At 36.9% G+C, this 115,343-nt stretch carries 104 protein-coding genes, 1 other RNA gene and 1 riboswitch (1 of these 106 running past the window's edge); of the genes, 44 read left to right on the top strand and 61 right to left on the bottom strand.

The annotated features are described in order from the left end of the window. The 7 genes from icmF to OEV98_RS07165 form a co-directional block, all read right to left on the bottom strand. On the bottom strand, window positions 1-953 hold the beginning of the coding sequence (gene icmF / locus OEV98_RS07135) for a fused isobutyryl-CoA mutase/GTPase IcmF (protein WP_263072538.1). Its footprint begins 2,317 nt before the window's first position; the window shows 953 of its 3,270 coding nt (coding positions 1-953); the start codon lies at window positions 951-953; its stop codon lies off the left edge, out of view. A 118-nt stretch (window positions 954-1,071) separates the two neighbouring features. Then, window positions 1,072-1,719 (bottom strand): TetR/AcrR family transcriptional regulator, encoded by a 648-nt coding sequence (locus OEV98_RS07140; RefSeq protein ID WP_263072539.1) that lies wholly within the window; start codon window positions 1,717-1,719, stop codon window positions 1,072-1,074. 47 nt (window positions 1,720-1,766) lie between these two features. Next, window positions 1,767-2,900, bottom strand: a complete 1,134-nt coding sequence (locus tag OEV98_RS07145; protein ID WP_263072540.1) for an acyl-CoA dehydrogenase — start codon at window positions 2,898-2,900, stop codon at window positions 1,767-1,769. 95 nt (window positions 2,901-2,995) lie between these two features. Next, window positions 2,996-4,126, bottom strand: coding sequence for an acyl-CoA dehydrogenase (locus OEV98_RS07150; RefSeq protein WP_263072541.1), 1,131 nt, complete (start codon window positions 4,124-4,126; stop codon window positions 2,996-2,998). 98 nt (window positions 4,127-4,224) lie between these two features. Continuing rightward, entirely contained in the window at window positions 4,225-5,076 is an 852-nt protein-coding gene (locus OEV98_RS07155) for a 3-hydroxybutyryl-CoA dehydrogenase (RefSeq protein ID WP_263072542.1), read from the bottom strand. A gap of 39 nt (window positions 5,077-5,115) precedes the next feature. Further along, the gene (locus tag OEV98_RS07160; protein WP_263072543.1) at window positions 5,116-6,303 is read right to left on the bottom strand and encodes an acetyl-CoA C-acetyltransferase; all 1,188 of its coding nucleotides are present in this window, start codon (window positions 6,301-6,303) and stop codon (window positions 5,116-5,118) included. Between the two features lie 293 nt (window positions 6,304-6,596). Next, on the bottom strand, window positions 6,597-8,711 hold the full coding sequence (locus OEV98_RS07165; protein ID WP_263072544.1) for a heterodisulfide reductase-related iron-sulfur binding cluster: 2,115 nt from the start codon (window positions 8,709-8,711) through the stop codon (window positions 6,597-6,599). Window positions 8,712-8,979: 268 nt separating this feature from the next. On the opposite strand from OEV98_RS07165, the gene cls reads away from it, so the two are divergent. Further along, window positions 8,980-10,182, top strand: coding sequence for a cardiolipin synthase (cls, locus tag OEV98_RS07170; protein ID WP_263072545.1), 1,203 nt, complete (start codon window positions 8,980-8,982; stop codon window positions 10,180-10,182). A gap of 119 nt (window positions 10,183-10,301) precedes the next feature. On the opposite strand, the gene argS is transcribed toward cls, so the two are convergent. The 3 genes from argS to speE all read right to left on the bottom strand — a co-directional run bounded on the left by argS (window position 10,302) and on the right by speE (window position 13,580). Continuing rightward, a complete protein-coding gene (gene argS / locus OEV98_RS07175; protein WP_263072546.1) occupies window positions 10,302-11,972 on the bottom strand; it encodes an arginine--tRNA ligase in 1,671 nt (556 codons plus the stop codon). Beyond that, the gene (locus tag OEV98_RS07180; RefSeq protein WP_263072547.1) at window positions 11,969-12,409 is read right to left on the bottom strand and encodes a DUF1934 domain-containing protein; all 441 of its coding nucleotides are present in this window, start codon (window positions 12,407-12,409) and stop codon (window positions 11,969-11,971) included. The genes argS and OEV98_RS07180 overlap by 4 nt, the downstream gene beginning before the upstream one ends. A 337-nt stretch (window positions 12,410-12,746) precedes the next feature. Beyond that, window positions 12,747-13,580, bottom strand: coding sequence for a spermidine synthase (gene speE / locus OEV98_RS07185; protein ID WP_263072548.1), 834 nt, complete (start codon window positions 13,578-13,580; stop codon window positions 12,747-12,749). A gap of 213 nt (window positions 13,581-13,793) precedes the next feature. Here speE and OEV98_RS07190 point away from each other — a divergent pair, with 213 nt between their 5' ends. Continuing rightward, entirely contained in the window at window positions 13,794-15,878 is a 2,085-nt protein-coding gene (locus tag OEV98_RS07190; RefSeq protein WP_263072549.1) for a transglycosylase domain-containing protein, read from the top strand. A gap of 77 nt (window positions 15,879-15,955) precedes the next feature. On the opposite strand, the gene OEV98_RS07195 is transcribed toward OEV98_RS07190, so the two are convergent. Then, on the bottom strand, window positions 15,956-16,477 hold the full coding sequence (locus OEV98_RS07195; RefSeq protein ID WP_263072550.1) for a YwhD family protein: 522 nt from the start codon (window positions 16,475-16,477) through the stop codon (window positions 15,956-15,958). 45 nt (window positions 16,478-16,522) lie between these two features. Continuing rightward, the gene (locus OEV98_RS07200) at window positions 16,523-17,197 is read right to left on the bottom strand and encodes a site-2 protease family protein (RefSeq protein WP_263072551.1); all 675 of its coding nucleotides are present in this window, start codon (window positions 17,195-17,197) and stop codon (window positions 16,523-16,525) included. Window positions 17,198-17,411: 214 nt separating this feature from the next. On the opposite strand from OEV98_RS07200, the gene OEV98_RS07205 reads away from it, so the two are divergent. Further along, window positions 17,412-17,618: a 2-hydroxymuconate tautomerase gene (locus OEV98_RS07205; protein WP_263072552.1), complete on the top strand. Its 207-nt coding sequence runs from the start codon at window positions 17,412-17,414 to the stop codon at window positions 17,616-17,618. Window positions 17,619-17,887: 269 nt separating this feature from the next. On the opposite strand, the gene OEV98_RS07210 is transcribed toward OEV98_RS07205, so the two are convergent. Beyond that, window positions 17,888-18,409: a YwgA family protein gene (locus OEV98_RS07210; RefSeq protein ID WP_263072553.1), complete on the bottom strand. Its 522-nt coding sequence runs from the start codon at window positions 18,407-18,409 to the stop codon at window positions 17,888-17,890. Between the two features lie 66 nt (window positions 18,410-18,475). Next, window positions 18,476-19,777 (bottom strand): HD domain-containing protein, encoded by a 1,302-nt coding sequence (locus tag OEV98_RS07215; protein WP_263072554.1) that lies wholly within the window; start codon window positions 19,775-19,777, stop codon window positions 18,476-18,478. 322 nt (window positions 19,778-20,099) lie between these two features. On the opposite strand from OEV98_RS07215, the gene OEV98_RS07220 reads away from it, so the two are divergent. Further along, window positions 20,100-20,870 carry an RsfA family transcriptional regulator gene (locus OEV98_RS07220; RefSeq protein WP_317633793.1) on the top strand — a complete coding sequence of 257 codons (771 nt, stop codon included), beginning with the start codon at window positions 20,100-20,102 and terminating at the stop codon, window positions 20,868-20,870. Between the two features lie 190 nt (window positions 20,871-21,060). On the opposite strand, the gene OEV98_RS07225 is transcribed toward OEV98_RS07220, so the two are convergent. Beyond that, complete coding sequence (locus OEV98_RS07225) at window positions 21,061-21,900, bottom strand: lipoate--protein ligase family protein (RefSeq protein ID WP_263072555.1); 840 nt, start codon at window positions 21,898-21,900, stop codon at window positions 21,061-21,063. Between the two features lie 559 nt (window positions 21,901-22,459). Continuing rightward, window positions 22,460-23,431, bottom strand: a complete 972-nt coding sequence (gene pta / locus OEV98_RS07230) for a phosphate acetyltransferase (protein WP_263072556.1) — start codon at window positions 23,429-23,431, stop codon at window positions 22,460-22,462. Between the two features lie 254 nt (window positions 23,432-23,685). On the opposite strand from pta, the gene hemQ reads away from it, so the two are divergent. The 3 genes from hemQ to gerQ all read left to right on the top strand — a co-directional run bounded on the left by hemQ (window position 23,686) and on the right by gerQ (window position 25,767). Beyond that, complete coding sequence (hemQ, locus tag OEV98_RS07235) at window positions 23,686-24,438, top strand: hydrogen peroxide-dependent heme synthase (RefSeq protein ID WP_263072557.1); 753 nt, start codon at window positions 23,686-23,688, stop codon at window positions 24,436-24,438. 240 nt (window positions 24,439-24,678) lie between these two features. Next, window positions 24,679-25,101, top strand: coding sequence for a cell wall hydrolase (locus OEV98_RS07240; protein ID WP_263072558.1), 423 nt, complete (start codon window positions 24,679-24,681; stop codon window positions 25,099-25,101). A gap of 156 nt (window positions 25,102-25,257) precedes the next feature. Further along, window positions 25,258-25,767, top strand: a complete 510-nt coding sequence (gene gerQ / locus OEV98_RS07245; protein ID WP_263072559.1) for a spore coat protein GerQ — start codon at window positions 25,258-25,260, stop codon at window positions 25,765-25,767. Window positions 25,768-25,851: 84 nt separating this feature from the next. Here the strand turns inward: gerQ and OEV98_RS07250 are convergent, their stop codons facing one another. From OEV98_RS07250 to speD, 4 genes are all read right to left on the bottom strand, one after another. Continuing rightward, window positions 25,852-26,223, bottom strand: coding sequence for a DUF423 domain-containing protein (locus tag OEV98_RS07250; protein WP_263072560.1), 372 nt, complete (start codon window positions 26,221-26,223; stop codon window positions 25,852-25,854). A 61-nt stretch (window positions 26,224-26,284) separates the two neighbouring features. Beyond that, entirely contained in the window at window positions 26,285-26,581 is a 297-nt protein-coding gene (locus tag OEV98_RS07255; protein WP_263072561.1) for a YwdI family protein, read from the bottom strand. A 265-nt stretch (window positions 26,582-26,846) separates the two neighbouring features. Continuing rightward, window positions 26,847-27,605: a DUF4230 domain-containing protein gene (locus tag OEV98_RS07260; protein WP_263072562.1), complete on the bottom strand. Its 759-nt coding sequence runs from the start codon at window positions 27,603-27,605 to the stop codon at window positions 26,847-26,849. Between the two features lie 179 nt (window positions 27,606-27,784). Continuing rightward, a complete protein-coding gene (gene speD, locus OEV98_RS07265; protein ID WP_263072563.1) occupies window positions 27,785-28,618 on the bottom strand; it encodes an adenosylmethionine decarboxylase in 834 nt (277 codons plus the stop codon). A gap of 370 nt (window positions 28,619-28,988) precedes the next feature. Between speD and pdxK the strand changes: the two genes are divergently transcribed. The 8 genes from pdxK to OEV98_RS07305 all read left to right on the top strand — a co-directional run bounded on the left by pdxK (window position 28,989) and on the right by OEV98_RS07305 (window position 36,330). Then, complete coding sequence (pdxK, locus tag OEV98_RS07270; protein ID WP_263072564.1) at window positions 28,989-29,828, top strand: pyridoxine/pyridoxal/pyridoxamine kinase; 840 nt, start codon at window positions 28,989-28,991, stop codon at window positions 29,826-29,828. Between the two features lie 145 nt (window positions 29,829-29,973). Beyond that, complete coding sequence (locus tag OEV98_RS07275; protein WP_263072565.1) at window positions 29,974-30,321, top strand: YojF family protein; 348 nt, start codon at window positions 29,974-29,976, stop codon at window positions 30,319-30,321. Between the two features lie 51 nt (window positions 30,322-30,372). Beyond that, window positions 30,373-31,044, top strand: a complete 672-nt coding sequence (gene bshB2 / locus OEV98_RS07280; RefSeq protein WP_263072726.1) for a bacillithiol biosynthesis deacetylase BshB2 — start codon at window positions 30,373-30,375, stop codon at window positions 31,042-31,044. 136 nt (window positions 31,045-31,180) lie between these two features. Continuing rightward, window positions 31,181-31,693, top strand: coding sequence for a DUF4279 domain-containing protein (locus OEV98_RS07285; RefSeq protein ID WP_263072566.1), 513 nt, complete (start codon window positions 31,181-31,183; stop codon window positions 31,691-31,693). 408 nt (window positions 31,694-32,101) lie between these two features. Next, entirely contained in the window at window positions 32,102-33,034 is a 933-nt protein-coding gene (locus OEV98_RS07290; RefSeq protein ID WP_263072567.1) for a DNA/RNA non-specific endonuclease, read from the top strand. Window positions 33,035-33,179: 145 nt separating this feature from the next. Next, window positions 33,180-33,986, top strand: a complete 807-nt coding sequence (locus OEV98_RS07295) for an aldo/keto reductase (RefSeq protein ID WP_263072568.1) — start codon at window positions 33,180-33,182, stop codon at window positions 33,984-33,986. Between the two features lie 1,188 nt (window positions 33,987-35,174). Continuing rightward, window positions 35,175-35,711 carry a GNAT family N-acetyltransferase gene (locus tag OEV98_RS07300; protein ID WP_263072569.1) on the top strand — a complete coding sequence of 179 codons (537 nt, stop codon included), beginning with the start codon at window positions 35,175-35,177 and terminating at the stop codon, window positions 35,709-35,711. Between the two features lie 34 nt (window positions 35,712-35,745). Then, window positions 35,746-36,330, top strand: a complete 585-nt coding sequence (locus OEV98_RS07305) for a GNAT family N-acetyltransferase (protein ID WP_263072570.1) — start codon at window positions 35,746-35,748, stop codon at window positions 36,328-36,330. A gap of 101 nt (window positions 36,331-36,431) precedes the next feature. On the opposite strand, the gene OEV98_RS07310 is transcribed toward OEV98_RS07305, so the two are convergent. The 3 genes from OEV98_RS07310 to OEV98_RS07320 form a co-directional block, all read right to left on the bottom strand. Beyond that, on the bottom strand, window positions 36,432-37,784 hold the full coding sequence (locus OEV98_RS07310) for a TldD/PmbA family protein (RefSeq protein ID WP_263072571.1): 1,353 nt from the start codon (window positions 37,782-37,784) through the stop codon (window positions 36,432-36,434). A gap of 2 nt (window positions 37,785-37,786) precedes the next feature. After that, the gene (locus tag OEV98_RS07315) at window positions 37,787-39,178 is read right to left on the bottom strand and encodes a TldD/PmbA family protein (protein ID WP_263072572.1); all 1,392 of its coding nucleotides are present in this window, start codon (window positions 39,176-39,178) and stop codon (window positions 37,787-37,789) included. A gap of 255 nt (window positions 39,179-39,433) precedes the next feature. Then, window positions 39,434-40,483: a M42 family metallopeptidase gene (locus tag OEV98_RS07320; protein WP_263072573.1), complete on the bottom strand. Its 1,050-nt coding sequence runs from the start codon at window positions 40,481-40,483 to the stop codon at window positions 39,434-39,436. Window positions 40,484-40,719: 236 nt separating this feature from the next. On the opposite strand from OEV98_RS07320, the gene OEV98_RS07325 reads away from it, so the two are divergent. Continuing rightward, the gene (locus OEV98_RS07325) at window positions 40,720-42,072 is read left to right on the top strand and encodes a YjiH family protein (RefSeq protein ID WP_263072574.1); all 1,353 of its coding nucleotides are present in this window, start codon (window positions 40,720-40,722) and stop codon (window positions 42,070-42,072) included. A 159-nt stretch (window positions 42,073-42,231) separates the two neighbouring features. On the opposite strand, the gene OEV98_RS07330 is transcribed toward OEV98_RS07325, so the two are convergent. The 5 genes from OEV98_RS07330 to OEV98_RS07350 form a co-directional block, all read right to left on the bottom strand. Further along, the gene (locus OEV98_RS07330) at window positions 42,232-42,360 is read right to left on the bottom strand and encodes an FbpB family small basic protein (RefSeq protein WP_263072575.1); all 129 of its coding nucleotides are present in this window, start codon (window positions 42,358-42,360) and stop codon (window positions 42,232-42,234) included. A 328-nt stretch (window positions 42,361-42,688) separates the two neighbouring features. Beyond that, window positions 42,689-43,777: a DUF1648 domain-containing protein gene (locus OEV98_RS07335; RefSeq protein WP_263072576.1), complete on the bottom strand. Its 1,089-nt coding sequence runs from the start codon at window positions 43,775-43,777 to the stop codon at window positions 42,689-42,691. Continuing rightward, window positions 43,774-44,169: a GntR family transcriptional regulator gene (locus tag OEV98_RS07340; protein ID WP_263072577.1), complete on the bottom strand. Its 396-nt coding sequence runs from the start codon at window positions 44,167-44,169 to the stop codon at window positions 43,774-43,776. The genes OEV98_RS07335 and OEV98_RS07340 overlap by 4 nt, the downstream gene beginning before the upstream one ends. Before the next feature lie 138 nt (window positions 44,170-44,307). Continuing rightward, on the bottom strand, window positions 44,308-45,258 hold the full coding sequence (locus tag OEV98_RS07345) for an L-threonine 3-dehydrogenase (protein WP_263072578.1): 951 nt from the start codon (window positions 45,256-45,258) through the stop codon (window positions 44,308-44,310). A gap of 286 nt (window positions 45,259-45,544) precedes the next feature. Beyond that, entirely contained in the window at window positions 45,545-46,735 is a 1,191-nt protein-coding gene (locus OEV98_RS07350) for a glycine C-acetyltransferase (RefSeq protein ID WP_263072579.1), read from the bottom strand. Window positions 46,736-47,132: 397 nt separating this feature from the next. On the opposite strand from OEV98_RS07350, the gene OEV98_RS07355 reads away from it, so the two are divergent. Both OEV98_RS07355 and OEV98_RS07360 read left to right on the top strand, forming a co-directional pair. Continuing rightward, window positions 47,133-47,264, top strand: a complete 132-nt coding sequence (locus OEV98_RS07355; protein WP_263072580.1) for a hypothetical protein — start codon at window positions 47,133-47,135, stop codon at window positions 47,262-47,264. A 312-nt stretch (window positions 47,265-47,576) separates the two neighbouring features. Continuing rightward, window positions 47,577-47,750: an SE1832 family protein gene (locus OEV98_RS07360; protein WP_263072581.1), complete on the top strand. Its 174-nt coding sequence runs from the start codon at window positions 47,577-47,579 to the stop codon at window positions 47,748-47,750. A 74-nt stretch (window positions 47,751-47,824) separates the two neighbouring features. Here OEV98_RS07360 and OEV98_RS07365 read toward each other — a convergent pair whose 3' ends face one another. After that, a complete protein-coding gene (locus OEV98_RS07365; protein WP_263072582.1) occupies window positions 47,825-49,153 on the bottom strand; it encodes a hemolysin family protein in 1,329 nt (442 codons plus the stop codon). Between the two features lie 370 nt (window positions 49,154-49,523). On the opposite strand from OEV98_RS07365, the gene OEV98_RS07370 reads away from it, so the two are divergent. The 3 genes from OEV98_RS07370 to OEV98_RS07380 all read left to right on the top strand — a co-directional run bounded on the left by OEV98_RS07370 (window position 49,524) and on the right by OEV98_RS07380 (window position 53,962). Next, on the top strand, window positions 49,524-51,209 hold the full coding sequence (locus tag OEV98_RS07370; RefSeq protein WP_263072583.1) for a DUF6044 family protein: 1,686 nt from the start codon (window positions 49,524-49,526) through the stop codon (window positions 51,207-51,209). A 45-nt stretch (window positions 51,210-51,254) separates the two neighbouring features. Continuing rightward, window positions 51,255-52,292 (top strand): glycosyltransferase family 2 protein, encoded by a 1,038-nt coding sequence (locus tag OEV98_RS07375; protein ID WP_263072584.1) that lies wholly within the window; start codon window positions 51,255-51,257, stop codon window positions 52,290-52,292. 281 nt (window positions 52,293-52,573) lie between these two features. Then, window positions 52,574-53,962, top strand: coding sequence for an L-cystine transporter (locus OEV98_RS07380; RefSeq protein WP_263072585.1), 1,389 nt, complete (start codon window positions 52,574-52,576; stop codon window positions 53,960-53,962). A 144-nt stretch (window positions 53,963-54,106) separates the two neighbouring features. Here OEV98_RS07380 and OEV98_RS07385 read toward each other — a convergent pair whose 3' ends face one another. Together OEV98_RS07385 and OEV98_RS07390 are read right to left on the bottom strand one after the other, a co-directional pair. Beyond that, complete coding sequence (locus OEV98_RS07385) at window positions 54,107-55,375, bottom strand: MFS transporter (RefSeq protein ID WP_263072727.1); 1,269 nt, start codon at window positions 55,373-55,375, stop codon at window positions 54,107-54,109. Between the two features lie 356 nt (window positions 55,376-55,731). Further along, window positions 55,732-57,447, bottom strand: a complete 1,716-nt coding sequence (locus OEV98_RS07390) for an ABC transporter ATP-binding protein (protein ID WP_263072586.1) — start codon at window positions 57,445-57,447, stop codon at window positions 55,732-55,734. Between the two features lie 303 nt (window positions 57,448-57,750). Between OEV98_RS07390 and OEV98_RS07395 the strand changes: the two genes are divergently transcribed. The 3 genes from OEV98_RS07395 to katA all read left to right on the top strand — a co-directional run bounded on the left by OEV98_RS07395 (window position 57,751) and on the right by katA (window position 61,921). After that, window positions 57,751-58,560 (top strand): glycosyltransferase family 8 protein, encoded by an 810-nt coding sequence (locus OEV98_RS07395; RefSeq protein ID WP_263072587.1) that lies wholly within the window; start codon window positions 57,751-57,753, stop codon window positions 58,558-58,560. Window positions 58,561-58,663: 103 nt separating this feature from the next. Beyond that, entirely contained in the window at window positions 58,664-59,905 is a 1,242-nt protein-coding gene (gene pepT, locus OEV98_RS07400; protein WP_407676492.1) for a peptidase T, read from the top strand. Window positions 59,906-60,466: 561 nt separating this feature from the next. Next, window positions 60,467-61,921 carry a catalase KatA gene (katA, locus tag OEV98_RS07405; RefSeq protein WP_263072589.1) on the top strand — a complete coding sequence of 485 codons (1,455 nt, stop codon included), beginning with the start codon at window positions 60,467-60,469 and terminating at the stop codon, window positions 61,919-61,921. 91 nt (window positions 61,922-62,012) lie between these two features. Here katA and OEV98_RS07410 read toward each other — a convergent pair whose 3' ends face one another. The 3 genes from OEV98_RS07410 to OEV98_RS07420 form a co-directional block, all read right to left on the bottom strand. Continuing rightward, window positions 62,013-62,633 carry a peptidylprolyl isomerase gene (locus tag OEV98_RS07410; RefSeq protein WP_263072590.1) on the bottom strand — a complete coding sequence of 207 codons (621 nt, stop codon included), beginning with the start codon at window positions 62,631-62,633 and terminating at the stop codon, window positions 62,013-62,015. A 144-nt stretch (window positions 62,634-62,777) separates the two neighbouring features. After that, window positions 62,778-64,316, bottom strand: coding sequence for a solute symporter family protein (locus OEV98_RS07415; RefSeq protein WP_263072591.1), 1,539 nt, complete (start codon window positions 64,314-64,316; stop codon window positions 62,778-62,780). Then, window positions 64,313-64,657: a DUF485 domain-containing protein gene (locus tag OEV98_RS07420; RefSeq protein WP_263072592.1), complete on the bottom strand. Its 345-nt coding sequence runs from the start codon at window positions 64,655-64,657 to the stop codon at window positions 64,313-64,315. The genes OEV98_RS07415 and OEV98_RS07420 overlap by 4 nt, the downstream gene beginning before the upstream one ends. Before the next feature lie 430 nt (window positions 64,658-65,087). Between OEV98_RS07420 and uraA the strand changes: the two genes are divergently transcribed. Continuing rightward, window positions 65,088-66,368: a uracil permease gene (gene uraA / locus OEV98_RS07425; protein ID WP_263072593.1), complete on the top strand. Its 1,281-nt coding sequence runs from the start codon at window positions 65,088-65,090 to the stop codon at window positions 66,366-66,368. A gap of 88 nt (window positions 66,369-66,456) precedes the next feature. Here the strand turns inward: uraA and zupT are convergent, their stop codons facing one another. After that, the gene (zupT, locus tag OEV98_RS07430; protein ID WP_263072594.1) at window positions 66,457-67,266 is read right to left on the bottom strand and encodes a zinc transporter ZupT; all 810 of its coding nucleotides are present in this window, start codon (window positions 67,264-67,266) and stop codon (window positions 66,457-66,459) included. A 175-nt stretch (window positions 67,267-67,441) separates the two neighbouring features. On the opposite strand from zupT, the gene OEV98_RS07435 reads away from it, so the two are divergent. Continuing rightward, the gene (locus OEV98_RS07435) at window positions 67,442-68,833 is read left to right on the top strand and encodes a hypothetical protein (protein ID WP_263072595.1); all 1,392 of its coding nucleotides are present in this window, start codon (window positions 67,442-67,444) and stop codon (window positions 68,831-68,833) included. Between the two features lie 172 nt (window positions 68,834-69,005). Here OEV98_RS07435 and ssrS read toward each other — a convergent pair. Continuing rightward, window positions 69,006-69,202: non-coding RNA, 6S RNA (gene ssrS, locus OEV98_RS07440), on the bottom strand. A 395-nt stretch (window positions 69,203-69,597) separates the two neighbouring features. On the opposite strand from ssrS, the gene OEV98_RS07445 reads away from it, so the two are divergent. Then, complete coding sequence (locus OEV98_RS07445; RefSeq protein WP_263072596.1) at window positions 69,598-71,397, top strand: LTA synthase family protein; 1,800 nt, start codon at window positions 69,598-69,600, stop codon at window positions 71,395-71,397. Window positions 71,398-71,448: 51 nt separating this feature from the next. On the opposite strand, the gene OEV98_RS07450 is transcribed toward OEV98_RS07445, so the two are convergent. Then, window positions 71,449-71,862, bottom strand: coding sequence for a hypothetical protein (locus OEV98_RS07450; RefSeq protein ID WP_263072597.1), 414 nt, complete (start codon window positions 71,860-71,862; stop codon window positions 71,449-71,451). Between the two features lie 184 nt (window positions 71,863-72,046). Further along, a riboswitch (cobalamin riboswitch) is annotated at window positions 72,047-72,229 on the top strand. A 128-nt stretch (window positions 72,230-72,357) separates the two neighbouring features. On the opposite strand from OEV98_RS07450, the gene OEV98_RS07455 reads away from it, so the two are divergent. The 8 genes from OEV98_RS07455 to OEV98_RS07490 all read left to right on the top strand — a co-directional run bounded on the left by OEV98_RS07455 (window position 72,358) and on the right by OEV98_RS07490 (window position 79,141). Next, window positions 72,358-74,268, top strand: a complete 1,911-nt coding sequence (locus tag OEV98_RS07455; protein WP_263072598.1) for a DUF4430 domain-containing protein — start codon at window positions 72,358-72,360, stop codon at window positions 74,266-74,268. 90 nt (window positions 74,269-74,358) lie between these two features. Beyond that, window positions 74,359-75,078: a DUF4430 domain-containing protein gene (locus OEV98_RS07460; protein WP_263072599.1), complete on the top strand. Its 720-nt coding sequence runs from the start codon at window positions 74,359-74,361 to the stop codon at window positions 75,076-75,078. A gap of 104 nt (window positions 75,079-75,182) precedes the next feature. Beyond that, complete coding sequence (locus tag OEV98_RS07465) at window positions 75,183-76,070, top strand: energy-coupling factor transporter transmembrane component T (protein ID WP_263072728.1); 888 nt, start codon at window positions 75,183-75,185, stop codon at window positions 76,068-76,070. After that, on the top strand, window positions 76,043-77,707 hold the full coding sequence (locus tag OEV98_RS07470) for an ABC transporter ATP-binding protein (protein WP_263072600.1): 1,665 nt from the start codon (window positions 76,043-76,045) through the stop codon (window positions 77,705-77,707). Before OEV98_RS07465 ends, OEV98_RS07470 begins: the two co-directional genes overlap by 28 nt. Beyond that, window positions 77,707-78,396, top strand: coding sequence for an ECF transporter S component (locus tag OEV98_RS07475; RefSeq protein ID WP_263072729.1), 690 nt, complete (start codon window positions 77,707-77,709; stop codon window positions 78,394-78,396). The genes OEV98_RS07470 and OEV98_RS07475 overlap by 1 nt, the downstream gene beginning before the upstream one ends. 161 nt (window positions 78,397-78,557) lie before the next feature. After that, window positions 78,558-78,719, top strand: a complete 162-nt coding sequence (locus OEV98_RS07480) for a hypothetical protein (protein ID WP_263072601.1) — start codon at window positions 78,558-78,560, stop codon at window positions 78,717-78,719. 15 nt (window positions 78,720-78,734) lie between these two features. Then, window positions 78,735-78,920, top strand: a complete 186-nt coding sequence (locus OEV98_RS07485) for an H-type small acid-soluble spore protein (protein ID WP_263072602.1) — start codon at window positions 78,735-78,737, stop codon at window positions 78,918-78,920. 41 nt (window positions 78,921-78,961) lie between these two features. Beyond that, window positions 78,962-79,141 carry an H-type small acid-soluble spore protein gene (locus OEV98_RS07490; protein WP_263072603.1) on the top strand — a complete coding sequence of 60 codons (180 nt, stop codon included), beginning with the start codon at window positions 78,962-78,964 and terminating at the stop codon, window positions 79,139-79,141. 37 nt (window positions 79,142-79,178) lie between these two features. Here OEV98_RS07490 and OEV98_RS07495 read toward each other — a convergent pair whose 3' ends face one another. The 4 genes from OEV98_RS07495 to treP all read right to left on the bottom strand — a co-directional run bounded on the left by OEV98_RS07495 (window position 79,179) and on the right by treP (window position 83,611). Further along, window positions 79,179-79,463 carry a hypothetical protein gene (locus OEV98_RS07495; RefSeq protein ID WP_263072604.1) on the bottom strand — a complete coding sequence of 95 codons (285 nt, stop codon included), beginning with the start codon at window positions 79,461-79,463 and terminating at the stop codon, window positions 79,179-79,181. A 26-nt stretch (window positions 79,464-79,489) separates the two neighbouring features. After that, window positions 79,490-80,206: a trehalose operon repressor gene (treR, locus tag OEV98_RS07500; RefSeq protein WP_263072605.1), complete on the bottom strand. Its 717-nt coding sequence runs from the start codon at window positions 80,204-80,206 to the stop codon at window positions 79,490-79,492. Between the two features lie 74 nt (window positions 80,207-80,280). Next, a complete protein-coding gene (gene treC / locus OEV98_RS07505; RefSeq protein WP_263072606.1) occupies window positions 80,281-81,969 on the bottom strand; it encodes an alpha,alpha-phosphotrehalase in 1,689 nt (562 codons plus the stop codon). 211 nt (window positions 81,970-82,180) lie between these two features. Next, window positions 82,181-83,611, bottom strand: a complete 1,431-nt coding sequence (treP, locus tag OEV98_RS07510) for a PTS system trehalose-specific EIIBC component (RefSeq protein WP_263072607.1) — start codon at window positions 83,609-83,611, stop codon at window positions 82,181-82,183. A 464-nt stretch (window positions 83,612-84,075) separates the two neighbouring features. On the opposite strand from treP, the gene OEV98_RS07515 reads away from it, so the two are divergent. Continuing rightward, a complete protein-coding gene (locus OEV98_RS07515) occupies window positions 84,076-84,624 on the top strand; it encodes a DUF1273 domain-containing protein (RefSeq protein ID WP_263072608.1) in 549 nt (182 codons plus the stop codon). Between the two features lie 155 nt (window positions 84,625-84,779). On the opposite strand, the gene OEV98_RS07520 is transcribed toward OEV98_RS07515, so the two are convergent. The 5 genes from OEV98_RS07520 to OEV98_RS07540 all read right to left on the bottom strand — a co-directional run bounded on the left by OEV98_RS07520 (window position 84,780) and on the right by OEV98_RS07540 (window position 90,699). Continuing rightward, a complete protein-coding gene (locus OEV98_RS07520) occupies window positions 84,780-85,718 on the bottom strand; it encodes an ABC transporter ATP-binding protein (RefSeq protein WP_263072609.1) in 939 nt (312 codons plus the stop codon). Further along, window positions 85,715-86,770, bottom strand: coding sequence for an ABC transporter ATP-binding protein (locus OEV98_RS07525; protein ID WP_263072611.1), 1,056 nt, complete (start codon window positions 86,768-86,770; stop codon window positions 85,715-85,717). The genes OEV98_RS07520 and OEV98_RS07525 overlap by 4 nt, the downstream gene beginning before the upstream one ends. Window positions 86,771-86,785: 15 nt before the next feature. Next, window positions 86,786-87,943: an oligopeptide ABC transporter permease gene (gene opp3C / locus OEV98_RS07530; protein WP_263072612.1), complete on the bottom strand. Its 1,158-nt coding sequence runs from the start codon at window positions 87,941-87,943 to the stop codon at window positions 86,786-86,788. Next, on the bottom strand, window positions 87,943-88,872 hold the full coding sequence (gene opp3b / locus OEV98_RS07535; protein ID WP_263072613.1) for an oligopeptide ABC transporter permease: 930 nt from the start codon (window positions 88,870-88,872) through the stop codon (window positions 87,943-87,945). Before opp3b ends, opp3C begins: the two co-directional genes overlap by 1 nt. 159 nt (window positions 88,873-89,031) lie before the next feature. Beyond that, window positions 89,032-90,699 carry a peptide ABC transporter substrate-binding protein gene (locus tag OEV98_RS07540; protein WP_263072614.1) on the bottom strand — a complete coding sequence of 556 codons (1,668 nt, stop codon included), beginning with the start codon at window positions 90,697-90,699 and terminating at the stop codon, window positions 89,032-89,034. A gap of 342 nt (window positions 90,700-91,041) precedes the next feature. On the opposite strand from OEV98_RS07540, the gene OEV98_RS07545 reads away from it, so the two are divergent. Continuing rightward, window positions 91,042-91,407, top strand: a complete 366-nt coding sequence (locus OEV98_RS07545) for a DUF3899 domain-containing protein (RefSeq protein WP_263072615.1) — start codon at window positions 91,042-91,044, stop codon at window positions 91,405-91,407. 45 nt (window positions 91,408-91,452) lie between these two features. On the opposite strand, the gene OEV98_RS07550 is transcribed toward OEV98_RS07545, so the two are convergent. The 4 genes from OEV98_RS07550 to OEV98_RS07565 all read right to left on the bottom strand — a co-directional run bounded on the left by OEV98_RS07550 (window position 91,453) and on the right by OEV98_RS07565 (window position 94,671). Then, a complete protein-coding gene (locus OEV98_RS07550) occupies window positions 91,453-92,274 on the bottom strand; it encodes a MetQ/NlpA family ABC transporter substrate-binding protein (protein WP_263072616.1) in 822 nt (273 codons plus the stop codon). A gap of 57 nt (window positions 92,275-92,331) precedes the next feature. Then, complete coding sequence (locus OEV98_RS07555; RefSeq protein WP_263072617.1) at window positions 92,332-92,994, bottom strand: methionine ABC transporter permease; 663 nt, start codon at window positions 92,992-92,994, stop codon at window positions 92,332-92,334. Beyond that, on the bottom strand, window positions 92,987-93,748 hold the full coding sequence (locus tag OEV98_RS07560; protein ID WP_263072730.1) for a methionine ABC transporter ATP-binding protein: 762 nt from the start codon (window positions 93,746-93,748) through the stop codon (window positions 92,987-92,989). Before OEV98_RS07560 ends, OEV98_RS07555 begins: the two co-directional genes overlap by 8 nt. A gap of 188 nt (window positions 93,749-93,936) precedes the next feature. Further along, complete coding sequence (locus OEV98_RS07565) at window positions 93,937-94,671, bottom strand: sulfite exporter TauE/SafE family protein (protein ID WP_263072618.1); 735 nt, start codon at window positions 94,669-94,671, stop codon at window positions 93,937-93,939. Between the two features lie 362 nt (window positions 94,672-95,033). On the opposite strand from OEV98_RS07565, the gene OEV98_RS07570 reads away from it, so the two are divergent. After that, window positions 95,034-96,509, top strand: a complete 1,476-nt coding sequence (locus OEV98_RS07570; RefSeq protein WP_263072619.1) for a SulP family inorganic anion transporter — start codon at window positions 95,034-95,036, stop codon at window positions 96,507-96,509. Window positions 96,510-96,680: 171 nt separating this feature from the next. Here OEV98_RS07570 and OEV98_RS07575 read toward each other — a convergent pair whose 3' ends face one another. From OEV98_RS07575 to OEV98_RS07610, 8 genes are all read right to left on the bottom strand, one after another. Then, window positions 96,681-97,346, bottom strand: coding sequence for a GNAT family N-acetyltransferase (locus OEV98_RS07575; RefSeq protein ID WP_263072621.1), 666 nt, complete (start codon window positions 97,344-97,346; stop codon window positions 96,681-96,683). Between the two features lie 20 nt (window positions 97,347-97,366). Beyond that, complete coding sequence (locus tag OEV98_RS07580) at window positions 97,367-98,224, bottom strand: carbon-nitrogen hydrolase family protein (protein ID WP_263072622.1); 858 nt, start codon at window positions 98,222-98,224, stop codon at window positions 97,367-97,369. Between the two features lie 30 nt (window positions 98,225-98,254). Next, window positions 98,255-99,094 (bottom strand): HAD family hydrolase, encoded by an 840-nt coding sequence (locus tag OEV98_RS07585; protein WP_263072623.1) that lies wholly within the window; start codon window positions 99,092-99,094, stop codon window positions 98,255-98,257. Window positions 99,095-99,329: 235 nt separating this feature from the next. Further along, complete coding sequence (locus OEV98_RS07590) at window positions 99,330-100,772, bottom strand: DEAD/DEAH box helicase (protein ID WP_263072624.1); 1,443 nt, start codon at window positions 100,770-100,772, stop codon at window positions 99,330-99,332. 18 nt (window positions 100,773-100,790) lie between these two features. Beyond that, window positions 100,791-102,812 carry a Na+/H+ antiporter gene (locus OEV98_RS07595; RefSeq protein WP_263072625.1) on the bottom strand — a complete coding sequence of 674 codons (2,022 nt, stop codon included), beginning with the start codon at window positions 102,810-102,812 and terminating at the stop codon, window positions 100,791-100,793. Between the two features lie 140 nt (window positions 102,813-102,952). Next, entirely contained in the window at window positions 102,953-103,624 is a 672-nt protein-coding gene (locus OEV98_RS07600) for a YdeI/OmpD-associated family protein (RefSeq protein ID WP_263072626.1), read from the bottom strand. Between the two features lie 127 nt (window positions 103,625-103,751). After that, window positions 103,752-104,372: an FMN-dependent NADH-azoreductase gene (locus OEV98_RS07605; RefSeq protein WP_263072627.1), complete on the bottom strand. Its 621-nt coding sequence runs from the start codon at window positions 104,370-104,372 to the stop codon at window positions 103,752-103,754. A 111-nt stretch (window positions 104,373-104,483) separates the two neighbouring features. Next, window positions 104,484-104,855 (bottom strand): winged helix-turn-helix transcriptional regulator, encoded by a 372-nt coding sequence (locus OEV98_RS07610; protein WP_263072628.1) that lies wholly within the window; start codon window positions 104,853-104,855, stop codon window positions 104,484-104,486. 202 nt (window positions 104,856-105,057) lie between these two features. On the opposite strand from OEV98_RS07610, the gene OEV98_RS07615 reads away from it, so the two are divergent. Further along, window positions 105,058-106,263, top strand: coding sequence for an MFS transporter (locus tag OEV98_RS07615; RefSeq protein WP_263072629.1), 1,206 nt, complete (start codon window positions 105,058-105,060; stop codon window positions 106,261-106,263). Window positions 106,264-106,290: 27 nt separating this feature from the next. Then, window positions 106,291-107,133: an aldo/keto reductase gene (locus OEV98_RS07620; RefSeq protein WP_263072630.1), complete on the top strand. Its 843-nt coding sequence runs from the start codon at window positions 106,291-106,293 to the stop codon at window positions 107,131-107,133. A gap of 109 nt (window positions 107,134-107,242) precedes the next feature. Here OEV98_RS07620 and OEV98_RS07625 read toward each other — a convergent pair whose 3' ends face one another. After that, on the bottom strand, window positions 107,243-108,463 hold the full coding sequence (locus OEV98_RS07625; RefSeq protein WP_263072631.1) for a sensor domain-containing diguanylate cyclase: 1,221 nt from the start codon (window positions 108,461-108,463) through the stop codon (window positions 107,243-107,245). 73 nt (window positions 108,464-108,536) lie between these two features. Continuing rightward, on the bottom strand, window positions 108,537-110,591 hold the full coding sequence (locus tag OEV98_RS07630) for a bifunctional diguanylate cyclase/phosphodiesterase (RefSeq protein WP_263072632.1): 2,055 nt from the start codon (window positions 110,589-110,591) through the stop codon (window positions 108,537-108,539). Between the two features lie 595 nt (window positions 110,592-111,186). Between OEV98_RS07630 and OEV98_RS07635 the strand changes: the two genes are divergently transcribed. The 4 genes from OEV98_RS07635 (at window position 111,187) to OEV98_RS07650 (ending at window position 114,046) form a co-directional block, all read left to right on the top strand. Then, entirely contained in the window at window positions 111,187-111,519 is a 333-nt protein-coding gene (locus tag OEV98_RS07635; RefSeq protein WP_263072633.1) for a PadR family transcriptional regulator, read from the top strand. Continuing rightward, window positions 111,506-112,069 (top strand): DUF1700 domain-containing protein, encoded by a 564-nt coding sequence (locus tag OEV98_RS07640; RefSeq protein WP_263072634.1) that lies wholly within the window; start codon window positions 111,506-111,508, stop codon window positions 112,067-112,069. The genes OEV98_RS07635 and OEV98_RS07640 overlap by 14 nt, the downstream gene beginning before the upstream one ends. Continuing rightward, entirely contained in the window at window positions 112,059-112,937 is an 879-nt protein-coding gene (locus tag OEV98_RS07645) for a DUF4097 family beta strand repeat-containing protein (RefSeq protein WP_263072635.1), read from the top strand. Before OEV98_RS07640 ends, OEV98_RS07645 begins: the two co-directional genes overlap by 11 nt. Before the next feature lie 158 nt (window positions 112,938-113,095). Continuing rightward, the gene (locus OEV98_RS07650; RefSeq protein WP_263072636.1) at window positions 113,096-114,046 is read left to right on the top strand and encodes a glycerophosphodiester phosphodiesterase; all 951 of its coding nucleotides are present in this window, start codon (window positions 113,096-113,098) and stop codon (window positions 114,044-114,046) included. Between the two features lie 299 nt (window positions 114,047-114,345). Here OEV98_RS07650 and OEV98_RS07655 read toward each other — a convergent pair whose 3' ends face one another. Continuing rightward, the gene (locus OEV98_RS07655) at window positions 114,346-115,131 is read right to left on the bottom strand and encodes an SDR family oxidoreductase (RefSeq protein WP_263072637.1); all 786 of its coding nucleotides are present in this window, start codon (window positions 115,129-115,131) and stop codon (window positions 114,346-114,348) included. Window positions 115,132-115,343 lie beyond the last annotated feature (212 nt).

The raw sequence follows: 115,343 nt of genomic DNA on the forward strand, positions 1-115,343 counted from the left end.
CTAATCTCGCGAATCTCCGCATCCCCTTGACCGATTCCACTTGTTTCAACAATGATCAAATCAAAGCCAGCTGCCTTTAGAACGGATAATGCATCTTTAATCGCTAACGACAGTTCACTCCGCGAGCTTCTTGTTGCAAGACTACGCATGTATACACGTGGATGGAAAATCGCATTCATTCGAATCCGATCACCTAAAAGTGCCCCACCGGTTTTTTGCTTCGTTGGATCAACAGATAAAATAGCAATCTTTATCTCTCGTATTTCATTGAGAAACCGGCGAATAAGCTCATCGGTTAATGAGCTTTTCCCTGCCCCACCAGTACCTGTAATCCCTATCACTGGTACGGTTGTTTGGTTTTCTTTTACCTTTTGGAAAATCGACTCCACAGATGTCGCAGTTTCTGAAACCATTTTATCCGACACCATATGCTCTGCTAGTGTAATAAACTTTGCGACAGCAACTACCTCTCCTTCAGCAAGCGCTGGAAGCTTGTTTTCTAGGTCCTCGGTAACTGTCGAAAAATCACATTGCTCTAGCATAACATTAATCATCCCTTGTAAACCAAGCGTTCTTCCATCATCCGGCGAAAAAATTCTAGCAATACCGTACTCATGTAGCTCCCTTATTTCCTTTGGAATGATGACTCCACCGCCGCCACCAAATATTTTTATATGGCCAGCTCCCTTTTCTTGCAGGAGGTCATACATGTATTTAAAAAATTCCACATGACCACCTTGATAAGAAGAAATTGCAATTCCTTGTACATCCTCTTGGATTGCGGCATTGACAATTTCCTCTACAGATCGGTTATGTCCTAAATGAATAACCTCCGCTCCGCTCGATTGAAGAATTCTTCGCATAATATTAATCGAAGCATCATGCCCATCAAATAAACTGGATGCTGTAACAAAACGGACTGGATACTTTGGCTTATAGATTACCGTTTCCACACTATCTTCCCCTTTGCTTGAAAAAATTTTCTCCTACTTGCATTGCTTCCCCTTCGAATCTACGCTCATTTTATTAATGTCTAGAATGCTAGTTGTAAAAATAGTTGTCTAGCTTCACTTAACGGTTCACATCTGTTACTGTTAGCTGGTGAATTCCATGAAAAAACAGTTCTGTTTGTAGCTTTGTATATTCCTCCAATGTGTACAATTTCTGCAGTGCCCATCGGCGAAAGCCCCACATTTGTCCTTGCACAAAAATATTATGTGCCAATAATTGCACCTGTATATTTGGTAAGCTAATTCCACTACTTTTCGTATATTGCCTAATCAATTGCTCAAACATCGATACCATTTGCAGTTCTTTTTTCAAAACATATGGTAACGCTTCCTTAGAAAGCGATTTTGCTTCTTGATACATAACAAGTACTTCATCCTGCATATCATCGATAATTTGAAAATAAGCAGCAATTCCACTTTCCACTGTTTCCGGATTGACTTCATCTAATTCTAGTACGTTTAGAATTTTTTCCTGAACCTCGTCATATATTTGGTCACAAACTAAATAAAGAATATCTTCCTTGGATCGGATATATTCATACAAGGTTCCAATGCTAAAACCAGAAGCCTTGGCAATTTCTCTTGTCGTAGTCCGGTGAAACCCCTTTTCTTTAAAAAGAGAAATCGCACCTTTGATCATTTGTCCTCTACGAATCTTTATTAGCTGCTCATCTTTAACAGAGGCGTGCACCTTTTGCTTCTCAACCAAGAAATCATCCCTTTCTCCTACAGCTATCTTTGTAAGACATCTTACCATTACAGCATTCGTGAGATAACTAGTCGTTGAATTTCCTGTGTTCCCTCATAAATTTGGGTAATTTTTGCATCCCGCATAAATCGCTCCACTGGATATTCCGTCGTATAGCCGTAGCCACCGAATACTTGAACAGCCTCTGTTGTCACACTCATGGCCGTATCCCCCGCAAATAATTTTGCCATCGCTGATGCTTTACCGTACGGCAGTCCATTAGATTCGAGCCATGCTGCTTGGTAGGTTAATAGTCTTGCCGCTTCAATATTGGTTGCCATATCGGCTAATTTAAACGAGATTCCTTGATTCGCGATGATTGGCTTGCCGAATTGCTTCCGTTCCTTAGCATAGGCAACCGCAGCATCTAATGCACCTTGGGCAATTCCTACAGCCTGGGCTGCAATCCCGTTTCTGCCACCGTCTAATGTCATCATCGCAATTTTAAAGCCTTGCCCTTCTTCCCCAAGGAGGTTTTCTTTCGGTACCCTACATTCCTCAAAAATAATTTCTGTTGTTGGTGAGGAGCGAATGCCTAGTTTCTTTTCTTTCTTTCCAACCTTAAACCCTGGGAAAGTACTCTCCACGATAAATGCACTCGTCCCCTTTTGTTTAGATTCTGGATCTGTTAAAGCAAATACAACATAAATATCCGCTACTCCGCCATTTGTAATGAAAATTTTTGACCCGTTGATTACGTAATAATCCCCTTCTCTTCTTGCCGTTGTTTTCATCCCTCCTGCATCGGATCCGGAGTTAGGCTCTGTTAATCCATAAGCACCAATTTTTTCCCCCAGTGCCATTGGCTTTAAATATTTTTGTTTTTGTTCCTCAGAACCAAATGTATATAATGGCCACCCAGCTAAAGACGTGTGCGCAGATAGCGTAACACCCGTAGATGCGCAGACGCGAGATAGCTCCTCCACTGCAATTGCATATGCCAGAAAATCACTTCCAATCCCACCATACTGCTCTGGCCATGGAATTCCAGTTAATCCAAGTTCTGCCATTTTATTAAAGATTTCCCGATCAAAGCGTTCCTCCTCATCTCTGACAGCTGCCGTAGGTGCTACTTCATTCTTTGCGAAATCGCGAACCATTTTCCGAATCATTTCATGTTCTTCTGATAGTTTAAAATTCATTTCTATTTCCTCCATTAATCAAATTATTAGTTTTCTCTGTTTATCTACGGGAGCATTGGTAGTTGTAGAGATAATTAGTGGCTATTCATGTGCTGTTATAGATGTTTACTAATCACTATTTTTTGTATTTCTGAGGTTCCTTCATAAATTTCGGTTATTTTCGCATCACGGAAGTAACGCTCGATATCATAATCCTTTATATATCCATATCCGCCAAAAATTTGAATTGCTTCGGTTGTTGTTTCAACTGCTGTTCTTGAAGCAAATAATTTTGCTATCGATGCCTCCTTTCCACATGCCATGCCTTGATTTTTTAGAAACGCTGCTTGATAGACTAATAGTTTACTCGCCTCAATTTTGGTCGCCATATCTGCTAGCTTAAAACTAATTGCCTGATTGGCTATAATTGGTTTTCCAAATTGCCTACGAACTTTGGCATATTGCAATGCTTTTTCATAGCATCCTTCGGCAATTCCTAATGCCTGTGCCGCAATTCCAATTCTCCCTGTATTTAAATTTGCCATTGCAATACGAAAGCCTTGCCCTTCCTCGCCAAGACGCATGCTTTCTGCAACTCTCATATTTTCGAAGGTTAGTTGTACCGTTCTTGAACCGTGCAAACCCATTTTTTTCTCATCTTTACCGAACATGAATCCAGGTTGATCCCTTTTCACGATAAAGGCCGTTATCCCATTTTTTCCAAGCGATGTATTTGTAGAGGCAAAAACAATATAAATATCCGCCTCTCCCCCATTTGTTATAAACATTTTGCTTCCATTCAGTATATATTCTTCGCCATCCTTTCTTGCCTTTGTTTGGAGCGAGGCAGCATCTGATCCTGCATTTGCCTCGGTGAGGCAAAATGCCCCAAGGTATTCACCGGTTGCCAGCTTTGGTAGCAGGTCCTGCTTTTGTTTTTCTGTCCCAAAAGCTAAAATCGGATAGCTTCCTACAGACGTATGAACGGATAAAATAACACCAAGTGCAGCACTAACTTTGGAAATCTCATGGATTGCGAGAATATAGGAGGTAAAATCCATCTCTGAGCCGCCGTATTTAGTTGGAATTGGCATTCCCATCAGACCAAGCTTGCCCATTTTGTTTAATAATGCGCTTGGGAATTTACCAGCTTCCATCTCTGGAATAACAGGTGTTATTTCCTTTGTCGCAAAGTCTCTCACCATCTCACGGACCATGATTTGTTCTTCTGTAAATAAATGATCCATTCCGTTTGGAAACCTCCTTTTGTAAAGAACGGGATTCGTATCCCCATTTATGCGGAGTTACGTATGAATCCATTTTGATAATTCCATTTCTGAACATATTACTCATAAAGATAAAATCCTTTTCCTGTTTTCTTACCTAACCAGCCAGCATTTACGTATTTTCTAAGTAAAGGACATGGGCGATATTTATCATCACCGAATCCATCATGCAAGGTCTCCATTATATAAAGACAAGTATCTAAACCGATGAAATCCGCTAACGTTAATGGACCCATTGGATGGTTCATTCCTAGCTTCATAATTTCATCGATTGCTTCCTTAGTGGCAACACCCTCATAGAGAGCAAAGATTGCTTCATTAATCATTGGCATTAAAATTCGATTGGAAATAAATCCGGGAAAATCATTTACTTCAACAGGAACTTTCCCTAATTTCAACGTTATTTCTTTAATCGCTTCATATGTTTCCACCGATGTTGCTAGCCCCCGAATAATTTCTACTAGTCGCATAACCGGAACCGGATTCATAAAATGCATACCAATGACTTTCTCCGGGCAACTCGTTACCGAAGCAAGCTCTGTAATCGGTAAGGAAGAGGTATTAGTAGCAAGTATTGTGCCCTCCTTCGTTAATTCGGAAAGCTGACGAAAAATCGACTTCTTTACCTCCATATTTTCAACTGCTGCTTCAATGATTAATTGGCATTCGACGCTATCTTCAAGATTAGTAGAAGCAGAAATACGATTGACTATCGTTGCTTTTTCCTGTTCTGATAGTTTTCCTTTACTTACCTGCCGAAGTAAATTTTTTTCAATAGAGGAGATACCACGTTCTACTTGCTCGACTGTTATGTCATGTATTACACATAAATAGCCTGCCTGAGCACATACTTGGGCAATTCCTGTGCCCATTTGTCCTGCTCCAATAACCATTATTTTTTCTATTGCCATCCTTATTTCCCCCTTCTTGTTTCCGGTTTATTTCTACTTTTAAGATTTTGGCACTTCAATTAATATGGCGTCTCCTTGACCACCACCACTGCAAATTGCAGCAACACCAAGGCCGCCACCTCTTCTCTTTAATTCATACGCTAATGTTAAAATAATCCTTGCCCCACTTACTCCTATTGGATGGCCTAAAGCAACTGCCCCTCCATTTACATTCACCTTCTCATAGTCAAGCCCAGCAATTTGACTAGAAGCCAATGCCACAGCTGCGAATGCTTCATTAATTTCAAATAAATCAATATCCTGAACCGATTTTTCTGTCTTTTGTAAAAGCTTATTAATAACAAGCCCCGGTGTTTTTGGAAAATCTTTTGCTTCTACAGCAATCGAAGCATTGGCAAGAATGGTTGCTAATGGCTGATGTCCTTCGGAAATGGCGTATTCTTCATCCATTAATACAAGTGCACATGCCCCGTCATTTACTCCGGGTGCATTCCCTGCGGTAATCGTGCCATTATTTCCAAAGGCAGATTTTAAGCTTGCTAGCTTTTCTAATGACGTATCTTTTCTTGGTGCCTCATCATGCGTAATGATTTGTACATTTCCCTTTCTTTGCGGAATTTCAACTGGAACAATTTCCTCTGCCAATTTCCCAGATTCTATTGCTTCTACTGCTAATTGATGACTTCTTAACGCCCACTGATCCTGTGCCTCTCGTGTAATCGATAATTCCTCTGCGGTACTATTCCCGTATGTTCCCATATGGACTCCAGTGAAGCTACAAGTTAATCCGTCATAGATCATTAAATCCGTTAATGTCGCATCCCCCATGCGATAGCCCGTACGCGCATTTGCAAGAATATACGGAGCATTAGACATAGATTCCATTCCACCTGCTACCATTACCTTGCCTTCTTTGCTACGAATCAATAGATCGGCAAGTACAACACTTCTCATGCCAGATGCACATACTTTATTGATTGTTTCCGTAGTTGTTTGCCATGGAAGCCCTGCTGCTCTTGCCGCTTGTCTAGAGGGGAGCTGTCCTTGCCCTCCCTGCAAAACGGTTCCCATAATTACATGCTCTACTTGCTCAGGTGAAACTTTTGTTTTTGCTAATGCCCCTTTTATCGCAATACCCCCAAGTGTTGGTGCCGTTAACGCCTGCAACGCTCCATTCAGCTTACCAATCGGTGTTCTTGCACCATCTAAAATTACTGTTCTTCCCATCCGCTTTCTCCCCTTTTTAACTAAATCCTATTTCCCTAGCTTTGTTCCTGTTTAATTTCGCTAGTGATGAATAACCGATTCCCAACGGAAAACGCTTACACAAATTGCTACACTTTCTTATCCTCCCGCTAGCTTTTATTAAGCTATATGCTCCGACTGAACGCTCGCTCAATTTTATTCCAAACAAATCAATGAGCAAATTATCGTATAGAGGGATAGGCAACCCGTATCCCTCCAATATTATTACTATATTTGTAAAGCTAAGGTGGTATGATGCTTCCCTTTCAAAAAGATTACGAAACAAACGCTGTTTTTTCTCCACACACTGCCTTTTCTAATATTTCCGCTACATCATATGTTTTGACGGTATTTTCTACTTCTTTTGCCTTTGTTCCATCCGTTAGCATCGTTAAGCAATACGGACATCCAGAGCTAATCGTTGTTGGATTTACTTTTAATGCTTGCTCTGTGCGAGCAACATTGATTCGTTGACCCGTGTCCTCTTCCATCCACATTAATCCTCCACCGGCTCCACAGCACATACCATTTTCTCGATTTCGCGCCATTTCTACCAGTTTTACTCCTTGAATAGATTGAAGAATTTCACGTGGTGGATCATATACCTCGTTATATCGACCTAAGTAGCAGGAGTCATGGAAGGTAATGACTTCATTTACTGCATGCACTGGTTTTAGTCTGCCTTGTTTCACAAGCTCAGCAAGGATTTCCGTATGATGATATACTTCTGCCGTTAATCCAAAGTCAGGATATTCATTTTTAAAAATATTGTATGCGTGCGGATCAATCGTCACGATTTTTTTTACTTCATTTTTCTCAAACTCAGATATATTACTAGTAGCTAGCTCTTGGAATAAAAATTCGTTTCCTAATCGACGGGCGGTATCCCCAGAGTTTTTCTCCTTATTACCTAAAATTGCAAATGTAACACCAGCTTCATTTAAAAGCTTTGCAAAGGAAAGTGCGATTTTTTGACTGCGGCTATCAAAGGATCCCATTGATCCAACCCAGAAGAGATATTCAAATTCCTCGCCTTTTTTCTTCATTTCTTTCACTGTTGGAATATAAACATCCTCCCGGAGGCTGCGCCAATTTTCTTTTTCTTTACGATTTAACCCCCACGGATTACCTTGACGTTCAATGTTCTGCATTGCGCGCTGTGCATCTGGATTTACCTTACCTTCTGTTAATACAAGGTATCTGCGTAAGTCAATTATTTTGTCGACATGCTCATTCATTACAGGGCATTGATCCTCACAGTTACGACAGGTCGTACATGCCCAAATTTCTTCCTCCGTAATGACCTCGCCAATTAAGCTCTTCGAATACAATGCAGTTGCTGCCGTTTCCTGCACTCCTTCTCCAGCAGCTTGCATTGCCAATTGGTTTCCGGTCGTATTGGCGAATAAAAATCCTGGCACCCACGGTTGTTTACTTGTGACTGCTGCACCGTAATTAGTTAAGTGATCACGCATTTTCACGATTAAATCCATTGGAGATAACATTTTTCCTGTACCTGTTGCAGGACACATATTTGTGCACCGCCCACATTCGACACAGGCATATAAGTCTACTAGCTGTAGCTGGGAGAAATCATCAATTTTTCCAACGCCAAAGGATTCCTTCGTTTCATCTTCAAAATCAATCTTTTGTAGCTTCCCGACTTTATCTGTCCGATGTAAAAATACATTTGCTGGCCCTGCAATTAAATGGGCATGCTTCGATTGTGGGACATATACTAAGAAGGCTAACAAAGTGACTAAATGGAGCCACCAAGCGATGTAAAAGACCGAAATGCTTGCGACCTCGCCCATCCAGGAGAATCCGATTGCAATCAAGGAGGCTATTGGCTCGGTCCATACTGGCTGGTGGTCATGCCAATTCATTGCCATCCCATTCCCAAGTAAAACCGAAAGCATAAGGCTCCCGATAAAAATTAATACTAGCCCATTTTTCAAACCTCGCTTTAACCGGACAAGCTTTTCAATATAACGTCTATAAAACGCCCAGACTACTGCGACGAGAATAACAAAGGTGACGATTTCTTGAAAAAAGGTAAATGCCGGATACAATGGACCAAGCGGTAAATGGGAACCCGGAACTAAGCCTTTCCAAATAAAATCAATCGCTCCAAATTGTACAAGGATAAATCCATAAAAAAACATTACATGGATCGTGCCGCTTTTCTTATCCTTCAGCAATTTCTTCTGCCCAAAGACATTTATCCATATTTTTTGTAGCCTTTGTTTCATATCTTGTTTAAATGCTTCTTTTCTGCCTAGCTTTATATAAGCTATTCTTGTTCGTATAAGATGAACAAATAGTGAAATTGCGTAAGCGATTACAATTACTGTCGCAATTGCATTAACCCAAAGTAGACCTTGCCCCATATGTTTTCCCCTCCATCAAATCAGTAATTTCAAAGTGTACCCCTTATTTGTCTCCACTGAATATGACATTCCTTACGTTATTCCTATTATACAATAATGAATGAGCATTCAGTCAATATTTTTTATTAACTTTTTAAAAGATTCGTATAAAAGTATTTTTATTTACGCACAAACTGTTTTATTCTATTTTCTTTTCATTCCCCTTTGCATAACTATTTGGATACTGGAGAAAATATGAATTCAGAGATATAAAAAGGAGGAACCTCTTTTGCTGGTTCTCATTTGGATCGTACTTCTACTTATTATTTTTGTTTTTCTTCTGTTTCTTGATTTGTATTTAGGAAGAAAAAGTCATCTGCGCAGCGTAAAAACTCATTCATTTCCATTACGTCATAGTGATGTAGAAATAATAATTAAAGGACCACTGCTTTTTGATAGAATTTTCCAAGATATTGAACGGGCACAGCACCATATTCACATGCTGTTTTATATTTTTCGAGACGACTCCTTTGGACAAGAATTATTTTCACTGTTACAAAAAAAGGCAGCAGAAGGGGTAGAAATCCGAATTTTAATAGATTGGCTCGGTAGCATTGGCTTTCCTCGAAAGGTTATCAAGGATTTAAAACGGAAAGGAATTGATATTGCCTTCGGACATACGCCTAGCTTTCCTTATTTATTTTATAAGGTGCAAAGCCGAAACCATCGGAAAATTACCATAATTGATGGGCAGATTGGCTATCTTGGGGGTTTTAATGTTGGAAAGGAATATGTTGATAAGGATCCGAAGCTTAGCCCTTGGCGCGATTGTCATGTTCGGATCACTGGTGAAGGTGTAGAGGATTTGCAGCTGCAATTTTTAACTGATTGGACCGAAGCGACTAAAAGACCTCCTGAACATGCGGATCAGCTATATCCACCATTACAAAAGGGACGGATACAGCATCAATTCGTATCCTTTGAAGGGGTTGGTTTGGAGGATAAGGTTTGTCAATTATTACAAAATGCCAAGAAAAAGGTTATAATCGGTTCCCCGTATTTTATTCCTGGAAAAAAAGCATTTACAGCATTAAAACAGACCATTAAACGGGGAGTAGAGGTAACGCTTATCGTTCCAAAGGTGAGTGATCATTTATTAATTAAAGAGGCATCTTACCGCTATTTGCGGAAGCTTCTTTCGCTTGGGTGTGTAATCTATCAATATCGTGAAGGATTTTATCACGCGAAGGTATTTATTATTGACGATGAAACTTGTTCTATTGGGACCGCCAATTTCGATAAACGGAGCTTCTATTTTAATCATGAAATGAACAGTATTTTTTATGATTCCGAAATGGTCGATCATATGCTAAAAATTGCACATCTTGATATTTCAAAATCCAGCCGACTCCATAAAGAAGCATTAAATAAACCGAATGCTTTCGAAAAAGTAAAGGAATGGATTGCGTTATTAGTATCTCCGTTTTTATAAAGAGGAAAGAATGGATTTGATGGAAAAGCCTCCACAGACTGAAATTTATGGTAATAATTTTTGGCATAAAGACCAAAAAATGAGAGATGGATATCCATTCTCTCATTTTTTTAATTTTATTACATTTTTTCTGGTGCGTGTACCCCGATTAAAGATAGGGCATTTCTCAAGGTAATTTGTACCGATTTTACTAATGCTAGACGGACTTTTGATAATTCCATTTGTTCCTGATCTAATACTTTCACTGCATTATAAAAGCTGTGGAAAGTAGATGCTAAATCATGAATGTAATTAGTAATTCGATGTGGTGTTCTTTTTACTGCTGCTTCGACAATTGCTTGTGGAAATTCGCCTAGCTTTTTCAACAGCTCGAATTCTTTTTCTTCCCCAATTAAGGAAAGATCCTCATGATTCGTAAAGGAAATTCCTTGCTCTTCACTTTGGCGAAGAATGCTACAAATCCGTGCATGTGCATATTGTGCGTAATATACAGGATTTTCGTTCGATTGTGATACCGCTAAGTCTAAGTCGAAATCAAGATGGGTATCTGCACTTCTCATGGCAAAGAAATAACGTACCGCATCCAAGCCTACTTCTTCCACTAATTCCCGCATTGTCACAGCTTTACCTGTCCGCTTACTCATTTTCATTTTTTCGCCGTTTTTATATAAATGAACAAGCTGAATAATTTCTACCTCTAGATTGTTTGGATCAAATCCAAGTGCCTCCATCGCCGCCTTCATCCGAGGAATATAACCATGGTGGTCTGCACCCCAAATATTAATTACTTTGGAAAATCCTCTTTCAAATTTATCTTTATGATAGGCAATATCTGGTGTTAAGTATGTGTAGCTGCCATCTTGTTTTTTTAATACCCGGTCCTTGTCATCTCCGAATGGCGTTGTTCGTAACCATACCGCTCCATCCTGTTCATAAATATGACCGTTTTCCCGTAACACTTTTAGTGCTTCATCAATTTTGCCATTTTCATATAAAGAGGTTTCACTGTACCAAACGTCAAATGGTACACGGAAGTTTTCGAGATCGACTTTTAATTTTTCCATTTCATATTTCAAACCGTACGAACGGAAAAATTGATATCTTTCCTCTTCACTAGCATGGACATATTTATCGCCATGCGCTGCCGCAAGAGTTTTTCCGATTTGGATAATATCTTCCCCATAATAGCCATCTGCAGGCATTTCTTTTTCATGGCCTAAAGCTTGGAAATAACGCGCTTCTACCGATAATGCTAAATTATGAATTTGGTTTCCAGCATCATTAATATAATATTCGCGCGTTACATCGTAGCCTGCTGCTGCTAATACATTGGATAACGAATCTCCAACTGCTGCTCCACGTGCATGACCTAAATGTAGGTCCCCTGTTGGATTAGCCGAAACAAATTCGACTTGGATTTTTTCTTGTTGACCAAAATTCGTTTTCCCATATTGGTCACCACTGTCTAAAATAGTCGAAATTAATTCCGTTAAATAGTGATTGTCCATATAGAAATTAATAAAGCCAGGTCCTGCAATTTCCATTTTTTCAACATATACTTCGCTGCCATTAATATGGTTTATTATTTCTTCTGCAATTTGTCGAGGTGCCTTCTTTGCAACGCGTGCTAATTGCATGGCAATATTTGTAGAATAATCTCCATGTGCCTTGTCCTTTGGTGTTTCCAAAATAATCGAAGGGATTTGCGTTTCCTCAGCTAAATTTGCTTTCAATACTGCATTTTTTATTTCATTTTTAAGCTTCTGCTGTAGTGATGCTACAATGTTCATCCAATAGTATCCTCCTTAAATTTGAAAGACAGCTGGTAGGTGCCAACTTCCATTTGCTCCATAAATAAATAATATTTTATATCTAAAGTTCCTTGCTTCTGTTCACTATCCCATCGAAATTTTAACCTCTGGGTATTCGTTGTCAGCAATAAAGTACCAATATCTGTTTTGTAAGAACCACCTTTATCCTCATCTAAATGGAAGGCTAATCGCATATTGAGTGCACCTTTTCGGATAATTTGTGATCCACCTTGCTCGCTAAATTTGATTACTGTATGTACATTACCGGTTTCTAATACTTCATCGTAGATTAAATAACTCGTATTTCCCTTTTGATAATATTGACCAAATACAATTAATTCAAAAGTATCTAATTCTCCATTTTGTGTTATTTTTGTTTGTAGCTCTATTTTGACTGGAGTCCCAGCTGTTGTCACGTTCCCACATCCTTATGAAATAACAGTGAAGATTCTTGCAAAACCTATATTTTTCGGTCTTATTTCCAATCTCGTTTTCCATGCTTGTACTCACATTTATATAATATACCATTTTTTTATCATTTTAAGGAACATTTATTGTTTCGACAATACTATCATTAAAATCAACCTTTCGCTAATGAAAATTTGCTTACCTTTACATTCATTCTTTCGCCAAAGCTTGTCTGTAGGAAATTCCTTAACAGAACAAATGCTACTAAATGATAGCTTTCGTAACGGTCGTACAAAAAAAATAGCAACCGGTATGATGAACCGATTGCTCCTATTTAGTTTTGCGTTACTCTCCAATAATATCTTTTACAAATTTTGGCAAAACAAAGGCTGCAAAATGAAGCTCTTTTGTATAATATTTTGTTTCTAATTCCGTAAAGCGAGATTCGTCTACCTTTAAAGGATCATATTTTTTCGATCCTATCGTAAATGTCCATAAACCACTTGGGTATGTGGGAATATTTGCAGTATAAAGATGGGTGATTGGGAAAATTTCTTTTACATCCCGGAATACATTTTGAATTAAATCTGCTTTAAACCAAGGATTATCTGTTTGCGCAACAAAGATGCCATCTTCCTTTAAGGCTTTAGCGATTCCTGCATAAAATCCTTTCGTAAATAAATTGACTGCTGGCCCTACTGGCTCTGTCGAATCTACGATTATCACATCATATTCGTTTTCACTATTCGCTATATGCATAAATCCATCATCAACTTGTACATTAACGCGTGGATCGTCTAATTTCCCAGCAATTTCTGGTAGAAATTTTTTCGAGTACTCAATAACCTTTCCGTCAATATCTACTAGGACTGCCTTTTGGACGCTTGGATGCTTAATTACCTCCCGAATGACGCCACCATCGCCACCACCGACAACAAGTATTTTCTCCGGATGCGGATGGGTGAATAACGGTACGTGGGAAACCATTTCATGATAGACAAATTCATCGCGAACTGTCGTCATTACCATTCCATCTAATAAAAGCATATTACCCCATTCTTCTGTTTCCACCATATCTAGTTTTTGAAATTCGGTTTGTTCCGTATGTAAGGTTTGATTGACTCTTATAGTAATTCCAAAATGCTCGGTTTGTTTTTCGGTAAACCAAAGCTCGCTCATTTCATATCCCTCTTTCTATCACTTTTTTTTAGTATGCCCGATTTGATTCTTGTCTATCGGTTTTCCCTTGAAAAGATATTTACCTTTTGTATTTATTACAACATTTTTTTATGTTTTAGGTTTAAAGCTGTTTACTGTTTCCCATAATGGTAAGAAGGAGCCGTGCGAAATTTCATCTTTTGAGAATATACTTCATAAAGGAGGTTTGTCCTCTTGGAATTATCAACGAACCAACATTTTAAACAGACAGTAAAAATGGTCCGAGAACTTTTATTTTGGTGCAGCTGTGCCGTAATTTTACTGTTCCTTTGTGTTATCGGAATCTATACTGCCGCGCGGATTGCCGGCCCCCCTCCAATCGAAGTTCCCCAGTCATCGATTTATTATGCTGCGGATGAAACGATTATTGGCGAGAGTAATAGTGGTGGTGAAAAACGCTACTGGGTAAATCTCCAGGATATTTCCCCATTTTTAATTAATGCAACGATTGCAATTGAGGACCAACGATTTTATCGCCATATCGGCTTTGATGTGAAAAGAATTGCTGGGGCTATTGTTGCGGACATTAAAGCATTTGCAAAAGTACAAGGTGCTAGTACAATTTCTCAGCAATATGCGCGCAACTTATTTTTAAGTCCGGAAAAAACTTGGCAGCGCAAGTTAAAGGAAGCCTTTTATACGATTCGCTTGGAAGCAAATTATTCTAAGGAGGAAATTTTAGAAGGCTATTTAAATACGATTTATTATGGTCATGGAGCATACGGTGTAGAAGCTGCAAGTCAATATTATTTTGGCAAAAGTGCAAAGGACGTAACGTTAAGTGAGGCAGCACTATTAGCAGCAGCTCCAAAGGGACCAAGTAGCTTTTCTCCCTTCAATTCTTGGGAAAAAGCAAAGCACCGCCAGGAAGTTATTTTATCAGAAATGGTAAAGCAAGGATTTATTAGTGAAGATGCTGCCACTGAAGCAAAAAAGGCAGCGATTACATTAGTAGGAAATACAAATATGCAACAACGTAATATCGCTCCTTATTTTCAGGATGTGGTTCATGCACAATTAAAAAATGAGCTTGGTTTAGATGAACGAACCATCTCATTAGGTGGCTTACGTGTTTATACTACACTTAATCCAAATATGCAAAAAATTGCGGAGGAGACACTGGCAAATACAGTTGCTGAGGAGTCGCTTATCCAAGCAGCATTTATTGCTATGGATCCTAAAACCGGCTATGTTCAAGCGTTAATCGGTGGTCGAGATTATCAGGAAAGTAGCTATAACCGTGCCATCCAGGCATCTCGGCAGCCTGGATCAACAATAAAGCCAATTCTTTATTATGCCGCTCTTGAAAAGGGATTCACTCCAACTAGTAAGTTTCGCAGTGAAGAAACTACCTTTACATTTGACGACGGTAGAGAAGAATACACACCACAAAATTTCAACTATAAATACGCCAATGATGACATTACGATGGCACAAGCATTGGCATTATCCGATAATGTATTTGCCGTAAAAACCCATTTATATTTAGGTACCGAAACATTAGTAGCGTATGCTAAACGTTTTGGAATAGAGTCTAAGCAAGAACAAGTCCCATCTCTAGCATTAGGTACCTCTGGTGTACAAGTTGTGGAAATGGCCAATGCCTATAGCATGCTAGCCAATGGTGGAAAAAGCGTCGAGCCAATTTTTATTACGAAGGTTGTCGCTCGTGATGGTGAGGTTATTTATGAAAAAGAAGAACAGCATGAGCAGGTGCTTGATCCAGATACCACTTTCGTATTAACCCATATGATGACGGGAATATTTGATGATAGCTTAAACGGCTACGCAAATGTAACCGGGCATAATATTATTTCGAAAACAACCCGCCCATATGCAGGTAAGTCGGGATCTACCAACACCGATAGCTGGATGATTGGTTTTACACCTGATCTCGTTTCTGCTGTTTGGACTGGTTATGATAAAGGGAAAGCTATCACATTACCGACGGAAAAAACATATGCAAAGAATATTTGGGTGGATTTCATGGAAAAAGCCTTAAAGGATAAGCCAATTCGTCCATTTAAACCAACTAAAAATGTCGTTGGTGTCAATGTAAATCCAGAAAGTGGGTTACTTGCAACAGAGGATTGCCCAGTGAAACGCTATATGTATTTCATAAAAGGAACAGAGCCGACCGAATACTGTAGTGCACCTAACAATACGAACGAAACAACACCAGATCATACAGAACAACCAATAGAAAAAAATCAAGAGAAGCCTTGGTACAAGCGCATCTTTGATTGGTTATCAGAATAAGACTAACACTTCATCAAAAGAGCTTGGGGCATGGCAGGGAAGATTATCCCTGCTGTCCTCAAGCTCTTTTCCATTATTTATTCCGCACCTAAATCTTGTTTTAATTTATCACTAGAACGATCCCATATTCCACGATCATGATTTTTCAGAAAATCTGCAAGCACCGCTTTCGAGGATTCGTCCATATGCTCGACCATAATATGCCCTTTTAATGATTTATCCATTTTATTTACATGTTCTGGAAATGACTTATATCCACGACGAATGGAGCGATCTACTGTTAGCTCACATGCTGTCACCCCGTAATAAAATGGGCCAGATTCCTTCCGCTCAATAGTTACCCATACAAGCCAATATGGTTTGCCATTCGGGACTTCCTCTTTTGTTTTTAAAAATTTGATCCCTCGCTCTACCTGGCTTCGCGCATGCATCGCACCAATGTCAACAAATGCTGTCTTTTCCTGTACATCAACAAAAACAGGTGAAACATTTTCTAAATTCAGTACCCCAACACCGAATCCTTTATGGCCATCGGTTGGATCATTTTTAATAATATTAAAATTAACGGTTTTCTTCTCTTTTTCCTTATTTTCTTCCATCGATACAAAGACCTCCTTACCCATCTATGGAAATCAACTTACTAATTAAAATAGTAATCCTAAAAATCCCGATACAAGCTGAAAGATTATGTATACTCCTGTATCTAGTATTGGCCCAACTGTCATATTATATAGCGGGTCTACAACAACTAATATTAGAAAAATAATGAGCCCATATGTTTCAAATTGGGACATCTTTGCACGAACATCATTCGAAACTAAGTCTTGAATAATCCGGTACCCATCTAAAGGTGGCAATGGAAGTAAATTGAATACACAAAGAATGGCATTTAAATACATAAAGTAAAAGCTAAAATCATATAACATCTGACCTGCCGTACCACTAAGGCCGATTGCCAACGTAATCGATTGAAGGATTCCACCAATGAATGCCAATAATAAATTGCTCAGTGGACCTGCAATCGAAACAAGCACGCCAGCTAAGCGCGGATTTTTAAAATGATAACGGTTGACTGGGACAGGGCGAGCCCATCCAAAACCTGCAATTAATAGCAAAATCGTCCCAATCGGATCTAAATGAACCGCAGGATTTAATGTCAGTCTTCCTTGATTTTTTGCCGTAGGATCGCCAAATTTATAAGCGACATAGGCATGGGCAAATTCATGGACAGTAAAAGCGACAATTAAGGTGATAATTACGTACGGGAGGACATCTAAAGGAAATGCTAAAAAACTAAATAAAGTATCAAAAAACTCCATTTGGTTGCTCCTTTTCTTCTTGAAAGGTATGATTTGTATTTAATTATTATTCTACCATCTGACAGAAAACTGTTCATCTTTTTCCATGGCAAAATATTTTATCCATTCTTTCATTCCAATTCCTTTTTTATTATGTATGCGGTTATAATACTATTAGGTAATAGTCCCATGCTATTCCTCTATTAGGATACCATGAAAATGTGAGAATTTTCTAGTGAAAAGGAGAGGACAACAAATGCCATATGTGACAGTAAAAATGTTAGAAGGAAGAACCGAGGATCAAAAGAGAGCATTAGTCGAAAAGGTAACCGAAGCAGTAGTGGAAACAACTGGTGCCTCTGTAGAAAAGGTTGTTGTATTTATTGAAGAAATGCCAAAAAATCATTATGCAGTTGCAGGAAAGCGATTAAGCGATGAATAGTAGAAATTAATGGATGGATGGAAAAGAGGCTGGGACAAAAGTATTTTTATGTAAGAGAATCCGAACAAAGTTAAGTAGGTAAATTCGCTCCGGAAATATACTTCGCTTTCCGAATGATTGTTCGTCTTACATTTAAATATCAATTGTTATGTCCCAGCCTCTTTCATTTATTGCCATTCCGATCATTACTTCAATATTACTTCAATAGAATGGACTTCTCACAGCTTGCTATTTTTCTTAGCGATTGTAACATTAGATTCGCATATAAATTATTGAACTTGTAAACTAACTTTTTCCTTTAAGGAATCAATGTACGCAAATGCTTGGTCAATTTCTTCGCGTGTATATTTTTGCTTACTTTTCACTTGAGAAATTTTATCGTACACTTGCTCCTTTGGTAATGTATCAAAATATAATACGGTAGAAACAAGCTCCAAAAAACGAGAACTTTGCTCATTCATATCTGTTAAACATTCATTAAGCTTCGGATGATGAACTTCTTCATCAAACATATGAATGAAATCCTCTCCATTTTCCGTTACCGTATAGCGATATTGGTAATAGCCACCCTTTTTTTCTTTTATTTCATTAATCAAACCCATATTGACTAATTCCTCTAATTGAAGGGTAAGTTCTTCAGAATAGGGACCATAAAAGTGGAACTGAAATTTCTCTTGGAATGGAAATGCTAATTTTTTAGCAATATATATCATCTTTTGAAATTTTTTCCGCCCTATGATTTCACCTGAGGATTGGATGGCATGTAAAATTTTTGCATGTTCCAAAAGCATAAAATGTCATCTCCTACTTTCAAACAATGAAATTATACCGACTTTTAACAGGAAGGTAAAGATACCTTATCTTATTCCCAGTAATTGGCGGATTTGTCGTTTAATATTTTTCTTTGATGTTTCATCGTATAATATATCCGCTGGAAAATATAACTTATGATCGGTTCTTCGTTTTCCACTAATTGCTTCTACTATTTCAGACTCTCTTGAAAGCTCACGGATTTCTCCATTAGGCATTAGTAATTGAATCGGAAGCCGTTCTTCTTCCTCTCCTGGTCGATAGAAATCATAGGGAAGATCAGAAGAAGAATCTAGTACTAAATAATATTCTGGATCAATACCAGCCTTTTTGAACAGTGCCGAAAGATCTATAAATTTTCTATACTCTTTCGCAGGATCAAACTCAACATACTTAAATAAATGGCGATCCATAAATCTTCTACATAGATCCCGCAATATAGGATCATCTTCCTCTTGCCATACTTGGAAATAATATAAAACAACCGCTTCATCTAAATTTAAATAGTCTTGCAGTGTCAATTCATTTTTAAACATAGAATAGAAATGACGAGGTTCATATTTAAATTGATAAAATTGTTCATATAATTCTTTTGCACGGTGGAGAATTTTCGTTAAAACTACTTCGCCACTTCTTGTTACAGGGTGGAAATATACTTGCCAGTACATTTGATAACGACTCATAATATAGTCCTCTACTGCATGCATCCCACTCTTTTTAATCACCACTTGATCTTCTCGCGGACGCATAACACGAAGAATCCGTTCCATATCAAAGTGACCATAGCTGACCCCTGTAAAATAGGCATCTCGTAATAAATAATCCATCCGGTCAGCATCAATCTGACTCGATATAAGGCTAACTACTAGTTTTTCATCCGAAGTTTTCGCAATAACCTCTGCTACTTGCTTTGGAAAATTCGGATGTACAGCGGAAAGCACTTGATTGACTTCGGTATTTCCTAAAATTATTTGTTGGGAAAATTGCTCATGGTCTAGATGAAACACTTTTTCAAAAGAATGAGAAAATGGACCATGTCCTAAATCATGTAAGAGTGCCGCACAAAGTGATAATAAACGATTGGATTCATTCCATTCACTCCGTCCAATAAATACATCGTCTACAATTCTTCGGACAATTTCATATACACCCAAGGAGTGATTCAAGCGGCTATGTTCTGCTCCGTGAAATGTTAGGAATGTCGTTCCTAGTTGCTTAATTCTTCTTAAGCGTTGGAATTCCTTCGTACCGATCAAATCCCAAATGACACGGTCACGAACATGTACATACCGATGAACAGGGTCTTTAAATACTTTTTCTTCTCTCAATTTTTCCGTTGCGTAAGCCATTCTTTACCCTCTTCCTACCTAGCATGTTTCCATTATATCGATTTTCTTTACTAGTTTCACCAAAATTATGACAAAAAATTTCATATTTCGTTTATAACCGACATTTTCCAGTTCTTTCTTATTTAATAACTTTTACAAGATAGGTAGCGTTATATGTGAATATTTCGATATTTTATAAAAAAATTTAATAAAAACTATTATCCTTTTATCTCTTATTGTATAAAACAAAGAAAAACTGTCCATGCTAGTACTAAACCTAGATAGTACAAATACCTAATGAAACCTATTAGAAATTATTACTTTATGTTTGGGAGTTGAGATTATGAAAGTACGTCAAGATGCGTGGACAGATGAAAATGATTTATTATTAGCGGAAACTGTACTGCGCCATGTTCGAGAAGGCAGTACACAATTAAATGCATTTGAAGAGGTTGGTGACAAGCTTAATCGAACAAGTGCAGCTTGCGGTTTTCGTTGGAATGCAGTAGTTCGTCATCAATACGAAAAAGCATTACAGTTAGCAAAAAAACAAAGAAAACAAAGACAGAGATTATTAGGGAAAGATCATGGCGGAAAGAAAAAGTTACTTTATCAACCACCAGTACCTTCAGTGGAGGATATTGAAGTAACAACAGAGTTTTCATCCGAAGTAATTGGGGATTTAATGAATGTTGGGGAAGTTTCACAAGCAAGTGCTGGAGAAGCTCCTGTACAAGTAACGAAACAAGAACAGACAATGGTGACCAATCCGGTAATGAACCAATATTCCAATCAACATCAGGCTTTATCTTTAGACCAAGTCATTCATTTCTTACAAAACTTAAATCATTCCAATCTGCAAGCTAGTGTTTATAAAAGTGAGAATGAAAGATTAAAACGCGAAATTATCGACCTACGTAAACAGAAGGAAGAATTGGAAGAAAAAGTAGCAGAGCTAGAGAAAAATTCTATGACTATGCAAGAGGATTATGAAACATTAGTGAAAATTATGAACCGTGCAAGAAAACTAGTGTTGTTTGATGAAGAGGAGAAACCAGCACCAACTACGTTTAAAATGGATAGGAATGGAAACCTAGAAAAAGTAGCAGAATAGAATCTAGTGTTTCTAGCAAACCAATAGTTTTCATTAATTTGTCGGTATCTCAGATGCAATGAAATCCGTAAACAAACGATTTGTTACTAGCATTCCTACCATGCCATACAGATTGGCAACAACCAATTGATTTTATAATACAAAAGCTTGCTCATGCGTTGTCATGGCAAGCTTTTTATATGAATTCCGATTAAGGTAACCATTTTTCATTTCGTTCCAAAACTCGTGCATAATAATGCTGATACATTTGTAGCTCCTCTGTAGTAAGCTCACTATTATAGAACTTTCCATTGCTTACTTTCTGTAAAACTTGTAAAAATCGCAGCATTGACTGTTGAATGGTTAGTTCTACTCCTGTTAGCTCTGACAAGGATGCCATCACTTCAGGTCGCACCTTTGGATACTCAAATTTTGTCGGTTCCTTTTGCAAGGCACGTTGATAAAATTCTCGTATTATTTCTGCGCGCTTACTTCCGCTTCCTGATACACATAAATAGATTTGTACGGCAACACCTTTTTTCACTCGTCGTTGCGAAATTCCCGCAAATTTTTTCCCGTCGATGCTTAAGTCATAGCTTCCCGGACAATAGGAACCATGTATTTCACGAGCCTCTATTTTATTTGTTAAATCCGCAAACATCATTTGCACAAACTGATACATTGCTTCATATCCACGGTTAATATCGATACCCTTTTCATTTTCCGGAAAAATCAAGGTAATATTCAATACCCCTTCATCAACTAAAACAGCTAGTCCACCGGAAGTACGAACAATATAGTCATAGCCCTGTTGTCCTAGCCATTGTATGCCATCTTGTAAGTGCGGGAGGCGAACATCCTGAATACCTAGTATGACGGAATCATAATGTACCCATGTGCGGGCAACGGCAGGAGATTGTCCGGTTCCAATTGCTTCACATAGTGTATCGTCCATTGCAAAGGATTGAATTGGATGAAACATCGGACCAAGACTCGATTGATCGATGATTCTCCACTCCTCTTGCTCAAGTAGGGAGAGCATTTCCTCCATGCTGTAGTCTCCTTTAATCATTTTCTTTTAAACCTATTATATTATACTTCCATCATTTCTAAAAAAAACACGAAATAATAGGAAAAAGATATTCGTGCAGTATATTATATAAACTACTAAGCAGTCTATTTCTACAGTTTATTTTTATATAAAGTGTTGCAATTTAGGTATATCCAGGAGACTGAATACACTTCGTGCATCCATTCGGACGAGCGGCGAGGCTAGCTACAGCTCCCAGCAACTAGCAAGCTCACCAGCCCTCCATGCGATAAGTCAACATCGGTTCGTAAACTCACCCACCGTGTTTCCTTTATCTCCTGCGGATTTGCCCCCGCCTGTACGTAGCTAAACAGTCGCCTTTGCTTTTCACTGAGTCTCTGTGTATTCAGTATGCTCAGTAGTTCATTTAATATTTCTAATCTTATGTAATAACAACAATCCTTTAAAATTCAACCTAGAAAAAGGTTGGCCCTCAAAGCGAGAGCCAACCAATGTTTCGATATCCCTATCTCATGAACTAACAACAACCCTTTAGAAACCTGCCTAATCGTTTTTACGATTAAGCCAAGCTTTGTGCTGCTGTAATTAATGCTAATTTATATACATCTTCTTCATCACAGCCACGGGATAAATCGTTCACAGGGGCATTTAAGCCTTGCAAAATCGGACCAACTGCTTCAAAGTTTCCTAAACGTTGTGCAATTTTGTATCCAATATTTCCTGCTTCTAGGCTAGGGAAAATAAATACATTTGCATCACCTTTAATAACGGAATCTGGAGCTTTTTTCTCTGCAACTGATGGTACGAAAGAAGCATCAAATTGGAATTCTCCATCAATTACTAGATCGCTATTTAATTCCTTCGCAAGCTTTACAGCCTCTGCTACTTTTTCCGTTTCAGGTGATTTGGCAGAACCTTTAGTAGAGAAGCTTAACATTGCAATACGTGGGTCAATATCAAACATTTTTGCAGTTTTTTCACTTTCTACTGCAATCTCCGCTAAGTCTTGTGCATCTAGTGTAATATTGATTGCACAGTCAGCAAATACATATCTTTCTTCTCCACGAACCATAATGAATGCACCGGAAGTTTTCTTCACGCCTTGTTTTGTTTTAATAATTTGTAATGCAGGTCTAACCGTATCAGCTGTAGAATGTGCTGCACCACTAACAAGACCATCTGCTTTATGTAAATAAACAAGCATTGTACCGAAGTAGTTTACGTCTTTTAATAATTGACGTGCTTGTTCTTCTGTAGCTTTTCCTTTACGACGTTCGACAAATTTTTCAACAAGTACATCGAATTCTGCATAATCTTCTGGATCAAGAATTTCAATTCCGTCTAAAGATACGCCTACTTCTTGCCCTTTTTGTTGAACTTCATTTACGTTACCGATTAGGATTGGTTTTACCACTTGCTCTGAAGCTAATCTAGATGCAGCTTTTACGATTCGCTCATCTGTACCTTCAGGAAAAACAATGCTTAAACCTTTTCCTGTAACTTTCTCTTTTACAGCAGAAAATAAATCCATTTTTATATCCTCCTTAACTTCATTCCCTATTAGCATACTATTTGTGAAAAAAAATGCAAGGTCTCAACATTTTGTTACCGTTTTCTCTGAAAGATTATTTTTTTTCAGGATTAGACAGTTTATTTTTCGTCTTCTTTATAAAAACTATCCATAGAATTCACCAAATTGTAAGAATCTGCTTTGAGGAAATTTGCTCATCGATTATGTTATAGTAATGGTATGAAAAGTTATTGAATTTAAGGAGTGGAATATAAATGAGTGAAGCTGTACAAACATTAGATGGTTGGTATTGTTTGCATGATTTCCGTACAATCGACTGGTCATCCTGGAAAATGTTATCGGAAAATGAAAGACAAGCTGCTATCGAAGAATTTGAAGCAATTTTAAATAAATGGGCATTTGTTGAAGAAGAGCAAAAAGGTAGTCATGCCTTCTATTCTATCGTTGGTCAAAAGGCTGACTTAATGGTAATGGTTTTACGCCCTACAATGGATGAGCTATCAGAAGTAGAAACTGAATTAAATAAAACAACATTCGCAGAGTATCTTATTCCTAGTTATTCCTATGTGTCTGTTGTCGAATTAAGTAGCTATTTAGCAAAAGGCGATGGCAGTGATCCATACGAAAATCCGTATGTACGTGCAAGATTATATCCAACACTTCCGAAAACTCCATATGTTTGTTTCTATCCTATGGACAAGCGCCGTTCAGGTAATGACAATTGGTATATGCTACCAATGGAAGAACGTCGCGATTTAATGAAGAGCCACGGATTAATTGGTCGTTCTTATGCAGGAAAGGTAAAACAAATCATTACCGGATCTGTTGGTTTTGATGATTATGAGTGGGGTGTTACATTGTTCGCAGATGATGTCCTACAATTTAAGAAATTAGTGTATGAAATGCGTTTTGATGAAGTTAGTGCCCGATATGGCGAATTCGGATCATTTTTTGTAGGAAATCTATTAGATAATGAACGGTTAGAAAAATTGTTGCATGTAAAATAAGTGTACTTACGTGAAAAAGGCTAATTCTTATAGGAATTAGCCTTTTTCACGTAATTTTCTTCTTTTTCTACCTCTCCGTTAATTCCCCTTGCTTTTTTGGCATATCAGAACAGGATATACATATATATAAAATGACATAAGCCTAAATTTACAATGCCTAGTAAAAATGCTGAACCTTGCCCAACCCTTCAACATACATTAAGGATTAGAGTCTAACCTTTTTGGAATGGGGGGGAAAGTGTGGCGGTTATTGCATTTAACGAGGCTGACGTTAACCTACTTGCTAGGTTAATCCGAGCAGAAGCTGAAGGAGAAGGCGATCTCGGAATGCTCATGGTTGGAAATGTGGGGGTGAATCGAGTTCGAGGCAAATGCTTAGACTTTAAAGATGTCACCAATATTAGACAAATGGTTTTTCAAAGCCCAGGTGGATTTGAAGCAACTCAAAAAGGCTACTTTTACCAGGGTGCACGGGAAAACGAAAGAAGATTAGCCAGACGTGTACTTAGAGGAGAAAGATTCCATCCAGCTACTAATTCCTTATGGTTTTTTGAACCGAGCGGCAATTGTCCTGCTCAATGGTACAATCAGTGGAATGTTGGACGTTATAAATCACACTGCTTCTATGCACCATCACAGTCTGATTGCCCTACTGTATTTTAATAGTTGTGGCGGAAAATGGTAGTGGGTGCTTGTTAATTAAAATGTTGGGATGAAATTTTGCGTTTTTTATGTTTGGAAGTTCTTTTAAAAAACATAGAGAAATATTTTATTGAGAGTGAAGAACCTACATCTAGAAAAAATGGGGAGGATTTATTCATGAGTACAAATAATGGAAACCAATTTACAGGTTACTACCGCCAAAGTGGGTATCCTTATCAATCCGCAACGAATCAAGTACCAGCGTATATGCAGCCTGCTGTACAAGGGAATGGATTTGCGCAAACTGCACAAGGTGGCTTTGCACAAATGTATCCGCAAATGCCTTCTGGGATGACAGTACAAACACCTGGAGCAGGAACATCTGGTCCACAAGTTCCCGGCATGTTACCAGTGGAACAATCCTATATTGAAAATATTTTACGACTAAATAAAGGAAAGCTTGCAACGGTCTATATGGCATTTGAAGGCAGCAACGAATGGAATTCTAAAGTTTTCCGCGGTGTTGTGGAAGCAGCTGGTCGTGACCATTTGATTTTAAGTGATCCAGAAACAGGATATCGCTACTTATTACCAATGGTATACTTCAACTATGCTGTTTTCGAGGAAGAACTAGAGTATGATTATCCGTTTGGAGTCCCTCAAGCAACAACATATGCACCACGCTAATCACACGAAAGCAAGCTCAAACTTTAATTAAGAAAATAAAGAAACCTCGTCCAATTGTTTTGATTGACGGACGAGGTTTTTCCTTTAAAAAAGTTTCACTGATCCAATCATTAACAGTAGCCATGCCACCAAGAAGCAAACGCCCCCTATTGGTGTAATTGCCCCTAGTACTTTAATACCAGTTGTACTTAGAACGAATAAACTTCCGGAAAATAGAATGACACCGACAAACATTAACCATCCGGACCAATTAAGTAACGAACTCCCTGGAAATTTATTCATTAATATACCGATGACTAATAATGCGCCGGCATGAAGCATTTGATAGGTAACACCTGTTTGCCATGTTTCTATATATTTAGCATCGATTCTTCCTTCTAAAATATGTGCACCAAATGCACCAAAAGCAACAGATAAAAATCCATACAAGGCACCTAAAAATAAGAAAATATTCATTTAATCCTCTCCATCTCCATGTTTTATCACGCACTTCCTTCATTAAAGTGCTTTCTATCTATTAAAAATCAAATAATGAATCGCCATTTGCGCCATCTTCCATCACAATTTTCTTTTCTGACAATGTTGTGGTTGACGGAATGACGGTCGTTGACTGTATAGGCATTTGTGGTTGGAACTTTTGAATCGGAATTTCCTTATGTATGCTCGCGGAGCTATTCGTTTCCTCTAATAGAACTTCACACAATGTTTTTATCGATTGAACCTGTTCTCGAATTCTAGCAGCTGAATCGGACACCTTCGCCTCGTTAAGCTTTTCTTCCATTTTTTTTAATATTGCTTCGTACGATATTTGCATAGCACACACCTTTTCTATTCTACATTCTTAGTGTAATGATTGTTAGGAAGGAGGATGTATTTTCCCAGTTTGCTGTTTAGTATTATGAATAAATAATATATCACACTGTTTACTATAACAAACAGCTGATAAAACCAATCCATTACATTTTCTTCAGACAATCTTATTTTACAAAAAATAAATTAAATTAGCGAATAAGGAAGCTATTTTTCCATAGAAAAAATCCCAATCATGATTATATGATTAGGATTGCTTACAAAAGCATTTATTCCTCTTCTTGAAATTCTATCGTAACTTTATATCCTAACGTTCCCATAAATTTATCAAGCACTACTTTCGCTTGCTGTTCTGCCGATTCGAGGAGACCTTGCTCTGTTGCTTCATTTATAATTTGATTGGAAGCAAGCTCTGCAATTGCATAGCCTTCCTCTATCGATGCCTCTCCACGTAATAAGCCTTCAGAAGAATAAATTTGTGCCTCATCGAAGTATAGAGACGGCTGTTGAAGTATTTCTGCACTTGGTAGTGTTAAATGGATGGTTTTCGTTTCTTCATTTACGGAAATATCCTTTTCGGTTAGCATCGACAAATCTACCCCTGCAATTACTTCACCAGGGATAATGACAAGTGTTGTTCTTTTTGTTCCCGGGATATTCATATCAATTTTATTTCCGAACAATGCATTATCCTCTTGTTCTACGACCGCCTTCATGTATGCCTTAGACGTTGCAAGCGAGGATAGATCTTGTATTTGTTCTGCAAAGCTAGAAACGGTGTTTACAACCGTCCCCTCATGACTAAATATCGAACGGATAAAAAAGAAAGCCGCTATGATAAAAAGGAAAATAAATAACAGTATGATACCAGTAAACATCGTTCGTGCCTTCAATCGAAAAACTGGCAGACGTCTTTTGGAGGATTGGTCCACAGCTAATGTAGTTGCTGTCTCTGATTTTGCTGCATTCAGTTCCTCTAGCATTTTCTTTATTTCATCTAGTTTTTTTTCTTCATGTGATGGAACCATTTACTACCCCCCTAACAGAAAAAATAAAAATACTCTATTCCTTTTCAATAGAATCTATTTATTTATACGATTGGCTATTGCATTTGGTTTCATTGTAGCAAATGAGAGTGCTTGATTCATTCATAAATATTTGGAAGAAACATAGAAATTGAAAAGCTAACCAATACTATATAGGTTAGCTAATCATGATCGACTCCTTCGTATTCCCACTCCATATTTTTCCCATAGAAAATCTCATTCATTTCTCTTTGTAATTGGCCAGTGATGGTTTCAATTTCTTCCTCACTTAATTTATCCTTTTCTAAATTAAATAGATAATTATCTAAATCAAAATTTTTTAGCTTACATTTTGTATGGAAAATATTATGTTGGTAAACATTGATATCAATTAAATCATATAGCTCCTTCACTTCGTCTGGAATGTAATTTTGAATGGAGTTGATTTCATGATCAATAAACAATTTATGCCCCGTAATATCTCGCGTAAAGCCACGGACACGATAATCAATACTCATAATATCGGTATCAAATGAATGAATAAGGTAATTTAGTGCTTTTAATGGAGAAATTTCCCCACAGGTTGAAACATCGATATCTGCCCGAAAGGTACTTATCCCTTCATGTGGGTGATATTCTGGATATGTATGAACGGTAATATGGCTTTTATCTAATTGAATGACGACTGAATCTGGAAGTGGTCCTGGTGATTCTTCAAAATGCTCGGTTGGTACTTCAACAACCGGTCCTTCAGATACTAATATTGTTACACTTGCCCCTTGTGGTACATAATCTTGCTTGGCAATATTTAATACATGGGCACCTATTATTTCGGATACATGTGTTAATATTTGCGTTAGTCGATCGGCATTGTATTGCTCGTCAATATAAGCAATATATGCTTCACGATCTTCCTTTGTTTTTGTATAGCAAATATCATACATATTGAAGCTTAATGTTTTTGTTAAGTTATTAAAGCCATGAAGCTGAATAATTTTTTCTGGTGTTAAAGACAATGATTATTCCCCCTAAACATAGGTTGAGTTACCTGTTCTCGGTTCATACGACGCTGGACAGTCGCCTCCGCTTTTCTTTGTCCAGCTTCGGCTGACTCGCGCCTAGTGAACTTCGCCTATTCTTCGTACGATAAGTCAACATCAGCTCGTTCCTCGCTGTGTTTCCTATATCTCCTGCGAATTGGCTCCAGTTCATACGGCGCTGGACAGTCGCCTCCGCTTTTCTATTACTATTTCCTTTTTTTATAGAATTATTAATTGAGCGGGATGATTGTACTTTTGAATTTTATTGCTATAATGAAGGTACTTAATGATTGAATTTTAAATCATAATAAATAATTGTTTTTTTTTATAGATAGGAGGATGTTTTATGAGTATGAAAAAGACGTTGACTCTTGCGGGTTCTGATACGAGTGGTGGTGCTGGGATTCAGGCGGATTTGAAGACCTTCCAGGAACATGGTGTTTATGGAATGACTGCATTAACTTCCATCGTAGCAATGGACCCTAATGATAATTGGCACCATAATGTTTTTGCTATTGAAGGGAATGCTGTCGACAAACAATTGGAATGTGCATTTTCTGTAGGCTTAGATGCAATGAAAACTGGTATGCTTGGTTCTGTTGAAATTGTTGAACTAGGTGCTAAATATATTGACCAATACGGTTTAAAAAATGTTGTCATTGACCCTGTAATGGTATGTAAAGGGGAAGATGAAGTATTATTGCCAGAAACAGTAGATGCTGCGCGTGAGTTGCTTTTACCAAGAGCGCTTGTAACAACACCTAATCTTTTTGAAGCATGGCAATTATCACAGCTCGGTCCAATAAAAACAATTGATGATATGAAAAAAGCTGCTGCGAAAATTCACGAGCTTGGTGCGAAAAATGTCGTGATTAAAGGTGGTAAACAATTACAGCATGATAAAGCTGTCGACCTTTTCTATGATGGAAAAGAATTCGTCCTTCTTGAAACAGACAAAATTGATACTACTTATAATCATGGTGCGGGTTGTTCCTTTGCTGCAGCGATTACAGCAAATTTGGCAAATGGGGAAACCGTTTATGATGCAGTTGTTCATGCAAAAGAATTTGTTGCAGCTGCAATACAACACGGTTGGAAATTAAACGAATTTGTTGGCCCAGTAATGCATGGTGCGTATAACAAATATCCTAACGAAAGACCTGTTGTAACTCCTGTCAAAGGATAATTGGAACAATCAATGTCCCTAAGGCTTTTGCCTAGGGGCATTTTTTCGTTTGCACCCCTTTTTTTGCATAAGGAGTTCTAGAATTATGCATTTTCCAACTTTTTTTAGTAAAATATCCTTATATTAGTTAGGAGGTTCGGATTTCATGCAACCAATCGAAAAACAAAAGGTGCAAGAATTACTGAAACAATTTGTTAACCAGGATTTATATATTCATTTAGAAACAACGAACGGGGCATATGCTACCCATCGTGACGCATCCTTCTTTAATGCTGGAGCTTTTATTCGAAATGCAAAAATTCGCTATGAAATAGGAACAATTGCTGGGGATGGTCCATTTCGTGTAGGTTTAAAAATGGATAGCGGTTGGGTTTATGGCGAAGGATTAACCCATTTTGAATTAGATGAAAAGGGACGACTGCTAATGGCAGGACTTGATCACCAAGGTAGACTTGCCATTGCCTTTGAGCTTAGCAAAACACCATTTGAATAAATATTTTCTGCTTAACCGGTAATTACATAATGAAGGGAGTTTTTTTACATGATTGAATCGGAAAGACATGTACTTGTTATTTTTCCACATCCAGATGATGAAGCATTCGGAGTATCTGGTACGATTGCTACTTTAATTAAAAACGGTACACCCGTAACATATGCCTGCTTAACATTAGGCCAAATGGGGCGCAATTTAGGGAATCCTCCTTTTGCCACAAGGGAAACTCTTCCGTTAATCCGGAAAAAGGAATTACAGGATGCTGCTGCCGCAATGGGGATAAAGGATTTACGAATGCTAGGATTCCATGATAAAACAGTAGAATTTGAAGATGAGGAAAAATTAGCAGACCTTTTTTCCGAAATGATTGCAGAATTAAATCCGTCACTTGTGATTACTTTTTATCCCGGCTACTCTGTTCATCCTGATCATGAAGCTACTGGCCGTGCAGTTATTCGTTCGATAGGGCGCTTAGATAAGTCTGTTCGTCCGAAAGTACATTGTGTTGCTTTCTCTAATAATTGTGAAGAAGAATTAGGTAAGCCTGATATTGTCCACGACATTAGTGCAGTTGCTGAACAAAAACTGGCTACTATGAGGGCACATCGCTCACAAACTGCATTATTCATGGAGGATATGGAAAACCGTGCAGCTGCAAAGGATCCAGAAACTTTGGATCGTCTCCATTTTGAACGTTTTTGGACATATCAATGGAATGATTAATCTACAAAAAATGGATATGGTTGGAAAGTACGGAAGTTAATTTTAATTAGTTTTCAATATGAATTAGTATACCTATTCGCACCGTTTAAAGTAGGAATTTGTAAAGAAGAGTAGGAAAAAGCAGGGGAGGTGTATAATGAGTAACTTGATTTTTATAGCTTTTACAATTCACACGTACATTGATGATGACGGTACAGGAAATCATTTTGACCCCCAGACTATAACGAAAAATTTACAGGTAATACCATTTAGCTCGCAATCATATAATCCTGATGGATACCCTAGGTCAGGCATAATAGATAACCCCTATTGTTCGTCTTGGATTTATAGGAATGGGGGCTACTATGAATCAAGTTACAATGAAGTATCGGAGATGTTTGTATTAGATGAATTATTTATACAGTTGAAAACCTCATTATTTACACCTGAGAAAAAATTTTTCCTAAAAGAAATCATAGAAGCGTATGATGCGCATTGTTATTTAGATGTTTACACCTTTAATGTGGGGGATTATATCAATAATGTAACTATCCCTGCTGATCTAATAGCCGCTATAACAAATATAAATGCTGATATATCTATTCATACACATAGTAAAGATTTGCTACATTATAAGGCGCATCAACATAGGAATTTATTTAAATTTTAATTAATATATCCACATAGTATAAAACAACATTTCTAGTTTATAAACATGAAAATGGCGTGCCAAACTGCCTTCAGTTTGCACGCCATTTTCATTACCCTTTGGTATGTACCTCAAAACAGGGACCATTTACTATTGAATTGAGGCTTTCTTTACATGAATTATATTTATTGGTTCAATTAGATATGTTTTTTACGAAACAAGTTTTATCTAATTAGTTTATGGTAAATTCCCCTATTTGATTAGGCTGAAGAGATATTGTAAAATTTTTAACTTAAACCAAAACAAAGTTTCTACTGAAATAAAGTTTATCTTGGAATATACTATTATCTGTAGGTTACAGCGTTAATCTATAGTAACATACCGAGAGCTTAAGAATGAACAATATGAAACTACATTGGAGAGTCCTAAATGAAAAAGAAAATGAACTATTTTATTTTACTTTTAACGACCATCTTTATTGTTGGTTGTACCAACGTAGAAGATCCATCCGTTACAGATGTAAAAACAGATTCGCAAGAAGTAACTACAGTTGATGAAAAAAAACAAAAAGAGGAAACTGCGACTACGGATGTTGATGAACAAGCAGAAGAGGAAACTCCAACGCAATCAAATGATGAACTTTTCTCAGGCTATACACGTATTGAAGTTGATGGCGGTGATCTGTCTGGATATCGCGAACCTAACGTCGTCGTCGACATTGGTTATGGGGACCGTGAATATTGGGCATTTACGAATGAATATGGGCAACTAGTACGTGTAATTGCTGACGAAATCATTCTACAGGATGATAGTAACGAACCTGTATTATCGTCTGGCAGATACTATTCGGATGAGGCAAAAGTCCCTGGCGTCGAAAGTGATGTTTTAGATGAAGGACATATCATTGCAGATTCTCTCGGAGGGGTATCGAATGCTTATAATATTACCCCACAGGATAGTACACTTAACCGACATGGTGATCAAGCTTATATGGAAGAAGTGATCCGTAGCGCTGGTGGAGCTTCTAATTTTGAAGCAATTATTACCTATCCAAATACGGAAACGCAGATTCCTTCAAGCTATCAGTACACCTATACTTTAAACGGTAACGAAATAGTTGATACATTTGACAATGTAAACCCTGATGAAGTAAATTCATCACTCGGTTTAACAGATAGCAATCCTTCCGATTCATCTAATTCAAACACAAACGGTGATATTTCTAGTATTGATACAAACGGTAATGGAAAGGTGACGATTAAAGAAGCAAAGGCAGCCGGTTTTAGTATGCCAATAACAAGCGACCATTGGTTATACCCCTATATGGATGATCGGGATAATGACGGTATGGTAGGGGAGTAAGCCCCCGTTTTAAATTAAGTAAAACAAATGAAGGCGTTGATCTAATATGGATTAATGCCTTCTTTCATATTACTTTTTGAAAATTCTATACTATGTTATGATGTTGTAAGGAAAGAATTAGACTATAAAAGGAGTGCTGAAAAATATGGAATACATAACACTTAATAATGGGTTAAAAATGCCAATTGTAGGTACAGGTACTAATACTTATGGAAAAGAAAATAACGAGTATAACGGAGCGTTAACAAATGAAATTCCTGAACTCGTATCAGCGCTTGAGCTGGGATACCGATCAATAGACGCAGCCATCATTTATAGAAACGAAGAACTTGTCGGAAGAGTTTTAGCAGAAAGCAAAGTGCCTCGAGAAGAGTTATTTATTACAACAAAAGTTCCAGCTAGCGAAGAATATATTTCTTCAAAAGAGGCTACTCGCGCAGCTATCGATAACAGTCTGAAAAATTTCCAAACAGACTATCTTGATCTGCTTCTTATTCATTTTCCTATCGAAGACAAAGTACAACTTAAGAACACTTGGGAAGTATTTGAAGAATATTACGAAGCGGGAAAATTAAAAGCAATCGGTGTTTCAAACTTTGGAAAAAATCAACTAGATGAACTAAAAGAATTTGCTAAAGTGAAACCTGCGGTTAATCAAATACAAATTAACTTAAAAGAACGTAACAACGATCTCCTTTCTGTATTACAAGATGAGGGTATAACACCTGTTGCATGGGGACCTATGAAAGCCGATGCTCATCAAAAAGAAGTATTAGATGAAATTGGTAAAGCCTATAATAAATCTGGTGCACAAGTCTTATTAAAATACCAAATTGAGCGCGGTGTAGTTGTTATTCCTAAATCACACAACCGTGAAAATCAAGCCGCTAATCTAGATCTTTTCGATTTCAAATTAACTGCAGAAGATGTGGAAAAAATTAATAGCTTATAATTAAATTCATCCTTTCCTAGTGATATGAATAATGTCGCTAGGATTTTATTTTTTCAATGGCAATTTAGTTTGTGATTCACATTCTGGAATGGGCAAATTTAGTTGAATAGCGATAAACAGGGGAAACTGCTGGTACTTTCATCCATCAATAGGATTTTGCTTGGTTTTTTTGCTCACTTTCCTTTTGATGTCCACTATCAATAGGATTTCACTGCTTTTTATTGCTTACTTTCCTGTTGAAGCCCTCTATCAATAGGTTTTTGCTTCTCTTTTTTGCTCACTTTCCTTTTGATGTCCACTATCAATAGGTTTTTGCTTGGTTTTCTTGCTCACTTTCCTTTTGAAGCCCTCTATCAATAGGATTTTGCTTCTCTTTTTTGCTCACTTTCCTGTTGATGTACACTATCAATAGGATTTTACTTCTCTTTTTTGCCCACTTTCCTTTTGATGTCCACTATCAATAGGATTTCACTGCTTTTTATTGTTCACTTTCCTGTTGACGACCTCCATCAATAGGATTTTGCTTGCTTTTTTTGCTCACTTTCCTGTTGACCACCCCCATCAATAGGATTTTGCTTGGTTTTCTAGCTCACTTTCCTTTTGATGTCCACTATCAATAGGATTTCACTGCTTTTTATTGCTTACTTTCCTGTTGAAGCCCTCTATCAATAGGATTTCACTGCTTTTTCTTGTTCACTTTCCTGTTGACCACCCCCATCAATAGGATTTTGCTTGGTTTTCTAGCTCACTTTCCTTTTGATGTCCACTATCAATAGGATTTCACTGCTTTTTATTGCTCACTTTCCTTTTGATGTCCACTATCAATAGGATTTCACTGTATTTTATTGTTCACTTTCCTCTTGATGACCCCTATCAATAGGATTTTGCGTAACTTTTTTTCTCACTTTCCTCTTGATGACCCCTATCAATAGGATTTCACTGCTTTTTATCATTCACTTTCCTGTTGACCACACCTATCAATCGATTTTTGCTTCTCTTTTTTTAATCACTTTCCAACAAAAATACGTGCATTAACAAAGAGCCTGGAATACCAAGCTTTTCGTTGAGTGTTAATTATATTTTCCCCTTCGACATCCTTTATAAATTACAAAATTCCATATTTTTATAAAATTTCATGGTAAGATAGTTGTACCAATACAGTTTCGGAGAATAGACGGAGGGGGTACTATGAAATTGAAAAGTGTCGATCGTTTAAAGGAATTGGAGATTACGTTAGCTTCTGAAAATGATGCAGCACAAATAACCGAGCTGCTGAAAGATACTGCGCGATGGATTCAGGAAAAGGAGATCGATCAATGGAGGTTTCTCTTAAATGGCGGAGAGGATGAAGAAATTAAAGCTGCTATTAAACAAGAGGAAACATTTCTTATAACCGACAAAGGAAATGCGACAGCAACCTTTACCCTATATTACACGCAAAACGAGTGGGACCAGTATGTTTGGGGAAATCATTCAAATGATGCCGTTTACCTCCACCGCCTCGCCGTTACTCGTTCACTTATCGGCACCAATTTAGGGAAAGACATTTTGCATTGGGTGATACAGTACTTAGCGGATAAAGGAAAACTGTACTTGAGACTAGACTGTGTGGAAAATAATGAAAAGTTAAATCAATTTTATCAAATATGCGGTTTCGAAAAAGTTGGAAGCAGTCATGACCATTCTTTATACGAACAACCGCTCCAACGAAAATCATTCGAATAAGTTTTACGAAAATCTATAAAGAAAGAGGAAACCAATGGGGAATAGAGAAAAAACACTTAAAATTAGACCGATAAATAAACGGGATTTACCAAGATTATGGGAATTAGCATTTAAGGATGCAGCTCCAGAATGGAAAAAATGGGATGCCCCCTATTTCGAGCATAAAGCATTACCATATGATACGTTTTTAGAAATATCGCCACGGTTCGTCGAGCAAGATAGCTTCTGGGCAGTTGAACTAAATGGTGAGCTGATTGGAACGGTAAGCTATTATTGGGAACACGAACCATCCCGTTGGCTAGAGATGGGCATTGTCCTTCATGAAGCGGCAAACTGGAGCAAGGGCATCGGAACCCGCGTGTTACGTTTGTGGATTAATCACCTATTTCAAACAATGCCACTCGTTCGGGTTGGGTACACTACTTGGTCGGGTAATAAGCGCATGATTCGAGTCGGAGAAAAGCTTGGGATGACGATGGAGGCAAGAATTCGCAAGGTTCGATATTATAATGGTGAATATTATGATTCGATCCGAATGGGATTGCTTCGTGAAGAATGGGAGACGAACGAACTCTTTACTGGTACTGACCTAGAAGAATCGTTGAATAGTAGTAACTAACAGATGATGAAAATATTTTAAAATCCTAAAAGCAAGCACATTTTTTGTGCATCGCCTTTAGGATTATTTTATTTATAACTAATATTTTCTAAGTCCAATAATTAGTCGACAGTAACTGCAATACTCTTAATCTTTAAAGATGGTGAACCGATGTAGCCATATCCACCCATCGGTGAAAATTTTAAGTCGCTGCCTACTTCTTCTACGTCTCGAAGAACCTCAAAAAAGTTTCCTGCAATCGTCATCAGGTTCGTTGCTCCTTCAATTTTTCCTTCTTTCACATAGTAGCCGTATGCCATAAGAGAGAAATCACCAGAAATTTGATTTGCGCCAGAATGCAAGCCTGCTAATTCTGTAATAATAATCCCTTCTTCTAAACTACTGTATAGCTGTTCATAGGAAGATTCCGCAGGTTCTATATAAAAGTTTGATGGTGTTACCCCCACTGTTCCTTTGTAGGAGGACTTATACCCGTGTCCAGTAGATTCTACCCCGTCTTTCTTTGCTGTTTTTAAGTTATAAAAATACGAGTTTAGCTTTCCGTTTTCTACTACGGTCAATTTTTTCGTTGGTACACCCTCTGAATCAAATGTCGAGCTCTTTATTCCTTCTGGTAAAAATGGATCATCTAATAACGTAACCTTATCAGAAGCAATCGTTTCTCCTAGCTTTCCTTTTAACAAGGATTGCCCTTTTTGAACTGCCTCAGCTGAGAATGATGGAGCGAAAACTGCTAGCAGTGATGCAACTGCCGTATTTTTTAAAATCACGGGATATTTTTTATTTGGATAGGTTTTTCCGCCTAAATAGCTTAATGCTTCTTCAACCGCAGTTTTAGCAATTTCATCAGCATTAAGAGAAGTAAAGTCCTTCGTTAATTTTATACACATTCCGTTTTTGATTTCTTCTCCTTCTTTCACTAGCGCAGAAACTGCGACAAAAAGAAAGTTATTTTGGTCAGATAACGCTAAGCCCTTATTGTTAAACAATGCTTTTTCAGATGACTCATCTTGAATTACCGCAAAGTCTACTTGATCCACTCGTGGGTCATATGCAAGCACCTTCTTCTCTACATCTTTTAAGAAAGCAATCTTGTCTTCAGCAGATACTTCTGTAAGTGCAGGTGAAAAGAAATTAACCTCTTCATACTTCGCATTGCCTGCAAACAATTCCTCTGGGTCATCTTCTATTAGTTGTGCGTTTTCTTTTGCATTTTCTAGTAAAAATTTAATTGAATCCTCATCAAGCTTTTCTGTATAGGCATACCCCATTTTTCCATTGTAAAGCCCTCGAACGGATACTCCACCAACAGTAGATGATTCGTATCCATCAATTTCCCCTTTAAAAATTTGACAAGAAAAATTACTAGATTTCTCATAATATAGCTCGATATCAGAAAATCCGAGTTTTTCTCCTTCTATAAATAATTGATCGCGAAATTTTACTAATTCCATTATTATGCCTCCCTTCCACCGACTGTGATTTCACTTACCCGAATCATAGGCTGACCAACGTTAACAGGAATGCTTCCACTAGATGCTCCACACATACCAGCACCATGACCTAAATTATTCCCAACCATGTCGATTAATTGAATAGTTTTTGCACCATTACCAATTAATGTCGCTCCACGTAATGGTTTATCTATTTTGCCATTTTTCACGAGGTATGCCTCATTGATAGCAAAATTATAATCACCAGTTGCAGGATTTACAGAACCACCACCCATATATTTGGCATAAATTCCATGCTCCGTATTGGCAATGATTTCTTCAGGACTCGATTTTCCTGGTGCAATATACGTATTGGTCATCCGTGAAGTTGGTGCGAATCGATACGATTCTCTACGTCCGGAACCTGTAGATTCTTCTCCCATTCGTCTACCATTAAATTTATCAATCATATAACCTTTTAAAATACCATTTTCAATTAAAACATTCTTTCTCGCTTTTTCTCCCTCATCATCAATATTGATCGAACCCCATTCATTTTGAATTGTTCCATCATCAATATAGGTAACAAGATCGGATGCTACCTTTTGCCCAACTTTATTGGCGAATACGGAGTTATTTTTTGCAACTGCAGCGGCTTCCAAGCCATGTCCACAGGCTTCGTGGAAGATTACCCCACCGAATTCATTATCAATGACAACTGGGAATTTTCCGCTCGGTGCAAAATCTGCATTCAACATTGTAACGGCAATTCTAGCTGCCTCTTTGGCATAGTGGTTAAGATCAAGGTTTTCAATAAATTCAAATCCTTGTAGTGCACCAGGGCCATAGAAGCCTGTTTGCATATCAGAGCCGTTTGAAGCTACTGCCTGTAATGCTAAACGACTATGTACCCGTTTATCCTCTACAAATTTACCTTCTGAATTTGCAATTAACACATTTTGTTCTTCATCTACTAAGCGAATAATTGCTTGGGCAATCGCTGGATCATAATTGGTTATGATTTCATTTGCCTTTCGTAGCACTTGTAGCTTCCGAGTTTTTTCTACACTATTAGGCATTAATTCTGTTGGATGTAAGTTATGTACGATTTCTTTTTCTAAAGGTAAAACAACCGTTTCTTGAGCATTTGTCCCTTGAATCGCTTGGGCAGCCGTTTTTGCTGCTTTAAGCAATCCATCTCTTGAAAAATCATTGGTATATGCATAAACACTTTGTAAGCCTTTAAACACACGGATTCCGACACCGAAGTCACGTCCGGAAACGCTCTTTTCTAATCGACCACCCTGCAAAATCATACTATTGTTAAAGCGATCTTCGACAAATACTTCCGAAAAATCTCCACCTGTTGTTAGCGCAGCGGCTAAAACATCTTCTATTAGTGACTTATTTAGCATATTGTCCCTCCTATTTTCTGACTAGTTTTAAAAAACATATTATTATTATACTTCAATTATTCAGTTATGCACACGTTTTTTGAATGATTCAACATCAGACCTCAGACTGATTTTTTTCTTAAGCTTTGCAAATGAATAATTGAATGAAAGGCTAATAAAAATATCCCATCGTCCCCTTTACTATTCACAAAAAAAGGATGCCTAGTATTTCTACTTAAGCATCCCTTTGATTATTTTTCTGTTTTTTGAAATTACTTATTCCACCATTTCAGACAATACATATTGATAGATTAGTTTTTCTGTATTTTCGATTGATGTCACATGTGTACGCTCAAATGCATGCGAGGAATCAATTCCTGGCCCGATAAGACCATGGACAATATCAAAGCCACTACGGATAGCAGCAGAAGCGTCTGAACCGTAATATGGATAAATATCTAGCTTATATCCAATGTTATGCTTGTTCGCTAATTCTACAAGATGCTTCCGCAATTTATAATTGTATGGACCGCTAGCATCCTTCACACAAATGGAAACAGTATATTCATCAGTAGATTGGCCATCACCCATTGCTCCCATATCCACTGCTAAGTATTCAATCGTTTCCGGTGTAATGTTAGAGTTACCACCATAGCCGATTTCTTCATTATTAGAAATTAAAAAATGGGTAGTATATGGTAATTGCACACCAGTTGTAACTACATGCTCAATTAATTTCATCAAGACTCCGACACTTGCCTTATCATCTAAATGGCGAGACTTAATATAGCCATTTTCGGTTACTTGTACGCGTGGATCAAGAGAAACAAAATCTCCCACCTCAATACCAAGTGCACGGACCTCATCTGCACTATGCACTTTCTCATCAATACGAACTTCTATATTTTGTTGATTTCTTTCCGCTGTTTTCGCATCTTTATACACATGCACCGATTGCTGATGCATTAAAATTGTTCCTGTGTATACTTTTCCTGAGGAAGTTTCGATTTGACAATATTCCCCTTCAATCGCATTCCAAGCATACCCACCAATTAAATCTAAGCGTAGTCGTCCATTACTTTTTACCTCTTTCACCATTGCACCTAATGTATCTACATGCGCGGTAAGCATCCGGTGCTTCGAATCATCTGCACCTTTCAAGGTTGCGATTAAACCACCTTTACGATTTCTATAGGTGTCTACTCCTAAATTTCGAAAAAATTGTTCTACAAAGGTAATTACTTTTTCGGTATTTCCACTCGGACTAGGAATGGAAACTAATTTTTGGATAATTTCAATGGTTGCTTGGCTATTCGGATATGCCATTATGTATTTCCCCTTCCACTCATTTAGATATTTTTACCTTACTCTTATTAAAACATATTTATCCGACATTATTGATAGAAAATTATTTTCTTTACAAAAGAAGATTTTCTAGTGAATATCTTTTGAATTTTTTACCAACCTATTACTTGCAAAAACAAATAGACAATGTAATAAAAATACAATAAAATGTATAAAGCGAAAAAATATAAGTTTTTTAGTTTTTGGAAGGAGTCCTTATGAAACAAAATTTTTCAGTCACTGCTATATGTAAATTTATCATTCCTTCACTTATCGGAATTATAATATTCATGTTACCGATATCTATTAACGGAAATGTCACAATACCTATTGCTATCTTCTCTAATTGGTTACAAACATTGCTTTATGGATATACCCCCGCAATCATGCTTGTCATCATTTCGATCACTTTTCTCGGAACATTGATAACAAAAGTTTGGAAGCCTGCCTTTATTTTAAACTTTCCTTTTTGGAATAGCTTATTTAATGTAGCACCGGCATGGTTTATCATTCGTACCTTTGGATTTTTATTTGCAACTGTGACAATTTTCCAGTGGGGACCAGAAGCGATATCGTCAGAAAATACCGGCGGCCTGTTATTAGGGAAGGAAGGGTTATTATCCGTGCTTTTCTCCGTATTTTTATTTGCCGGACTATTTATGCCATTACTCCTTAACTTTGGTTTATTAGATTTTTTTGGAGCGTTGTTAATAAAAATTATGCGCCCACTATTTAAACTTCCTGGCCGTTCCTCCATTGATGCGATTGCTTCCTGGCTTGGGGATGGTACGATCGGGGTACTTTTAACGAGTAAGCAATATGAGGACGGCTTTTACACAAAAAAGGAAGCAGCTATTGTTGGAACAACCTTTTCTATTGTATCGATCACCTTTAGTTTAGTCGTAATTAATACCGTTCATTTAGAAAATCTATTTGTTCCATTTTATTTAACGGTTACCTTTGCTGGCTTAGTAGCAGCAATTATTATGCCACGGATACCGCCACTTTCTAAAAAACCTAATACGTATTATGGGGAAAAGGAAGCAGCGACGACGGAAGTGATTCCTCCGGGCTTTACCCCTGTACAATGGGGATTTACACAAGCAGTAAAACAAGCAGACAAAAATACGAGCATTCCAGCCTTTTTTCTCGACGGCTTGAAAAATGTTCTCGATATGTGGTTAGGTGTAGCACCTGTTGTTATGGCGATTGGCACCATTGGCTTAATGCTGGCAGAATATACGCCAATATTTCAGTGGTTAGGAACTCCGTTTATCCCTTTATTAGAATTAATGCAGATTCCTGAAGCACAGGCTGCGTCTGAAACGATTCTTATCGGTTTTACGGATATGCTCCTTCCTTCCATTATTGCAAGTGGCATCGAAAGTGACATGACCCGCTTTGTTATTGCAGCACTTTCTGTTACTCAATTGATTTATTTATCAGAAGTTGGCGGATTATTACTAGGCTCGAAAATACCGTTGAAATTCTTCGATCTAGTATTAATTTTTTTAGAACGGACGATCATCACATTACCGATTATTGTAATTGTGGCACATTTTCTTTTCTAACAGTGCCAACCATATACATTTATGAGCGTAGTGTGCATTTTCCTAGTTTCCTGCCTAGATGGACAAATGTGTAATTCATTCTACCGATTTATGGTAGTAGCGACAACAAACATAAAAAAGGCTGAACCGTTGATGCGGCTCAGCCTTTTTTATGATAGATTATTTTTTCACTTCAACTAATTTCTCTACAAGTTTATCTTCTAATTTATCTAATTGTTTTTTATCAGCCATAATTTCTTCTTTATTCTTTTTAATTAAGTCTTCAAAAACTGTTTTTCTTTTTCTCATGTTCTTCACCACCTTAAATTGGAATTTTTTAAAATCTATTTATAATCGATTATTAGCAACGAAAAAACCTTTACCTTAATTGGCAAAGGTCTACACACAATAAGAGACCTTTACCTCACGGGTAAAGGTCTCGCTAACAACAAATTAGTTGCCAACAAAGCCGGGAAAATTATTATCTCCGAATTGACGACTTTGTTGTAAAAGCTACTCCCCTTTAGGAGAACGTTTCAATTAAGTAATTTAAATATAATCAAAACTTAGGCGTTTGTCAATTACAATTACTGGTAGCAAGCAATTCTACTACTCATATGAAAACATTCGAAAGAAGTTAACCTAGTAATGCTATAGCAAGTGGAATTAATAATACAACTATTAAGAAAATCCATCCTAACGGTCTTGCCATGTTCATGGTCCAGCCACTTCCAAATCGTTTTTCAACAAATGTTCCTGGGTCCTCAGGATTAAAGTAGAAGACTCCTAGCTTCCAATAGCGATCATCATCCCGGTTGATTTTTTCTCCATTCTTTCCTGTCGCGACCTTTACCCGACTTCCTCCTTGCCCTGTTAGGATCGTCAATACGATAGCTCCAATAACAATTGCGCCAATAGGAAGAAATACGAGCGTTAATAATAACGAAGAATCGACTGTCACTACAAAGGTCAATTGCGCAAAAGAGAACAAAGCGACTATTAATGTTCCAGATATTATCGTAAACAAGGACCAACGTCTGCGGAAAATAAGATTTTGCTTCATAGATTCCGTTGGATTTGCAGGATCAATTTGCTGCTTGCTGGAGGAAATAATGAAATTAGTAAAGAAAAATAATCCTGTCATAAAGAGCTGTATTAACGGGAACATCAGTAATGTCCCTACCGATTTCTCTGACCAATCGGTAACGTTTCCTTGCAAATCATAGTGCATTGGTAATCGTTCTGGAAATTTATCATAAAAGATAAAGGTAAGCAGTACTGTTCCAAGCATAAGTAATAGTGGTAGAAGGAACCAACGATTGGAATACGTCTTTTTTTGTTTATTGAAGCTTGTATCCATCACCATTGCTTGCGGCAACGTATCATGCCATCTTTTTTCCGCCTTTAATTTTTTCATCTGATTATGAAAATAAAGATAGACGAAAAAAGAACCAATGAGATAAGTAAATATCGTGACTGTAAAAATAATTGCCCATACATTCTCCGCTACGAAGGAATACGGTACAAGCATAATAATCATGAAAACTACACCGATTACACTCGTGAGTAACGCATATTTTTTTCGAAAGTGTGCAAATGTTTCATTATGATACATTTCAGCTGGAATGGATATACCAAAGCTTTCTGTTTTTCTCGTTATATATGGAGTTATTGCTGTAATAATGATAGTAGGTACAAATATCAATAATAATAAAAGGACATTCATTTTTGATCGCCTCCCGTTAATAGTTGGTGATACAATTCTTTACTTATTTTTAGAAATTCTTCTACCTTCATTCCCCGACAGATTGCTTCACTTATTAATGGCTGTAAGCTTTCGGTAAGATTTTTTAAATATTCCTTGTTGAGCTCTGGCATGGAATCCGGATTAATAACAACACCTTTTTGACGGTGAATATGAATAAAACCATCCTGCTTTAGTAACTGGTATGCCTTATTAATAGTATGCATATTAACGCCTAAATCTGCTGCCATCGTTCGAACAGACGGCAACGCTTCACCGGGTAGTAATTGCTTAGAGGCAATTCCTTCAATAATCTTGTTTCGTAGTTGTATATAAAGCGGTGATTCCGATTGTAAATCTAGTGAAATGATCATCGTACCAATCCTTTGTTCTAAATGTATTATCTGTTATATTGATTGTATAACAGATAATACGAAAATGCAAATGTTCGAATATTTATTTTCCAGATAAATTATAAAAAAGAGGCTGCCATTAAAAGCAACCTCCTCTTATTATTTCAGTAGTTTTGGTTTTAATTTTTCTAACATGTCTTTTGTCATTTGTGCTAAATCATATTTTGTCTGGAATCCCCATTCAGATTGTGCTGCACTGATATCAAGGGAATTTGGCCAACTTTCGGCAATTTTTTGTCGCATTGGGTCTACGTTATACTCCAAAACGAATTCTGGGATATGCTTTTTGATTGCTTCAGCAAAATGCTCAGGGGCAACGCTCATTGCAGTAACATTAAATGCATTCCGATGAACTAGTTTCGCTCCATCAGTTTCCATCAGTTGGATAATTGCCTGTAACGCATCTGGCATATACATCATATCCATATAGGTTCCTTTATCAATAAAGGAAGCGTATTTTTTGTTTTTCACTGCTTCATAGTATATTTCCACTGCGTAATCAGTTGTTCCCCCGCCAGGTGGTGTTACATAAGATATTAATCCTGGAAAACGAACACCTCTAGTGTCGACACCGAATTTGTGAAAATAATAATCACAAAGTAGTTCCCCAGCTACCTTATTTACGCCATACATCGTAGTTGGTCGTTGAATAGTATCCTGCGGTGTTCTATCCTTTGGTGTACTTGGTCCAAACGCACCGATGGAGCTTGGTGTGAAAAATTGTAGATTTTGCTCTTTTGCTACCTCCAGTGCATTCACAAGTCCACCCATGTTTAAATTCCATGCTAAAAGTGGCTTCGCTTCTGCAGTAGCTGATAATAATGCAGCGAGATGAATAATTGTGTCCACCTGATATTTTTGTGCAAGCTCTGCCATTCTATTTCCATCCATTACATCCAATATTTCAAATGGACCTGTTTCTGTTATTTCACCGTCTCGTTTTCGTATATCTGTTGCAATGACATTGTTATTTCCATATTGTTTACGGAGCTCCATGGTTAGTTCTGAACCAATTTGCCCTAAAGCTCCTGTTACTATAATCTTTTGCATACTACTTCCTCCGAAAAAAATATCTCACCAAAAGTTTATTCTAATACTTTTGCTTTGGGAATCCTATAGTTACTTTTTTCTACTATAAAGATTGACTAATCTTCCGCACAGTACTTCGGACGGGCGGACGCCAACATGTATTTCCCTCTCCTTAAGGTTACCCTTATAAAGGAGAATTCTTTATTACTCGAACGTGAATTTGATTTTCTAGTTGAAAATCAGTGCGCGATTTTAGGGAAGAGGTAATTGTACACCACTTCCCTAAAAAGCATTGTAAACGGAGATATTAAATTATCCCTAATTCTTTCCCGATCTTTTCATATACAGTTAATGCTTGATCAAGCATTTCTTTTGTATGTGCTGCAGTTGGCATATTTCGCACTCGACCGGTTCCTTTTGGTACCGTTGGGAAGACGATCGATTTTGCGTAGACACCTTCTTCAAATAGGCGTTTACTAAACGTTTGGGTTAGTTTTTCATCACCAACAATGCATGGAGTAATTGGTGTTTCACTGTCGCCAATGTTAAAACCAAGGGATTTCAAGCCTTTTTTCAAGTAATCGCCATTTTCCCAAAGGCGGTCATTTAATTCGGTACTTTCCATTAATAGCTCAATCGCCTTCGTTGCTGCTACAGCATCTGCAGGGGTTACCGCTGTTGAAAACAAGAATGGACGGGAGCGTACCTTCAGCCAATCAATTAAATCTCTTCTTCCCGCTACATAGCCACCAACAACACCAATTGCTTTCGATAATGTTCCGATTTGGAAATCAACTTTATCTTGTAACCCAAAATGTTTTACTGTTCCTGCCCCTTTTCCTAGAACACCGGAGCCATGTGCATCATCTACATAGACCATTAAGTCGAATTCCTCTGCGATTTCAATAATTTCCGGAAGCTTTGCAATATCCCCATCCATTGAGAAAACGCCATCGGTAATAACCATTAACTTATTGTATTTTCCTGATTCCTTTGCAGCTTTCGCTTTGGCACGTAAATCTTCCATATCGGAGTGGTTAAAACGAATAACCGTTGCTCGCGATAAGCGGCAGCCATCAATAATTGATGCATGATTTAATTCATCCGATAAGATTGCATCATTTTTATCCATAACAGCGGAAATGGCTGCCATGTTACAGTTGAAGCCAGATTGATAAGAAATTGCTGCTTCTGTTCCTTTAAATTTTGCAATGGTTTGCTCTAGTTTTAAGTGGATATCTAACGTGCCATTAATCGTACGCACTGCCCCAGCACCTACTCCATAATGTTCAATCGCTTCTTTAGCCACCTGCTTTAAACGCTCATCTGTTGCTAAACCTAAATAATTATTCGAAGAAAGATTTACTAATGTTTTACCATTAATTGTAATCATTTGCCCATTGGCACTTTCCAACGGATCGATTTCGTTATACAAACCATGTTCCTTTAAATCCTGTAAATTCGTTTGTAAAAATGTTTGTAAAGTTTCACTCGACATAATGAAAACCTCCTATTTTATATTGTTATGTAATCGTCAAATTGCGAACTAATTTTCGTATGGAACAAACAGAAAAAATTACGGAATTTCTTTTTACATCCCTTTCATTTTATCATATCCAATCTTTTGTTGATAATTGTAAATATACTTTCTCCTGATTTCGTATGATTCTTTTGGCGGAGAAATTTGTTATGAACGATTAGGCTAACTAACACACAAAATGTTCTTCGGTTTCCGCTTACTTATTTTCTAAATTATTAATTGACCTACTTTTTGCTCATTAGGTAATATTAAGTATATAATCTGTTATTTGGTTTTCACCTGTGAGCTATGGGCATTGGCGTATACGCTGGCACTGTTATTCTGTTTTATTCCACCTGCTGATGAGGTGATTTGCGTGAATAAACTTTCAATGACAACGTTATTAAATACTTGTTCTGAAATTTTTCCAAATGAAGCATCTATTGCGGTAGCTAATTCACAATCCTCTTATATTATCGACCAAGCAAAGCAATGGATTTACAAATAAAGCCTCGTGATCAAATTAAAAAGAGCTCTGAATCCTATATGGCTCTTTCATCCAAGCAAAAAATTTTCTCCTGCATTGATCGTCATATGTTTGGTGTTTCTTATTTCGGTATTTCCGTACCAATAGTAGAAAACGGGGAATTAAATTGTGTAACGGCGATCTTACCGATGCAAACAAGGAGGTGCGTCCATCTGTATTGTCAGTGAAAAGGCTTTGAAGTAAATACTTGGTAGTAGGAAGGCTTTTTTATATAATGAAAGAATACATGAATAATAGTTTGCACGAACGTCAAAAATAAAGGGGCTTATAGCGATGACGAAAGAGGAAATTCAAAGAAAAATAGAGGAATTGAAAAGTGATTATGTTCGCCTACAAGCAGATTTAGAAAAGCTTACATTTGTTGGCGGTAATGGGGCTCAAACAGAAAAAGTATTGGAGAGTATGGAAATAGAGCTTCGCGAGTTAAGAAGAATGTTAGAGGCATAATTACTTCTCATAGTAAAAGGACCTTATTTAAAAAATAAGGTCCTTTTGATTTATTGTTTAAAAGCGGCGAACTATTAATCGTCGTCCTCTTCTCCATCTTCCAAATCTAATTTCGTAATCATTACTTTATCGACTCGGACATGGTCCATGTCTACCACTTCCAGCTTCAAGTCTTCAATTTGAACAAAATCGCCAACCTTCGGAATGTCCCCAATTTGCATGGTAATAAGTCCCCCGAGGGTATGGAAATTATTTCCTCCCCGTAGCTCTGGCGAGTCCTCTAAATCGAAGTAGCGTCTGAAAGTATCTATAGAAATAAGTCCATCTGCAAGCCAAGTTTCTTCATCTCTCTGCATGATTTGTGGATCTGACATATCTTCCTTCAATGGCATATCACCAATAATATTTTCCATAAAATCGTGAAGTGTAACGAATCCTTCGATACCGCCATATTCATCGATAACAACCGCTTCATGCTGTCCAGATTTCTTCAATGTTTCCAATGCTTGGAACACCTTCATCGGTTCAGGGAGCACTAACGTGTCCTTCATACATTCTTCTAATGTAAACGGTTCCCCGCTTGCCATTTTCGCAAAAACTTCTTTCGTATGAACGATCCCTTGAAAATTGTCCAAACTTCCCTTCCCAACCGGAAATTTTGAGTGGAGACTTTCATTCATTTTCTTTAAGTTTTCTTCTAGTGGTTTATCAATATCAATCCAAACCAACTGGGTACGTGGTGTTAAAATATCGCCTAATCGTTTGTCTCCCATATAAAAGATTTGCTCGACTAAATCTTGTTCAATTTGTTCGACTACTCCACTATATACACCTTGCTCAATTAACTGTGTAATTTCTTCCTCAGTTACATCATATTCTTTCGTTGGTTTGATTTTTAGTAATTTTAATATTATTTCCGTTGATTTACTTAAAATCCAAATTAGCGGTCTACCAATTTTCGAGAAATAATACATCGGCTTCGATATGATTAATGCAATCTTTTCGGGATCTGACATCCCAATTCGCTTCGGTACCAATTCCCCGATAATTAATGATAAGTAAGTTGTTAAACCCACAACTACAAATAAGCTAAACTGGGCACTAAAGGGTGCTAAAAAGTCTACTTTTTTCACATAGACAGATAATTGATTTGCAATCGTTGCACCACCGAAAGCCCCTGTAATAACTCCAATTAACGTAATTCCAATTTGAATTGTCGATAATAATTGGGTTGGATTTTCAGCTAATTTTAATGCATAGCTTGCACGAGAGTTACCTTCCTCCGCAAGTTTTTCTAATCTCCCTTTTCGAGAGGTTACGATACTTATTTCTGTCATCGCGAAAATACCATTTGCAATAATTAAAATAAATACGATAATGACGGATGTCCACAGACTGTCCAAAAGCTAATTCACCATTCCTTACATTGATAAAATTTTTTTAAATCTCATTATAACACATTTTGTCCTATACGAATATATTTTATCATACTTATCTTATGTTTGAATGTAAAATGTGAAGTATCGTCAATTTTATTAACAGACTTGTCTTTCGAAAATAAACCGTTTGATTTTTTAGGACAATCCCTTCAGCTTAAGGAATCCCCCGTACATTTTCAGCCCTCGTATTTTAGAATATTCCTCAAAAACATTTTCCGCATAGTATTCTCAATATAGGGCATAGTAACATTTGATTTTTTCCATTCCTTATACTTTATAGGATATTATTTCCAATATTTTTCAAAAAAAGCGTAATTATATGGAAGTGATTGGAATGTCCGTTGAAAATAACCGAAACGAAAGAGCTTATTTTTTAGTTGCATTGCTTTTAATTTTGATATTCGTCTCCCCTTTGTTTCTATTCGGTGAAAATGCCCATCTCCGTGTACATGATAATTTAGATTCTAATATTGCTTGGTATCGCGTACTAGTCCGTAGTGGCGAACTATTTGGAAATGCAGATACTGTAATCCCACAAGTAATTAATGGCTTACCACGTTATTCCTATGGTTCCGAATGGAGTGGGATTGTTTGGTTACACGCTATATTTCCACCAATGCTCGCATATACCCTCAGTCAAACAATTACTCGTGTATTTGCTTTTATTGGTATGTATTTATTTTTGAGGGAATTTCTTGTAAAAGATGATCATGCTTCCGTCATCCGGATCGGCGTTTCTGTTGCATTTGCTCTCACTCCGTTTTGGCCTTCTGGTATGCTAAGCACGTTAGGTCAACCATTAGCTTTATGGGCATTTTTAAAAATTCGCGCTGGCCGTGCGAGCCTTCGTGAATGGCTTACCATCGGATTACTTCCGTTTTACGCAAGTATCGTACTTGGATTCTTCTATTTTCTCGCAGCTATTAGCTTCCTATGGTTATATGACTTAATTTTCAAAGGAAGGTGGAACCTCCGTTTTATTAGTAGCATTGCTTTGATGACTATCCTTTTTTTGCTAGTGGAGTACCGTCTCGTATTTGCAACCTTTTTCTTGGAAGAGGTGAGTCATCGAGTTGAATTCATTTCCTCTCGACACGAGCTAATCCGTTCCTTGAAACTATCGATTAAGAATTTTGTTCTCGGCCATAACCACGTGATGACCGTTCATACTATTATAATTTTACCCCTATATTTCCTAGTATTAGGGCTAATCATTTACCGACGAGAGTGGAAAAAAGAACGACTATTTATTTTGCTACTCATTGTAAACTATCTTTTATCCCTATGGTATGCACTATGGTTTAACGTTTTATGGATTCCGCTCAAGGAGAGAATATCGTTTTTAAACACCTTTAATTTTGCTCGGTTTCATTTTTTGCGTCCGCTTATTATTTATTCGAGCTTTGCCATCGGGAGCTATTATTTATGGAGGATTGGCTGGAGAAAGCTTACCTATGGAATAATCATCGCACAAATTATGATTCTCCTTCCTTTTAACGAAGAAATTCATTACCGGTTTATTCACCATAGTCCAACCTTTAAACAATTTTACGCAGAAGAACAGTTTAACGAAATCGCCCAGTTTATTAAACAACCAAAATCATCTTACCGAGTGGCAAGTATAGGTATCCACCCTGCTATTGCGCAATACAACGGATTTTACACATTGGATACTTACAATAATTTCTATCCACTTACATATAAATACAAATTCAGGAAAATAATAGAAAATGAATTAGCAAAAAATCATAAGCTAAAAACATACTTCGATGAATGGGGCAGCAGATGCTATATATTTGTCGATGAGCTTGGAAAGAAATATGATTACCAAAAAAATGCGAAAAAGGTTATTAACCATTTGCAATTAAATAGCGATGCTTTTTATGATTTAGGCGGTCGCTATATTTTTTCAGGTGTTCCAATCGGAAATGCAGAAGAAAATCAATTACAGTTGTTAAAAATTTTTGAGCATCGGGATTCTGCCTGGAAAATTTATTTATATAAAGTAATAAATACTTAAGCTGTCCGATACAAAAACAGCTTCGTACAGGAGGAAGAAATAATCGTGCAAAGTCCGTTACCATTGCTAACCATTGTAGTTCCTTGCTATAACGAAGAGGAAGTGTTACCTGCAACCATCGCGCAGCTTTCCTCTGTGTTAGCGGAATTAACCAATTTAGCACTTATTCATGAGAAAAGTAATCTCCTTTTTGTTGATGACGGTAGCAACGACCGAACATGGTCACTAATTGCGATGGAAAGTGTTCGAAGTCCATTTGTGACAGGAATTAAGCTTGCCCGAAATGTCGGCCATCAAAAGGCTATTTTAGCAGGTCTTGAGATAGCAAAAACTAAATGCGACTGCGCCATTACAATTGACGCAGACTTACAGGATGATATATCCGTTATCCAGACGTTTATCGAAAAATATCACGAAGGCTATGATATTGTGTATGGAGTTCGCGATAGTCGGGATACTGACTCGTTTTTTAAAAAGCGGACTGCCCTTGGTTTTTACCGGTTAATGAAAAGATTAGGGATTCCACTAGTTGCCAATCATGCGGATTTCCGATTGTTAAACAGGAGAGCATTAACGGAATTATCTCGCTACCAAGAAGAAAATGTCTTTTTGCGTGGTATTATTCCGCTTCTCGGGCTTCATTCCACTAAAATTTATTATGATCGGAAGGAACGGTTGGCAGGGAAAACAAAGTATCCATTAAAAAAGATGCTTTCGTTTGCATTAGAGGGGATTACCTCCTTCTCTATTACCCCCATCCGATTTATTACATTATTAGGGGGAGTATTATTTTTATTTAGTTTAGTAGCTGGTAGCTATGCGTTAATGCAAAAGTTCTTTGGCTACACAAGAGATGGTTGGACCTCTTTAATGATTTCCATTTGGTTTATTGGTGGCTTACAATTAGTAGCTATTGGGATAATTGGAGAATATATCGGAAAAATTTATCAAGAAGTAAAGCACCGTCCAAAGTATACGATAGATATTGATTTGTATACGAATCCTATGCTTAATTCACAACAGGATACCTTAACTTTTCATATGGGAAATAATCGGCTCCGCGATAAAGGATCTTCGCATTAATCTCACCACTGCCCGAAATTGGGAAGGTGGGATTGTTTCATTTATTTAAAGGAATTTTCAAGATCCTTCCGAATTATTTAACGAATGATAAGAAAATTCACAGTAAACTTACTTTGATTTCATACTTTACCTATCGGAAATATCGTAATATAGTATAAATTGTTTGTTGATATTAATTTTATCTATCATTTTGGCTATACATAAACGCCACAATAATAACACAAGATAATAGATGAATATCTTCTATTAGCAATACTTTAAAATTCGAGGAGGATAAGACTTTGAATACATTTTTAGTCATTATTAATATTATTGTTCTGCTGTTACTTATTGCAGGTCTCTATACAATGCAGAAAAAACATGTTTCATTTTCTAAACGTGTTTTCCTTGCACTAGGAATTGGTATTGTGTTTGGGGTGGTTCTGCAATTAATTTATAGTACAGATTCGTATGTTACTACCGAAACAATTAATTGGTTTAATATCGTCGGTACTGGTTATGTAAGATTATTACAAATGATTGTTATGCCATTAGTATTCATTTCAATCGTTGCCGCATTTACAAGACTTAAACTAATGAATAATCTTGGAAAAATCAGCTTTTTAGTTATCGGTATTTTATTAGCTACTACTGCAATTGCTGCTGCAATCGGTATCGGTTCTGCACTTGGCTTTGGCTTAGATGGTGTAAACTTACAAGCAGGTGATATGGAAAACGCAAAAAATGCAGAGCTTGTTGAACGAGTTGCCACAGTGGAAGGGTTAACTATTCCACAACAAATTATTGATTTCATTCCGTCTAACCCATTCTCTGATTTAACTGGTGCTCGTCCAACTTCTACGATCGCGGTCGTAATATTTGCAGCCTTTATCGGAGTTGCATATTTAGGTGTGAAAAGAAAACAACCAGAGCATGCGGAGACATTTTCGAAGCTTATTGATGCATTCTATTCGATTATCATGCGTGTCGTTACGTTAATTTTACGTTTAACTCCATATGGAATTTTAGCATTAATGACGAAAATGATGGCGACAAGCGATTATAATGCGATTATTAAATTAGGTAAGTTCGTACTCGCTTCTTATCTTGCATTAATCTTAATGTTCATCGTTCATCTATTGTTGATTAGCTTAGTAAAATTAAGCCCAGTTCAATATGTAAAAAAAGCATTTCCTACAATAACATTTGCTTTTACATCTCGTTCTAGTGCAGCAACTTTGCCAATGAATATTAAAACACAAACAGATAATTTTGGTGTGTCAGAGGGGATTGCTAACTTTGCTGGTTCCTTCGGGTTAACGATTGGCCAAAATGGATGTGCCGGAATTTATCCAGCAATGCTTGCCATTATGGTAGCACCGACTGCTGGTATTAATCCATTAGATCCTAGCTTTATCATTACAGTAATTCTTGTAGTCATGATTAGTTCCTTTGGTGTTGCCGGTGTTGGTGGTGGAGCAACATTCGCATCCTTAATTGTATTATCCGTATTAAACCTACCAGTTGCAATTGTCGGTCTATTAATTTCCGTTGAACCGTTAATTGATATGGGACGTACTGCACTAAATGTAAGTGGTAGTATGACATCGGGAATTTTAACTAGTAAAATCACTGGTGATTTAGACAAAGAAGTCTTTAATGACCCAACTGTCCAAAATGTACAGGAATAAGGAAAATTAAAAAAGGAGACGTATATTGCCTCCTCAAAATGCCGAGAAAGGGATATCTTTCTCGGCATTTTTTTAAAAATAGAAATTAAAAATTCCTATCTTGGAATTTTATCACTACTAAAAGAACTAAGTTTAATCGTTTACTCAAATGCTCTTAGTTGATTGGACGGATACTTCTTCCTTTGTGTTCGGTACACGGAGCAAGATAAGTGCACCAATAACAAACAAAATAACGAGTGCAAATACACCGGTGTTCGTATTGCCTGAAATTTGTGCCGTAACCCCCAATAGTAGTGGTCCAGCAACCGCTGCAAACTTCCCAAACACATTAAAGAAACCAAAAAATTCATTGGAGGATTCTTTCGGAACAAGTTTTCCAAAATAGGAACGACTCAATGATTGAATTCCCCCTTGTGCAACACCAACTAGCATCGCAAGAATCCAAAAATCTAAAGCGGAATCAAGGAAGAAGGCATAGCAACAAATAAAAATGTAAATACATATGCCAATCATAATCATTCTTTTATCCCCATATTTATTTCCCATAGTCCCAAATAGGATAGAAAACGGTGCAGCAACAACTTGGGTAACAAATAGGACAATTAATAATGTATTTGAATCAATTCCTAAATCGGAACCATAAGCAGTAGACATTTTTATAATCGTATTAACTCCATCAATATAAAAGAAGTATGCAAGTAAAAATAAGAATAACGGTCGATAAACCTTAATATTTTTAAAGGTAAAAAGCAATTTTTTGAAACTAGACGTAACAGGCTTAGGAACTCGATCAACGTAATACTTTTGCTCGACATTTTTCAGCATTGGAATAGTAAATACTCCCCACCATAAAGCAGTTATAACGAAGGCAATTTGGCTTGCAACTGTAACGGATAATGGAATAACACTTTGTTGGGCTAATACAATAATCGCAATGGAAAGGATAAACGGAATGGTACTTCCAATATATCCTAAAGCAAAGCCATTGGCGGAGATTCGATTCATTCGTTTCTCTGTTGTAACATCGACAAGAAAGGCATCATAAAAAACATTAGCCCCTGCAAAGCCGATTGAAGTTATGAGATATACCACTAATAAAATAAACCATTGTTCAATCGGAACAGCCGCAAGCAGTAAAGTGAACACAATTCCTAGTGTTGAAAAAAAGGTAAAAAACCGTTTCTTAAAACCTCGAAAATCTGCTATCGTGCCTAAAATCGGCGCAAGAAGTGCGACAATCAAGGTTGCCAAAGAATTTGCATAGCCCCAATAGGCAGTGGACGTGGAGGCAGATATGCCAGCTTCAGTTGCTGCAGACTTAAAATAAAGTGGTAAAATAGCCGTTACAATGACAATTGTATAAGCAGAATTCGCCCAATCGTATAAAGCCCAACTTCTTTCCGATGAAGTCATTTTTTTCTCCAAATTAATCCCCCATTTACGATCGTTATCTATAAAAATCCACTAAAGATACTTCTTTAACGACTTCCCATTAAGGATAATTTTCACTAGATTAACAAATAAAGATTCCATTTTATCTTGTGAAATACATCGTAATAGCGCCATTTTTTGATACGTTTGTTTCTTAGTTACATTGTACACTTTCCGTATAAAGTTTAATGTCGAAGATTGTAAAGTTATTTTTAATATTCTATTATTTTTTATGTGCTTTAAACTTATAGAAGAACCCAAAAATTGCTCCATCGAAAAAAAGATAAAAAAAAGATGATGTGTAAAAAACACATCATCTTTTTTTATAAAAGGCATGTTTATCTTTGAAACTGCACCTGATGAAGCTTTGCAAACACTCCACCTTGCTCTATTAACTCCTCATGGCTTCCTTCTTCCGCAATACCATCTTCAGTTACAACAATAATTTTATCTGCATTACGAATTGTTGCTAGACGATGAGCAATTACTAATGTTGTCCGATTTTCTGCTAACTCATTAAGTGCCTGTTGAATAATCATTTCCGTTTCTGTATCCAATGCAGAAGTCGCTTCATCAAGAATCAAGATTGGAGGATTTTTCAAGAACATCCTGGCAATGGCTATCCGTTGTTTTTGGCCACCAGATAGCTTCATCCCCCGTTCTCCAACCTGTGTTTCAAGTCCTGCTGGTAAGGAAAGAATGAATTCTTCTAAATGCGCCTTTTTCGCAGCCTCCATTATTTCCTGATCGGAGGCATCTAATTTCCCGTAAGCAATATTTTCCCTTAATGTACCAGTAAATAAAAAGACATCCTGTTGTACGATTCCGATTTGCGAACGAAGGGATTTTTTCGTCATATTTCGAATATCAATACCATCGATCGTAATTTGTCCGTCGGTTACATCATAAAATCTTGGTATAAGCGAGCAAATTGTAGATTTCCCCGCACCAGATGGTCCAACAAAAGCGACTGTTTGTCCCGCCTGAATCGTCAAATTAATATTGCGTAATATCGATTTATTATTCTCATAGTGAAAGGAAACATGATGAAACGCTATATCCCCAGCTAAGTATGGAATATCGATTGCGTCCTCAACGTCCACTACATCAGGCTGGCTGTCAATCAAATCGTTAAAACGTTTAAAACCTGCCATTCCTTTCGGATATAACTCCATAATTGCACTTATTTTTTCAACAGGTTTAAAGAGCACATTTACATATAAAACAAATCCTACTAACTGACCATAGGAAAGCTGTTCACGAAAACTTAACCATGCACCGACAACGAGCACTAAAAGTGTCACTAAGCGTGTCATCATATAAATACTCGAGTTCGTATACGCCATTACTTGGTACGCTTCTAGCTTCGCTTTTCGGAATCGATTGTTGTCACCGGAAAACCGGTTAATTTCATATTCTTCATTTGTAAACGATTGAACGACACGGACACCAGAAACGGTATCCTCAATTCGAGCATTTATATCGGCAATTTTTTCGTACATGTTTTTCCATGCTTTATTCATGCGAATATTACAGAAGGTAATGACCCAGACAAGTAACGGAACCACTAATATTGTAATAAGCGCTAATTGTACATTCACTGTCAGCATAATCCAAAATGCCCCTATAAAAGTCATGATGGCAATGAAAAGATCTTCTGGACCATGATGGGCAAGCTCCCCAATATCAAACAAATCATTGGTAATATGACTCATCACATGCCCTGTTTTTGTATTATCAAAAAAGCGAAATGATTGTCGTTGCACATGATTATATAATTGCTTACGCATATCTGTTTCAATATTTATTCCAAGCATGTGCCCTAAGTAGTTTACAATGTATTGTAAATAAGTACTCATTAAATAAAATACAAGCAGCCCGATACTTACCGAAACAATAGTGGACCAATTACCGGCAGGCAATAATTGGTCAATAAACCATTGCACTGCAAGTGGAAAAGCAAGCTCTAATATCGCAACAATTACTGCACTAGTAAAATCAATGGTAAATAACCTTTTATGCGGTTTATAATAGGATAAAAAACGTCGAATCATGTATGCAAACCCCTTCTTAAAATGTGATAATATTACAAAAAATCTATCAAAATTTCACCAATCTCTATTATTCTATATTTTCGTATGAAATGTAAAGATAACCGAACAGATAGGACAAATATTTCGGGTATCAAAATGTTAATCGTTCTTTATTTTATCTCAAAATAACAGTAATGACTATTATTTTAAAAAATAAAGTTTTTTCGAAATACTATAGACAGCTATCGTAATCCTTTTCTTTTGCACGTTGACTACACTCCAATGGCAACATATTTTTCTATTAAAAAGTGAGGTAATCGGTCGATGATAAATATTCTTGTCACATTAAATGCCAATTATTTACCCCCTTTAAAGGTGTTACTAAAATCATTATTCACCAATAACCCAACGGATGCTTTCACCATATATTTATTACATACGGACATTTCTGAAGCTGAGATGAAGGCTTTATCACAATTTGTGGAGGAAAATCATCAGCAGCTACATCCTATTGTTATTCCTTCCGGTTATTTTGTAAATGCCCCAGTATTTCGCCATTATACAACGGAAATGTATTATCGCTTAGGTGCCCATCTATTTTTACCGAAATCTGTAGAGCGGATTCTTTATTTAGATCCAGATATTGTTGTAATTAATCCTATTTCTGAATTTTATCAGCTTCCATTTGACGATAATTTATTTATTGCAGCCGAGCATGAACATTCCACCAAAATGATTCGTTCCTTAAACAAACTCCGTTTAAGAACACCACTTGCGAAAGGATATTTTAATACTGGAGTACTATTAATGAACATCCAAAAAATAAGAGAAGCAGTTAAATTAGAAGATATTTATCAATTTATCGAGGAACATAAATTTCGCTTAGTATTACCCGACCAGGATGTATTAAATGCACTATATTGGGACAAAATCAAACCGGTTGATGGGTTTCGATACAATTATGATGCACGCTTCTTTCAGTTAACGAAACTTCTTCCTTCAGAAAAAAATGATCTTAACTGGATTAAAGAGAATACCGTCTTTATCCATTATTGCGGAAAGGAAAAGCCTTGGCACGACGATTACAAAGGGGAGCTTGGAAGTTTTTATAAAGCATATGAAGACTTACGATAACGGAATGAATTTCAGAAAAAAATAATTAGTAGTAACAAATTTCTTTGACAAAATATTTGTAAAAAATTACACTCATGATAGAAATGAATATATCCTTTAGGAGATGAAAACATTGCGAGAAGATTTAATTAAACGATTTACTACATATGTAAAAGTGGATACGCAATCCGATGAAAATAGTGAAACTTGTCCTTCTACTCCTGGACAATTAACATTATTAAATATGTTATTGGAAGAATTGAAGGAAATTGGCATGGAGGAAGCTTCCATTGATGAGAATGGATATGTATTTGCCACACTACCTGCTAATACCGATAAAGACGTACCAACGATTGGATTTTTAGCACATGTTGATACAGCTACTGATTTCACAGGTAAAAATGTAAATCCTCAAATCGTAGAAAACTATGATGGTGGCGAAATTGTTCTTAATAAGGAATTAAATCTTGTATTATCTCCAAGCGCATTCCCTAATTTAAACTATTATAAAGGACAAACGCTTATTACGACAGATGGCACAACGCTCCTTGGAGCAGATGATAAATCTGGCGTCGCAGAAATCATGACAGCAATGGATTATTTAATTAAACATCCAGAAATAAAACATGGAAAAATTCGTGTAGCCTTTACCCCAGATGAAGAAATCGGTCGCGGACCACATAAATTTGATGTAGAACGTTTTGGAGCTAAATATGCCTACACAATGGATGGCGGCCCACTAGGTGAGCTTGAATATGAAACATTTAACGGTGCAGCTGCAAAAATCACGATTTCTGGGACAAATATTCACCCTGGATCTGCAAAAGGAAAAATGGTAAATTCCATTAAAATTGGGATGGAACTAAACAGTATGCTTCCACAGGAAGAGGCTCCTGAATATACAGAAGGCTATGAAGGCTTCTATCATTTACTTGGTTTCTCGGGCGATGTAGAAAAAACACAAGCCTATTATATTATCCGCGACCATGACCGTGAGAAATTTGAAGCGAAAAAAGCGTATATGACAGAGGTAGTGGAAAAACTACAAGCGAAATACGGAAAAAATACGATTACTTTAGATTTAAAGGATCAATATTATAACATGCGAGAAAAAATTGAACCAGTTAAAGAGGTATTGGACAATGCTCGCGAAGCTCTTGAACGTCTAGAAGTCAAGCCAAAAATTGGCCCCGTTCGTGGTGGAACAGATGGTTCACAGCTTTCCTATATGGGACTTCCAACACCGAACATCTTTGCTGGTGGAGAAAACATGCACGGAAAATTCGAGTATGTATCAGTTGAAACAATGATAAAAGCGACAGAAGTTATTGTAGAGATAGCAAAAATATTTGAAGAAAAAGCATAACCAACAACAAATCATATTCTCAAATAATATTTTTAATTGATAATGAGCTAACCATTGGTGAGAACCTCTGGTTAGCCTTTTTCTTGTTCCTTTTCGCTAGATAACTATTCATTTCCCAAATCTATGAAACGAATCATATTTCTCGCATTTATTCATATGATGAAATATAATTATAATATAAGCTTTACGAACATCTACATAAAAGCAATTGTTTCACTACTTCTACATAAATACCTAGTAATTTTTATCTACCTTCGATTACAAACTATATTATGAAAATAGTTAATTATCTCTTCTATTATTGATCCTTGTTCATTTTAATTATTGGTTGTATTCTTATAGATTGTTGCTTTTGTAAATAACAATCAGAATGGTATAACCTTCGCATCCATATGAGTGAGAGTCTCTATGAATTTGTTCCATTCAGTAGTTCATAAAACATTCTTTTACAACAAATTCCTATTTAGTTATTTAAAATTATTATAAAAAAGTATTGATTTTTTACTAATAAATGTTATCATTTATTAAGATTAAAAATTTTTATGTTGAGGTGATGTGTAAATGACAAACTATCGTCAAACAACTAGTTGGGGTGCTCCAGTTGGGGATAATCAAAACTCCATTACAGCTGGTTCTCGTGGACCTGTACTTATTCAAGATGTTCATTTATTAGAAAAACTAGCACATTTTAACAGAGAACGTGTACCTGAGCGTGTAGTTCATGCCAAAGGTGGCGGCGCACATGGTTACTTTGAAGTTACAAATGATTTATCTAAATATACAAAAGCAAAAGTATTCAATGGTGTAGGAAAACGTACAGACTTATTCATCCGTTTCTCTACAGTTGCAGGTGAACTAGGATCTGCAGACACTGTACGTGACCCACGTGGTTTCGCAGTAAAATTCTATACAGAAGAAGGAAATTACGACATCGTTGGTAATAACACACCAATTTTCTTTATCCGCGATGCGATTAAATTCCCTGATTTCATTCACACACAAAAACGTGATCCGAAAACACATTTGAAAAACCCTACAGCTGTTTGGGATTTCTGGTCTCTATCTCCAGAATCTTTACACCAAGTTACATATTTAATGGGTGACCGTGGTATTCCTGCAACATGGCGTCATATGAACGGTTACGGAAGCCATACATTCAAATGGGTGAATGAAGCTGGCGAAGGGGTTTGGGTGAAATATCACTTCATCTCCGATCAAGGCGTGAAGAACTTATCTTCTGACGTTGCTGATAAAATGGCTGGGGAAAACCCTGACTACCATATCGAAGACTTATTCAATGCAATTGAAACAGGTGACTATCCTTCTTGGACATTATTTGTACAAATTATGCCTCTAGAAGATGCAAACACATACAAATGGGATCCATTTGATGTAACAAAAGTATGGTCACATAAAGATTACCCACTAATTGAAGTTGGTAAAATGGTATTAAATAGAAACCCAGAAAACTACTTTGCAGAAGTAGAGCAAGTAACATTATCTCCTGGAAACATGGTTCCTGGTGTAGAACCATCTCCAGATAAAATGCTTCAAGGTCGTTTATTTGCATATGCGGATGCACATCGCTACCGTGTAGGTGTGAACCATAATCAATTACCAATTAACCGTCCAAAAGCAGCAGTAAATAACTATCAACGCGATGGTTTCATGACTGGAAATGGAAACGGTGGCGGTTCAGTATATTATGAACCTAATAGTTTCGGTGGACCTAAAGAAGACGCAAGTGCAAAAATTTCACCATTCGAAGTTACTGGTGTAGCTGCTAGCGTAAGCTATAACGCAGATGACCATTATACACAAGCTGGTGATTTATACCGCTTAATGAGTGAAGATGAAAAAGCACGTTTAGTAGAAAATATTGTTGGCGCGATGAAGCCAGTAGCATTAGAAGAAATTAAACTTCGTCAAATCGAACATTTCTACAAGGCTGATCCTGACTACGGTACTCGAGTTGCACAAGGATTAGGATTATCTGTACCTGAAGCCGTAAAATAATTGTTTTACCAATCATTCGCATTCTCAATTTATATCAAAAGAAGCCTGCTTCTCCATGAAGCAGGCTTCTTTTTGCTTTATTTTACTACTACTATTCTCCGACTTTTTCTACCTTCGGATAGTCTACACCAAATGTATCTACCGTTACCTTTTTCATCACTTGATCTTCTAATGGTTTATCCAGCCCATTTCGATCAACTTGAACAATTTGATCAACTACTTCCATTCCTTCTGTAACTTTACCAAACGCTGCGTATTGCCCGTCCAAATGAGTTGATTCCTCTACCATAATGAAAAATTGTGATCCAGCAGAATCTGGACTTTGTGCTCGTGCCATCGAAATGACTCCACGTTCATGTTTTAAATTATTTTCAAAACCATTAGCGGCAAATTCTCCTTTGATAGCATAACCTGGTCCACCAATTCCGGTCCCTTCTGGATCGCCACCTTGAATCATAAATCCAGGTATTACTCGGTGGAAAATAAGACCATCATAAAAACCACTATCTACTAGGGAAATAAAATTTGCTACCGTATTTGGTGCGATATCCGGATATAATTCTACTTTTATTTGTTGCCCATCTTCCATTTCTATTGTCACTACAGGATTTTTTTCTTTCCCACCAGCTCCGTTCTTACTAGTTCCGCAACCACTAATTAACAATAGAGCCAATAGAGCAGTCATAAATAAAGCGATTAGCTTTTTATTCATTTGTATGCCACCTTTCCTTTACTCGTCTTTTCACCTACTATTTTAGTGAAAACAAAAAAATAAGAGCGATTTGAAAGTTTTTTTCAAACCGCTCTTATATATTTCATTATCCACTTCTTATTTTCCTCTTTTTTCGCCTAAAGATTATTTCGTTTCTTTACGAAAACCAGTGTTTGCACGGAACTTCACCTCTGCAAAGCGTGTTAAATCCTTTTTCCCTGATAGAACTGTTCCAACAAGTCCACCTAAAAATCCTAATGGAACAGAAACAATCGCAGGATTTGTTAATGGGAATATTGGATCTCCTACGAAAATAGCTGCACCTTCTACTGGTGAGAAAACACTTGGACTCATACTAACTAGAACCAATGCTGATATAAGTCCAGAGAGCATCGCCGTTACCGCTCCTGCAGTATTGAACCTCTTCCAATAAATCGTATAGATGATGACTGGTAGGTTCGCACTTCCAGCAATACAAAATGCTAGTGAAACTAGGAAAGCAACATTCATATTTTGCGCAAATAATGCAATGAGAATGGAAAGGATAGCTACTCCGACAGAAGCATACTTTGCTGCATACATTTGTTGCTTTTCAGTAACCTTTCCTTTTTTAATGATTTGTCCATAAATATCGTGTGCAAATGCAGAGGCACCAGACAGTACGAGGCCTGCCACAACTGCTAAAATCGTAGCAAACGCTACCGCTGATATAAAGGACATTAAGAAATCCCCACCGAGAACTTCGGCAAGTAGTGGTGCTGCCATATTTCCAGCAGAATTTGCTGCAACAATCGTGTCTGAGCCAACAAATGCTGCTGCTCCAAAGCCTAAGAAGATAGTTAAAATATAAAAGACCCCAACAATCCACGTAGCCCACATGACCGAACTACGTGCAGTTTTTGCATCTCGAACGGTAAAAAATCGCATCAATATATGTGGTAAACCTGCAGTACCTAACACTAATGCTGTCATCAAGGACAATGTATCCAACGGCACTTTATACTTCACACCCGGATTTAAATAATCTTCCCCAAGTGGTGTTGCTGTTTTCATTTCACTAAACATCGTGGAAATATTAAAATTAAATTTCGAGAGAACAATGAATGAAATTACTACGGTTGCCGCCATTAATAAAACTGCTTTAATGATTTGCACCCAGCTAGTTGCCGTCATTCCTCCAAATAACACGTAGATCGTCATCATTACCCCTACAATTAAAACAGCTACCCAGTAATCAATATTAAATAATAATTGAATAAGCGCACCAGCCCCCACTAGCTGCGCTATCATATAAAAAATCACAATCGTAATTGTACTTATAGCTGCAACACCACGGACCTTTTTGGCATCAAAGCGTGAATTAATCATGTCCGCCAATGTGTATTTCCCAAGGTTCCGAAGTGGTTCGGCAACAATGAAAAGCACTACTAAATATGCTACTAAGTAACCTAAACTGAAGAAAAATCCATCAAAACCCGTTAAAGCAATTGCACCAGCAATCCCTAAAAAGGACGCCGCCGATAAATAGTCCCCGGCAATTGCTAAACCATTTTGCCAGCCCGTTAATCCACCCCCTGCCGTATAAAATTCACTCGTTGTTTTTGTTCTTTTGGCTGCATAATATGTTACAACTAATGTACTAAGAACTATGAGTAAAAATAGGATAATGACGGTTGGGTTCATTGCTCCTTCCCTCCTTTAGAAACTTCCTCTTCCACTATTTTTTGTGCAAGCATATCAAAGGCTGCTGACTTTTTCATATAAATGGTGACAAGTGTCCATGTCATAATAAATTGTGCTAATGCAAATATCCAGACCCATGTAATATCTCCTATGGCTGGCTGATGTAGAATTTTCGTATAGGATGTTAAAATCGGTAAAGCAAAGTAGAAGACTAAAAAAAAGATAGTTAATGGAACAATAAACTTCTTCTTACGATCCATTAATTCTTTAAATTCCTTTGACTCTACTACCTTTTCAAACTTATTTTTTTCTTTCCCATCGTGATGTCTCCCCTCACCCATAAAAAACACCTCCTGTTTTAATAGCGCTTACATTTTGTTCGAAAATTGTTCACTTTTTTCTGGAATATCCTTACATACTCCAGCTATTTTATATGTATGTCTAATCAAAAATTGTATGTATATAATCTAGAGAATACTGATTTGAAATTTTTTTGTTGACAATTAAATACTTTCTTGCAATAATAACTAGGACAAATAAATGAGTACCTTTAAGGCAGTCCTGAGAGGCTGGCAAGGTTGGCGGAATATAACATAGTTTAGTACTATGTCATGTTTAAAAATAAATTTTTAGATTTCTAGAAAAATTTATTTTTAGACAGAAAGCAAACACCTTGCCTTTTACAGGTAAGGTGTTTTTTTATGCCAATAGTAAAAGGATACCATTAAAAAGTGAACTCATGGAAATATTATTATAAAAGGAGCGATTACTATGGAACAAAGAGAAATTCAAGTAGACGAACGATTACCATTATCAAAAAGTTTACCACTTAGTCTTCAGCACTTATTCGCAATGTTTGGGTCAACAGTATTAGTACCTATTCTATTTGGTGTAAATCCTGCCATTATTTTATTGATGAACGGGATTGGTACATTACTTTACCTATTTATGACAAAAGGAAAAATTCCTGCCTATTTAGGTTCAAGCTTTGCTTTTCTATCTCCTGTATTTGCAGTATTAGAAAACCACCCAAATGGCGATGGTTTTAGTTACGCATTAGGCGGTTTCTTAGCAGTAGGTATTATCCTAACCATCATTGGTTTAATCGTTAAATTTGTGGGAACTGGATGGCTAGACGTCATATTTCCACCAGCAGCAATGGGCGCAATTGTTACCGTTATCGGGCTTGAGCTCGTACCAACAGCAGCAGATATGGCTGGTCTAATTGCTCCAGCAGGCACTGGAAACTGGACAATCGACCCAACAGTAGCTACTGTTTCCTTACTTACATTGGCAATTACGATCATAGCATGGGTAACATTACGCGGATTTTTAAAGATAATCCCAATTTTAATCGGTATTGTGGCAGGCTATATTATTGCATGGTTCTTCGGATTAGTAGATATGGATGCAGTAAAAACCACTTCATTTTTTACAATGCCTGAATTTTACGGTATTAAGTTTAGTCTTACTGATATTTTCATGATCTTACCAGCAGCGTTAGTTCTAGTTCCAGAGCATATCGGTCATTTAATTGTCACTGGGAATATTGTGAAGAAGGATTTAGTGAAGGATCCTGGATTAGATCGTTCCTTAATAGGAAATGGTGTTTCTACCATTATTTCAAGCTTTGTTGGTTCTACTCCAAATACGACATATGGGGAAAACATTGGCGTGCTTGCCATTACAAAAGTATATTCTACATGGGTAATTGGTGGGGCTGCAGTTATTGCAGTTATTTTATCCTTCTTCGGTAAATTCTCTGCATTAATTATGGGAATTCCGGAACCAGTAATGGGCGGTATCTCTTTACTACTCTTTGGAATTATCGCTGTTAGTGGATTGCGGATGTTGGTAGAAGCGAAAGTGGATTACAGTAAATCACAAAACTTAATTTTAACCTGTGTTGTTTTAGTAATTGGTCTAAGTGGTGCTGCAATTGATATCGGACCTGTTCAATTAAAAGGGATGGGACTAGCAACAATTATTGCTATCTTACTAAGCTTGTTCTTTAGATTACTTAATGTTTTAAAATGGACGAATGAGGATTAATAAAAGAACGCAGCTTATACGAAAAGCCTGTAATGAAATATGTTCATTGCAGGCTTTTTTTGCTTTATAATAAATAATTTTTTAAGGACTACAAAAACAGCAGTAAACTTACAGCCATTACTGCCATTCCACCAATTAATCCGTAAATAGAGGTATGCGCTTCATCGTATTTTTTGGCTGCTGGCAGCAACTCATCTAATGAGATAAAAACCATAATACCGGCAACTCCGGCAAAAATAATCCCAAACATGACATCATTTAAAATTGGCATTAACAAAAGATAGGCTGCGATTGCTCCAATAGGTTCCGATAGTCCGGATAAGAAAGAAAGTTTAAATGCCTTTCGTTTACTACCAGTCGCAAAATAAACAGGAACACTAACTGCAATACCTTCTGGAATATTATGAATCGCAATGGCAACCGCTATCGCTATTCCTAAGCCAGGATCTTGGAGGGTTGAGGCGAAGGTGGCAATTCCTTCAGGGAAATTATGAATCCCGATAGCAAGGGCGGCAAACGTTCCCATTTTTAAAAGACTAGGGTCATTAATTAATGATTCCGCCTGATTCATATCTTCTACTTTCTTCACTTCATGGGGATTACTTTGTTTCGGTATAAACTTATCAATTAAGGCTATGAGGATCATTCCCACAAAGAAGCTAATAACGGTTATCCAATTTCCAAAAGGTGACCCCAACGCAGAAACAAGCGAATCTTGTGCTTTTACAAAAATTTCAATCATCGAAACATATATCATAACACCTGCAGAAAATCCTAATGCAAACGAAAGAAATTTCGTATTCGTTGTAGAGGTAAAAAAAGCCAGTAAGCTACCAATACCTGTTGCCAGGCCAGCAAACAAGGTTAATCCAAGAGCTAATAATACACTATCTGTCATACTCTCTCTCCCGTTCTTTATTTTTCAAAGGATCCTATAGATATTCATTTAAAAAAGTTATTCATTTAAAAACTTATTCTTCCTCAACACCCTCACTCACCATTCTCCACCGCCATCATATGATGTAAAAAAGCCCAGATTTACTTTAACTCCATTTAGGAAGGGAGATTTTTTTATGGGAATTGAATTAGCATTGATTCACTGGGTTTACTTACTTTTCATTCTCCTCATTATCGGCTTTATGGTTTGCCGTTTAGATACTACTATTCTATGTATTGTCGGGATATTCTTTATCGCTATTATCGCAACTGGCTCCCTGACAGATTCGATTATGAGTATTTTTTCTAGCTTCTTATATGCCATAACGGAGCTATTACCTACCATACTTATTATCTCGTTAATTGTTGCGATGAGTAAAACGTTAACGCAAACGGGGATTAATGATGTCATGATTGCACCGTTTGGGAAAATTATTCGAACACCGGCACTGGCTTATTGGACGATTGGAATTTTAATGATGGTAATTTCCTTTTTCTTCTGGCCATCGCCAGCTGTCGCATTGCTTGGTGCTGTATTACTGCCTGTTGCGATTCGTGCTGGCCTCCCGGCAATTGGGGTTGCTATTGCAATGAATTTATTTGGGCACGGCATTGCACTGTCGGGTGATTACATTATTCAAGCAGCCCCAAAATTAACTGCTGATGCCGCTGGATTACCAGTCGGAGATGTTATTCAAGCAAGTATACCGCTTGTTATCATTATGGGTGCTGTTACAACCTTTACTGCTTTTCTATTTTTAAAAGGTGATATGAAAAAAGGAAAATTAGATAATGTCAAAACCTATTCAGGTGCAGTTGAAAAAGTGGAAGTTGTAAATGTATTAACAACTACGCAAAAAAGAATATTCGCTATCGTGATTCCGATTTTATTTTTATTAAATGTCATCGCTATGTTTGTATTTCATCTACAAGGTGGAGATGCTACTGCATTAGTTGGTGGTACTGCTATTTTGATTTTTCTATTAATCAATCTTACAGGATTCAAATTAGCGGGCTTAAATAAAACAACGAAGCGAATTATTGACGGATTCCAATTTGGGTTCAAAGTATTCGGCCCGGTCATCCCAATTGCTGCTTTTTTCTATTTAGGTGATGCAGGATTTGGAACGATTATAGGGGATTTCTTGCCGGATAAATCCAATGGTATTGTCAACGATCTCGGAGTCGCTTTAGCATCCATTGTCCCTTTAACAAGTGAGGTTGGTGCGGTAACGTTAACGATTGTAGGAGCTATTACTGGATTAGACGGATCCGGATTTTCTGGAATATCACTTGCCGGTTCCATCGCAAACCTATTTTCCACGGCAATGGGGGACGGGGCAGCGACCTTTACTGCACTTGGTCAAATTTCTGCTATTTGGGTCGGGGGTGGTACATTAATTCCATGGGCACTCATCCCAGCTGCAGCAATTTGTAATGTAGATCCGTTTGAATTAGCTAGAAAAAATTTGATTCCTGTTATCATTGGATTAATGGTTACGACAATTGCCGCTATGTTTCTTGTCTAAAACAGCTCCAGAAGAGCAGCTCCCATTAGAGCTGTTCTTTTTTATTGAATGTTTTCTTAAAAAAATACATTAGTCTGCTAAGCTCACTATCTCGTGAAATAACAACAATCCTTTAGAAAACAGTCAAATAAAAAGACCAGTCTCTTATTCGAAACTGGTCTTCAATGTCAAAGAAATAGCCACATTTGCCGTATACAGATAATGAAGTTTTAAAACCACCACTCCTAAAAGTGGGTGTTTGCAGCAGCGTTCCTGCATGTCCCCCAAGTCCTGTAGACAGAGGCTTGTCATTTCCGCTACATCTCTAAAAACTCCCGATTAAATAAATAGGTGAAAAACTTATTAACATTACGTACAACGTAGCTTATAAATAAATAGTATATGAAATGCGGGAAAATATCAAGTGGTACATTTTTGTTAAAGAGTAGCAGTGAACTTTCAATATTATTCATATTTCATGATTACCAATTTTATCAACGGTTGTTCATGCGGAATGCGGACATACTATAAATATCAACAAAATTAATTTTTTCCATATTATCGGTCTACTGTAAAATACTACCAATGGATATGAGGTGATTTACATGCACGGACAGAGTAACTCTAACTATTTGCTCCTATATTACATAATATCCCTAATGAGCATGGATATACTTCTAAAAATCGTGACGAAAGGGACCATATTCTCACTTGATACTTTCCTTTCCTTTTTATTTATTTGCTCCTATTCGCTGCTGTTTTATTTTATCAGTAGAATTTCGACAGTGAAAATCAATTTTGCGCTATCCGTTTTTTTACTTTCGACTACTGCTTTGCTTTACTCCAGTCAGTTCATTTATTTCAAGTTTTTCAAAACCTTTTATACTTTGTTTTCTGTCGGAAACATGACACAAATAACGGAATTTTGGAAGGATATCGCTTGGCTTACAGCTAATAATTTGCTCTGGATTATCCTATTATTCCTGCCAGCAATCCTTATTTTCTTCATAGGGAAAAGGATATTTTCCTTCGAAAAACTACCGTTGCAATCACTATATACGACGATTGCATATTGCTTTCTTTTCAACATCGCAAGCATCTATATTATTGATCATACCGATCAATCAAATAACACCGCATATGATTTATATTATAAAAGTACCGCTCCTGTTCTATCGGTACAAAAGCTTGGCTTATTGACGACGATGCGCTTAGACCTACAAAGACAGTTTACAGATTGGTCGCCTAGCATCACAGAAGCTGCACCAATGTATCCAGATGTTGATTCCTCTAAGACTCAAAAGCCACAAGAAAATGATACGAATGGCGAGACAAAGGTGGAAGCACAAATACTACCAATTAATTTCGATTCGTTAATTGCTCAGGAAAAAAACGATAAAGTAAAAGAACTTCATCAATACTTTTCCACCGTCCCGCCAACAAATAAGAATGCATTTACTGGGAAGTTCAAGGACTATAATCTCATTTTCATTACTGCGGAAGCTTTTTCACCTTATGCAATAGATAAAGAGCTGACACCAACCCTTTATCAAATGACACATAACGGGTATCAATTTACCAATTTTTATAATCCGATTTGGGGTGTTAGTACATCCGACGGGGAATATGTTGCGACGACTGGATTAATTCCAAAAGGTGGAGTATGGAGCTTTTATCGCTCCGCTAACAACTCCCTTCCATTCGTGATGGGCAATCAATTGAGAAAGTTAGGTTATAAAACGGTAGCCTACCATGATCATACATTCGACTATTATCGTCGAGACGTTTCTCACCCAAATATGGGTTACACCTATAAAGCAGTTGGTAATGGATTAGAACTTAAGGATACTTGGCCGGAATCAGATGTTGAAATGATGAAAATAACCATTCCAGAATATATCAATGAGCAGCCTTTCCATGCATATTACATGACGGTAAGCGGACATATGCAATATAGCTTTTCCGGGAACTATATTGCCCATAAAAATAAAAAATCGGTCGAAAATCTCCCATACTCAGATCAAGCAAAAGCATATTTGGCTACCCAAATCGAATTAGATCGGGCATTAAAATTTCTATTAGAAAGCTTAGAGAAAGCAGGAATTGCCGACAGGACATTGATTGCTATTAGTCCCGATCATTATCCATATGGGCTTGAAAAAAAGGCAATCGATGAACTAGCTGGACATGCTGTGGAGGATAATTTTGAGCTATATAAAAGTAGTTTCATTTTGTATTCAAAAAATATGGAGCCGACTACCGTTTCAGCTCCGACATCAAGCTTAGACATCATTCCTACTCTATCCAATTTGCTTGGATTATCGTATGACTCGAGGTTGTTAATGGGAAGAGATGTATTTTCCGATGCTAAACCACTCGTGATTTTTCAAAACAAAAGCTTTATTACCGATAAAGGAAAATATAATGCAGTAACCCACCAGTTTTTTCCTAATAAAGGGGTAACCGTTGATAAACAATATATTGGCCAAATGGCTGCCATCGTGAACAGTAAATTTTATTACTCCGCAAAAATTCTTGATTTAAATTATTACGCCAAAATACCGCTGTTATCAACTAAAAGGTAAGTAAATAAAGCGGACTGACCATGGTAGAATACTGCTGGTCAGCCCGCTTTCTTATTCCTCCTCAATTTCGATTTCTCCTTTATAGCTACCTTTATAAAATTCCAATTCCATATTGCCTTCACCAGAAACGGAGCTGAAGGAATACGTACTATTTTGCTCAATTTTTTTCGTAAAGACGACATCATCATTAGAATCCGTAATAATTACATTAATTTTCGCCCCAGGAGATAAGTTGCGAAAGGTGATTTTATTATTTTTGTTAAGCATGACAATCTTCTCAGTATTTTCTTTTGTCGAAGCATTTATCGAAAAGTTCATTCGATTTTCAGCAATATCACCAATTACTACTTGGGAGCTAGATGTGTGATAGCTTCCAAAGGCAAATATCGATACAATTAAAAAAATACCAAGAATGATGATAACGGAACCAATACCTATTACAATAGCAAGTAATGCTTTTTTCACACTGTCCACCCCTCTACTATTATAAAAACAACCTTTTTATAAAACTATACTAAAATTTCTGTGTAATATAAATATTTTTTATTATTATTTTCTTCTTTATAGATAACCAAATTAAACATATTACCAACCTATCCTTTTTCTTGAAAACTACCTATCTATCGATTATCATTTAATTAGAGTTCAAATTAAATATGGTGATTCAGGTTGATTCTATATGGAATCATTAAAAGGGAAGTCGGTGTGAATCCGACGCGGTCCCGCCACTGTAAATGAGAGTTCTCTATTGCAAACCACTGTCCAATGGATGGGAAGGAAATAGTGAATGATGATCATGAGCCAGGAGACCTGCCTGTTATCGAACGCCGAAACCCTACGGTGGATAGGGGGTGTGTCTGCAACGAACAATGACGATTACGTAACGAACAATTGGTGCATATACATCTCCTCCATGGGATGTTTTTTTTTGGCAAAAATTCATCATAAAGGAGGAAAAAAATGTTATTTAGAAAAGGCTTTAAACAAACCACGTTAATTTTAATTACCGCCATATTATTGTTTGCTCAAAGTAGCCTTTTTTTCATGCAGCAGGCTGCAGCAGAAACACTTACGAATGGGGTAACCGTGACGATTGTGGATTCCTATACAAATGAATCCATATTGCCAACTACTGCAATTGCTTTCGAGGAAGGGGATACTGCTTTTGATGTCCTACGGCAAGTAACAGAAAGTAATAATATTGCCTTCGAATATGATGAGCACCCAGAGTTTGGAGCGTATATTATTAGTATTGGAGAATTAGCTCCACAAGGATATGATTATTGGGGCTTCTTTACTAACGGTGCAGAGGCAAGTACAGGAATATCTGCCTACACCGTTCACCATGGTGACAATCTATTATTTAAAATAACCACATGGCCACCAGAAACTGTTAATGTCACCGTATCTGCTCGCGGACTTGCAAATGAAGAAATCATTCCAGAAACAAATGTGTCCGTAGTCCATGGCGGGACTGCTTATGATGCACTTGTTCAAGCAGCCCAGCAAAATGGTTTAACGCTAGACGTAACCGTTGATTCCGAATGGTTAACTTATTTGAACGATATGAATAACTTACTTGATGACAATGCCTATTGGGGCGCATATATGAATGATGAATATATGATGACTGGTTTAGTCGACTATTCCTTACAAGAAGGAGACCACCTCCAATTACGTGCTGAATCATTAACGGGGGAACCGCAACCGAATCCAGCTAAACCAGGAGAACCAGGGGGTGAGGAGCCAAGCAATCCTGGTGAAGGAAATGAAGAACCAGCAAATCCAGAGGACGGACAGCAGGAAAACAATCCAATAGGAATGGAAGAGCTAGCTACCTCCATCGAAAAAGCAACACAATATTTATCGGATAATCAAGTGACTGATTGGTACAGCGTGATTGCACTGAAAGCATTAAATAAGGAAATACCATCTACTTATATAGAGAAAATATTAAACCAAGTTGCAACAAATAAAGGGGAATTTCGCAATGTAACAGAGCTGGAAAAGGTTATTTTCACCTTAACTGCTGCTGGTAAAGATGCTACCGATATTGCTGGATACAATTTAATTGAGGCTTTAACCAATCATGAAAGAATGACGAACCAAGGAAATAACGGACCAATTATCGGTTTACTTACACTTGATAGTGGTTCCTATACGGTTGCTAATAATGCCAAATGGACGAGAGAAAGCCTAATCGAAACGATTTTAAATCATCAGCTTGCTGATGGTGGATGGTCGCTATTTGGCAATACTGCAAGCGCGGATATAACAGGGATGGCAATTGCCGCACTCGCACCTTACCAAGAGCAGGAAAATGTACAGAGTGCAATCAGAAAAGCTGCGGATTGGCTATCCAAACAACAAGCGGCTAGCGGCGGATTTATTGATACCTTTAACGGTGGAGAAGCAAGTGAGTCCATTGCTCAAGTTATTGTTGGATTGACAGCTGCTTCTCTCGATCCAACGAGTGATTCCTTTACAAAAGAGAATGGAAATTTAGTCGAACGATTATTAGCCTTCCAACAGAAGGATGGGGGATTTACCCATTTACTAACGGATGATGAAGCAAATGGAATTTCCACTACCCAAGCATTACTCTCATTAGCCGCCTATCAAAAATACGCAAATGGGGAAGGTTCCATTTATCAGTTTGTTGATACAAATAATTTACAACCAGTTAGTGAGGATGAAATTATTTCAAATAAATCGAAGACAGAAGAAAATGCAATAGTTGAAGACGAGGGAAAATTATTGCCAAATACAGCAACTAATAGCTATCAGCTTTTTACCTATGGCATCCTTTTAATCTTCCTAACAAGCATTTATTTATATACTAACCGAGGCATATCGAATTCAAAGAAATAAGGGATGGATTGGCTGCAGAACTCTGTAGCCTCTTCCTTTTATAAATAATAATTATTTGCTGCAAGAAAATGAAGAAAAGGAGAGGAAGCATTGCGATATTTTATCAAAAAGGGCTTACTAATTACTCTTTCCTTATGTTTACTTTTATGGATGGTCGGTTGTGAAAAAGATTCCGTGCTTCCAGAGAATAGTGTCACACCTATTAATGAAACAGCTTCCGAGCAGCAAGAAGGTGAACAACCTACGGGTGATGCGCAAAAGGAATCTGTGAAGAGTCAAGAAAAGAGTTCTGAAGAATCCGCAGACGAAAGTTCAAGTAATGTGGAAAAAGCTCCTCCAGTGTCCTATGATACGAATGAAACAGCAAATGCCAATAGCGATGATGAAAAATTGGAAACAGCTGTTGATACGAGCGAAAAGCAAAAAGAGGAGAAACCAGAAAATCCAAAGGAAGAAAAACAAGATCCCGCTCCTGCACCAGAGCCAGTAAATGAGGTGATTGTTTCCATTCAAGGGCTAAATCAGCCAATATTAGCTAACATACCAGTCACGATTACATCTAATGAAACAGTAATTAGTGCTACAATAAAACTACTGAAAGCGAAGAAGATTCAATATAGTATTACTGGTTCTGGAGCAACCACCTATGTGGAATCGATAAATAACCTATATGAATTTGATCATGGTCCTTTAAGCGGCTGGACAGTAAAAAAGAATGGCGTACTTATCAGCCGAAGCTCCGGTTCCGAATCTGTTTCTAATGGGGATACGATTGAATGGGTGTATACGACAGATTATACCGAGGAATAAAAGAATAAAGGAAACAAATAGGCAATCAAAGGGGAAAATAGGATGCAACCGTTAATATATATCCGAAACGAAAAGAATATCGAACGAGAGAGGTTACTAAAATGATGAAGCGCGGCTTCCGATCTCTTCACCCCTTAGTTTGCCTAATTTATTTTATCGCCGCTTTTACCACTCTCATGCTTTACCAGCACCCATTCTTTTTAGTGTTTACTATTATCCTACTGCTTTGTTTCCATTGGGCTTTAGACCGATGGCGTTTATTAAGAGGCTGGGGGAAAATGTTCATGATTCTTCCTATCCTTTTTTTCATTATTACTCCTTTAATTAACCACCGTGGGAATCATCTTTTGTTTTACCTATTCAATAATCCAATTACTTTAGAAGCAATTATGCAAGGCTGGATTCATTCGTTATCCTTGCTTGCCATGCTTTTATTGTTTATGTCATTTAATCTTGTTATTACTGCAGATAAGTTTTTATTTTTATTTTCCAGAGGTTTTCCACAATGGTCACTGCTTATTATGCTTTCTATGAGATTTATCCCGTTATTGCGGAGACGGCTAAACGAAATAATTACCGTCCAAAAATCTCGTGGATTATCTACCCATGATGGTCGCTTTCGACAACGAATAAAAAATGGATTATTGCTTCTTCAGATTTTATTAACGTGGTCATTGGAGGAAGGAATCCAAACAGCAGATTCAATGGCCGCTAGAGGATATGGTTTACAAAAGAGAAGCCGCTATATCCCTTATAAAATGAAACTTATCGATGGTATATCGATTATTTTCTTGCTTATACTCACGATTCTTTGCCTTTTTGGCTGGTGGTTAGGAGACGGTGTATTAGCACTAACACCAATTCTTGAACCAATATTCCTTTATGGTAGGGAATGGACATTCTTTTTCCTATATATCGTTCTTATTGGTTACCCACTAATTATGGAAATAAGGGAGCAATTATTATGGCATTCTTGGAAACAAAAAATTTAAGCTTCACCTATCCTGACGAAGAAAAACCGGCAATTTCTGATGTTTCCCTTTCCATTGCACAAGGGGAATTTGTCGTTTTATGTGGTCCTTCTGGTAGTGGAAAATCTACACTTTTGCGCTTACTAAAAAAAGAAATTGCCCCTTATGGAGACAAACAAGGGATTATTCATTACAAAGGAGAAAAGCTGGAGACAATAGATGCGCATCTCCTATCCAAAGAAATCGGAATGGTGTTCCAGGATCCTGAAAATCAATTAGTAATGGATCGAGTATTAGAAGAGCTTATCTTTGGTTTAGAAAACATTGGAATGGATTCCGAACAAATGCGGAAAAGAGTCGCAGAAATGGTGCATTTCTTTGGAATCCATCATTTACTAGATCACAAGGTTCACTTGCTTTCTGGAGGGCAAAAGCAAATTGTAAATTTAGCAGCTGTACTCTTAATGGAACCATCTGTTCTTCTCCTTGATGAGCCAACAGCACAGCTTGATCCGGTAGCCGCAAAAGATTTTCTCCAGATGATCAAGCAAATGAATCAAGAATTTGGCATTACAATTATGATGGTAGAGCATCGGTTAGAAGACGTATTTCCTCTTTGTGATCGAGTCCTATTTATGGAAAATGGCACAGTTTTGACTGATGGTAAGCCACGTGAGGTTATCCAACAGCTTTGGAAGAAGAAGATGCTTGCTAAAACTTCTTATTTACCATCCCCGGCATTACTATATTTAGAGCATACGAAAAACGGACAAAACATCCCGTTAACGGTTAAAGAAGGACGAAGGTGGGTAAATACGCTAGCCATCAATCCGAAGGCTGTAGCACGCAACAATGCTCTTGTAACTGAGAATAAGTCAATATTTTCCTTGAAAAATATTGACTTCCACTACGATAAAAAAGGGGGAAATATAGTAAACTCCCTTAGCCTTACCGTTTATGAAGGAGAATGGCTGGCAATTGTCGGGGCGAATGGTACAGGGAAATCTACCTTATTGAAGTTGATGGCAGGATTAGCCACTCCTCAAAAAGGTTCGATTAAATGGAATGGAAAAAAAATAAAAGGACCACTTCCATTAGATATTGTTTATTTACCACAAAACCCAAAGCTTTTATTTGTTCATGATACAATTCGTAAAGAGTTAGAGGAAGTAAAGAAAAGACTTTCGTTATCAGATGGGGGAGAAAAATTACAGCTGCTCCTTTCTATTTTCCAACTTGAAACGTTATTAGATCGCCACCCTTATGACGTCAGTGGTGGAGAATTACAAAAAATTGCCATTGTAAGCTTATTACTATCGTCTCCAAAAATCCTTCTACTCGATGAACCAACGAAAGGTCTCGATCCGGAAATGAAGAAAGAGCTTGGTCAATTATTAATGAAAGTAAAAGCACTCGGTGTCACAATTGTAATGGTCACACATGATATGGAATTTGCCGCTCTCTATACTGACCGCTGTGCGATGATGTTCCAGGGGGAAATTGCTTCTACTGCTCGCACAAACGATTTTTTTAAAGGAAATACCTTCTATACAACAGTTATCAACCGAATCACTAGGGGTAGTCAGGTGCCTGAGGTTGTAACAGCTGAGGAGGCGAGGCAGCGTTGGGAGATTATTGGAGAGGACAGCGAAAAATAATGAAAAAATATTCTGCCCGTTTTTATATTTTTCTTGTGGTTCTTATTTTAACAGTGCTGCTCCTTTTTATTCCGCTGTTAACTACCGAACATTATTTATTTGCTAGTGTTATTTTTATGATTGGCTCCTTTTTCCCGTTCTTCCTCCGGTTTGAATGGAAAAAGGTCACAGGAAGAGAGCTTGTTATGCTTGCGATACTTGCCGCACTAGCAGCGGTTAGTCGCATTCCCTTCGCTTCCCTACCAAGTATTCAGCCAACAACCTTTGTCATCATTATAGCTGGGTCAGTATTTGGAGCAGAGAGTGGATTTGTTGTTGGAGCATTAGCTGCTATCGTTTCGAATTTATTCCTCGGACAGGGTCCATGGACACCTTGGCAAATGTATGCTTGGGGAATGATTGGCTTAGCTAGCGGTCTCCTAAAAAACACTTGGTTTATGAAACATACCATTGGGCGAACCATTTTCGGGATTCTTTGTGGTTTTCTATTCGGCTGGATAATGAATCTTTGGTTTGTAATCGGGATTATTCAAGATTTTCATTGGTCAGAAATTATTGCCTATTATAGTGCCAGTTTTCTTTTTGATTTAGCACATGCTCTTTCCAATGCATTTTTCCTAATAGTTTTTGCAAAAAGCTGGATCAAAATTTTATCACGATTCAAAAAGAAATACGGTCTCCTATTATAAAGTTTTTCACTTAAAAGCAAATTTACCAATAAGGGTATGTTTGCTTTTTTTGTTATTGTTTGCTTTTTATTTTTTTGCATAATTAAAGGCAACAATGCTGATAGTATGTATGATTGTTTTATTACCTTCTTGTAAATAAAAGAATGGAAAGGAGAATATTAATGGCTCGAGGAAAAGCATTTAACCATAAGAAAAAAGGACATCCTGGTAATTTTCCTGCGGATAGTTTAACGGAAAAGCATTCAAAAGAAGCGATTGAGGACGAGGAACTTATTGTTACACAAGAAGCATTTAAAAATCGAGTAGAAACAAATCGTGAGTAAGCAGGGGGGAATTGAATGGATTTCATGCGCGCAAAAGAAATAGTAAATTCACCTACCATGATTAATGTCAGCTATAGAGGCATCCCTGTGTACATTCAATCCGTACAGGAAGATAGTAATATAGCTGTTGTCTATCCCCTGGATGAAATGCATAATAAACAAGAGGTTGATTTAGCCGGTTTAACTGAAGAGGGGCCATGATTCATATGTATATCTGATTTTTATCGTTCGGAGGTGCGCCAGTGAATAGACTACGGGCTGAGGAAATAGCTTCATCGGCAGCTATGCATAATGTCACTTATAATGGAAAAAGAATTTTTATCCAACAGGTAAATAATCAATCAGAGACCGCACGTATCTATTATTTAGATGAACCACAAAATGAGTTCGAGGTGCAATTAGTTAATTTGCGAGAGCATTAATAACGTGCCAAAGGAGATCAATGATTTGATTTCCTTTTTATTTTATAGATAAATACGCATTAATAAAATTTTCTGGGGATGTTTTTACTTGATAGGAGTAAAGTCCGGTATTTGTATGTAAATAAAGTGTCCCACCTCCCACACCGAATGCTCGAAAGGAAATATCGTGGACATTTTCTAGCGGGAATTCTCGATGGTGAGTGACAATTTTATCTCCATATAAGAGGAGGTGGCGTTCTTGTTCAATATATTTTTGTACAAGTTCCATTGTGTCGACTTCTCTTAGAACCTTCCAATATGGTTGGCTCGCAATAATCTTCATAATGTCCTCCTTCTTATATGAAAAAATTATAGGTGATTTCTTCTTGCAAAATCTACGAAACGGAATTTATCTGGTCGATGTCGTGATTCTGTGTATTGGAATAGTCGGGCATCATTTAAATAAACGTAATTTTTAATGATTACAATACTATGAAACCCCTCCAAATCAAGGAGTAAGCGGTCCTCCTCAGTTGGTTCTGTCACAATTATTTCTTTTTTAGCAAAGCTAATCGAAAGCTCTAAAGTATTTTCTAAATAATCATAGATAGAGTTTTCACATATTTCCTTTGTTATTTCCGGAACAACCTCTTGAAGTAAATAATCTTTATCTAGAATAATCTTTTCTCCATTAATTTCGCGGATTCGAGATATTTTCCATACGTAATTTTTCGAATTTATATTGAGCTGCTGTCTAATGTACGTATCCGGTTTCTGTAACGATAATTCGTGGACAATTGTATTTGCTGATGCTCCCATTTTGGATGCAAGCTCTTTAAAGCTTACAAGGCCGGAAATTGGGAAGTCAAATTTATTCGACCGAATGACGACAGATCCCTTCCCTCTTACCTTTTGGATATAACCATTTTGTGCTAGTAAATTTAATGCCTTTCGAATCGTTTCCCGAGAAGTATCATAATAATCCTTTAATTCATTTTCAGAAGGAATGAGGGAATTTGTTGGAAATTCCCCTTGCTCCATTCGATTTACTATATCATTATATATTGTTAAATACTTATTTATCATACGTATCCCCAACTACTAGTATTCATCCGTTGCTCACTCATATTGTTCTCCGATTCATTACTCTCTCGTATTTATTAATTGCTGCTTTTTAAATAGTATACAATGGATTCATATGGGCGTAAGTGGATTTTTGAATAATCCATTGCCACGTCCTTGTAATTTGAAATTAAAACTTCACTTTCATAACCCGAAAAATTGGATTCTGCTGGTAGCTGAAATTCTACTTCTTGTTCATAGAAATTATTTACTACTAACAGCTTCTCTTTATCCGTACTGCGTATATAAGCAAAGATAGCATCATGCTCTGGTAATAGCAACTCATAAGCCCCAGTTGTAATAATATCGTAGTTTTTTCTTAATTGTATAAGCTTTTGATAATGATAAAAAATAGATTCCTTATCGGCCAATGCACTTTTAGCATTAATAGTTTTATAATTTTTCGCAGTTGGTATCCATGGTGTTCCAGTGGTAAATCCCGCATTAATGGTATCGTCCCATTGTACCGGTGTTCGCGAATTGTCGCGTGATTTTTGTTTTAAAATAGTAATGATTTCTTCCTCTGACTTACCACTTTCCTTAAGTATTTGATAAATATTTAACGATTCTACGTCACGGTAATCGTTAATCGTATCAAAATTTGGGTTTGTCATGCCAAATTCCTCGCCTTGATAAATATAAGGAGTTCCTTGCATCATATGAATCGTCGTTGCAAGCATCTTAGCAGATTCTCGATGATATTTTCCTTCATTACCAAAACGGGATACTACTCGAGGCTGATCATGGTTACACCAAAATAGTGCATTCCATCCTCCACCCTTGCCCATTTCAACTTGCCATTGTGATAAAATTTGCTTTAATTTAATAAAATCAAAGTCTGCTCGTACCCATTTTTCTCCATTCGGATAATCTACTTTTAAATGATGAAAGCTAAATACCATATCTAGCTCTTTACGAGACGGATTTGTATATTTAATACAATTTTCAATGGAGGTAGAGGACATTTCTCCAACGGTCATAATTTGCTTGTTTGAAAAAACCTCTTGATTCATTTCCTGCAAATATTCATGAACGCGAGGACCATCTGTGTAAAATTTCCGACCATCCTTCGTTGCATCTGTTCCATCATCATCTAAGAAGCGCTGATCTTTCGAAATAAGATTGATAACATCTAGACGGAAACCATCGACACCTTTATTTAACCAGCTGTTCATCATCTCATAAACAGATCTCCTCACAGAAATATTTTCCCAATTTAAATCTGCTTGCGTCACATCAAATAAGTGTAAATAATATTGTTCTGTTTTTTCGTCATATTCCCAGGCTGATCCACCAAATTTTGATTGCCAATTATTTGGTTTCTCTCCAGCTTTCCCGTCTTTCCAAATATAAAAATCGCGATATCGATTTTCTTTAGAGGATGCTGCTTCTTTGAACCATTGATGTTCAGTAGAAGTATGGTTTACTACAATGTCCATAATTAATTTCATACCTCGCAGATGAACTTCTTTAAGCAGTTGATCAAAATCTTCCATTGATCCGTATGGTTCATAAATTTTATAATAATCACTAATATCGTAACCATTATCCCGTTGCGGAGACTGATAAATCGGAGTAAGCCATAATACATCCACCCCTAGTTGTTTTAAATAATCTAATTTGCTGATGATTCCTTGAATATCTCCCGTTCCGCTTCCTGTTGTATCTTTGAAACTCTTTGGATAAATTTGATATACGACTGATTTCTTCCACCAATATTGCTCCATTTATTACACCTACCTATTTTTGAATATACAAAGTTGCCGTTTTTAAGGTCTAATTAAATTATTCGTAATAATAGCTGCACATCGCATACCTTTGCAGGTTTATACTTATGTTTATTCTCTGTTTATTTTCACAAAATGTTCCTATATTTAATAGTAAAAGGGAACATATTTCAGTCCCCCTTTTATTTCTTTATTTAATTATTGATCCATATCATTTTGCTTTTTTCAATGAAATTTTACCAACATTTGCTTTTGCAAAAATTAACGTTAATATAAATGGAATTACGATTGCTACTAACATAGCGAGTGCAAACATCCACATATGTTTTGGTTGTATTGATAGGATACCAGGTAATCCACCAACCCCAATGGAGTTCGCCATTACATTACTTCCAACGGAGATTACAGCTGCAATAGCTGAACCAATCATTGCTGCTAAAAACGGATAACCATATTTTAAGTTAATACCAAACATTGCTGGCTCCGTTACCCCTAAGTAACAAGAAATGGTAGCTGGAATGGATACTTGTTTTTCTTGTTCATTTTTTCTATTGATAAAAATCATCGCAAGTACTGCAGATCCTTGGGCAATATTCGATAATGCAATCATTGGCCATAGATTCGTTCCACCTAATTCACTCATTAATTGTAAATCAATGGCATTCGTCATATGATGTAATCCAGTAATAACTAATGGCGCGTAAACGAATCCAAATATTGCTGCAAATAACCATCCAAAGGCAGAAGATAATCCTGAATAAACAACATCAGATACAAATGAACCGATTTGCCAACCGATAGGTCCAAGTACAGTATGTGCAATTAACACAGTAGGTACTAAAGAAAAGAACGGGACGACAATCATTGAAATAGAGTTTGGAACGATTTTACGAAGATTTAATTCTAACCAAGAGAATAATAACCCTGCTAAAATTGCTGGAATTACTTGTGCTTGATAACCAATCATTTCTACTTGTGCAAAACCGAAGTCCCAAACAGGAATCTCATCAGCTCCTGCTACGGAGTATGCATTAAGCAACTGTGGTGATACTAGGGTAATCCCTAAAACAATTCCTAAAATTGGTGTTGCTCCCATTTTTCTAGCAACTGCCCATGTAATACCTACAGGTAAGAAGTGGAATATCGCTTCACCAATTAACCAAAGGAAGGAATGAACCCCTGCCCAAAATTGAGATACCTCAATAATAGACTTCGTTCCATCCTCTAGTAATTTGATGTCCCCTAAAATATTTCGGAAGCCTAAAATTAATCCCCCTACTACGATTGCTGGAATGAGCGGTGTAAATATATCTGCTAAGTGCGAAATTAATCGTTGTAAGAAATTCATGTTTTGTTTAGCCGCTTGCTTCACTTCGTCTTTCGATGTATCACTAACGCCTGCTAGCTTAATAAATTCATTATAAAAAGAAGATACTTCATTCCCGATAATTACTTGGAATTGTCCTGCTTGCGTAAATGTACCCTTTACAAGACCAATCGCTTCAATTGCTTCTACATTTGCATTTTTCGGTTCCTTTAATACAAAGCGCATTCTTGTTGCACAATGCGTTACAACAGAAATGTTATCGCTTCCACCGATGTTCTCTAAAAGCTGTTTAGCTGGTTCTGTATATTTACTCATCGTATTTCCTCCCCAATCATTTTATATTTTTATAGTTTTCTCATTTATGTTCAGCACAACCTATAACTTGTATATACAAATTTTGAATACGTTCTCATTTTAAACTTGTATATACATCTTGTCAATTACTTTTTATCACTTTCTTGTGATTTCTTTTTTCTGTTGTTTACTAAAGGGTAACTTAATACTTTAGAGAAACTATTTTGAATGCACTGCCGAGCAGACTGAATACATAAAGACTCCCGAGGGAAATCGCGCCCACACAGGAAAGCGAAGTGTATCTCACTCTGCAGTCTCTACCCAATAGGAAACAATAAAAACACCTTATTTTTAGACTACTTCATTTATTCTTATTGTTTCACATCAAAACTCAATATATGTAGTTGTGTAGAAAATAATACTGATAATTAATCATTTTTGCATTATGCTAGTAATAGCAGATTTTTACCTAAGGAGTTAGTACATTGGTTAAACGATTAGTTATTACAGGTTATAAACAACACGAACTTGGTATTTTTGATAATAAACATCCAGGAATCGCCATTATAAAAAAGGCGATCGAGCGAGAGCTTTTAAAGCAAATCGATGAAGGCTTGGAATGGATAATATTAAGTGGTCAACTTGGAGTAGAAACATGGGCAGCAGAAGTCATTATGGACATGCAAATGGAATACCCACAATTAAAATATGCTATTATCACGCCATTTCTTGATCAGGAGAAAAATTGGAACGAGGCAAAGCAAGAAACGTACGAAGAAATATTAATGAATGCGGATTTCCATACAAGTCTTACGAAGCGTCCATATGAGGGCCCTTGGCAATTTATTGAAAAAAATAAGTTTTTCTTACGGAATTCCGATGGGCTTCTACTCATTTATGATGATGAGAATCCGGGTTCGCCTAAATACTTAAAAGAATTAGCAACACAATACGCTGAAACAACCGACTATCAACTCTTCATCATTAACTCTTATGATTTACAGGTTATCGCAGAGGAAGAGCTATATAAGTAGTGGTAAAACAGTTGGTAAACTAGTAACGCGGTCATTCAGAAGATTGGAGCAAAGCATACAACAAAGTTGATATTGTCATTTAATCACAAAAACCCCAATGATTGGACTATTTTTGCATAAGCTAGTCCTCATTGGGGTTAAAATTTTGAACTTTATTATTTATTTTCGAGTTCTTTTTTGTACTTTTCAAATTCTTTTGTTGTACAACGAACCCAGTGTCTTGGTTTTATTTCTCTAAATTCAGGTTCTTCACTTGTATCATGTACCGATGGATCATACGTAATACGTGTACGTGAACGCTCATAGTCTGGATCTGGAAGTGGAATAGCAGATAATAGTGATTTTGTATATGGATGAATTGGGTTATGGTATAATTCATCACTATCCGCAAGCTCTACCAAATTACCTAAATGCATAACGCCAATACGATCACTAATGTATTTCACCATGGAAAGGTCATGAGCAATGAATAAATATGTTAAGCCACGTTCTTTTTGAAGCTTCTTCAATAAATTTACTACTTGTGCTTGGATTGATACGTCAAGAGCAGATATCGGCTCGTCACAAATAATAAATTCTGGATCTACTGCAAGTGCTCTTGCAATCCCAATCCGTTGTCTTTGTCCACCACTAAACTCATGAGGGAAACGAGTAGCATGCTCTTTGTTTAAACCAACATCCAATAGCAATTGTTCTACACGTTCTTTTCTCTCTTTCTCATTTTTTACTAAGTGATGCACATCTAATCCTTCGGCAATAATATCTAATACAGTCATCCGAGGGTTTAAGGAAGAAGATGGATCTTGGAAAATCATTTGCATTTTTCGATTAAATTTCAATAGGTCTGCTTTTGACTTTTTCCCGTGAACGTCTTCCCCATTATATTTAACTTCTCCACTTGTTGCATCATAGAGGCGAATAATGGTTCTACCAGTAGTAGATTTACCACTACCTGACTCTCCTACAAGACCAAAGGTTTCGCCTTTATAAACATCAAACGAAACACCGTCTACTGCCTTAATTACTTTATTACGCCCAGCAGAAAAATGCTTTTTCAAATCAATTACTTCAAGAAGTTTTTGTTCTGTATTCATTTTGTTTCACCGCCCTTTGCACCCGTTTTCGCGAATCCTTCTATTCTCCGTTTTACAGATTCAGGAGGTTCCACTTTTGGAGCATTCTCATGTAGTAGCCATGTTGCTGCATAATGAGTGTCCGATACTTTAAACATTGGTGGCTCCATAACCGTATCAATTTCTAATGCATACGAATTTCTCGGAGCAAATGCATCTCCTACTGGAGGATTTAACATATCTGGCGGTGTACCAGGAATGGTATATAGTTCTTCATCTTCACTATCAAGTGTTGGCATAGAACCTAATAATCCCCAAGTATATGGATGTTTAGGATTGTAGAAAATATCATCTACTGTTCCTATTTCCACGATTTTTCCTGCATACATAACTGCTACACGGTCTGCTACGTTTGCTACCACACCTAAATCATGGGTAATAAAAATAATAGAACTTTTCGTTTTCTGTTGAATTTCCTTCATTAGCTCTAAAATTTGCGCTTGAATTGTAACATCCAATGCAGTTGTTGGTTCATCAGCAATTAATAGCTTTGGATTACAAGCAAGTGCAATGGCAATAACTACCCGTTGACGCATACCACCAGAAAATTGGTGTGGAAATTGATTAACACGCACTTCTGGATATGGGATACCAACTAATTTTAATAGTTCAACAGCTTTTTTCTTCGCCTCTGCCTTACCCATATTTTGGTGTTTAATCAAACCTTCCATGATTTGATTACCAATTTTCATTGTCGGATTAAGTGATGACATTGGATCTTGGAATACCATAGAGATTTCTTTTCCACGAATCTTTTGCATTTCTTTTTCTGATTTTTTAACTAAATCCTCCCCTTTAAAGAGGATTTCACCACTTTTAATAATACTCTGTGGTTTAGGAAGTAGTCCCATTAGTGCAGAAGAAGTAACGGATTTCCCGGAACCAGACTCCCCTACGATTGCTAATGTTTCTCCTTCGTTTAGATCAAAGCTCACACCTCGAACAGCTTGTACTTCACCGTTGTAGGTGTTAAATGATACTCTTAAATCTTTTACTTCTAATAGTTTACTCATTTAAAGACACCTACCTTATTTTTTATGCATTTTAGGATCGAACGCGTCACGAAGTCCATCACCTAAAATATTGAACGCAATCATGATAACTGATAACAATACTGCTGGAAATACTAATAAGTATGGATATAGACGAATATTAGCAAATCCACTATTGATTAACGAACCTAATGAAGCATCCGGTGGCACAATACCTAAACCAATGAAGCTTAAGAAGGCTTCAAAGAATACTGCACTCGGAATGGAGAACATTGTATTAACGATAATAATACCACTAATATTTGGTAGTAAATGCTTACGAATAATCGTACCATTTGGAGTACCTAATGTTCTTGCTGCTAAAACGAACTCTTGACTCTTAATTTTCAAAACTTCCCCACGTACAATCCGTGCCATACCAACCCAACCAGTAATACAGAGGGCAATGACAATGGATACAATACCCGGTTGAAGGACAAGCATCATCAATAGAATGATAACAAGGTTTGGTATACCTACGAGAATTTCGAGAATACGTTGCATGATATTATCGACTTTTCCACCATAGAAAGCAGAAACGCCACCATAAGTAACCCCGATTAATATATCTAATAATGCTGCAACGAAAGCAATAATAAGCGATACACGAGTACCTAACCATAGACGTGTCCATTGGTCACGACCTAGTGGATCGGAACCTAACCAGAAATACGTATCTTCCATATTTTGTGCTTCATATATGTGATAGATTGCTTTTACTTCTGCAGAGTTTCTGCTGCCGTCGCCTTCTTTAAGAACTTTAATATCAATAAAGTCTTCTGCATTGTCGAAACGAGCGATTGCTTTTCTTGTAGCATCCTCTACATCTTTACCCTTAAATTCTTCTCTTAATGTACCGTCCACACCAAGCCAAGAAACTTTCTCCAGTACTGGAATACGTGGAGGCATTTTTGCACGAGCTAATTCTTGATCATTATCTCCCCAGTGGTTCATGTAAGGACCAAAAATACTCATTAAAATAACTATAATAAGGATAACTATACTGATTACCGCAGGTTTATTTTTAAATAGCGTTCTTCTTGCATCCTGCATGAATGTTCTACTAGGTCTTGAAATTTTCTCACTAGTATCTTCTTTGCTTTCTAGAGGTACAAATAAATCTTTTGATAGATCGTTTAAATTATTTTTATCCATTAACTTTTCCCTCCAGCAATTCTAATTCTAGGATCAATTAATCCATAAAGGAGGTCGACGATTAAGATGATTACAACAAATCCAAAAGCATAAAGTAATGTTGTTCCCATAATAGTTGGATAGTCATTAACCATTACCGATTTAACAAATTGCTCCCCAATACCAGGTATTGCGAAAATTTGTTCAATAACCATCGATCCGGTCATAAGTCCAACTGCCATCGGACCAATTACGGTAATTAATGGAATCATTGCATTTCGTAATCCATGTTTAAATACAATTCCTGATTCACTTATACCTTTTGCCCGAGCAGTAATAATAAAATTCGAACCAAGTACTTCAATCATTTCTGTTCTAGTAAAACGAGCAGCAGTAGCTAAAGGTCCAATAGCTAATGCAATGGTTGGTAGTATGGTATGTTGAAATTCGCCCCATAACGCAACAGGGAACCACCCTAGTTCAACAGCAAACACGTATTGCAATAGTCCAGCAAATACAAAGGAAGGGATGGATGTTCCTAATACAGCGATTATTGTTGAGGTGTAATCAAGAGGACCGTTATGGAATATTGCTGCAATAAGTCCTAGAATGATACCTAAAATTGTACCGATAACCATTGCTTGAAAACCTAATAGTGCTGATGGCCCAAGACGATCCATTAATATTTTCGTTACAGGCGTATTATCAAATGCAAAGGAAATTCCTAAATCTCCTTGTACAAGTCCTCCAACATATCGCACATATTGGACTGGCACAGGATCATTTAATCCATATTTTTCTAATACAATTGCTTTCTGTTCTTCACTTAATTTGTCATCTGCTTGTAGCGGACTTCCGGGTAACAGTTTCATTAAAAAGAAGGAAACCGTCGCAATTATAAACAATGTTACTATCATATATCCAACCCGACGTAGAATATAACGAGCCATACTTACACCTCCTAAATTTTTTTAATTTATGAACATAATATAAATGTTCATTATTGTGAGAAATTTCAATAACAAGGAGAAAAGAGAGCATACGCCGTAATGCAGCAATACACTCTCTTACTTTCCCACACGAACTATGTTTTTAATGATTATAATGTTTTATTCTTCAGAACCAACATAAGCCCATTTATATTCATAAGTTGCACCAAATTTATTTACAAATACACCTTGTACTTTTGGTGAAATTAATTGAGCCATTGCACTTTGGTATACAGGAGCAATTGCTGCATCTTCGAATAATAATTTTTCAGCTGCTAAGAAGTTTTCATAGCGAGCATCATTATCAGTAGCAAGTGTTGTTGCAGTATCTTGTACTAACTTATCATATTCTTTGTTAGAATAGCCCATTTTGTTGTTACCGCCATCTGTTAACCAAAGATTTAAGAATGTATATGGATCAAGGTAGTCAGGACCCCATCCAGCAAATTGAATATCATAATCCATATTTGTATCTAAATCTAAACGTTGTTCAAATGGAACTTGTTTTAATGTAACTGTTAAACCAGGTAGATTTTGTTCTAATTGATTTGCTAGCCATTCGTTCATAATCTTAGAAGTATCTGTGTCTCCACCTAAGAATTCAAGTTCAACACTGTCTACTCCTAATTCTTCTAAACCTTTAGCCCAGAATTCTTGAGCAGCTGCTACATCATATGTTACTAAATCTCCACTAGCATCACGGAAATCCTCACCAGTTGCAGGTACAGTTACAAAGTCTTTTGGAACAAGACCGTTAGCAACGATTGAACCGTTGTTTAAAATTTCATCAACTAATGCTTGTTTATCAAATGCTCTACTAATTGCTTTACGCACATTTACGTTTGCAAGAGCTTCATTTCTTGTTTGGTTAAGTTTCAAATAGAATACAGATGTTTCTGGTGTTACCGCATAATCATCATCTGTTGAGTATAGGTCTACAAGGTCTGAAGATAAGCCTGTACGGTCAACTTCACCTTTTTCATATAAGTCAACAGCAGTTTGAACTTCTTTAACTACTTCAAAAGTAATCTTGTCTAACTTAACTGTTGAAGCATCCCAATAGCTTTCGTTTTTCACAAGTTCCCAGCTATTGCTTGTGCTTTCCCATTTTTCTAATGTAAATGGTCCGTTGAATAACAATGTGTCTGTGCTTGTAGCATATTTGTCACCTTGTGCTTCAACAAACGCTTGATTTTGTGGTAAGAATGTACCGAATGTTGTTAATGATTCGAAATAAGGTGTTGGGTTTTCAAGTTCAACAACTAAAGTATAATCGTCAGGAGCAGATACTCCAAGCTCCTCTACCGGAACTTCTCCGTTACTTACCGCTGTTGCATTTTTAATTACTCCGCTCATCATGTATGGACCGTATTCAGAACCAGTATCTGGATTAACTGCACGTTGCCAAGCAAATACGAAGTCTTTAGCTGTTACAGGGTCACCATTGGACCATTTTGCATCTTGACGTAATGTAAATGTCCAAGTAAGACCGTCTTCACTTGTTTCAAAATCTGTTGCAATCCCTGGAGTTGGTTCTCCATTTTCATCTAAACGGTATAAACCTTCCATAGTTGATCCAAGGAATTGGAAACCATATTCATCTGTAGCTAATACAGAGTCCATTGATGGAATAGTATCTCCATTAATAAAGTTTAATACTTGTTCTACATCTTTTTCTGTAGATTCTCCACCTTGTTTTGATCCTTCATCAGAACCGCCACAAGCTGCTAAAAATGTACTTGCTAGTAGCAATACTGCTAATAGTAAAGACCATTTTTTGAACTTCATAAAAAAAGACCCCCTTATTTTTCTGTTTTTAATTTTCTGACATTTACCTTAGTAGAAGGCAATGAAAGAATATATTTATAATTATAGCATCATTATTATTCTTGTAAAGTATAAATTTTAAAATAACTCGTAATATATTAAATTATGATATGTTAAAATCAAAAGAATAAAAGAAAAACAGGAAAAATTTATGGTATTTTAAATGTTTAAAGTATTATTTTTCCTTTTTATATTTTATTTATTATATTTAAATAGTATCCCCTCTTTTTTGTTTAGTTTTATTCAGGTAAACTGGGTAAAATGATATAATGGCTAAAACTACTAATAATAGGTGATGGATTGATGTATAAAAATAAATGGCTAATGTTGTTAGTAAATCTTTTATTTATTTTCTTGATGTTTTTTATTTTTGCACCAAAATATGATTTTCTTCACTTTATTAATGCGTTCTTTTATATTTTCGCAATATATGCCATCATTTATTTGTTCCTTTTCACAGTTAAAGGGGGATTTTTTGATGGTATTGTTTTTGGGTTTCGAAGATTTAATAACAAAATGTTTAACAAAGAGGATTACTTGGAGGAGTGGAAGGATAAGCCACTTCCATCAGAAAGCTTAAGTATGACGTTTTATCAATGGTTAAAATCTCAAACACTGCTGTTGCTATTACTGTTATTAATACTACTTGTTCTTTTTTACACCATTTAAAAATAGCAAAAGGCGAACCCATTGGTCCGCCTTTTACTATTTTATTTAAAATGCTGGGATAGCAGTTTCATCGTAGTTTTCTTCTAAAAATTGTTTAACTTCTGGTCCAGAAATCCGTTCTGCTAATTTTTGAATTGCTTCGGAGTCTTTATTATCTTCTCGGGCAACTAAAGTAATCGCAAATTTTGATTCTAATCCTTCTGTAAGAAGGGCATCACTTTTTGGTGTTAAACCAAGTGGTGCTGCATATGCAGGCGTCATAATAACTAAATCTGCATCATCATACATTCTTGCTAACATCAATAAATCTACTTCTTCAAATTTTAGATTTTTTTCGTTTTCGATAATATCCGCTTGTGTAGCATTAATACCTACACCTTCTTTTAGCTTAATAATGCCCTGATGATCAAGAATAGCTAAGGAACGCCCAATATTGGAAGGGTCATTCGCAATTGCTACTGTAGCACCGTCTGGAACTTCATCCATTGATTTGTATTCCTTTGAATAAACTCCATAGATTGCATGGTAAACTGCCTGAACGGGTACTAAGTTTGCCCCATTTTCTTCATTATATTGTTCCATGTATGGAACATGTTGGAAAAAGTTAGCATCTACCTCTTTTGCAGCTAATGCATTATTCGGTTGAATATTATCCGATAAAACAACCACTTCTAAATCAATTCCATCTTCTTTTAATAATGGTTTTACTACATCTAAAATTTCCGTCATTGGCGGGATTAATGATGCTACCTTTAATTTCACAAGTTCATCATTAGAACCATCCTTCTCATTTGCATTATCCTTTTGGCCACATGCTGAAAGCACAAAAATCATCACCAGGAGAATTAATAGTAAGACTTTTTTCATTGCTGTTACCTCCAAATAAGTTTGTTGTTTCGTTTTGTTGCACTACTAAATATGTAATTACCTTTTATCTATTTTTCTTGCGATTGTCGCACCAGTAAACTGAATGATTTGGACAAAAACTAGCATAATGATAATCATATAAATCATTAATTCTGTTTCAAAGCGCTGATAACCATAGCGAATTGCAAAATCACCAATCCCGCCACCGCCAACAACTCCCATTATTGTTGAGTAAGAAATAAAACTAATGGTCGATGTTGTAAGTCCTAACACTAAGCCAGCACGTGCCTCTACCAAAATAAACTTGTAAATAATTTCTAATATTGAGGCACCCATTGCCGTCGCTGCTTCAATCACTCCCTTTGGAACATCTAGCAACGCTTGTTCGACTAATCTTGAGTAATAGGCAATCGCCATAATGGATAATGGAATCGTTGCTGCCATTGTTCCAATAGCCGTTCCAACGATTAGTCTTGTAAATGGAATTAAAAATACAACAAACAATAAAAAAGGAAACGATCGGACAATATTTACAAATAGGTTGAGTATCGAAAAAACCACTCGATTTTCTAATAGCTGCCCTTTACGGCATAAAAATAAAAATGTTCCTACAGGGAGACCAAGGATAATCGCTGCCAAAATAGAAAAGCCAACCATAACAAAGGTTTCTTCAATGGACTGCCAAATTTCCGTTTGGTACTGAACTATAATATCAGGCATGGTGTAAATCACCAGCCTTTGTTAATTGATCAACAAACCATTGTGGATTTTTATCAGGAGTGGTAAACCCTTTTGGCATGATATTTACCGTATCAAATATTTGTCCCTTTTCCATTACCGACACTCGGTTACAAATACTTTTAATAACTTCCATTTCATGACTAACAATAACAATGGTAACACCTAATTGTTGATTAATTGTTTGAAGCACCTCTAATATTTCTGCAGTCGTGTTCGGATCAAGGGCAGATGTTGGTTCATCGCAAAGCAATACTTCTGGTTGATTGGCAAGCGCTCTTGCAATAGCTACCCGCTGTTTCTGACCACCACTTAATTGGGCAGGATATTTATCCGCATGCGTTTCCAATCCAACAAATTTAAGGCATTCCGTTACACGAGCTCGCCGGTCTTTCTTCGGATAGTTTGCTAATTCTAGTGAAACTAGAACATTGTTGTATACCGTTTTATTTGCAACAAGATTAAAATGTTGAAAAATCATTCCGATTGTTTGCCTTGCTTTCCTTAATGATCTTCCTCTTAATTTTGTTAACTCCTGATTATTAATCAAGACTTCTCCCGCATCAGGAACTTCCAGAAGATTCATCAGCCTTAGTAAGGTTGATTTTCCTGCTCCACTTGCACCAATTATGCCGTGAATTTCTCCTTTGTTTACATTAAGCGTGACATTGGAAATCGCCTGGTAGGCTATATTTTGTTGGTGATAGCTTTTGCTTACATTATGTATTGAAATCACGATGATTCCCCTTTCTTCCTTTTGAAAGGTACAATAACCTCTACCATTATAGCGAAACCATATGCCAATGTCATCAATTACAACTATTTTAGTAGGAATTCCATTTTTACCCAATGCCTGCATAATTCTCTCTATTCCCCTCTATATTATTCTATAGCATCATCCTTTATCCGAGCTTCCATGCATCATTACATAATTTGATTTACTAAAATTTGAATGATAAGGGCTATGGTTACAACACGTAAAACTGGTTTTACTAAACGTGGCTTTAGTTTTTCAGCAATTCGTACACCGATTTGTGCCCCAGTTAGAGAGCCTGCAAGTAAAGCAATTGTAATCGGCCAAATGATTTTTCCATTCATAATATAGGTTGTCGCTGCTCCAATACAACTAGAAAAAGTGGCAAGTCTTACGTACCCAACCGCACGGATATAAGCAATGTTTAAATAACTAAATAAATAAAGCATTAATGTTCCTTGACCAGGACCGAATAGACCGTCATATATTCCAATTCCATATAACCCAGGAATACTAATTTTATTTGCTCGTAAAGATTCCTCTCCTGTAAAATTACCCTTTCCTAAATACGAGGTGATGAAGGCAAAAATAAGCAATCCAATAGCTATAACATACATATTTTTCTCAGAAAGACTGGATGCTATATAACCGCCACTAATCCCTCCAACTATGCTAATCGGAATAATCCAATAAACTTCCTTAAAGGATAACTGTTTCTTTCTATATAAATGAAAAAAACTTGAGAAGGAGCTTACTGTATTTGAAACTTTATTTGCCCCGATAGCGGAATGAACCGGAATTCCTAATAATAACATCATCGGTAAACTAATTAACCCTCCACCACCTGCAAGTGTTCCAAGTGTTGTTGCGCAAATACCTGTAAAAAATAAAAGAATATATTCCATTTTTTCCGCCTCCTTGTTAGTTACAGTATATTCGCACGCATCATATAAGTATATTTTAATGTTTTTATAAATAAACATAAGTAAAAGTTATAAACTATAACTTTTTCTCCTGCAAGTAGTTTTTTTGGCATTTACGTATATTCCCGCCTTACCAATAAGAAAACAAGCTACATTAAATAATTTTCAAAAGAGAAATCCTTAGCATTTTTGACTATAACGGAGTATTTTAACGAGCGAGTCAATTGTTCGCGTTTTCCTAGCGATTTTCCTTTTAATCCAATTACCTTTATAATCTTTCTGTTAATCACGGTCTGACTTTCATTGGAGATGAAGGTCATCTATTCGTTAAATGGAGGTAATTTATGAATATTTCTACGGTAAAACAGCAATGGTTTGGAAATGTGAAGGGCGATATTCTAGCTGGGGTTGTTGTCGCTTTAGCATTAATTCCAGAGGCGATTTCCTTTTCTATTATTGCTGGTGTCGATCCAATGATTGGGATCTATGCATCCTTTTGTATTGCGATGACTATTGCCTTTGTCGGTGGTCGTCCGGGAATGATTTCTGCTGCGACTGGTGCTACAGCATTATTAATGGTTACTTTAGTAGCAGATTATGGACTCCAATACTTATTAGCAGCTACTATTTTAACAGGTGTTTTACAAATTATCATGGGTGCCTTAAAGCTCGGTCGGTTAATGAAATTTGTTCCGAAATCCGTTATGATCGGTTTTGTTAATGCATTAGCAATTTTAATTTTTACGGCGCAACTACCTCATTTCGTTGGAGAAGGCTGGCCAATGTACTTGATGGTTGGTTTAGCTCTTGCAATTATTTATCTTTTTCCAAAAGTGACAAAGGCTGTACCATCACCATTAGTAGCAATTATCGTAATTACTGTTATTGCATTACTTACTAATAGTGATGTTCGTACAGTTGGAGATATGGGGAATTTATCTTCTACTCTTCCACTCTTTTTACTACCTGATATTCCATGGACTTTTGATACGTTGCAAATTATTTTTCCTTATTCCCTTTCCATTGCGATTGTTGGTTTAGTGGAATCTTTATTAACCGCAAGCATTGTAGACGATATGACAGACACCACGAGTAATAAAAATAAAGAAGCGCGCGGACAAGGAATTGCAAATATTGTTTCAGGATTATTTGGAGGAATGGCTGGCTGTGCCATGATCGGTCAATCCGTTGTGAATATTAAATCAGGTGGTCGTGGTCGCCTTTCAACGCTTGTAGCTGGTGCAGTATTGCTTGTTCTTATTATCTTTTTTAATGATTTTATTAAGCAAATTCCAATGGCAGCATTAGTGGGGGTTATGATTATGGTTTGTATTGGAACCTTTGACTGGTCTTCATTAATAGCACTTCACAAAAATCCTCTCTCAGATAGTATTGTTATGGTTGTTACCGTAATTACGGTTGTTTTAACGAATGACTTGTCGAAGGGGGTACTTGTTGGAATTATTTTAAGCGCAATTTTCTTTGCAGCGAAAATTTCCAAAATCACCGTGAAAAGCGTTCCATTACAGGGGGATAGTCGGAAAATATATTTTGTTTCCGGTCAACTATTTTTCGCTTCCGTTACTGACTTTGTCAATAGCTTTAACTATAAGGAAGATGTCCGAGAAGTAGAAATTGATTTATCAAATGTACATGTTTGGGATGACTCAGCAGTCGATGCGCTTGATAAGGTGGTTAAAAAATTCGCTCAGCATACTATTTCCGTATCGTTTATTGGGCTAAATAAAGAATGCCATCATTTATTAGAAAAAATTGCAGGATACAATGTTTCAAGTAATATAGATAAAGTAGCTAATTAATATGGAAAAAGGCTATTTCCAACAGAATTAGACTGTTAGGAAATAGCTTTTTTACATTCTTTTTACTCTTTAATAATACGCGTAACCAAAGAGTGGGAAAGAGAAAGGGCAGATAACATCAGCATAAAAAAGTAAAAAAACGATCAGTGGGAAAATCCTCACTGATCGTTTTTAACGAAATGGATTTTTCCACTCCATTAAAGCTGCATAATTAAGTGATTCCTCATCCTCTAAATAGTTAGGAATCACTCCAATAGGAGTTCTGCCACAGCGGAGTAAAAAAGTGATTACTGGATCCTTCTCTTCTCCCTTTACTACTGCATGTAAATATTCCTCTGCATTCATTTCGTTTGCCAAACTCGAATAACCAGGCATTCTTCCACCACCTAGCAAACGCTCCAGCCCTTTATGCACCACTACTTCATACATGGATTGCATTAGCCACTTTCCTAATTCAAGCTTACGATAGCTTGGACGAATACAAATATCGACAACATACAGTGTATTCCCTTGTGGGTCATGATTAGTAATATAGCCGTTATCGGTAATTTCTTCCCATGTGTGCTGAAGGTGATTTGAATCAAAATTCACCATTAATGCTGTCATTGATCCCGCTAATTCACCCTCCACCTCCACACAAAGAGCACCCTCTGGAAACAACGTAATATGATTCATTAATTGTTTTTCATTCCACCAAAGCTCTGATGGAAAAGGAGGTGGAAAGCTTTCCTGTTGTATATGAATCAATGTCGGAATATCTTCTACTTGGTAATTTCGAATGTTCACTTGGACATTCCGGTGACCATTATATAAAAACAATTGTTTTCCGTATGACATATACTACCTCCTATCAAAAATTATTTGCTTAAATCTGGATATAAATCAAAACGACGATCTCGCCAAGTTGTCACCGAGCCATTGGCACGAACCTCTTCCAGTAATGCAAGATCCAAATCTGCTGTAACTATCATATCATGGTTTAATTCACCCTCCACCATAATTCCTTGTGGTGGAAATGGAACATCATTAGGAGTGATAACTGCCGCTTGTCCCATATTTCCGCGCATGAAATCAACTGTTGGAAGAGAGCCAACTGTACCTGTTGTCACAACATATACTTGATTTTCAATTGTTCTCGCATGACAAGAATAACGAACGCGGTGAAACCCATGACGATCATCCGTGCAAGATGGACAGAAGATTACATCCGCTCCCATTCCTCTTACTTTACGTACGATTTCAGGAAATTCAATATCATAGCAAGTTAGTAAAGCAATTTTTCCTTTCGGTGTATCAAATACTTGCACGTCTTCACCAGGTGTAACCTTCCATTCCTTTACTTCCGTAGGTGTCATGTGTAGCTTTGGCTGTACGGCGATTCTGCCATCTGGATAAAATAAATGGGCAGCATTATACAATTTATCTTCCTTACGGATGACATGTGTACCACCAATGATGTGGATTCCTGTTTCCTTAGCAAGTGAGGAAAATAGCTCGTAATATTGCTCAGTATAATCCGGTAAATTTTCAATCGCTTGTGCCTTGCCATTCTTTGAAATTGACATTAATTGTGTTGTGAAAAATTCTGGAAACAAAACAAATTCCGTGTTAAATTCTTCCGCGGTTTTTACATAATGGGTAACTTGCGCTGCAAACTCATCGAAGCTAGCAATGGTATGCAAATGGTATTGAACTGCTGAAACACGTAATTTCATTTATCCTTCCCCCGTTTCCTATTATTTCTATTAAAGTGCCACCATATCTTGAATTAAATTGCTAATACTTTTTACTTTCTTTCCTTGATACTCTGGATAATTCATTTCATATAAATCGATAAATACGGTCCGCATACCAAGAGCAATAGCAGGAGCAATTTCATTGATAAAATTATCACCTATTGATATCGCTTTTTCTGGTTTACAATCGTATTTTTCTAGTAAATTACTAAAGTGGGTTTTCGTATGCTGTGGCTTTCTCGCTTCTGTAACAATTTCATCAAAAATATTTTCTAAATCTAATTGATGGAGCAATCTTCCAACATCATCCTTTTCACTATTGGTTACTAGAATGATATCCTTCTTACTCTTTAAATGATAAAGTGCCTCTCTCAAACCTGGGATTTTCGTTAATGTAAAAGCTTCTGTCGCCATAAAATCCTTCGTTTTTCCATATGCTGACTGAGTATTTGCCGCACCAAAATGCTTCGCACATACATTTGGCAACCACCAGCCATCGCCAATTGCAATCATCGTGTCGAAATCCATTGCTATTGGATGCGGATATAGGCGATTGATTTCCTCTGCTCCTACTTCCTCGCCTTCCCATGTCCAAGCTTTATTCACAGTTAAGCTTGCAGAATCTAATTGTAAAATATAATCTCGGACAACATCATACACTTTTCCGATGGAAACCGTATGGTCACCTGCTACCATTTTTTTATATTCAGCCAAGAAGTCTGCGTGCTTATCTTCTGGTAACTCTTTTAATAATTGCTCTGCATAATAATCAAAGTGATCCGTGTCCTCATATAAGGTTCCATCTAAATCAAAGATTACTAAATCTATAGGTGCAAATACGTTTTCCATTCTTGTCCTCCATTCATTATAGAAGAAATTCCAATTACTTAGGACGCAAAAGACAGCCTTTTGCTTTTCCTCTTCCCTGTTCCTGCTTATTTCACCTTATTATATAATGTATTCTATTCCTGTGAAAGTCTTCTCTATCCACCAAACGCCTAGTATGCCCAAAACATGAAAGTAGGCAGAATGAAATGATACTTCTTTTCATTTCCTACTGCCTATACTTCCTGTTTTTCCCCTACTATTTTTTCGCCTCATATACCTTTAATAATTTTCCTTTTATCGTCCGATTCTTCATTTCCTTTAACACTAGCGGACCCTTTCCATTTAGGATTTCTACAAAAGTAGCGGTATCCGTAATCGTGATAATCCCAATATCTTCTGCTTCAATGCCATCTATTTTGGCAATCGTACCAACAAAATCAACGGCACGCAGCTTCTTTTTCTTACCGCCATTAAAATATAATTTCATGATTTGTTTATTTAGCTGCATATTTTTCAACTGTTTTCTTGCAGGCTTCGTATGCAGTTTCGTGATAAAATTAGCTTTTCTTTGTGCCACCTCATCCGGACTTGGTACAGTAAGCTCTGGAATGGTAAATCCAATATATTCTTCAATTTGTTGTAAAACATAATGTTCATTTGGTTCTACGAATGTGATTGCCTTCCCTTTTTGCCCAGCTCGTCCAGTTCTTCCTGTTCGGTGTACATAGCTTTCCTTCTCCAGTGGGATGTCATAATTAATTACTAGTGGAACATTATCAATATCAATGCCTCTTGCAGCGACATCTGTAGCAATTAAATAGCGGAATTTTCCTTGCTTAAAGGCATTCATTGCATACAGTCGATCGTCCTGTCTCATACCTCCATGAATTTTTTCACATGAATAGTCTAATCTCGATAGCCGATGAAATAATTCATCGACACGATCTTTCGTACGACAAAAAATAAAACTACTATCTGGATTTTCTATAACCATTACGTCGGTGAGTAAGGAAAATTTATCCGCTTCGTCCACACTGTAACAGTAATGATCAATTTTATCGGTTGTTAGCCCCGTTGCCTCAATTTCAATAGTTATTGGCGTTTTCATATACTGTGTAGACAAAGCTTTTACTTCATCTGGAAAGGTTGCAGAGAATAGCATTGTCACACGGTTGTCTGATAATTCGCGGAGAATTGCTTCCACTTGATCAATAAAACCCATATTAAACATTTCATCTGCTTCATCAATGACAAGATAACGAATTTTCTCGGTTGCCAGATTTCCTCGATTCAGATGGTCCAATACCCTTCCTGGTGTACCAACAACAACATGGGTTTTTTGTTTAATTTCTGTTTTTTGAATGGCAATCGGTTGTTTCCCGTAAACAGCAGCTGCTTTAATCCGCCTATGTCTACCAATATTCGTGATGTCCTCTTTTACTTGGACAGCAAGCTCTCTTGTTGGCGTCAAAATTAATGCCTGTGGTTTATTTTCCTCCCATTCGACCAATTCACAAATCGGAATGGCATACGCTGCGGTTTTCCCACTCCCGGTTTGTGAACGAACTACTACATCATGTTTTTCTAAAACAAGTGGAATTACTTTTTGTTGTACCTCTGTTGGCTTATTATACTGTAAGCTATCCAGTGCCCGGAGAATCTCCGGGCTTAAAGAATAGTCTTGAAAATGTTTTTTCATTTATTTTTCCTCTTTTAGTTATTCAGAATGCTCATATAAAGTAACACTCTCAATATAATTAATAAATCTTCTTAGCTCTTTAGCTTGTTCGCTCGTTATTTCTCCAGCCTCATACATTCGATGAATTTCTGAACGTTCCGCATCCATAACCTTCAGGCGTAGCTCCTCTTTTTTCTCTTCTTTTCTTTCATCAAAATGTAATCTAGGCGTGCGAATCCGTTTCATAATTCTTTTGTAATCGAGAATTACTGCGTGTACAATATCCGGGTTCTCATCGTTAACTACATGACGCTCTAACGTGTCTATCGCATTTTGGATCGCCTTTAATTGAATATCTTTCCCTTTGCGTAATTTATCGAAATTCGCTTCCTGTTCTTTACGCGCTTTCCCATTGAATCGCTTCCATCCTCGCAATGCTTTCCCTAAAATGAAAATTGTACCTGTCCGAACATTGTTCGAAAGTACTTCCTCCCGATGATCAAGTGCTTTCTCAAATATTTCATAAACCTCCTGGTCCATTTGATTATTTTGAAAAACTTCTTGAATGTACTTTCGCTCTGCCTTTAATCCGATTAACCGAATTTCAGCAACTTGCTTTTGATGTTTTTCAGTTTCACTATTTTGCTGTGGATGAAACTTTGTAAACATTAATTTGTATTCATCCATTAGTTCATAGGCAGCCAATTCATTATCATCGTTCATTTCCTGACGAATTTGTTTTAAAGTTTCTTGAAGAATTTTTGCTCTTGCAGTTGATAAATTCATATTCTGTTGGTCACCAGTTATTGCTTTTTCCTTACTTAACATTGGTAGGAATAACGTGGCGACTATTAAAGTAAAAAGAATAACACCGGCTGCTAGGAATAGAATCAAGGAACGCTGCGGGAAAAATGCTCCATTCATTAGGAAATACGGGATAGAAAGAACCCCTGCCATTGTAACCGCACCGCGTACACCTGTTAGCGTAACTAATAGACACGTGATGATATCTGGTTTTTCCATTCCATTATTCTTGCCAAAACGATATTGGTAATGTGAAAAGAAGTAACTCCAAATAAAACGAATCGCAAATATAATGATTCCAATTGCTATTACATACCCAATTGCAAGCCAATTGCCGATATTCGGATTTTCAACCGTTTCCCTCATCGAAGAAGGAATGTTTAGTCCTAATAGGATAAATACGATTCCGTTTAAAATAAATAATACAATCGACCAGACATTTTCTGTGACAATCTTTTCCTCTGCCATCATTGTTTCGGTTCTCTCAGAAACTAATGTATGTACAAATCCTGCGACGACTACCGCAATAACACCGGAGGCATGAAGTAGTTCTTCGGTGATGATGAAAATTATAAAGGGGGTTAAAACTTGTAGTAATGTATGAAATGTCACATCTATGATGCCTTGCTTTCGCAATGTATAGCGGAACCAGAATATAAGTAATCCAAGTATAAGTCCGAGAAGTGCTCCAGCAATAAACATATAGATAAAATCAAAAATTGCTTCTGATAAGGAAAAATAGCCTGTTACTACTGCAGCAACCGCATAGTTAAAGGCAACCAATCCCGATGCATCATTAATTAACGATTCCCCGCGTACAAGATTTAACACTCTTTCAGGTAAATGGATTCGTTTAGCAATACCATTCACAGCGACTGGGTCGGTTGGAGATAATATCGCCGCCAATGCAAAGGCAGCTGCTAACGGGATGTCCGGGATAATCCAGCGGATGAGATATCCTCCACCAATGGTAGTTAAAAGCACAAGAACAATGGCATTTCCAAAAATCGGTGCACGCATGCGCCATAATTCCTCACGGGGGAAATGTCGCCCATCATTAAATAAAAGTGGTGCTACAAATAATAACAGAAACCACTCTGTCTCGATTTCAAATGACATATCACGAACGACTAAGGCAAGTATTATTCCAAATGCTATTTGTGTTAATGCAGTCGGTATTGCCGGTATATAATGACTAATAATATTTGAAATTAATAAACAAGTTAACAATATAATAACTGTCAATAATAAATCCATATTTGTATTCCCTTTCTGTATCTCTCTCTATATATGCCTTCTTTCATTAGATAAAAATTTGATATGTATTTATACTTTTACCTACTATAGCTTGTACATTTTTATGTTTCTTTATCTATACCTCATGCTCTATATCGCCATCAACTGTTTTCTCTTCGGTATAAATCGCGAGACTTATAGCCTGCTGCAAGTATCATTTTCATTTCATCGCGACGCTTCGCCTTTGTTTCTTCTTGCTTTGCACTATATACATAGCGTGCCCAATCTTTACGATAACCTGGTGTAAGTGATTGATAAAAGGCTAATAATTGCGGGGAATCCTGAAGATCTCTTTCTACTAAAGGAATGCTATCCATATAGTCATCCACTCGTTGACTTGCCTTTGAGGATATCTGATGTTTCCCTTTTGAATCTACCTTTAGACCAACAACTGTGAAAATATCATCTAAGCCTACCATTCGAGCAAATTTAATATTGCTGTGTTTGACGAACCCATCTTCTTCTGAACCGAGAATCGTAAATAGATCATCACGATGAATATAAGTAGAATATTTTTTATTCCCTTTTTTTGGATATGCAATATAAAGATAGCCATCGTTGGTTAAATAATTTCCAGAGACTACAATATCTACTAGCCGTTTTAGTTCATCACTATTTACCACAAAAGCAAAAATCAGATCATACCGATTATTATTTAGCCCTGTATCATAAACAGTTAATTCCTCCAGGTAATTCGAATTATTTGGTAAATTTAATACCGCAGCTTTTTCATATTTTTGCAAGCTCAATTTAGCTACTATTGATTTTGTCATATTTTTCACCTACTTCATTTTGTCTAATAGTTATATTGTAAAAGTTCTCTTAATTGTTAACAACAATTATCCTTGGCTTGCCAAACGAAAAAGTGACCCGTGCCGAGCCACCATTCCACTTTCAATATTAAAAATTACGGGCAATTTCCCTTGCCTTTTCCATTGCTTCGGAAACAATGGCATTTGCTTTTTCTGGATTCTGATCTAATCCTTCGACAAACAGCTGTTGGACATCATGAATTCCTAAAAAACTTAATAATAGCTTCACGTATTGACTAGCAGGATCTGTTCCTGAATAGATCCCCCCATTTGCCTGAATATGCAACGCTTTTTTCCCCTCCATCATTCCTACAGACCCAGTTGCTGTATATTTAAAGGTTTTACCAGCAACATTAATCGTATCAAACCACGCCTTTAACCGTGTAGGTACGCTTAAATTCCATAATGGATTGGCAATCACTATTTTATCCTGTCCGAGAAAGCTGTCTGTAAAAGAATTAAACAAGGTTACTTTATGCTGTTGGGCTTCTGATAAGGTATAAAATGGTTTCCCTTGATGCAATTCATTCCAAGCATTTAGGAGATCTCGGTCAATTTCTGGAACTACCATATTATATAAGTTAATATCTTCTACCGTATCCTCTGGATGTGCCACCTTGTATTCTTCCACAAAGGCATCCGTCACCGCCATGGACCGTGACACTTCCTTATTTAATGGATGTGCTCGTACAATGAGAACATTTGCCATCGAAATCACCACTTTCCTTCTATATAAGAATAGAACTAGTATCTCTCCTCAAACAAAAATCATGTATGTTTTCCGGGATCCATCGTGCTACAAAAATAGAAGGATAAGGCTTTATTTTAAATGTTCATTCAACACATTCTCTTCCAAAACCGAAAATTTATCCCCATAAATTTTTGTAATATGATTTTCCCCCCATGCACAAAGAGCGTCTAAAATACTTTGCAGGCTTTTTCCATATTCACTCAATTCATATTCTACCTTCGGTGGTATTTGATTATATACAATTCTATTAATAACGCCATCTGCCTCTAATTCCCGTAATTGTTGGGTTAGCATCTTTTGAGTAATATCTGGCATTAACCGTTTTAATTCACTTGTTCGTTTCTTTCCGTGATTTAAATGACATAAAATGACACATTTCCATTTTCCACCTATCACCTCTAATGTTGCTTCCACTGATATATTGTACTTCTTTTTTGGCATGATTTTCCCTCTCTTTAATAGGTACTAAAAAGTACCTATATTACTTTTTGGTTCCTATATTACTTTAAAGTGCGTACTTCCTTTAGTTATTCGTGTACTACATAATAGCATTTGCGGGTTCACTTGAATAGTATTTCGTTTTGATTGCCTTCCTTTTACTTTGTTCAATAATCCTAAAAATTAATAATCAGGAGGAATCTTCGTGTCTATAAATAAACAGCAAAATCCGTTGGCATTACTTGCCTTAGCAATAAGTGCATTTGCTATTGGGACAACGGAATTTATTAGTGTCGGTCTATTGCCGTTAATTTCCGCGGATTTAGATGTCCCTGTGACAACTGCCGGTTTAACCGTTTCCTTATACGCACTAGGGGTTACGTTTGGGGCACCAGTGCTGACATCATTAACCTCGCGAGTATGGCGTAAAACATTATTACTATGGATAATGGTAATTTTTATTATCGGCAATAGCATTGCTGCTAGTGCCACTAGTATCGGCTTATTACTTGTAGCAAGAGTCATTTCTGCCTTTTCCCATGGGGTATTTATGTCGATTGGTTCGACAATAGCAGCAGATCTTGTGCCTACAAATCGACGCGCAAGTGCAATAGCTATTATGTTTACTGGCCTTACCGTTGCAACGATTACAGGAGTACCGTTTGGAACATTTATTGGTCAGCAATTAGGCTGGCGAATCGCCTTTCTCGTAATTGTAGCAGTAGGAATAATTGCCCTTATTGCCTCGATTATTCTTGTTCCTACAAATCTTCGGAAAGGAAATCCGACAAATGTGCGCGATCAGCTTAAGCTAATAACTAACGGTCGCTTACTGCTTATTTTTATCATTACAGCATTAGGGTATGGTGGGACATTCGTTGTCTTCACTTATTTATCACCATTATTGCAAACTATTACTGGCTTTAAGGAAGGCACGGTTGCCATTATCCTGCTACTATATGGAATTGCAATAGCAGTCGGAAATATGATAGGAGGTAAACTTTCCAATCACCAACCACTTCGAGCATTATTGTTCATGTTTCTTATTCAAGCAATTGTTCTAGGTGTTTTATACTTTACTGCACCAATGAAAATAGTAGGGCTACTGACGATTTTCTTCATGGGTCTTTTCGCCTTTATGAATGTTCCTGGCCTCCAGGTTTATGTTGTAATGTTAGCAGAACGATTTGTACCAACAGCCGTTGATGTTGCATCCGCCATTAATATTGCCGCATTTAATGCAGGAATAGCGTTAGGATCATACTTAGGCGGTTTAGTAACAGATTCAATCGGGCTTATTCATACAACTTGGGTTGGCTCCTTAATGGTAATTGCTGCTACGCTGCTTACATGTTGGAGCCTAGCTCTTGAAAAGACAGCAAACAAAGATGCAAAACGAAGGAATTCATAAACGTTTAATTATAGGAGGAGAAATAAAATGAAATTAAATTTACAAAGCACTGTTTCTTTACACAATGGAGTGAAAATGCCCTTGCTTGGCTTAGGTGTATTTAAAGTAGAAGAAGGTCCAGAATTAGTAAACGCTGTTAAATTTGCCATAAAATCTGGCTATCGTAGTATTGATACTGCAGCGATTTATGGAAACGAAGCAGGTGTCGGACAAGCTATTTCGGATGGAGTAAAGGAAGCAGGTATAACAAGAGAGGATCTTTTTGTAACATCAAAAGTTTGGAATTCCGACTTAGGCTACGAAGAAACGCTTGCTGCATATAATGATAGCTTAAAAAAACTTGGACTAGATTACCTAGATTTGTATTTAATTCATTGGCCAGTAGAGGGGAAATATAAGGATGCTTGGCGTGCACTAGAAACGCTTTATACCGAAGGGAAAGTAAAAGCAATTGGCGTAAGTAATTTTCAAGTTCATCATTTACAAGAGTTGATGAAGGATGCAAAAATTCAACCAATGATAAATCAAGTGGAATACCATCCACGACTAACTCAAAATGAAGTGCGAGCATTCTGTCTTGACCATGGAATACAACTAGAGGCTTGGTCTCCATTAATGCAAGGGCATTTATTAGACAATCCTGTAATCCAAGCAATGGCTAATAAATACAATAAATCTACTGCCCAAATCATTATCCGCTGGGATCTACAAAATGGGGTAGTTACTATTCCGAAATCAACTAAGGAACATCGTATCATCGAGAACTCCTCCGTATTCGATTTCTCCTTAACAACAGAAGAAATAAAATGCATTGACGAATTAAATCAAAATTATCGTGTTGGACCAGATCCAGATAACTTTGATTTTTAATGACTTAGCCACAAGGATAATAGCTTCTCCTTGTGGCTTTTCGTATTCTAACTTTTTTTAATCATCATTTTTCGTAAAAGCATTGCTATCTATTTTGCTTCTTGCAAAATTAATAATCATATATTTTGTAAATAGCTTGTTCTTTTAGTGCATGATTTTTTGCCATGTCTGCATGCCGAAGGAGCATCTCCATTTCAACACCGTCATTTGGGTAATATACAACACCCATTGTTACGGAAACACGAACGGTCGTATTACTCGTATAAATTGGTAGTTGTGTAATATTTTTTATTTTTTCTCCAATACTTCGTAGCTCACTATCTGTCTTATGACCTTGTAAGACAATGGCAAATTCATCGCCATTCATTCGATAAATTAATCCGTCATTGCCAATAATTCCAGATAACCTTGCCGCAACCTTTACCATTACCATATCTCCTGCCTGGCGACCGTAATATTCATTAATCTCCTTAAGCCCATCCATATCTAAATAAAGGAGCGTAAAGTATTGATCCTCATTGAACTCATCTGCATAGTCTTGTTGAAATTTATTGTAATTTGGTAAATCTGTCAAGGTGTCATAGTATGCCCGATAACGCACTAGTTCCTCTTCCTTTTTCTTATCCGTCACATCCCAAAACATAATCTCCACAGCAGATATATCTCCTAGCTGAATAGGAATCCCACTAATTTCTACATCAATTTCCGTGCCATCGATACGGATCATTTTCTGATACATTGGAGGTACTGATTTTCCATCTCTAACAATATTCTCTATTCGTTTGGAAACAATTGATTTGAACTTTGAATGGACAAAACGATCAATTGGTTGTCCAATCACCTCTGCTGTATTTTCCGCTCCTAATAAATTCAACGCCATCGGATTTGCATATTTAAAGGTTTCATTTTCATGTATCATAATTCCTACTAGTGAGTTTTCTACAAGGTTACGATAGCGCTCTTGACTTTCCTTCAATTTCCCTTCTAGCTTTTTCCGATCGCTAATATCGATAACAGATCCGATGGAAGTAGGTTTTCCGTCAAAGACAATTCTCCGATTACTTAAAGAAATATCAATTAAACACCCATCCCTCTTTATTCCTTTACCTTCTATCTCAAATTGTTCCATTTCACCGGAGTTAGTTTTACTAATAAATTGCGAGAGTGTTGAACATACATCTGGATCTATCATTTCCTCATAATTTTTCTTTTTTATTTCATCCGAAGAATACCCAAATATTTTCCCGAAGCTTTCATTTACCCATAAAAATTTTCCATTTTGTATCATATAGAGCCCATGTGATAATTTATTTGCAACTGTTTGATCCACGCAAGAATCAATCCTCCCATAATAATCAATTGTATCTAAATAAAATTACACGAATTTATAATAATCCAATTACTTACATCGATTTAATGGGAGTTTTTTCCTGTAGCCAAGCAACTAACTCTTTCACCTGTAATGGCCGGGAGTAAAAATATCCTTGAACAAGCGGAATTTCGGTCATTGATGTAATAAAATCGATTTGTTCCTTAAATTCTACCCCTTCAATCACTACTTTAAGATTTAAGGAATAGCATAAGGTAATGATTGCTTTCAATAAGGCACAATCCTTTTTAGACACTGGGACGCCATCTACAAAAGATTTGTCGATTTTTATGGTTGAAATAGGGATTTTTCTTAAATAGGACAGTGAAGAAAGTCCTGTTCCAAAATCATCGAGTGCGACCGATATACCTAAATCCCGATAATTTCTAACCGCTGTGATGGCATTTTCGATATCATGAATGACACTAGTCTCTGTAATTTCTAACTCAAGATAACTAGGATTAATTTTGTTCTTATACAGATTATCCTTAATGACACTAAGTAATCTCGACGAGGTAATATAGGAGCCTGGAATATTGATGGACACTTGTATAAATGGTACATCATCCGCCACCCAATATGCGATTTGTTGACATACCTCCCGCACGACCCAGTCAGTCACATCATAAATATTATTGCTTTCCTCCAGTACAGGGATGAAGATTCCCGGAGATATTAATCCAAATTCCGGATGCCTCCAACGTAATAAAGCCTCCAGCCCTGTTACTGTTTGCGTCTTCGAGCAGATTTTTGGCTGATATTCTAAAAATAATTCATTATTTGCTATTGCACTTGCTATATCTTTAATAATTCTATTTTCAAAGCTATACGTGTGTATCTTTGGATCATACTCAATAAGTTCATGTTTATATCTAGTGGAAGAATGCCCAAGAACTGCCATTGCGTGGGAAAAAAGTTCACTCGATTCATTTTTATTGCTTGCACGTGCAATTGCCCCAACTGCATCTACAATGATGCGTCGATTACTAATAATAAGCGGGCTCATTAATACGGACATTATTCTTTCCAGTGCTATTTTCATACGTTCAAAGTTTTGTTCGTCATGATTTAAAATTGCAAAACGATGTTCCTCAATCCGATAAACTTTTGCAGAAGCAGGCTTTAACTGCTGAATAATTTCGGACACCTCTTTAATCATTTCATCGGTAAAAGCATAGCCATAGCCGACAATCCATTTCTCCAATTGGTGAATTTGAATAATTGCTAAGCTACCAGCCTCCCGCATATTCCTTCCATCAATCTCAAATTGACGTTGATTTGGCAAAACAGTTAGTGCATCAAAATAATTAAGGCGATGTTCCACATAACGGTCTAGCAAACTAGTTAACCCAGAAACAATTAATAGAATAATAATACCGACTGTTACGCCGATTATTAATAGGGACATATCCATCGGATGCATCTGATGGATACCGCCATGTAACGGTTCATTCACATAGAAAATAATAGCCGCCATCCCTGTGTAGTGCATACTCGTGATGGCAAGCCCCATTAAAATCGAAGTGATGATTTTAATCAATTGATTCCCCATATATTTTTGTAATGTGGAAAATATATACAATGCTATATAGGAAACAACAATTGCGATCATAATCGATGCGAGGAATATCCATGGCTGATATATATAATCGGCTTCCATTTCCATTGCTGCCATGCCAATATAGTGCATAGAAGTTATTCCAACTCCCATTATGATACCAGCAATAATTATAGATATATTTGACTTTCTTGCTCGCGACTGGTTGGAAAAATAGAAGGCTAAATAGGATGCGATAATCGCTGGGAATGCAGAAATGATTGTTAAAAATAAATCATATTCCATTGAAATTGGAAGCATTAAAGCACTCATTCCAATAAAATGCATTGCCCATATCCCTAATCCCATCGCAACCGATGAAAGCAATAACCAAAATCTTTTATGAAAAAAACTTGTTTGTTGTACCCTTTTGTTTAAGGATATTGCCGTGTATGCCGCACAGCAGGAAATAATAATAGATAGAAGAATAATAGAAACAGAATACTCTTCATGTAATATATAAATATCTTGAGATTTCGGTAATGTGAACATCTTTTTACTTCCTCTTCCATCTGTTATTTCTTACGTCCTATTTTTATCGGAGTGTACCTTTTAGGCAATTTTATAAATCATTAATTAAGATTAAATTATAAACAATCGGAGGCAAGGAAGCTATAGATTAAACACTGGTATTTTTATCTAATGGAACTTTTGAATCAAAAAAAGCGACCTATTTAATTTGGCCACTATCGTTAAAACTATAATATAATTTTTAGTGTTCATAAAAGTTGCCACCGCTTTCTAATTTACAGCCAAAGAATCATTCATGTTTCAATTATTTGGCCATTGTTTAGCTGTGCCATTTTGTTATTACTAGCCTATAAGTAGCCCGCAGACTTGAATACTCTGCGTCTTCCTGCAGGCGAGCGATAAGCCTCCTCGTCGCTTACACTCTCAACTGTCTCGCTTTTTCCGCTGGAGTCTCCATGTATTGAGTCTTCTTTGTAGCTCATTCAATCTTTATTTTTTATCCAGGTACCTTGCAATAAACAATACTAAATGATATATTGTATTTGCAAATTACTAATTATTGTTCAGTACTGAATAATAATTAATAGTGAAGTTAACAGAATAGGGTGAGTAAAGATTGAATGTACAATTTAAAAAAGGTGTGTTAGAGCTTTGTGTTCTTGTTTTGTTGGATAAAAAGGATCGGTATGGTTATGAATTAGTGCAAAAAATATCAAATCAAATTGAAATATCGGAAGGCTCTGTATATCCTCTTCTTCGTCGTCTAACGAAGGAAGAATATTTTACCACTTATTTGAAGGAATCAACTGAGGGACCTTCACGTAAGTATTACCGGTTAACAGATAAAGGAAGAGAGTATTTATACGAGCTTATTGATGAATGGACAGAATTCTCTAATGGTGTGAATCAATTAATTAAAGAAGGTGTTGGGAACAATGACGAAAGATAAATTTTTAAATCAATTAAATAGTTTATTAAAAAATATCCCTAAGGATGAGCGAGAAGACATTTTACAAGACTATGTGGAGCATTTTACTTTTGGATTAGCGGAAGGGAAAACAGAGGACGAAATCTCTGCAGCATTAGGATCCCCTACGCAAATTGCAAAGGAACTGTTAGCAAATTATCATCTGGAAAAAGTTACGACAAGTGTAACTGCAGGCAATATTTTTCGTGCGGTTTGGGCTGTGTTTGGGTTAAGCTTCTTCAATTTAGTTATTGTGCTCGGTCCTGCCATTGCATTCACTTCATTGATTATTTCCGGCTGGGTAATGGGGATAGCACTTACAGTTACTCCTCTCCTAGTCATTGTTGATGCAGTTGTACATCCAGGTGCATTTTTACTATATCATCTCTTCTTTTCTATGATCCTTTGTGGAATTGGTTATTTTATAATGCTCGCAATGTACTATATTACAAAATGGGCTACAAATGGATTTGTTCGCTATTTGAAATTTAATGCATCGTTAGTGAAAGGTGGTTTAACGAATGATAAATAAAAAGAAACTTTCCATCATAGCAGCTATCATTATTTTAATAGGGATTATCGGGAGCCTACTTACGTTTCGCTCGATTACCGCAGTAGATATTAATGAAAAAAAGGTCGTCACTAATCAACAGGTAGCAAAAATTGAGATAAATACAAATAATACTCGTGTGAACATTCAACCGACAACGGAAAATAATATTACATTAACATTAGATGGGAAAGCCCCTTCTAATCATAAACAAACATTTACTGCAGAAGTAGAAGCTTCTACACTTCTTATCACGATAAAAGACAAACATATAAACTGGTTTAGCTTCAACATTTTTGATGTATTTAAGCCGCTAACATTAAATGTTTACCTTCCAGAAAAGCAATATGAATCATTACAGGTAGCTAGTAATAACGGGTATGTCTCTGCCAAGCAATTAAATGCCTTAGATTTTCATCTCGAGACAGATAATGGACGTATCGACTTGACGGAAATCCAAGCTCAACAAATTACAGCCGTTTCTGATAACGGAAGAATCGATATGAAGGATAGTGTCGCAAATACGATTCATGTCGCTACGAAAAATGGGAAGCTTACACTAGATGATGTTGCCGGGGAGTTAGAAGGGATTACAAATAACGGAAGCATTACGTTATTTACGAAGGAATTAAATCGAAATCTTGATTTGAAAACAGACAATGGCCGAATCTCGATTAAAACAGAAAAAGAGCCTACTAATGCGGAATTTCAAATTGATGTTGATAATGGGAAAGTAAATATACTCGATAAGTATCAAGGGAATACTGTTATTGGAAATGGGGAATATCTCATTAAGCTTTCTAGTGATAATGGAAGTATTTCGGTGACAAATGAATCATTCCGAAATTAAAAATGCCAACAAAATTTGTTGCATAAAGTACCGATTAATCAAGGACGAGAGGAAGTAATAGCCTCTCGTCCTTTTCCCACTCTATTATTTTTACGCGGAAAGCTTGTATAATTGATTTATCTATTAAATGAAAAGTTATGGTAAAGGAGTATTGGGCAATGAAGAAATTTTTCCTGAGTAAATCATTTAAAATTGTTGCTATTTTATTGATTTTATATTTTGTAAACTGGTTAATTCCGAGTAGTAAGACAAATCTTGATTCCTCCTGGTTCCCAAGGGAAAACGAAGGTCCGCTCGTAATAGCCCATCAGGCAGGTAATCAAGAACGACCATCCTCAACTAATCTTGCTTTTGAGCATGCAATAGCAATTGGCGCAGATATTTTAGAATTTGATGTTGCACTTACGAAGGATAATCAACTAGTTACCATTCATGACCTAACAGTAGATCGTACTACTGATGGATCAGGGAAGGTAAGAGAGCATACATACGAAGAGATAAAAGCACTGAACGCCGGATATGGACTCGAGGATGAAAACGGTCAACCTATTCGGGATGCTTCAAAAAATCCATATATTGAAACAGGAGCCTACATCCCAAATTTAGAAGAAATTTTCACTAAGTACAGTCATTACAAAATGGTAATTGAACTAAAGGATTCTGGAGAGGACGGGAAAACGAGTGCCAAAGTATTTTGGAATTTAGTGAAGAAATACAATATGGAAAAAAATGTTGTTGTTGCCTGCTTCGATAAAGATACTTTAAAGGAGTTGCGTAGGCTGTCTAATGACAAGCTGATTACCTCTGCTAGCGAAGGGGAAATGTACCCATTTTACGCATTTCATCGTCTAGGACTTCCCGCATTAAATAATTTTAGTTCCTTTGAAATGTTACATATCCCTGTTAGCTATACGATTAAGGGGATAAAATTCAATCTTTTAACGGATTCCCTTCTTCAGGATGCTCATAAGCGGAATATGGCTGTCTATTATTGGACAATTAATGACGCAGATCAGATGCGAGAGCTTATTGAAATGGGGGTAGACGGAATTATGACGGATCATCCCGAATTACTAATCCAAGTGTTAAAGGAAGAAGGAATAAGATAAGAAAGCTACTTCTTTCCACGATAACAATGAGGCTGGGACATAACAATTGATGTTTAAATGTAAGACGAACAATCATTCGGATAGCGGAGGAAATATACGTAGGCTCCTGCGGGAAAAGCATGAGCAGAAGACCCCGTACGAAGCGTAGCGGAGGAGGAGGCTATGGCCATGCCCGCGGAAAGCGAGGTATATTTCCGGAGCGAATTTACCGACTTAACTTTGTTCGGATTCTCTTACATAAAAATACTTTTGTCCCAGCCTCATCGTTTGTTTAATCTCTTTCGAATAGATACACATTGCTATAAAAGCGACTCCGCTCCATCAATATAAATTTCACTTCCAGTAATATGGTTGGACTGATTGGAAGCAAGAAATAGTACTAAATCTGCAACCTGTTCCGGTTTTCCTGCTTTATGCTCCAATGGTTGACCTCCTTCTGGATATTTTACTGGAATCTCCACTTTTTTTAGTTTCTCTTTGTCTGCCCATGTATTTTCACCGATATTGGTTTCAATACTTCCCGGACATATCATATTTACTCTAATATGATACTTGGCTAGCTCAAGGGCTGCCATTTTGCCAAAGCCCATTTGCCCTATTTTCGATGTACTATACGCGGACATGCCAAAGTTTTTATAAACTCTATTTCCATTAATGGAGCTAGTAATAATAATACTACCGCCATTTGTTTTCAAATGTGGGATTGCATATTTTACGGTTAAAAATGTGCTTGTTAAGTTGTTAGAAATCGTCAATTCCCAATCATCCGGTTCCATGTCTTCAATTGGAGTTACTTCGCCATTAATACCCGCATTGGCAAAGACAATGTCCACTCTCCCCCATTTTTCAACCGTTTGTTTGTAGGCATTGGCAACCTCTTCGGGATGGGAAACGTTCCCCTCGATTGCAATTGCTTCACTTCCTAACTGTTCGATTTTTTCCTTCGTTTCTTCCACATTTTCTTTATGTAAATCGAGTAAAGCAATCTTTGCTCCATTTTCTGCCAGCTTAATTGCTGATGCCTTTCCAATTCCTGAACCTGCACCAGTAACGACTGCAACTTGATTTTGTAATAATTTTTCCATGTTTTATTCCCTCCTACAGGATGATATTCTTAATTTATCCATTATGAAGATTTTCAACATAGAAATTGATAGAATCGAGAGCATTGGATAAAACTGGATTACTTAAAACTCCGCTCTTTATGGCGATGGAGTTTCGATAAAAACATGAAATCAACAACTATCTCTGCTGTCAGTATTTCCTTTGTTCTTTTGATTTTGTTAAATCGCATTGT

This window comes from Perspicuibacillus lycopersici, from assembly GCF_025660475.1.
GTDB classification, from domain to species: domain Bacteria; phylum Bacillota; class Bacilli; order Bacillales; family Caldibacillaceae; genus Perspicuibacillus; species Perspicuibacillus lycopersici.

What these genes read in the sequence shown, in the direction of transcription:
- OEV98_RS07370 (WP_263072583.1), top strand. Translation starts at nt 49,524, where the DNA reads ATGTCCGTTGAAAATAACCGAAACGAAAGAGCTTATTTTTTAGTTGCA.
- OEV98_RS07155 (WP_263072542.1), bottom strand. Translation starts at nt 5,076, where the DNA reads ATGGCAATAGAAAAAATAATGGTTATTGGAGCAGGACAAATGGGCACA.
- OEV98_RS07300 (WP_263072569.1), top strand. Translation starts at nt 35,175, where the DNA reads ATGAAATTGAAAAGTGTCGATCGTTTAAAGGAATTGGAGATTACGTTA.
- OEV98_RS07165 (WP_263072544.1), bottom strand. Translation starts at nt 8,711, where the DNA reads ATGGGGCAAGGTCTACTTTGGGTTAATGCAATTGCGACAGTAATTGTA.
- OEV98_RS07215 (WP_263072554.1), bottom strand. Translation starts at nt 19,777, where the DNA reads ATGGCTTACGCAACGGAAAAATTGAGAGAAGAAAAAGTATTTAAAGAC.
- pta (WP_263072556.1), bottom strand. Translation starts at nt 23,431, where the DNA reads ATGGATTTATTTTCTGCTGTAAAAGAGAAAGTTACAGGAAAAGGTTTA.
- OEV98_RS07495 (WP_263072604.1), bottom strand. Translation starts at nt 79,463, where the DNA reads ATGAAGATTATTGCGAGCCAACCATATTGGAAGGTTCTAAGAGAAGTC.
- OEV98_RS07485 (WP_263072602.1), top strand. Translation starts at nt 78,735, where the DNA reads ATGGATTTCATGCGCGCAAAAGAAATAGTAAATTCACCTACCATGATT.
- OEV98_RS07470 (WP_263072600.1), top strand. Translation starts at nt 76,043, where the DNA reads ATGGCATTCTTGGAAACAAAAAATTTAAGCTTCACCTATCCTGACGAA.
- pdxK (WP_263072564.1), top strand. Translation starts at nt 28,989, where the DNA reads ATGAGTATGAAAAAGACGTTGACTCTTGCGGGTTCTGATACGAGTGGT.
- treC (WP_263072606.1), bottom strand. Translation starts at nt 81,969, where the DNA reads ATGGAGCAATATTGGTGGAAGAAATCAGTCGTATATCAAATTTATCCA.
- opp3b (WP_263072613.1), bottom strand. Translation starts at nt 88,872, where the DNA reads ATGGCTCGTTATATTCTACGTCGGGTTGGATATATGATAGTAACATTG.
- OEV98_RS07630 (WP_263072632.1), bottom strand. Translation starts at nt 110,591, where the DNA reads ATGTTCACATTACCGAAATCTCAAGATATTTATATATTACATGAAGAG.
- OEV98_RS07520 (WP_263072609.1), bottom strand. Translation starts at nt 85,718, where the DNA reads ATGAATACAGAACAAAAACTTCTTGAAGTAATTGATTTGAAAAAGCAT.
- uraA (WP_263072593.1), top strand. Translation starts at nt 65,088, where the DNA reads ATGGAACAAAGAGAAATTCAAGTAGACGAACGATTACCATTATCAAAA.
- OEV98_RS07570 (WP_263072619.1), top strand. Translation starts at nt 95,034, where the DNA reads ATGAATATTTCTACGGTAAAACAGCAATGGTTTGGAAATGTGAAGGGC.
- OEV98_RS07655 (WP_263072637.1), bottom strand. Translation starts at nt 115,131, where the DNA reads ATGGAAAAATTATTACAAAATCAAGTTGCAGTCGTTACTGGTGCAGGT.
- OEV98_RS07580 (WP_263072622.1), bottom strand. Translation starts at nt 98,224, where the DNA reads ATGAAATTACGTGTTTCAGCAGTTCAATACCATTTGCATACCATTGCT.
- OEV98_RS07525 (WP_263072611.1), bottom strand. Translation starts at nt 86,770, where the DNA reads ATGAGTAAACTATTAGAAGTAAAAGATTTAAGAGTATCATTTAACACC.
- OEV98_RS07200 (WP_263072551.1), bottom strand. Translation starts at nt 17,197, where the DNA reads ATGGAGTTTTTTGATACTTTATTTAGTTTTTTAGCATTTCCTTTAGAT.
- speE (WP_263072548.1), bottom strand. Translation starts at nt 13,580, where the DNA reads ATGAGCGAGCTTTGGTTTACCGAAAAACAAACCGAGCATTTTGGAATT.
- OEV98_RS07250 (WP_263072560.1), bottom strand. Translation starts at nt 26,223, where the DNA reads ATGAATATTTTCTTATTTTTAGGTGCCTTGTATGGATTTTTATCTGTT.
- OEV98_RS07195 (WP_263072550.1), bottom strand. Translation starts at nt 16,477, where the DNA reads ATGGAAGAAAATAAGGAAAAAGAGAAGAAAACCGTTAATTTTAATATT.
- OEV98_RS07260 (WP_263072562.1), bottom strand. Translation starts at nt 27,605, where the DNA reads ATGGTTCCATCACATGAAGAAAAAAAACTAGATGAAATAAAGAAAATG.
- OEV98_RS07275 (WP_263072565.1), top strand. Translation starts at nt 29,974, where the DNA reads ATGCAACCAATCGAAAAACAAAAGGTGCAAGAATTACTGAAACAATTT.
- OEV98_RS07585 (WP_263072623.1), bottom strand. Translation starts at nt 99,094, where the DNA reads ATGGAAAACGTATTTGCACCTATAGATTTAGTAATCTTTGATTTAGAT.
- OEV98_RS07565 (WP_263072618.1), bottom strand. Translation starts at nt 94,671, where the DNA reads ATGGAATATATTCTTTTATTTTTTACAGGTATTTGCGCAACAACACTT.
- OEV98_RS07345 (WP_263072578.1), bottom strand. Translation starts at nt 45,258, where the DNA reads ATGCAAAAGATTATAGTAACAGGAGCTTTAGGGCAAATTGGTTCAGAA.
- OEV98_RS07325 (WP_263072574.1), top strand. Translation starts at nt 40,720, where the DNA reads ATGAAACAAAATTTTTCAGTCACTGCTATATGTAAATTTATCATTCCT.
- OEV98_RS07210 (WP_263072553.1), bottom strand. Translation starts at nt 18,409, where the DNA reads ATGCTTTTGGAACATGCAAAAATTTTACATGCCATCCAATCCTCAGGT.
- OEV98_RS07415 (WP_263072591.1), bottom strand. Translation starts at nt 64,316, where the DNA reads ATGAACCCAACCGTCATTATCCTATTTTTACTCATAGTTCTTAGTACA.
- OEV98_RS07575 (WP_263072621.1), bottom strand. Translation starts at nt 97,346, where the DNA reads ATGTCATACGGAAAACAATTGTTTTTATATAATGGTCACCGGAATGTC.
- OEV98_RS07290 (WP_263072567.1), top strand. Translation starts at nt 32,102, where the DNA reads ATGAAAAAGAAAATGAACTATTTTATTTTACTTTTAACGACCATCTTT.
- OEV98_RS07395 (WP_263072587.1), top strand. Translation starts at nt 57,751, where the DNA reads ATGATAAATATTCTTGTCACATTAAATGCCAATTATTTACCCCCTTTA.
- OEV98_RS07455 (WP_263072598.1), top strand. Translation starts at nt 72,358, where the DNA reads ATGTTATTTAGAAAAGGCTTTAAACAAACCACGTTAATTTTAATTACC.
- treR (WP_263072605.1), bottom strand. Translation starts at nt 80,206, where the DNA reads ATGATAAATAAGTATTTAACAATATATAATGATATAGTAAATCGAATG.
- katA (WP_263072589.1), top strand. Translation starts at nt 60,467, where the DNA reads ATGACAAACTATCGTCAAACAACTAGTTGGGGTGCTCCAGTTGGGGAT.
- OEV98_RS07545 (WP_263072615.1), top strand. Translation starts at nt 91,042, where the DNA reads ATGTATAAAAATAAATGGCTAATGTTGTTAGTAAATCTTTTATTTATT.
- OEV98_RS07600 (WP_263072626.1), bottom strand. Translation starts at nt 103,624, where the DNA reads ATGACAAAATCAATAGTAGCTAAATTGAGCTTGCAAAAATATGAAAAA.
- OEV98_RS07640 (WP_263072634.1), top strand. Translation starts at nt 111,506, where the DNA reads ATGACGAAAGATAAATTTTTAAATCAATTAAATAGTTTATTAAAAAAT.
- OEV98_RS07315 (WP_263072572.1), bottom strand. Translation starts at nt 39,178, where the DNA reads ATGCTAAATAAGTCACTAATAGAAGATGTTTTAGCCGCTGCGCTAACA.
- zupT (WP_263072594.1), bottom strand. Translation starts at nt 67,266, where the DNA reads ATGACAGATAGTGTATTATTAGCTCTTGGATTAACCTTGTTTGCTGGC.
- OEV98_RS07550 (WP_263072616.1), bottom strand. Translation starts at nt 92,274, where the DNA reads ATGAAAAAAGTCTTACTATTAATTCTCCTGGTGATGATTTTTGTGCTT.
- OEV98_RS07310 (WP_263072571.1), bottom strand. Translation starts at nt 37,784, where the DNA reads ATGGAATTAGTAAAATTTCGCGATCAATTATTTATAGAAGGAGAAAAA.
- OEV98_RS07225 (WP_263072555.1), bottom strand. Translation starts at nt 21,900, where the DNA reads ATGGAGGAAATGCTCTCCCTACTTGAGCAAGAGGAGTGGAGAATCATC.
- OEV98_RS07150 (WP_263072541.1), bottom strand. Translation starts at nt 4,126, where the DNA reads ATGGATCATTTATTTACAGAAGAACAAATCATGGTCCGTGAGATGGTG.
- OEV98_RS07330 (WP_263072575.1), bottom strand. Translation starts at nt 42,360, where the DNA reads ATGAGAAAAAGAAAAACAGTTTTTGAAGACTTAATTAAAAAGAATAAA.
- OEV98_RS07420 (WP_263072592.1), bottom strand. Translation starts at nt 64,657, where the DNA reads ATGGGTGAGGGGAGACATCACGATGGGAAAGAAAAAAATAAGTTTGAA.
- pepT (WP_407676492.1), top strand. Translation starts at nt 58,664, where the DNA reads ATGAAAACATTGCGAGAAGATTTAATTAAACGATTTACTACATATGTA.
- OEV98_RS07610 (WP_263072628.1), bottom strand. Translation starts at nt 104,855, where the DNA reads ATGCCAAAAAAGAAGTACAATATATCAGTGGAAGCAACATTAGAGGTG.
- OEV98_RS07320 (WP_263072573.1), bottom strand. Translation starts at nt 40,483, where the DNA reads ATGGCATATCCGAATAGCCAAGCAACCATTGAAATTATCCAAAAATTA.
- OEV98_RS07540 (WP_263072614.1), bottom strand. Translation starts at nt 90,699, where the DNA reads ATGAAGTTCAAAAAATGGTCTTTACTATTAGCAGTATTGCTACTAGCA.
- OEV98_RS07480 (WP_263072601.1), top strand. Translation starts at nt 78,558, where the DNA reads ATGGCTCGAGGAAAAGCATTTAACCATAAGAAAAAAGGACATCCTGGT.
- OEV98_RS07295 (WP_263072568.1), top strand. Translation starts at nt 33,180, where the DNA reads ATGGAATACATAACACTTAATAATGGGTTAAAAATGCCAATTGTAGGT.
- OEV98_RS07285 (WP_263072566.1), top strand. Translation starts at nt 31,181, where the DNA reads ATGAGTAACTTGATTTTTATAGCTTTTACAATTCACACGTACATTGAT.
- OEV98_RS07220 (WP_317633793.1), top strand. Translation starts at nt 20,100, where the DNA reads ATGAAAGTACGTCAAGATGCGTGGACAGATGAAAATGATTTATTATTA.
- hemQ (WP_263072557.1), top strand. Translation starts at nt 23,686, where the DNA reads ATGAGTGAAGCTGTACAAACATTAGATGGTTGGTATTGTTTGCATGAT.
- OEV98_RS07255 (WP_263072561.1), bottom strand. Translation starts at nt 26,581, where the DNA reads ATGCAAATATCGTACGAAGCAATATTAAAAAAAATGGAAGAAAAGCTT.
- OEV98_RS07160 (WP_263072543.1), bottom strand. Translation starts at nt 6,303, where the DNA reads ATGGGAAGAACAGTAATTTTAGATGGTGCAAGAACACCGATTGGTAAG.
- OEV98_RS07305 (WP_263072570.1), top strand. Translation starts at nt 35,746, where the DNA reads ATGGGGAATAGAGAAAAAACACTTAAAATTAGACCGATAAATAAACGG.
- OEV98_RS07595 (WP_263072625.1), bottom strand. Translation starts at nt 102,812, where the DNA reads ATGGATTTATTATTGACAGTTATTATATTGTTAACTTGTTTATTAATT.
- gerQ (WP_263072559.1), top strand. Translation starts at nt 25,258, where the DNA reads ATGAGTACAAATAATGGAAACCAATTTACAGGTTACTACCGCCAAAGT.
- treP (WP_263072607.1), bottom strand. Translation starts at nt 83,611, where the DNA reads ATGAGTAAATATACAGAACCAGCTAAACAGCTTTTAGAGAACATCGGT.
- OEV98_RS07335 (WP_263072576.1), bottom strand. Translation starts at nt 43,777, where the DNA reads ATGAATGTCCTTTTATTATTATTGATATTTGTACCTACTATCATTATT.
- OEV98_RS07555 (WP_263072617.1), bottom strand. Translation starts at nt 92,994, where the DNA reads ATGCCTGATATTATAGTTCAGTACCAAACGGAAATTTGGCAGTCCATT.
- argS (WP_263072546.1), bottom strand. Translation starts at nt 11,972, where the DNA reads ATGAACATTGTAGCATCACTACAGCAGAAGCTTAAAAATGAAATAAAA.
- OEV98_RS07410 (WP_263072590.1), bottom strand. Translation starts at nt 62,633, where the DNA reads ATGAATAAAAAGCTAATCGCTTTATTTATGACTGCTCTATTGGCTCTA.
- OEV98_RS07385 (WP_263072727.1), bottom strand. Translation starts at nt 55,375, where the DNA reads ATGACTTCATCGGAAAGAAGTTGGGCTTTATACGATTGGGCGAATTCT.
- OEV98_RS07360 (WP_263072581.1), top strand. Translation starts at nt 47,577, where the DNA reads ATGACGAAAGAGGAAATTCAAAGAAAAATAGAGGAATTGAAAAGTGAT.
- OEV98_RS07645 (WP_263072635.1), top strand. Translation starts at nt 112,059, where the DNA reads ATGATAAATAAAAAGAAACTTTCCATCATAGCAGCTATCATTATTTTA.
- OEV98_RS07605 (WP_263072627.1), bottom strand. Translation starts at nt 104,372, where the DNA reads ATGGCAAATGTTCTCATTGTACGAGCACATCCATTAAATAAGGAAGTG.
- OEV98_RS07650 (WP_263072636.1), top strand. Translation starts at nt 113,096, where the DNA reads ATGAAGAAATTTTTCCTGAGTAAATCATTTAAAATTGTTGCTATTTTA.
- OEV98_RS07475 (WP_263072729.1), top strand. Translation starts at nt 77,707, where the DNA reads ATGAAAAAATATTCTGCCCGTTTTTATATTTTTCTTGTGGTTCTTATT.
- OEV98_RS07390 (WP_263072586.1), bottom strand. Translation starts at nt 57,447, where the DNA reads ATGATTCGACGTTTTTTATCCTATTATAAACCGCATAAAAGGTTATTT.
- OEV98_RS07590 (WP_263072624.1), bottom strand. Translation starts at nt 100,772, where the DNA reads ATGAAAAAACATTTTCAAGACTATTCTTTAAGCCCGGAGATTCTCCGG.
- OEV98_RS07465 (WP_263072728.1), top strand. Translation starts at nt 75,183, where the DNA reads ATGAAGCGCGGCTTCCGATCTCTTCACCCCTTAGTTTGCCTAATTTAT.
- OEV98_RS07145 (WP_263072540.1), bottom strand. Translation starts at nt 2,900, where the DNA reads ATGAATTTTAAACTATCAGAAGAACATGAAATGATTCGGAAAATGGTT.
- OEV98_RS07350 (WP_263072579.1), bottom strand. Translation starts at nt 46,735, where the DNA reads ATGTCGAGTGAAACTTTACAAACATTTTTACAAACGAATTTACAGGAT.
- opp3C (WP_263072612.1), bottom strand. Translation starts at nt 87,943, where the DNA reads ATGGATAAAAATAATTTAAACGATCTATCAAAAGATTTATTTGTACCT.
- OEV98_RS07435 (WP_263072595.1), top strand. Translation starts at nt 67,442, where the DNA reads ATGGGAATTGAATTAGCATTGATTCACTGGGTTTACTTACTTTTCATT.
- OEV98_RS07340 (WP_263072577.1), bottom strand. Translation starts at nt 44,169, where the DNA reads ATGATCATTTCACTAGATTTACAATCGGAATCACCGCTTTATATACAA.
- OEV98_RS07620 (WP_263072630.1), top strand. Translation starts at nt 106,291, where the DNA reads ATGAAATTAAATTTACAAAGCACTGTTTCTTTACACAATGGAGTGAAA.